The sequence below is a fragment of the Aequorivita sp. CIP111184 genome, from assembly GCF_900489465.1.
Classification (GTDB): domain Bacteria; phylum Bacteroidota; class Bacteroidia; order Flavobacteriales; family Flavobacteriaceae; genus Aequorivita.
The window spans coordinates 343,939-459,281 of sequence record NZ_UEFQ01000024.1 but is presented as its reverse complement, the minus strand read 5'-3'; the positions used below and the strand labels follow the sequence as shown (position 1 = coordinate 459,281).

General features: G+C 36.4%; 107 protein-coding genes and 1 tRNA gene (1 of these 108 running past the window's edge). 65 read left to right on the top strand and 43 right to left on the bottom strand.

The features are described from left to right. The 6 genes from AEQU1_RS11425 to AEQU1_RS16445 all read right to left on the bottom strand — a co-directional run. Positions 1-12, bottom strand: partial view of a hypothetical protein gene (locus AEQU1_RS11425; protein ID WP_111881238.1) — the 5' portion only. Its footprint begins 345 nt before the window's first position; 12 of the gene's 357 nt are visible here — the first part of the coding sequence; it begins with the start codon at positions 10-12; its stop codon lies beyond the left edge, outside the window. Between the two features lie 97 nt (positions 13-109). Then, positions 110-433, bottom strand: coding sequence for a type II toxin-antitoxin system HigA family antitoxin (locus AEQU1_RS11420; protein ID WP_111881236.1), 324 nt, complete (start codon positions 431-433; stop codon positions 110-112). 174 nt (positions 434-607) lie between these two features. Continuing rightward, on the bottom strand, positions 608-1,561 hold the full coding sequence (locus tag AEQU1_RS11415) for a calcium/sodium antiporter (protein WP_111881235.1): 954 nt from the start codon (positions 1,559-1,561) through the stop codon (positions 608-610). Between the two features lie 161 nt (positions 1,562-1,722). Then, a complete protein-coding gene (locus AEQU1_RS11410; protein ID WP_181566757.1) occupies positions 1,723-2,415 on the bottom strand; it encodes a DUF2490 domain-containing protein in 693 nt (230 codons plus the stop codon). Continuing rightward, positions 2,405-2,989, bottom strand: a complete 585-nt coding sequence (locus tag AEQU1_RS11405) for a hypothetical protein (protein WP_111881232.1) — start codon at positions 2,987-2,989, stop codon at positions 2,405-2,407. The genes AEQU1_RS11410 and AEQU1_RS11405 overlap by 11 nt, the downstream gene beginning before the upstream one ends. Positions 2,990-3,041: 52 nt before the next feature. Further along, positions 3,042-3,146, bottom strand: coding sequence for a hypothetical protein (locus AEQU1_RS16445; protein ID WP_408730905.1), 105 nt, complete (start codon positions 3,144-3,146; stop codon positions 3,042-3,044). A gap of 23 nt (positions 3,147-3,169) precedes the next feature. On the opposite strand from AEQU1_RS16445, the gene AEQU1_RS11400 reads away from it, so the two are divergent. Further along, a complete protein-coding gene (locus tag AEQU1_RS11400) occupies positions 3,170-3,493 on the top strand; it encodes a hypothetical protein (RefSeq protein ID WP_111881230.1) in 324 nt (107 codons plus the stop codon). 147 nt (positions 3,494-3,640) lie between these two features. On the opposite strand, the gene AEQU1_RS11395 is transcribed toward AEQU1_RS11400, so the two are convergent. The 4 genes from AEQU1_RS11395 to AEQU1_RS11380 form a co-directional block, all read right to left on the bottom strand. Beyond that, positions 3,641-3,910, bottom strand: a complete 270-nt coding sequence (locus tag AEQU1_RS11395; protein WP_111881229.1) for a hypothetical protein — start codon at positions 3,908-3,910, stop codon at positions 3,641-3,643. 2 nt (positions 3,911-3,912) lie between these two features. Then, a complete protein-coding gene (nhaA, locus tag AEQU1_RS11390; RefSeq protein ID WP_111881227.1) occupies positions 3,913-5,229 on the bottom strand; it encodes a Na+/H+ antiporter NhaA in 1,317 nt (438 codons plus the stop codon). Between the two features lie 9 nt (positions 5,230-5,238). Then, entirely contained in the window at positions 5,239-5,898 is a 660-nt protein-coding gene (locus tag AEQU1_RS11385) for a DUF2490 domain-containing protein (RefSeq protein ID WP_111881225.1), read from the bottom strand. Positions 5,899-6,025: 127 nt separating this feature from the next. Beyond that, positions 6,026-6,796: a carbonic anhydrase family protein gene (locus tag AEQU1_RS11380; protein WP_309300258.1), complete on the bottom strand. Its 771-nt coding sequence runs from the start codon at positions 6,794-6,796 to the stop codon at positions 6,026-6,028. A 160-nt stretch (positions 6,797-6,956) separates the two neighbouring features. Between AEQU1_RS11380 and AEQU1_RS11375 the strand changes: the two genes are divergently transcribed. Next, complete coding sequence (locus AEQU1_RS11375) at positions 6,957-7,640, top strand: TetR/AcrR family transcriptional regulator (RefSeq protein ID WP_111881224.1); 684 nt, start codon at positions 6,957-6,959, stop codon at positions 7,638-7,640. A 253-nt stretch (positions 7,641-7,893) separates the two neighbouring features. On the opposite strand, the gene AEQU1_RS11370 is transcribed toward AEQU1_RS11375, so the two are convergent. The 5 genes from AEQU1_RS11370 to recG all read right to left on the bottom strand — a co-directional run bounded on the left by AEQU1_RS11370 (position 7,894) and on the right by recG (position 14,069). Then, a complete protein-coding gene (locus AEQU1_RS11370; protein ID WP_111881222.1) occupies positions 7,894-8,652 on the bottom strand; it encodes a T9SS type A sorting domain-containing protein in 759 nt (252 codons plus the stop codon). Continuing rightward, positions 8,639-8,869, bottom strand: a complete 231-nt coding sequence (locus tag AEQU1_RS11365) for a hypothetical protein (protein WP_146743745.1) — start codon at positions 8,867-8,869, stop codon at positions 8,639-8,641. Before AEQU1_RS11365 ends, AEQU1_RS11370 begins: the two co-directional genes overlap by 14 nt. A 168-nt stretch (positions 8,870-9,037) precedes the next feature. Continuing rightward, a complete protein-coding gene (locus AEQU1_RS11360; RefSeq protein WP_111881219.1) occupies positions 9,038-10,762 on the bottom strand; it encodes a M28 family peptidase in 1,725 nt (574 codons plus the stop codon). 145 nt (positions 10,763-10,907) lie between these two features. Next, positions 10,908-11,747, bottom strand: a complete 840-nt coding sequence (locus tag AEQU1_RS11355; RefSeq protein ID WP_111816204.1) for an AraC family transcriptional regulator — start codon at positions 11,745-11,747, stop codon at positions 10,908-10,910. Positions 11,748-11,963: 216 nt separating this feature from the next. Beyond that, positions 11,964-14,069 carry an ATP-dependent DNA helicase RecG gene (gene recG, locus AEQU1_RS11350; protein ID WP_111881217.1) on the bottom strand — a complete coding sequence of 702 codons (2,106 nt, stop codon included), beginning with the start codon at positions 14,067-14,069 and terminating at the stop codon, positions 11,964-11,966. A 92-nt stretch (positions 14,070-14,161) separates the two neighbouring features. Between recG and AEQU1_RS11345 the strand changes: the two genes are divergently transcribed. The 6 genes from AEQU1_RS11345 to AEQU1_RS11320 all read left to right on the top strand — a co-directional run bounded on the left by AEQU1_RS11345 (position 14,162) and on the right by AEQU1_RS11320 (position 20,068). After that, positions 14,162-16,216, top strand: a complete 2,055-nt coding sequence (locus AEQU1_RS11345) for a M1 family metallopeptidase (RefSeq protein ID WP_111881216.1) — start codon at positions 14,162-14,164, stop codon at positions 16,214-16,216. Next, positions 16,213-17,127, top strand: coding sequence for a patatin family protein (locus tag AEQU1_RS11340; RefSeq protein WP_111881214.1), 915 nt, complete (start codon positions 16,213-16,215; stop codon positions 17,125-17,127). The genes AEQU1_RS11345 and AEQU1_RS11340 overlap by 4 nt, the downstream gene beginning before the upstream one ends. A 194-nt stretch (positions 17,128-17,321) precedes the next feature. Beyond that, complete coding sequence (locus tag AEQU1_RS11335) at positions 17,322-17,999, top strand: hypothetical protein (protein WP_146743744.1); 678 nt, start codon at positions 17,322-17,324, stop codon at positions 17,997-17,999. A 16-nt stretch (positions 18,000-18,015) separates the two neighbouring features. After that, positions 18,016-18,666 carry a hypothetical protein gene (locus tag AEQU1_RS11330; RefSeq protein ID WP_111881211.1) on the top strand — a complete coding sequence of 217 codons (651 nt, stop codon included), beginning with the start codon at positions 18,016-18,018 and terminating at the stop codon, positions 18,664-18,666. Further along, complete coding sequence (locus AEQU1_RS11325; RefSeq protein WP_111881209.1) at positions 18,645-19,397, top strand: sensor histidine kinase; 753 nt, start codon at positions 18,645-18,647, stop codon at positions 19,395-19,397. The genes AEQU1_RS11330 and AEQU1_RS11325 overlap by 22 nt, the downstream gene beginning before the upstream one ends. Positions 19,398-19,435: 38 nt before the next feature. Further along, positions 19,436-20,068, top strand: a complete 633-nt coding sequence (locus AEQU1_RS11320; protein WP_111881208.1) for a response regulator transcription factor — start codon at positions 19,436-19,438, stop codon at positions 20,066-20,068. A gap of 3 nt (positions 20,069-20,071) precedes the next feature. Here the strand turns inward: AEQU1_RS11320 and AEQU1_RS11315 are convergent, their stop codons facing one another. Continuing rightward, a complete protein-coding gene (locus AEQU1_RS11315) occupies positions 20,072-20,596 on the bottom strand; it encodes a hypothetical protein (RefSeq protein ID WP_111881206.1) in 525 nt (174 codons plus the stop codon). A 72-nt stretch (positions 20,597-20,668) separates the two neighbouring features. Beyond that, complete coding sequence (locus AEQU1_RS11310) at positions 20,669-22,285, bottom strand: FMN-binding glutamate synthase family protein (protein WP_111881204.1); 1,617 nt, start codon at positions 22,283-22,285, stop codon at positions 20,669-20,671. A gap of 161 nt (positions 22,286-22,446) precedes the next feature. On the opposite strand from AEQU1_RS11310, the gene AEQU1_RS11305 reads away from it, so the two are divergent. Beyond that, positions 22,447-24,768 carry an ATP-dependent helicase gene (locus AEQU1_RS11305; RefSeq protein ID WP_111881203.1) on the top strand — a complete coding sequence of 774 codons (2,322 nt, stop codon included), beginning with the start codon at positions 22,447-22,449 and terminating at the stop codon, positions 24,766-24,768. Positions 24,769-24,819: 51 nt separating this feature from the next. Here the strand turns inward: AEQU1_RS11305 and AEQU1_RS11300 are convergent, their stop codons facing one another. Then, on the bottom strand, positions 24,820-25,692 hold the full coding sequence (locus AEQU1_RS11300; protein ID WP_111881201.1) for an alpha/beta hydrolase: 873 nt from the start codon (positions 25,690-25,692) through the stop codon (positions 24,820-24,822). 114 nt (positions 25,693-25,806) lie between these two features. Between AEQU1_RS11300 and AEQU1_RS11295 the strand changes: the two genes are divergently transcribed. Then, positions 25,807-26,424 (top strand): L-threonylcarbamoyladenylate synthase, encoded by a 618-nt coding sequence (locus AEQU1_RS11295; RefSeq protein ID WP_111881200.1) that lies wholly within the window; start codon positions 25,807-25,809, stop codon positions 26,422-26,424. Here the strand turns inward: AEQU1_RS11295 and AEQU1_RS11290 are convergent. The 5 genes from AEQU1_RS11290 to AEQU1_RS11270 all read right to left on the bottom strand — a co-directional run bounded on the left by AEQU1_RS11290 (position 26,421) and on the right by AEQU1_RS11270 (position 29,833). Further along, positions 26,421-26,882, bottom strand: a complete 462-nt coding sequence (locus tag AEQU1_RS11290) for a nuclear transport factor 2 family protein (RefSeq protein WP_258455286.1) — start codon at positions 26,880-26,882, stop codon at positions 26,421-26,423. The genes AEQU1_RS11295 and AEQU1_RS11290 overlap by 4 nt on opposite strands. Positions 26,883-26,926: 44 nt before the next feature. Then, a complete protein-coding gene (locus AEQU1_RS11285; RefSeq protein WP_111881196.1) occupies positions 26,927-27,262 on the bottom strand; it encodes a hypothetical protein in 336 nt (111 codons plus the stop codon). A 132-nt stretch (positions 27,263-27,394) separates the two neighbouring features. Then, positions 27,395-28,255 (bottom strand): OmpA family protein, encoded by an 861-nt coding sequence (locus AEQU1_RS11280; RefSeq protein ID WP_111881195.1) that lies wholly within the window; start codon positions 28,253-28,255, stop codon positions 27,395-27,397. 106 nt (positions 28,256-28,361) lie between these two features. Continuing rightward, positions 28,362-29,354: a glycosyltransferase family 2 protein gene (locus AEQU1_RS11275; protein ID WP_111881193.1), complete on the bottom strand. Its 993-nt coding sequence runs from the start codon at positions 29,352-29,354 to the stop codon at positions 28,362-28,364. 35 nt (positions 29,355-29,389) lie between these two features. Then, a complete protein-coding gene (locus tag AEQU1_RS11270; protein ID WP_111881192.1) occupies positions 29,390-29,833 on the bottom strand; it encodes a type I restriction enzyme HsdR N-terminal domain-containing protein in 444 nt (147 codons plus the stop codon). Positions 29,834-29,880: 47 nt separating this feature from the next. Between AEQU1_RS11270 and holA the strand changes: the two genes are divergently transcribed. Next, on the top strand, positions 29,881-30,885 hold the full coding sequence (gene holA / locus AEQU1_RS11265; protein ID WP_111881190.1) for a DNA polymerase III subunit delta: 1,005 nt from the start codon (positions 29,881-29,883) through the stop codon (positions 30,883-30,885). Positions 30,886-30,893: 8 nt separating this feature from the next. Here the strand turns inward: holA and AEQU1_RS11260 are convergent, their stop codons facing one another. Next, the gene (locus AEQU1_RS11260; RefSeq protein ID WP_111881188.1) at positions 30,894-31,271 is read right to left on the bottom strand and encodes a DoxX family protein; all 378 of its coding nucleotides are present in this window, start codon (positions 31,269-31,271) and stop codon (positions 30,894-30,896) included. 204 nt (positions 31,272-31,475) lie between these two features. On the opposite strand from AEQU1_RS11260, the gene AEQU1_RS11255 reads away from it, so the two are divergent. The 7 genes from AEQU1_RS11255 (at position 31,476) to AEQU1_RS11225 (ending at position 40,379) form a co-directional block, all read left to right on the top strand. Further along, positions 31,476-34,172, top strand: a complete 2,697-nt coding sequence (locus AEQU1_RS11255) for a choice-of-anchor I family protein (RefSeq protein ID WP_111881187.1) — start codon at positions 31,476-31,478, stop codon at positions 34,170-34,172. A gap of 107 nt (positions 34,173-34,279) precedes the next feature. Further along, a complete protein-coding gene (gene menA / locus AEQU1_RS11250; RefSeq protein WP_111881185.1) occupies positions 34,280-35,185 on the top strand; it encodes a 1,4-dihydroxy-2-naphthoate octaprenyltransferase in 906 nt (301 codons plus the stop codon). A gap of 11 nt (positions 35,186-35,196) precedes the next feature. Further along, positions 35,197-35,877: a metal-dependent hydrolase gene (locus tag AEQU1_RS11245; RefSeq protein ID WP_111881183.1), complete on the top strand. Its 681-nt coding sequence runs from the start codon at positions 35,197-35,199 to the stop codon at positions 35,875-35,877. A 53-nt stretch (positions 35,878-35,930) separates the two neighbouring features. Continuing rightward, positions 35,931-37,094, top strand: a complete 1,164-nt coding sequence (locus AEQU1_RS11240; RefSeq protein ID WP_111881182.1) for a hypothetical protein — start codon at positions 35,931-35,933, stop codon at positions 37,092-37,094. Positions 37,095-37,148: 54 nt separating this feature from the next. Beyond that, positions 37,149-38,189: an o-succinylbenzoate synthase gene (locus AEQU1_RS11235; protein WP_111881180.1), complete on the top strand. Its 1,041-nt coding sequence runs from the start codon at positions 37,149-37,151 to the stop codon at positions 38,187-38,189. Between the two features lie 157 nt (positions 38,190-38,346). Then, entirely contained in the window at positions 38,347-39,318 is a 972-nt protein-coding gene (locus tag AEQU1_RS11230; RefSeq protein ID WP_111881179.1) for a CPBP family intramembrane glutamic endopeptidase, read from the top strand. After that, positions 39,318-40,379, top strand: coding sequence for an AMP-binding protein (locus tag AEQU1_RS11225; RefSeq protein ID WP_258455281.1), 1,062 nt, complete (start codon positions 39,318-39,320; stop codon positions 40,377-40,379). The genes AEQU1_RS11230 and AEQU1_RS11225 overlap by 1 nt, the downstream gene beginning before the upstream one ends. Before the next feature lie 99 nt (positions 40,380-40,478). Here AEQU1_RS11225 and AEQU1_RS11220 read toward each other — a convergent pair whose 3' ends face one another. Continuing rightward, on the bottom strand, positions 40,479-42,122 hold the full coding sequence (locus tag AEQU1_RS11220) for an acyl-CoA carboxylase subunit beta (RefSeq protein ID WP_111881175.1): 1,644 nt from the start codon (positions 42,120-42,122) through the stop codon (positions 40,479-40,481). Between the two features lie 282 nt (positions 42,123-42,404). On the opposite strand from AEQU1_RS11220, the gene AEQU1_RS11215 reads away from it, so the two are divergent. Genes AEQU1_RS11215 through AEQU1_RS11200 form a run of 4 tightly spaced genes read left to right on the top strand, consistent with a single transcriptional unit; the run spans position 42,405 to position 45,311 of the window. After that, entirely contained in the window at positions 42,405-42,587 is a 183-nt protein-coding gene (locus tag AEQU1_RS11215; protein ID WP_111881174.1) for a CAL67264 family membrane protein, read from the top strand. Between the two features lie 55 nt (positions 42,588-42,642). Next, complete coding sequence (locus AEQU1_RS11210) at positions 42,643-43,119, top strand: DinB family protein (protein ID WP_111881172.1); 477 nt, start codon at positions 42,643-42,645, stop codon at positions 43,117-43,119. Positions 43,120-43,172: 53 nt separating this feature from the next. Then, a complete protein-coding gene (ettA, locus tag AEQU1_RS11205; protein ID WP_111881171.1) occupies positions 43,173-44,864 on the top strand; it encodes an energy-dependent translational throttle protein EttA in 1,692 nt (563 codons plus the stop codon). Positions 44,865-44,867: 3 nt separating this feature from the next. Beyond that, the gene (locus AEQU1_RS11200; RefSeq protein ID WP_111881169.1) at positions 44,868-45,311 is read left to right on the top strand and encodes a hypothetical protein; all 444 of its coding nucleotides are present in this window, start codon (positions 44,868-44,870) and stop codon (positions 45,309-45,311) included. 69 nt (positions 45,312-45,380) lie between these two features. Here the strand turns inward: AEQU1_RS11200 and AEQU1_RS11195 are convergent, their stop codons facing one another. From AEQU1_RS11195 to AEQU1_RS11170, 6 genes are all read right to left on the bottom strand, one after another. Continuing rightward, entirely contained in the window at positions 45,381-47,933 is a 2,553-nt protein-coding gene (locus AEQU1_RS11195) for a T9SS type A sorting domain-containing protein (RefSeq protein ID WP_111881167.1), read from the bottom strand. Between the two features lie 68 nt (positions 47,934-48,001). Then, positions 48,002-48,802: an MBL fold metallo-hydrolase gene (locus AEQU1_RS11190; protein ID WP_111881166.1), complete on the bottom strand. Its 801-nt coding sequence runs from the start codon at positions 48,800-48,802 to the stop codon at positions 48,002-48,004. Between the two features lie 64 nt (positions 48,803-48,866). Continuing rightward, positions 48,867-49,346 carry a hypothetical protein gene (locus AEQU1_RS11185; RefSeq protein ID WP_111881164.1) on the bottom strand — a complete coding sequence of 160 codons (480 nt, stop codon included), beginning with the start codon at positions 49,344-49,346 and terminating at the stop codon, positions 48,867-48,869. A 175-nt stretch (positions 49,347-49,521) separates the two neighbouring features. Beyond that, the gene (locus AEQU1_RS11180; RefSeq protein ID WP_111881162.1) at positions 49,522-50,523 is read right to left on the bottom strand and encodes a formimidoylglutamase; all 1,002 of its coding nucleotides are present in this window, start codon (positions 50,521-50,523) and stop codon (positions 49,522-49,524) included. Then, on the bottom strand, positions 50,523-51,758 hold the full coding sequence (hutI, locus tag AEQU1_RS11175) for an imidazolonepropionase (RefSeq protein ID WP_111881161.1): 1,236 nt from the start codon (positions 51,756-51,758) through the stop codon (positions 50,523-50,525). The genes AEQU1_RS11180 and hutI overlap by 1 nt, the downstream gene beginning before the upstream one ends. Further along, positions 51,758-52,360, bottom strand: a complete 603-nt coding sequence (locus AEQU1_RS11170; protein ID WP_111881159.1) for a hypothetical protein — start codon at positions 52,358-52,360, stop codon at positions 51,758-51,760. Before AEQU1_RS11170 ends, hutI begins: the two co-directional genes overlap by 1 nt. Before the next feature lie 94 nt (positions 52,361-52,454). Here AEQU1_RS11170 and AEQU1_RS11165 point away from each other — a divergent pair, with 94 nt between their 5' ends. The 3 genes from AEQU1_RS11165 (at position 52,455) to AEQU1_RS11155 (ending at position 54,512) form a co-directional block, all read left to right on the top strand. After that, the gene (locus tag AEQU1_RS11165) at positions 52,455-53,621 is read left to right on the top strand and encodes a PLP-dependent aspartate aminotransferase family protein (protein ID WP_111881157.1); all 1,167 of its coding nucleotides are present in this window, start codon (positions 52,455-52,457) and stop codon (positions 53,619-53,621) included. 10 nt (positions 53,622-53,631) lie between these two features. After that, the gene (gene bshB1, locus AEQU1_RS11160) at positions 53,632-54,348 is read left to right on the top strand and encodes a bacillithiol biosynthesis deacetylase BshB1 (protein WP_111881156.1); all 717 of its coding nucleotides are present in this window, start codon (positions 53,632-53,634) and stop codon (positions 54,346-54,348) included. Between the two features lie 88 nt (positions 54,349-54,436). After that, a tRNA-His gene (locus tag AEQU1_RS11155) sits at positions 54,437-54,512 on the top strand. Positions 54,513-54,683: 171 nt separating this feature from the next. Here the strand turns inward: AEQU1_RS11155 and AEQU1_RS11150 are convergent. Both AEQU1_RS11150 and AEQU1_RS11145 read right to left on the bottom strand, forming a co-directional pair. After that, positions 54,684-55,694, bottom strand: coding sequence for a M28 family metallopeptidase (locus AEQU1_RS11150; protein WP_111881154.1), 1,011 nt, complete (start codon positions 55,692-55,694; stop codon positions 54,684-54,686). 17 nt (positions 55,695-55,711) lie between these two features. Continuing rightward, on the bottom strand, positions 55,712-56,044 hold the full coding sequence (locus AEQU1_RS11145; protein WP_111881152.1) for a hypothetical protein: 333 nt from the start codon (positions 56,042-56,044) through the stop codon (positions 55,712-55,714). Positions 56,045-56,185: 141 nt separating this feature from the next. On the opposite strand from AEQU1_RS11145, the gene AEQU1_RS11140 reads away from it, so the two are divergent. Both AEQU1_RS11140 and AEQU1_RS11135 read left to right on the top strand, forming a co-directional pair. Further along, positions 56,186-57,568 (top strand): rhodanese-like domain-containing protein, encoded by a 1,383-nt coding sequence (locus tag AEQU1_RS11140; protein WP_111881151.1) that lies wholly within the window; start codon positions 56,186-56,188, stop codon positions 57,566-57,568. 236 nt (positions 57,569-57,804) lie between these two features. After that, positions 57,805-58,809, top strand: a complete 1,005-nt coding sequence (locus AEQU1_RS11135) for a DUF4397 domain-containing protein (RefSeq protein ID WP_111881149.1) — start codon at positions 57,805-57,807, stop codon at positions 58,807-58,809. 106 nt (positions 58,810-58,915) lie between these two features. Here the strand turns inward: AEQU1_RS11135 and AEQU1_RS11130 are convergent, their stop codons facing one another. Beyond that, positions 58,916-59,398, bottom strand: a complete 483-nt coding sequence (locus AEQU1_RS11130; protein WP_111881148.1) for a PA2169 family four-helix-bundle protein — start codon at positions 59,396-59,398, stop codon at positions 58,916-58,918. A gap of 193 nt (positions 59,399-59,591) precedes the next feature. On the opposite strand from AEQU1_RS11130, the gene AEQU1_RS11125 reads away from it, so the two are divergent. Beyond that, entirely contained in the window at positions 59,592-60,791 is a 1,200-nt protein-coding gene (locus AEQU1_RS11125) for an FAD-binding oxidoreductase (protein WP_111881414.1), read from the top strand. A 244-nt stretch (positions 60,792-61,035) separates the two neighbouring features. Here AEQU1_RS11125 and AEQU1_RS11120 read toward each other — a convergent pair whose 3' ends face one another. From AEQU1_RS11120 to AEQU1_RS11110, 3 genes are all read right to left on the bottom strand, one after another. Then, on the bottom strand, positions 61,036-61,365 hold the full coding sequence (locus AEQU1_RS11120) for a hypothetical protein (RefSeq protein ID WP_111881147.1): 330 nt from the start codon (positions 61,363-61,365) through the stop codon (positions 61,036-61,038). 198 nt (positions 61,366-61,563) lie between these two features. Beyond that, entirely contained in the window at positions 61,564-62,130 is a 567-nt protein-coding gene (locus AEQU1_RS11115; protein WP_111881145.1) for a hypothetical protein, read from the bottom strand. 6 nt (positions 62,131-62,136) lie between these two features. Then, entirely contained in the window at positions 62,137-62,808 is a 672-nt protein-coding gene (locus AEQU1_RS11110) for an NAD-dependent deacylase (RefSeq protein ID WP_111881144.1), read from the bottom strand. Between the two features lie 166 nt (positions 62,809-62,974). Here AEQU1_RS11110 and AEQU1_RS11105 point away from each other — a divergent pair, with 166 nt between their 5' ends. The 8 genes from AEQU1_RS11105 (at position 62,975) to AEQU1_RS11070 (ending at position 71,823) form a co-directional block, all read left to right on the top strand. After that, on the top strand, positions 62,975-63,634 hold the full coding sequence (locus tag AEQU1_RS11105) for an RNA methyltransferase (protein WP_111881142.1): 660 nt from the start codon (positions 62,975-62,977) through the stop codon (positions 63,632-63,634). A 45-nt stretch (positions 63,635-63,679) separates the two neighbouring features. Beyond that, the gene (locus AEQU1_RS11100; RefSeq protein ID WP_111881141.1) at positions 63,680-64,252 is read left to right on the top strand and encodes a non-canonical purine NTP diphosphatase; all 573 of its coding nucleotides are present in this window, start codon (positions 63,680-63,682) and stop codon (positions 64,250-64,252) included. 272 nt (positions 64,253-64,524) lie between these two features. Beyond that, positions 64,525-66,375 (top strand): DEAD/DEAH box helicase, encoded by a 1,851-nt coding sequence (locus tag AEQU1_RS11095; protein WP_111881139.1) that lies wholly within the window; start codon positions 64,525-64,527, stop codon positions 66,373-66,375. 128 nt (positions 66,376-66,503) lie between these two features. Continuing rightward, the gene (locus AEQU1_RS11090; RefSeq protein ID WP_111881138.1) at positions 66,504-67,124 is read left to right on the top strand and encodes a GNAT family N-acetyltransferase; all 621 of its coding nucleotides are present in this window, start codon (positions 66,504-66,506) and stop codon (positions 67,122-67,124) included. Between the two features lie 26 nt (positions 67,125-67,150). Beyond that, on the top strand, positions 67,151-67,915 hold the full coding sequence (locus AEQU1_RS11085; protein WP_111881136.1) for a carboxypeptidase-like regulatory domain-containing protein: 765 nt from the start codon (positions 67,151-67,153) through the stop codon (positions 67,913-67,915). A 65-nt stretch (positions 67,916-67,980) separates the two neighbouring features. After that, complete coding sequence (locus tag AEQU1_RS11080; RefSeq protein ID WP_111881412.1) at positions 67,981-69,342, top strand: aldehyde dehydrogenase; 1,362 nt, start codon at positions 67,981-67,983, stop codon at positions 69,340-69,342. Between the two features lie 137 nt (positions 69,343-69,479). Further along, the gene (locus AEQU1_RS11075; protein WP_111881135.1) at positions 69,480-71,126 is read left to right on the top strand and encodes a T9SS type A sorting domain-containing protein; all 1,647 of its coding nucleotides are present in this window, start codon (positions 69,480-69,482) and stop codon (positions 71,124-71,126) included. A gap of 13 nt (positions 71,127-71,139) precedes the next feature. After that, the gene (locus AEQU1_RS11070) at positions 71,140-71,823 is read left to right on the top strand and encodes a 2'-5' RNA ligase family protein (protein ID WP_111881133.1); all 684 of its coding nucleotides are present in this window, start codon (positions 71,140-71,142) and stop codon (positions 71,821-71,823) included. A gap of 59 nt (positions 71,824-71,882) precedes the next feature. On the opposite strand, the gene AEQU1_RS11065 is transcribed toward AEQU1_RS11070, so the two are convergent. After that, the gene (locus AEQU1_RS11065; RefSeq protein WP_111881132.1) at positions 71,883-72,509 is read right to left on the bottom strand and encodes an SDR family oxidoreductase; all 627 of its coding nucleotides are present in this window, start codon (positions 72,507-72,509) and stop codon (positions 71,883-71,885) included. Between the two features lie 205 nt (positions 72,510-72,714). Here AEQU1_RS11065 and AEQU1_RS11060 point away from each other — a divergent pair, with 205 nt between their 5' ends. The 6 genes from AEQU1_RS11060 to lepB all read left to right on the top strand — a co-directional run bounded on the left by AEQU1_RS11060 (position 72,715) and on the right by lepB (position 78,333). Continuing rightward, on the top strand, positions 72,715-73,596 hold the full coding sequence (locus AEQU1_RS11060) for an SDR family oxidoreductase (protein ID WP_111881130.1): 882 nt from the start codon (positions 72,715-72,717) through the stop codon (positions 73,594-73,596). Positions 73,597-73,756: 160 nt separating this feature from the next. After that, positions 73,757-74,527 carry a ParA family protein gene (locus tag AEQU1_RS11055; protein ID WP_111881129.1) on the top strand — a complete coding sequence of 257 codons (771 nt, stop codon included), beginning with the start codon at positions 73,757-73,759 and terminating at the stop codon, positions 74,525-74,527. After that, on the top strand, positions 74,528-75,427 hold the full coding sequence (locus AEQU1_RS11050; protein ID WP_111881127.1) for a ParB/RepB/Spo0J family partition protein: 900 nt from the start codon (positions 74,528-74,530) through the stop codon (positions 75,425-75,427). Then, positions 75,417-76,016 (top strand): DUF5683 domain-containing protein, encoded by a 600-nt coding sequence (locus tag AEQU1_RS11045; RefSeq protein WP_111881125.1) that lies wholly within the window; start codon positions 75,417-75,419, stop codon positions 76,014-76,016. Before AEQU1_RS11050 ends, AEQU1_RS11045 begins: the two co-directional genes overlap by 11 nt. Before the next feature lie 7 nt (positions 76,017-76,023). Further along, positions 76,024-76,728: a 4-hydroxy-tetrahydrodipicolinate reductase gene (gene dapB, locus AEQU1_RS11040; protein ID WP_111881124.1), complete on the top strand. Its 705-nt coding sequence runs from the start codon at positions 76,024-76,026 to the stop codon at positions 76,726-76,728. Positions 76,729-76,773: 45 nt separating this feature from the next. Further along, positions 76,774-78,333, top strand: a complete 1,560-nt coding sequence (gene lepB / locus AEQU1_RS11035; protein WP_111881122.1) for a signal peptidase I — start codon at positions 76,774-76,776, stop codon at positions 78,331-78,333. A gap of 73 nt (positions 78,334-78,406) precedes the next feature. Here the strand turns inward: lepB and AEQU1_RS11030 are convergent, their stop codons facing one another. Beyond that, the gene (locus tag AEQU1_RS11030; RefSeq protein WP_408730904.1) at positions 78,407-79,525 is read right to left on the bottom strand and encodes a PQQ-dependent sugar dehydrogenase; all 1,119 of its coding nucleotides are present in this window, start codon (positions 79,523-79,525) and stop codon (positions 78,407-78,409) included. Between the two features lie 337 nt (positions 79,526-79,862). Between AEQU1_RS11030 and AEQU1_RS11025 the strand changes: the two genes are divergently transcribed. From AEQU1_RS11025 to AEQU1_RS11010, 4 genes are all read left to right on the top strand, one after another. Continuing rightward, positions 79,863-85,340, top strand: a complete 5,478-nt coding sequence (locus tag AEQU1_RS11025; RefSeq protein WP_111881119.1) for a CHAT domain-containing protein — start codon at positions 79,863-79,865, stop codon at positions 85,338-85,340. Positions 85,341-85,500: 160 nt separating this feature from the next. Then, on the top strand, positions 85,501-85,992 hold the full coding sequence (locus tag AEQU1_RS11020; protein ID WP_111881117.1) for an acetyl-CoA carboxylase biotin carboxyl carrier protein subunit: 492 nt from the start codon (positions 85,501-85,503) through the stop codon (positions 85,990-85,992). Further along, the gene (accC, locus tag AEQU1_RS11015; protein ID WP_181566764.1) at positions 85,988-87,436 is read left to right on the top strand and encodes an acetyl-CoA carboxylase biotin carboxylase subunit; all 1,449 of its coding nucleotides are present in this window, start codon (positions 85,988-85,990) and stop codon (positions 87,434-87,436) included. The genes AEQU1_RS11020 and accC overlap by 5 nt, the downstream gene beginning before the upstream one ends. A 5-nt stretch (positions 87,437-87,441) precedes the next feature. After that, on the top strand, positions 87,442-88,983 hold the full coding sequence (locus AEQU1_RS11010; RefSeq protein ID WP_111881114.1) for an acyl-CoA carboxylase subunit beta: 1,542 nt from the start codon (positions 87,442-87,444) through the stop codon (positions 88,981-88,983). 14 nt (positions 88,984-88,997) lie between these two features. Here the strand turns inward: AEQU1_RS11010 and AEQU1_RS11005 are convergent, their stop codons facing one another. Further along, positions 88,998-89,798, bottom strand: a complete 801-nt coding sequence (locus AEQU1_RS11005) for a sulfite exporter TauE/SafE family protein (protein ID WP_111881112.1) — start codon at positions 89,796-89,798, stop codon at positions 88,998-89,000. A 196-nt stretch (positions 89,799-89,994) separates the two neighbouring features. Here AEQU1_RS11005 and AEQU1_RS11000 point away from each other — a divergent pair, with 196 nt between their 5' ends. Both AEQU1_RS11000 and AEQU1_RS10995 read left to right on the top strand, forming a co-directional pair. Next, positions 89,995-92,496 carry a cation-translocating P-type ATPase gene (locus AEQU1_RS11000; RefSeq protein ID WP_111881110.1) on the top strand — a complete coding sequence of 834 codons (2,502 nt, stop codon included), beginning with the start codon at positions 89,995-89,997 and terminating at the stop codon, positions 92,494-92,496. Positions 92,497-92,604: 108 nt separating this feature from the next. Then, positions 92,605-93,183, top strand: coding sequence for an outer membrane beta-barrel protein (locus AEQU1_RS10995; RefSeq protein ID WP_111881109.1), 579 nt, complete (start codon positions 92,605-92,607; stop codon positions 93,181-93,183). Positions 93,184-93,355: 172 nt separating this feature from the next. On the opposite strand, the gene AEQU1_RS10990 is transcribed toward AEQU1_RS10995, so the two are convergent. Beyond that, positions 93,356-94,387, bottom strand: a complete 1,032-nt coding sequence (locus AEQU1_RS10990; protein WP_111881108.1) for a L,D-transpeptidase — start codon at positions 94,385-94,387, stop codon at positions 93,356-93,358. 266 nt (positions 94,388-94,653) lie between these two features. Between AEQU1_RS10990 and AEQU1_RS10985 the strand changes: the two genes are divergently transcribed. The 8 genes from AEQU1_RS10985 (at position 94,654) to AEQU1_RS10950 (ending at position 101,661) form a co-directional block, all read left to right on the top strand. Then, complete coding sequence (locus AEQU1_RS10985; protein ID WP_111881106.1) at positions 94,654-95,430, top strand: ABC transporter permease; 777 nt, start codon at positions 94,654-94,656, stop codon at positions 95,428-95,430. A gap of 6 nt (positions 95,431-95,436) precedes the next feature. Continuing rightward, complete coding sequence (locus AEQU1_RS10980; protein ID WP_111881104.1) at positions 95,437-96,186, top strand: ABC transporter ATP-binding protein; 750 nt, start codon at positions 95,437-95,439, stop codon at positions 96,184-96,186. Positions 96,187-96,190: 4 nt separating this feature from the next. Next, positions 96,191-97,177: an MlaD family protein gene (locus tag AEQU1_RS10975; protein ID WP_111881103.1), complete on the top strand. Its 987-nt coding sequence runs from the start codon at positions 96,191-96,193 to the stop codon at positions 97,175-97,177. 48 nt (positions 97,178-97,225) lie between these two features. Beyond that, complete coding sequence (locus tag AEQU1_RS10970; RefSeq protein ID WP_111881101.1) at positions 97,226-97,858, top strand: Crp/Fnr family transcriptional regulator; 633 nt, start codon at positions 97,226-97,228, stop codon at positions 97,856-97,858. Between the two features lie 96 nt (positions 97,859-97,954). Next, a complete protein-coding gene (locus AEQU1_RS10965; protein ID WP_111881100.1) occupies positions 97,955-98,614 on the top strand; it encodes a peroxiredoxin in 660 nt (219 codons plus the stop codon). Between the two features lie 19 nt (positions 98,615-98,633). Continuing rightward, on the top strand, positions 98,634-99,656 hold the full coding sequence (locus tag AEQU1_RS10960; protein WP_111881098.1) for a DUF3365 domain-containing protein: 1,023 nt from the start codon (positions 98,634-98,636) through the stop codon (positions 99,654-99,656). A gap of 3 nt (positions 99,657-99,659) precedes the next feature. Beyond that, positions 99,660-100,241, top strand: coding sequence for a methyltransferase domain-containing protein (locus AEQU1_RS10955; protein ID WP_111881096.1), 582 nt, complete (start codon positions 99,660-99,662; stop codon positions 100,239-100,241). A 79-nt stretch (positions 100,242-100,320) separates the two neighbouring features. Further along, the gene (locus tag AEQU1_RS10950) at positions 100,321-101,661 is read left to right on the top strand and encodes a rhodanese-like domain-containing protein (RefSeq protein WP_111881095.1); all 1,341 of its coding nucleotides are present in this window, start codon (positions 100,321-100,323) and stop codon (positions 101,659-101,661) included. Here AEQU1_RS10950 and upp read toward each other — a convergent pair whose 3' ends face one another. Next, positions 101,662-102,315 (bottom strand): uracil phosphoribosyltransferase, encoded by a 654-nt coding sequence (gene upp, locus AEQU1_RS10945; protein WP_111881093.1) that lies wholly within the window; start codon positions 102,313-102,315, stop codon positions 101,662-101,664. It abuts the gene before it with no gap. A gap of 160 nt (positions 102,316-102,475) precedes the next feature. Here upp and AEQU1_RS10940 point away from each other — a divergent pair, with 160 nt between their 5' ends. The 9 genes from AEQU1_RS10940 (at position 102,476) to AEQU1_RS10900 (ending at position 113,756) form a co-directional block, all read left to right on the top strand. After that, positions 102,476-103,810 (top strand): cytochrome ubiquinol oxidase subunit I, encoded by a 1,335-nt coding sequence (locus tag AEQU1_RS10940; protein ID WP_111881091.1) that lies wholly within the window; start codon positions 102,476-102,478, stop codon positions 103,808-103,810. 2 nt (positions 103,811-103,812) lie between these two features. Beyond that, entirely contained in the window at positions 103,813-104,889 is a 1,077-nt protein-coding gene (gene cydB, locus AEQU1_RS10935) for a cytochrome d ubiquinol oxidase subunit II (protein WP_111881089.1), read from the top strand. Between the two features lie 22 nt (positions 104,890-104,911). Next, entirely contained in the window at positions 104,912-105,214 is a 303-nt protein-coding gene (locus AEQU1_RS10930) for a hypothetical protein (protein ID WP_111881088.1), read from the top strand. A gap of 154 nt (positions 105,215-105,368) precedes the next feature. After that, a complete protein-coding gene (locus AEQU1_RS10925) occupies positions 105,369-106,826 on the top strand; it encodes an NAD(P)/FAD-dependent oxidoreductase (RefSeq protein WP_111881086.1) in 1,458 nt (485 codons plus the stop codon). An 11-nt stretch (positions 106,827-106,837) separates the two neighbouring features. Further along, entirely contained in the window at positions 106,838-106,978 is a 141-nt protein-coding gene (locus AEQU1_RS10920) for a hypothetical protein (RefSeq protein WP_181566756.1), read from the top strand. A 53-nt stretch (positions 106,979-107,031) separates the two neighbouring features. Beyond that, positions 107,032-107,430, top strand: coding sequence for a hypothetical protein (locus tag AEQU1_RS10915; protein ID WP_146743743.1), 399 nt, complete (start codon positions 107,032-107,034; stop codon positions 107,428-107,430). 141 nt (positions 107,431-107,571) lie between these two features. Continuing rightward, complete coding sequence (locus AEQU1_RS10910) at positions 107,572-111,903, top strand: CusA/CzcA family heavy metal efflux RND transporter (RefSeq protein ID WP_111881410.1); 4,332 nt, start codon at positions 107,572-107,574, stop codon at positions 111,901-111,903. A gap of 10 nt (positions 111,904-111,913) precedes the next feature. Then, positions 111,914-113,077 carry an efflux RND transporter periplasmic adaptor subunit gene (locus AEQU1_RS10905; protein WP_111881083.1) on the top strand — a complete coding sequence of 388 codons (1,164 nt, stop codon included), beginning with the start codon at positions 111,914-111,916 and terminating at the stop codon, positions 113,075-113,077. Positions 113,078-113,171: 94 nt separating this feature from the next. Continuing rightward, positions 113,172-113,756 (top strand): hypothetical protein, encoded by a 585-nt coding sequence (locus AEQU1_RS10900; protein ID WP_111881081.1) that lies wholly within the window; start codon positions 113,172-113,174, stop codon positions 113,754-113,756. A 106-nt stretch (positions 113,757-113,862) separates the two neighbouring features. On the opposite strand, the gene AEQU1_RS10895 is transcribed toward AEQU1_RS10900, so the two are convergent. Continuing rightward, positions 113,863-115,290, bottom strand: a complete 1,428-nt coding sequence (locus AEQU1_RS10895) for a bifunctional UDP-sugar hydrolase/5'-nucleotidase (protein WP_111881080.1) — start codon at positions 115,288-115,290, stop codon at positions 113,863-113,865. Positions 115,291-115,343 lie beyond the last annotated feature (53 nt).

Below are 115,343 nucleotides of genomic sequence, written 5' to 3'. Positions count from 1 at the left end.
AGTTTGTTCCATAGTTGTGGGTAACGGGATTAGTATTCATGGGATACTTTGGTATCCTTTATTATTTTTTTGAAAGCTGATAGTTATTGACAAGAACCGATGCGGAAATCTAAAGTATTCGTTCCAGTTCCCTAATCATATCTACAGTCAATCTCTTCTTTCTATTTAGGATTTCTGACACTCGACTTTTTCCACCTACTATTCCGACCAAGTTCTTTTGGCGCATATTTAGTTCCTCCATTCTTATTTTTATTGCCTCGATCGGGTCAGGTGCTTCAATTGGATAAAGTTCGTTTTCGTAATTTTCAATCAGCAATGATAGGATTTCTGCCTCGCCGCCATCTTTTGTGTCAACCGGAGCATCAAAAATTATTTCAAGACGTTCAAGTATATTTCGGTAATCCTTTTCAGATTTAATCGGTTTTAATTCCATAACAGTTCATTTAAATCAAATTTGTTGAGATTATTCCGTAAACACGGTTGGCAATGCCCAAGTTTTCGAATTTTTATTATGCATAGTTTCCAAATATACATATTTATCTTTTCAGAGTAGTGCGCTCTGCGACCTTGGTGTTGAAATCTGGCGGCTCCTATAATTAATTGTTTTTTAAATTTCTTTAAATACTAAATAGCCAGTATAAATTAAATAAAAGCTAAATAACAGTAAGGCTTCCCAACGGTCCAGTTTTTTTCTTTTTCCTATAAACATGGAAATTATTAGAAATATAGTTCCTCCAATGAGTATTGCGAAGTCTTGGTTAAAGTTCTGATTGTATGCTATCGGATTTATAAATGAACTAACTGAAACAATCAGCAGTATATTAAATATGTTTGAGCCTATAACATTACCTATGGCAATATCACTATTTCTTTTAACGGCGGCGACTATTGAAGTTACTAATTCGGGCAATGAAGTGCCGACGGCAATTATGGTTAGACCAATTATTTTTTGACTGGTTCCCAATTCGGTGGCTACTGCTATGGCGTTGTCAACCACTAAAGTTCCACCTACTAGAAGACCTGCGAAACCAATTAAAATTAAGCCCCAAATTTTTGTATTAGATTTGTTTACCTGCACAACAACATTGGTATTATCCGTTTTTAACTGTCTAAACATATAATACAAAAAGCCTGCAAAAAGTATCAGTAAAATAAGCCCGTCTAGTCTTGATATTTCAGAATCTCCATCCATGAAGAAATTATTTGCTAGCACCATTAAAGCGATAGTAATTATAAGCGAGACGGGAATTTCTTTCCAAGCTGTGGAAGACTGAACAGTTATTGGGTAAATTAAACCTGCTAATCCCAATATTATAAATAAGTTGAAGTTGTTACTGCCTATTACGTTTGCCAAAACAATATCTGAAAGACCGTCTGCTGAAGCGATGGAGTTTACAACCAACTCAGGGGCAGAAGTTCCGAAGGCAACAATAGTTAAGCCTATTACTAAATCTGGAATATTATACTTTTTCGCTAATGAGGTAGCGCCATCAACAAGCCAATTAGCGCCAAATATTAAGCCTGCAAATCCAAAAACTATTAAAAGCAGTGATACAATCATACTATTTTTTTTTGAAAGCCCCCGAAGATATATATTAATCTAATTGCGGTAACATAAGGAAATAAATAATTAAATACTTCTCAGCTATCCATTCAAGTAAGCAAGCAAGGCTTTAAATTGCTGCGTTTTAATTCTCTGAAAAGATTTTTCTTCTGAGAAGGTTATATTTCTAAAAACCAATTTATACTCGTCCAAAAACTATGGCGGGTAGTATTGTCCAGAAATGAATTAACCCTATAGCCCATACCCACCTCTATTTTATCATTATTTTTCAAATTATATCCTAATAGTGGAACAAGTCGTATTTCAAGGTCATAGTCTGAATCCTGCCAACTGTTAAGATATTCGTTATTAAATTTAAAATAGAATTCCTGTGGGTCCACTGATTCTCCATTTAATGGGATTTCGGAAGCAATGCGATATCTTAATCTAATTTCTGGTTTTTCTTCTATGGAAAACGTTTGATCTGTTGAGAAACGGTGTACCAACCTAAGAGCACTCAATCTTTGCACTACAGTATATTGCTGAATAAATCTATGAAATAACTTTTCTTCTCGAAGCCTAATAAGATAACCACCAGCAACACGAGAATTCAAACCAACTTTTTTGGCGGTAATCATTGAAATGTCAGTGAGAATGTAGTTATACTCGCTTTCAGTACTGCTGTTGAATTCTCCTGATTGTAAAAGGTGGCGTGATTCTATCTTTGTATTTAAAAACCAATCATTTTCTAATTTATAATTTAAATTTACGGATGGCAACAGCCCAAGCTGATAGGTGCTTTGGGCCGATGCACTATTTAAAAATTGAATGAACACAATAAAAGTGGCTATATGAAATTTATTAATATTCAAGATGATAGCTGGGTTTAAATATTATTTGGGATGCCAAAACGAAGTGTCCTTTATCTGTGAAGAGGTATTCAAATAATTCAGTGCTTTTTTCGGAACGGCACTTGACTATTATTTCATATTTAACGGTCAAATCTTCAGTTGGTTTTCCAGAGAATAATTTTAAAAACAACGGTATTTGATTTCCTGTATATTGTATTTGGATTTTGTCAATTCTGTGCTTAATACAGTCTTTTTGCAATCTTGTGTCTATTGAATTTTTAAGTGGTGTTGTTAATTCATCCCATTTTATTTCAATTTCAACATCTTCAATATTTCCGAGTGCATCAAATTCAACGCTGTGTTTTTTTCTGTTTCTTTTAAATTTGGCTTCGATACTTTTCCTTTCCAGTCCTTTTTCCAAATACCATTTTACTTTATTCTTCAATTCTAAAAAATCTATAAAATTTAAAGCATTCATCGGAACATCACTTTGTGCTAAACGACTTTCCTTTTCAAACTTTTGTTGAGCGAATAAACTATTGGAAAAATTTCCAAGAATGAAAATTGCAACAACCGCTAAAATGGACTTAATCATTTATTTTCTTTTTTATCTTTTTTTGAATAAAAACGTTGCTGAGTATTGTTATTTACTCTCCTTCCTTCGTTTTAAGGATAATAAAAAAAATACCAATATCGCTCATCCTTCCTTCGGTTTCGTAGTCCTTATCAATTATGGTAATTGTATCATCCAATTTTACAGGATGATTAAAAAAAAATGATACTGGAAGTTATATTAGAAAGGATTGACCATCGGGCAAACAAGGCTATCCCTAAAACAGTTAATAACGACCCTATAAAAACACCTAATTCTGATTGGTCAACTCCCCAAATTATTAAGATTATTATTAAACAAACTAAAATGTTGATTAGGTTGATGACTTTCTTTATGAGTTTACCTCTTACCTTTTTCAACAAATTGGTTGATACAGTTCTATTTACCAATTTGGTCATAACAAAAAGCGTTAATGCAAATGCAGCTAAGACTACAACCGTTTCAATAATTTTTAACTGGACACTATCCATTATTATAGTTTTATGATAGTGATTCTCAAACTTTGCTGGAGATTCAGCGATTAAAAAATGATATTTTTTTCTTAACCGTTCATAGCATTCTTTTGTGATTCATTTTTATTTTTAAAATCGAAATCCCAAAACTCCGTCTTAGAATCGATACCAGAATTTACTGTCACTTATATTTGTTCAAAATAGAATCAAGGTTTGATGAAGTTTTTTCCACTATTGAGTCCAGTTTTTTAACCTTTAGGTCTTCCAGATTAATTATTGAATCGAGTTTTATAACCTTATCCATTTCAGTGTTAATTACTGAATCTAGCTGGTTCGCTTTGTTAGTAAGATTGTTTAACTGGCTTTCTACAGCGCTAATGCCATTTTCACAAGAGGTTAAGAATGCCACTAACACAATAACTAAAACGATGAACAATTTATATTTTTGCATAGCTATATTTTTTGGGTGTTCGTATTCTTTTTTGATGATCGGGCTAGTATTAAATAACCTATAATACCAGAAATTAATGAGCCAATAAGAATGCCTATTTTGGCTGAGTCTAAATATTCCGGCCTGTTTGCAAAGGCAAGACTGGCTATAAAAATGGCCATAGTGAAGCCTACTCCAGCTATAAAGGAAACTCCTACAATATGCTTCATATTAATTTCCTTGGGCATAGTGATTAACTTTAGTTTTTTCGCCAAAAAGACCAAGCTTGTAATGCCAATACTGTTTCCAGCAACCAAACAGATGATGATGGTTATAATGAGAGATTGGTCTAACGGGATATCTGTATTAAGTACCACTCCGGCATTTGCCAATGCAAAAAGCGGAATTATAAAATAGGCTACCCAATCGTGAAGACGGTGCTCTAAATGCTGCAGTGGCGATTGGTATTTTGCCGTCCAATCTTCAAGATTGTCTATTGCCTCAATTTGTACTTCAGAAAGCACGAGTTTCGTTTTTTCTGGGTTGATTTTTATATTTTCTGAAATAAAGTTTAACGAACCAATAAAAGTTTCTGTATTTATTTTCTGCCGCAGTGGAACCGAAAAAGCCAGCAACAGTCCCGCAATTGTAGGGTGTATTCCGCTTTTCAAGAATAAGAACCATACTACAGCGCCCACTAGCACCAATAAAAATTTTGAATAAATACCTTTATACGATAAAAAATAAAGCACCGCCAATAGTATCAAAGCAAAAAGTAGCATCATTATTTGTATGTTTCCGCTGTAAAAAATGGCGATGATTAGCACCGCACCCATATCGTCTATAATGGCGAATGCGGTAAGAAAAATTTTGAGCGCCATAGGCACCTTATCTCCCAGTAATTTTAGTATTGCTAAAGCAAAGGCAATATCAGTAGCCATTGGTACGCCCCAGCCACGTGCAGTGTCAGGGTATTGGTTTATAAGTATAAAGAAAAGTACAGGAAGCACCATTCCGCCCAAGGCGCCCACCAAAGGAAAAACCACTTTCTTTGTAGAGTTGAGTTCGCCTACCAAAAACTCACGCTTTATTTCCAGACCAATTACAAAAAAGAAGATGGCCATCAATAAATCATTAATCCAAAGCAATAGCGGTTTGTAAAGTTCAAAACCCGTAAAACTGAAACCTATTTTTGAGTTCCATAGCGAAACGTAGCTATCGGAAAATGACGAGTTTGCCCAGATAAGCGCAATAACCGTGGCTAGCATCAGCAAAATACCGCTGAAACTTTCAATTTTGGTGAATTTTTGAAAAGGACTTAAAATTTTACTGGTTGGCATAGGGGTGTTTTAGAAATTAAAAAAGGTAATAATGTTCAACTGATCCTTATTTTTACCTCCGGCTAGAAACTGGTTCATATAGCCAATTTCAAACTTTAAAGATTTATTCAGTTTATAACCCAAGCCCGAGTATAGTCTGTTTCTGTCAAAAACATTGTTCTCTGTATTTAGGAAAATTTCGTTGTAGGCCGAAAAATATATTGTTTTGTCGATTATTTCAGCATTGTTTAAAGACACGTTTAGACCTAAAAAATAACGAAAGCGGAGTTTAAAATCAGCTTCCATAAAACGTTGCTCAAAGCGATATCTGTGCTGAACACCAACGCGGTTTATTTGTTGTCTGGTAATAAATTGTTGGTAAATTCTATGCTCGTTTACCGAGTTTTTATCGTTTGTTGTACCAATGTAGTTTTCGCTTAAAATATAGCCGTAACCTAGCAGTAAATTGTTGTTGTTTTCGGTAAGATTATAGCCTAGACCTGTGCGAAGCAATAGTTGTTCAAGATCGCCAATGGCGTTATAGTTTCTGTATTGAACTTCGTGATGCAAGTTCCATTTATTGTCAATTTTTTTATTTCCGAAATAAATGATCCAATTTCCGAAGTTACTGTCTTGGCCAATAGCCAAAAGCGGCAATAGGAAAGCCAATAAAAAAAATCGTTTCTCCATTATAATTTATTTGTAAAGTTTTTTTTAATACTCAAATTGGGACTAAGAGAAAAGAGTGGCCATTAATGCTAAAAAACAAACTAATCTAAATTCGATGCATTTTTTTTTGGCCACTCTTTAAAATTTTTTATTCAAAAAAGGTTACCTTTCCAGTAGACAGGTCATAAGTTGCCCCAACAATTTTAATTTCGCCTTTTTCCTGCATTTCTGCCAATACTGGACTTTGAGCAAGTGTTTTTTCAATATTTAGAAGTACGTTTTTATTAGAAACAGCTTCCACAAAATCGTCATTTTTTGAATTTCTGATCGCTTTGTCTTGTGGTTCCTCCACAGCGTTTACTGCGGGTTTTATTTTTTTAAGCATAGCAGTTAGGTTTCCAAGTTCGGCGTTATCAATGGCGCCTTTCACAGCGCCACAGTACTTATGGCCCATAATAATCACAAGTTTTGCTCCAGCTACTTTGGTTGCAAATTCCATACTGCCAAGTAAATCTTCGTTGACAAAATTACCTGCTACACGACCAACAAAAACGTCGCCAATGCCTTGGTCAAATAAATCTTCAACGGGAACGCGGCTATCCACACAGCTTAGCACAATGGCTTTTGGATATTGCGCTAATGCTGTTTTTCTTATTTGCTCCCCGTGGTTACGATTTGTGGTTTGTTGATTAACAAAGCGTTCGTTACCAGCCTTAAAATCATCAATAACCATTTGGGGTGTCATGTTATCCTGATCTTCTTTGGTCATAACATGAGTAACCATTTGTGGAGCTTCAGTAGTTTCCTGAACTATCGCGGTTTCTTCCGTTTTTTTTGGGTCTTCCTTGCAGGATATAAAGAGGGTAGCACAAAATAAAAGGGTTAAAGCGAGTGGAGATGTAATTTTCATTGTTTTCATTTTATGGATTTTTAGTGTTTATTTTATACTTAACATAGGTCAAATATAATAATACTTTTTAAAATGATAGTAAAACTATTATAAATAATTATAAAACTTTTTTAAGTAATATTTTTCCTATGAATTTCAATTGTTTATTTTTGTTTCAAAGTGATTAGTTATGGGTATTGAAATCAAAATAGCACTAAACGAAGGACTATATTTAAAGGATCCACAGGATTCAGTCTTGGGCAGAAATATTATTAAGCACAGTATTATATTGTTAAGTGATTTGGGGTTCGAGGCATTTAATTTTAAAAAACTAGCTCAGGAAATGAACTCTACCGAAGCTTCCATCTATCGCTATTTTGAAAATAAGCACCTACTGCTTCTCTATTTGGTTTCGTGGTATTGGGAATGGGTTGCCTATTTAATTCGGATAAATACCACAAACATAGACGACCCAAAGAGAAAACTTGAAATAATCATCAACTCCTTTGTTTCGGCATCTGTAGATAACCCCACCACAGATTATGTGGACGAAAGCAAACTCCATAGTGTAATTATTGCTGAAGGCATCAAAGCATATCACACGAAAGAAGTGGACAATGAAAATGGAAAGGGTTTTTTCAAAAACTACAAACAACTAATAAATAATGTCGCTGGAGTGATTATGGAAATAAACCCAACCTTTGAATATCCATATGCGCTGGCTAGCAATTTATTTGAAATGTCTAATAACCACATCTATTTTGCCAAGCACCTGCCTAGGCTAACTGACATTCAGGTAAGTGAAAACAAATACTCGGAAGTAGAAAAAATGCTGAATTACTTTGCTTCCAAGCTTTTGGACTACGAAATATAATTCCAAATATTTTACATATTGTGCATACGTATTCTTTATAGGAATATTTTCTTCGTAATGCATAAAGATGGTTGAGAATACCAGAATTTGCAGATAGCGAAGAAGTTTTAAAGAATACGGTAACAGGATTTGAGATTGCTAAAAAAAAGATTTCCAGTCTTTAGTTCTTTTAATTAGCTGTAGCTATAATGATAAAAAAAGTCTTCCACTACAGTTATGTAGAAGAAGACTTTTAGGATTTTTAGGGATTGGATTATTGCTTCACTAAATTTTTGACAACCGAACCTTTAGAATCAGTAATCCGAACCATATATACTCCCGAATCTAAAGGTGAAATATCAACTGTTTTTTCTTGCGACATTTCCGATACATCTACATTTCTTATTATTGCTCCACGCAAATCATAAATTGTTAATTTTTCCAAAGGCACATTAGAACGTAAAATGAATTCGTTTTTTGCTGGGTTTGGATAGATAGAAACGGCTGTTTCCAAAGAATTGGAGTTTGTTCCAAGAGCTTCGTTAAAGGATATATCCATTAGTAAATCTGGTCCTTCAGATGTTAATGAGCAAAATGTAAACGGAGTCCAGATAACACAACTGGTATCAAAACCATCAAGAGGATTTTGCCATGCATAAACATTTCCATTTCCATCGGTTGCAGTACTCCAATACCATAGTCCTGCTAAATCCCAATCCAGTATTGCCTGAACACTTAACCAATATGTAGTGCCACCTGTTAATGCAGGTCCTCCTGTAAGCTCCAAAACGAAACTCCCATCATTATCATCATCAACGCTTCCAGGAAAATTTTCTGAATATATCATAGTTTCCGGTAATCCACCATCGTCCTCAAACAACCTAAATACTATCCCACTGTCAGGATCTCCACTAAATCCAGCTTGGGTGAGAACTCCGGGTATGGATACTTCACAAATTGTAGATTCGCCAGTACCTGGAGCCACAAAATCGTCTGCAGCCATGGTGTCATAAGCAGCATTAGTTACCCCCAATATCTTGTGATGTTACCCCGCGTGAACTATTTGGAATAGCGTTGGTGTAATTTGGCAGAACGCCATCGCAAGTAACCAAATGGGAAGGTCTAATATTAGGATTGTGTGAACGCAAACCAGAAGATGATATTGGTGTATTTATTTTTGCGGCTTTTTGCCCAGACATTGTGAGGGTCAAGAATACGCAAATTGCGAATGCGAATGTATATGTTTTCATAATTTTAAAATTTAAGATTAGTAATTGACTAGGTGAATAATTCAGTTAATATTCACAGAATAAACTGTGTAGTAATGATAAAATCATTCTGCATTTAAAAGTCTGTTTATGGGGAGTCAAATAAAAAAATCCATTAATCCATTTTAGCTTTTATCTCCGATTTGTAAATCATTCAGCAATAATAAAACCAATGGATTTTGTGACATTTTCACATTGCAGCTTAAGAATATAAGAACCATTAGCTAAATGCTGTAGATTGATTTCAGAATTGCTGGTACCAGCTGAAAAATCTAGAACATCTTGATATACACGTTTTCCAGTTAAGTTATAAACGTCAACCTGCGAGGTAAATCCGGATTTAGCATTCTCAACACGCAACGACAAGAGTCCATTTGAAGGATTGGGAAATATATTCACCTTGGCGGGAAACTGTGTATTGTGATCTTCCACACTCAGCCAAATAGATAAATCAGCTTCGTCAGAACCTGCACTAATGGGTACGGCTAGTTCGGCGGCTGTAGCCAAAATTGTTTTAACAACATCCCTCATAAATTCAAAATTGAGTGTATTACTGGTATCGCCAGAAGTATGATAATTAAGGTTTCTAAAATCGGCAGTATCTGTAAGCATCAACGCCTGTAAACCTGCATCCCAAAAAGCAGCATGATCACTTCTACGAAGATCTGGGGTCACTTCACCATTACCAGGTACAGAGACAGTAAGAACCCTTAATTCCGAAACATACGTTTCAGAAGCACTTACAAAAGCTGCTAATAAAGGATCTGATGTGGTGTTGCCACATCCAAACAGAAAATTACCTCGAAACTCATCATCTTCAACCGCTTGGGCAACATCTGGAAATAGCGTGCCGAAACCTACAGGCAAACTTTGCGAATTTATTTCATCAGAATAAAAACCAATCATCTCCATATTTAAAGTTCCCTGTAAATCTTCAAAAGGTTTAATGCCATCGGAAATGTACTTATCGCTACCGCTGGCCGAAAAACTTTCTTCAGCATCAAAACCAATAAAACGAATGGAATGTTCAAAGGAATATTGCGACAATATGCGCAATGCTTCAAGTGTTCCTACTACTGCCGAGCCGTTGTCGTCTGCCGCTGGACTGCCAGAAACCCCATCAAAATGTCCGTCGATGACATAGGTAGTGGCTTCATCTTTAGCACCAGGTTGGCGACCCAGGATATTCTGCATCGTCGTACCTCCCGTACCAGAAACTACAAAATCTTGGCGTTCGGTTTGAAGATTTGCATCCGTAAAAGCATCTTCAATAAATGTGCGTACTTCTTCCAGATGGACAGGAGCCGTTAAATAATGCCGCTCACCTTCAATAAATTGTAAGTCGCTCAATAACCTTGCTTCATCTACTTGACTGACCATTTCGGCAATATCAACTGCTTGGTTATCTGAGGCAAATAGTTTGATATCTACATCTCTAATTCCTACAGTTAGGTCTGAATAATCCCAAGTTAGAGAAAGTGTTGGATCAGGATTTATACCTGTACCGATATCTCCAGTAATGTTAGCTTGTGGTATTGTTTCAAAATAGATCCCATCATCTAAGGAAATTTTTAGCCACACTTCACATATATCACTTTCAGCATCGCTTAAAGAATAATTAACGGTAAGGGTTTTTGCAGTTTCATCTTCCGTTAAATCGGTAATTTCAATTTGTGGTGGGGTGTTTTGACCAAGGCACACTAAAGAGAAAAGACATAAAATAAATGTTAGATTTTTTTTCATTTTGCTAAATCGAAGCCTTTTTATGCGAGTATCACATCTATTATTGTTGTTAAATTCGAATGGTCCAACGTGAATTGTAAAATAGTTTTCGGCTGTTTTTACTCCGGAATGGATAAAGTTGAAATGTCCCATAATGATAATTTTAAAGTGGTTAATATTCTTTTAATAATTAGTAATTGGGAGTTAAGATGTTTAAATGTAATTGGAAAATCTAATATTGAGTTGTATAAAACCGCCATTTAGTATCTGGAAATCAATTATATAGTGGGGGAGAATTTTATAGTGGTGGGTTGAGAAAAGCTTTTGAAGCCATAAGCTCTTGAAGAAATTTGAACTTTTCAATATGAAATTTAGAAGGACAGGCGCCACAATATTTTTTAAAATCCTTGGAGAAATGGGAAAAATCGTAATAATTAAATAGTGCAATTAAGGCCTTACAATCGATTGGAGTTTCGTTCTTTATTTCTGCAAACATATAATTAAAACGCACAATGCGCTTGTATACGGTGGGAGTGATGCCGACCATTTTTTTAAACTGTTTTTGAAAGTAGCGCTCGTTAATTCCTAAATAACTTATAAGTTCTGTAATTGAACAACAACCGTAAGTTTCATTTATTCTTTGTATTGCAGAATCAATTACATTTAATTGCGGATTTACCGTTAATAAATGATTAATTAAAAGATTTTCAATAAGCTTAATCTTTAGTTTATCGCCTTGTTGAGAATCAAATTGCTTGGTAAATTTCTGAATATTATTATTAAAGAGTGAAGTAGTTGCAATTGCCTTATCTGTAATTGATGGCATATCCAATCCAAAAAAATGCCATAACCCTGTTGGTTTAAACGTTACAGCATAGAGATCTACCTTGGACGAGTCAGAATTCATATAGTAGTGTTGGGTTTGCTGGCCTACGGTGTAAAATCTCGGTAGTTCTTGTTCTCCTTTTTTTTGAACTACATAAAAAGAACCACAAAAGTGAAACCCCATATGTCCAAAACCACTGGGTAAATTATACTCACTTATTATATTGTCATAATCGGTCTTCTTGCATTTTATGGTATAATAAAATGCAATGTAGGGTTGTAGAATCTTGGATGGAACATGCGTTTGAAACATTTCATTTAGCTTAAGATTGGCTGTTTTGATCCATATATATTTAGTTTACAACAAATTACAATAAATATATGAACTAGGTTAGGGGTAAATCCCCCTAATTTAAGAGAGTTTTATCTTACATTAGTATATGTTCTTTCCATCAGTGGAATGTCTTAATTGCAGATCTCTCCTTCGTAACTTTTATCTCAGTGAAAAGAAAGCAATTTTAGTGATAATTTATGAAATATAATTCCAGATATTTCGATATTTCACCAACTGTGCGTACGTATTTTTTATAGGAATGTTTTCTTCGGAAGAAAGGTTGGGGTCAGCTTTCAATACTTGCATTGCATAGCTACGCGCGATTTTCAATATTTCCGAATCCTTTATTATATCAGCAATACGAAGATTTAGTACACCACTTTGTTGGGTGCCCATCATATCGCCGGGGCCACGGAGTTTTAAATCTACTTCCGCGATTTCAAAACCGTCGCTGGTTCTTACCATCGTTTCCAAACGAGTTTTGGCGTCAGCAGATAGTTTATGGCTAGTCATTAAAATGCAGTAACTCTGTTCGGCACCACGACCCACACGACCACGCAATTGGTGTAATTGTGAAAGTCCGAAACGTTCTGCACTTTCCACAATCATAACGCTGGCATTAGGAACATTTACACCAACTTCAATAACCGTAGTGGCGACCATAATTTGTGTTTCGCCTTTTATAAAACGGTTCATTTCATACTCTTTGTCGGCAGGTTTCATCTGTCCGTGAAGTATGGAAACTTGATAATTTGGCTGCGGAAATTCGCGTACGATACTCTCGTATCCGTCCATCAAATCTTTGTAATCCATGGTTTCACTTTCCTGTATTAAAGGGTACACAATATACACCTGTCTGCCCTTTGAAATTTCGTCTTTTATAAAGCGAAAAACCTTCAGTCTATTTGCATCAAAACGGTGCACGGTTTTAATGTCTTTTCTACCCGGTGGAAGCTCGTCAATTACACTAATATCTAGGTCGCCATAAACGCTCATAGCAAGGGTGCGGGGGATGGGGGTGGCGGTCATTACAAGTACGTGTGGCGGGTACTCATTTTTATGCCATAATTTACTGCGTTGTTCTACCCCAAAACGGTGTTGCTCATCCACAATTGCAAGCCCCAAATTTTTAAATTTTACCTTATCTTCGAGCAGCGCATGAGTACCAATTAGGATGTCTAATTCGCCATTTTCGAGTTTTTTGTGAATTTCCCTTCTTTTTGAAGTTTTAGTTGAACCAGTCAACAATTCAATGCTGGTGTTCAGTTTTTTACATAATTCAACTAAACCTGTATAATGCTGTACTGACAAAATTTCAGTAGGCGCCATTAAACAAGCTTGAAAACCGTTGTCAATAGCTATTAACATTGACATTAGCGCTACTATTGTCTTACCAGAGCCAACATCGCCTTGTAAAAGTCGGTTCATCTGTGCGTTGCTTCCCAAATCGTTTCGTATTTCTTTGATCACCCGCTTTTGTGCTTCTGTCAATTCAAAGGGTAAATGTTCAGAAAAAAAAGTATTGAAATTAGGCCCAATTTTATCAAAAGGATAGCCTTTAATTTTCGATTTATGGATGAGATTTTTTCGAATTAATTGCAGTTGGATATAGAATAATTCTTCAAACTTTAATCGGTATTGTGCGCGCGCCAAATGTGCCTGACTTTTCGGAAAATGTATGTTGAAAAGTGCCTCCTTTTTTGAGTCTAATTTTAGCTGTTCCAAAAGTGGTTTTGAGAGGGTTTCCGCGAAGGCATTTTTGCTCTCCAAAAACAGTTGTTGCATCAGTCCATTTATCACTCGATTTGTGATGCCACTATTACCTAATTTTTCTGTGGAAGGATATACCGGTTGCATTGCAGAACGGATACTTTTCTCGTGCGCGTCCAGCAATTCCATTTCGGGATGTGGCATAGAAAAACTATTATTGAAATAATTCGTTTTTCCAAAAATTACATACGGAACATTCAACTTTAAATTCTCCCGAATCCATTTTTGGCCGCGAAACCAAACCAATTCAATAGTTCCAGTTTCGTCAATAAAAGTAGCGACAAGTCTTTTTCCACGTTTTTGTTCTATCGTTTTTATATGTGTGATTTTCCCGATAATCTGAACTTCAGCATTGGTTTGCTGCAATTGCGTAATTTTATAATACTGCGTGCGGTCCAGATATCGGTTCGGGAAAAGATTCAACAAATCCTGAAAGGTGTGAATACCAAGCTCTTTTTTCAGCAAATCCGCCCTGTTTGGGCCGACGCCTTTCAGATAATCTATTGGAGTTTGGAGAAAGTTGGCATTCATAAAACGAAAATACTTAATTCCTGCGTAGGCAGGAATCTCATTGGTTGAAAATTTGTAATTTGCTTTCTCTAATTAAATTGCCCTTCACTAAAATGAACAAGTTTTTTATTGCGTTTCTTTTTTCAAGTTTTACGGTATTTGCACAACAGACGGATGTTGTGGATTTTTTAAATATAAATGCGACGGTAACCCCTATGTCTGCTAAAAAAAGTATAAAAGGAACGGTGAAATGTTCTTTTAAAATACTTCAGAAAACAGACTCTATTTATTTGGACGCTAAAAACATGAAGGTTATTAATTTTGCTTTGGAAGGTATTGTTGTAAAAGCAGGAAGTGAGAAGATTTGGCTTTTAAACAGTTTTGAGGCAGGTAGGACTTATACTGCGTTTTTCACCTATGAAGCGGAACCTAAGCAAACTCTCTATTTCTTTGGAAATGAAATCTGGACACAGGGCCAGGGCAAATATACTTCGCATTGGTTGCCAAGTATAGATGATGTAAATGATAAGATTGAATTCGATTTATCCATTGTATCTTCTGACGAAAAAAATGTTATAGCAAATGGAAAGTTTTTAAATGTTGAAAATAAAGGAAGTGTAAAATATTGGCATTTCGACATGAAAGAGCCCATGTCCAGCTATTTGGTTGCATTTGCCATTGGTGATTTTAATAAAAAAGAATTATTCTCAAATTCAGGAACGCCAATTGAATTATACTATAAACTCTCAGATTCAATGAAAGTTGAGGCAACGTACCGCTACAGCAAACAGATTTTTGACTTTTTGGAAAGTGAAATAGGAGTGCCATATCCGTGGCAAAATTACAAACAAGTTCCCGTTCGCGATTTTCTGTATGCTGGAATGGAAAATACAACCGCCACTTTTTTTTCTGAGGCGTTTATGGTAGATTCCACAGGTTTTAACGACAGAAATTACATTAACGTGAATGCCCACGAACTCGCCCATCAATGGTTTGGCGATATGGTTACCGAAAAGGGCAGCGAGGATCATTGGCTGCAGGAGGGTTTCGCGACTTATTACGCCTTACTGACTGAAAAGGAAATTTTTGGAGATGATTATTATTACTGGCAATTGTATCAAACCGCCGAGCAATTAAAGGCTGCCAGCGATGAAGGGAAAGGCGAATCGCTTTTAAACCCCAAAGCAAGCTCGCTTACTTTTTACCAAAAAGGAGCGTGGGCGCTTCATCTTTTAAGAGAGCGAATAGGGGACGAGGCGTTTAAAACTGCCATCAAAAACTATTTGGAAAAATATAAATTCAAAAATGTTTCCACCGAAGATTTTTTAAATGAAGTGAAAGCGGTTTCAGCAATTGATATTTCAGACTTTGAAAAGGATTGGCTGCAGCAGAGTGCTTTTCAAAGTGAAGAAGCTTATCAATCGTTATTGAAATCTACTTTTATCAAAAAATATTTTGAAGTTTCTGCGCTTCGTGCAACGCCTTTGGAAGACAAAAAGATTCAGTTGAAAACCGCACTCACTTTTCCAAATGATTTTATTGGGCAGGAAGCGGTTTATCAATTGGTAGATGAACCTATTTCTGAAACACTTCCGCTTTATAAAAATGCTTTTGAAAGTAATAATCTTTATGTTCGGCAGGCGGTGGCGCTTTCGTTGCAAACCATTCCAAAAGAGCTTCAGAAGGAATATGAAAGTCTTTTAAGTGATAAATCCTATGTTACAATGGAAACTGTCTTATATCAATTGTGGATGCAGTTTCCGGAGAAAAGAGTAAAGTATCTAAACAAAACAAAAGGCATTGAAGGTTTTCAGAATAAAAACATAAGACAGTTGTGGTTGACTTTGGCTTTGATTACTGATGGATATGAAAATGCCGAAAAGGAAAATTATTTAAAGGAACTTAAAAATTATACTTCCACAGATTACAGTTTTGAAATACGTGAAAAGGCTTTTGAATATGTAAACGAGCTTCAACTGTGGGATTTGGAAACACTTAAAAATTTAGCTGAAGCCTGTGTGCACCCAACATGGCGTTTTTCAAAACCTTCAAAAGAAATGTTGAACAATTTACTTCAGGATAAAAAATATTATGAACAAGTGAAAGTTTTGGGCAGACAAGTTTCAGGAAAAGCTGCAAATTATTTAAACTCAATTATAAAGGAATGAGAGCACTGGTAATTTCAGGCGGAGGAAGCAAAGGCGCGTTCGCAGGTGGCGTGGCGCAGTATTTAATGGAGCAGCTTCAACATAATTATGAGCTTTTCGTGGGCACATCAACGGGCAGTTTATTGATTTCACATTTAGCTTTAAACGAGGTTGAAAAAATAAAAGAGGTTTTCACTTCAGTGAATCAGGATAGTATATTCAGTAGTTGTCCCTTTATTATAAAAGAAGATAAATTTGGAGGGAAGCAAATAGCGATAAATCATTTCACCGTTCTGAAAAATTTTATGAAGGGGAAAAAAACATTTGGAGAAAGTTTGAACCTTCGGAAATTGATTGAAAGGACCCTTACCGAAACAGAATTCAATAAGTTGAAGGCTTCCAATAAAGAAGTAGTGGTAACTGTATCAAATCTTTCACTAAACCAAGTTGAATATAAATCTGTTAATGATTTTGAGTATAAGGATTTTTTGGACTGGATTTGGATTTCTTCAAATTTCACGCCTTTTATGAGTTTGGTCAAGAAGGACGGATGTGAGTATGCCGATGGCGGTTTTGGCAGTATGGTGCCTATAGAGGAGGCTATAAATAGAGGTGCAACAACAATAGATGTAATTATTTTGGAAACAGAGGTTACGTATTATAACCGACTTCCATCCAAAAATGTGTTTTCATTACTTACCAATATGCACAGTTATATGGCTGACAGGATTGAAAAACAGAATATCCGCATCGGGAAATTCGTGGCTGCCAATAAAGATGTTATTATAAACCTATATTATACACCTACGGTTTTAACAACCAATTCATTGATTTTTGATAAGGTAATGATGGGAAAATGGTGGGAGCGTGGCTATGAATTTGCAGATCAAAAAAACAATGAATTGAACGAAATAAAAGCCAACGATGTTTAAGCTTACTTTCGGGTGATTTCCCCCTTTTTTTAAGTGTTTTCCCTGTTTTCTCTTATGTGTTTTTTTTTAATTGTTTTATTACCAGCATTTTAAATTCATCTTCATAGTTTATTTTTAAAAGCATATTTTTAAATCCCTGCTTTTGTAACTACCTTTATACCACAACCTTAAAAAAAATCATCATGACCACAAAAATGACCAAACTATTCATGTTATTGTTTTTTACAAATTTGCTGCTTTTTAGTTGCCAAGAGCCATCAACACATGATGAGTCTCCGTATGAAGGCCCCCCAAAAGACCATATAATCTCAGTAGAACGTGCAGGAGAGATGTATGATGCATATACGCAAAGACGAGTTCCTATTATAAAGAAGTATGAGGACAGCATTGCTTTAGATGGTTCAAATTTTGAGCCTACCCGCTATGCAGAATATGATTTACAAACCGTAAAACAATACATTGCTTATATAGAACACGAAGCTGGTCAGGCAAATGTAGATATCAAGACTTTACGTTTTTATCTTTCCAACTACCCAAACAGTGATAAATTCGCGAATGGAGATGTGGTGAAATACCCAAGAAAAAATAGCTTTTTTGTAGTGCCAACTATTGCTTATGAGGGAAAAAACGTAGACTTTTCAATAGAGGAAGTTGATGGAAAACCCACAGCAGTACCTATCAGTAGAGTTAACTCAACTAAAGAAATAAACCAGAATAAAAGACAAGCTGATTCTACAGGACAAATGAATGAAGCTGGATTTTTCATTTCAAATAATACAGCGGTTCAAGGAGGAGGAACTACAAGTTTGATTTTGAATGACACACAATTAGCCCCGCCTCCAGGCACGGGTGGTTTTGGCAATAACAATTAGGGTCCTTTAGATTTTCTTGGAAACAGTTTTAAAAATACTTGAGAATACATATCTGGCACTTTATGTCATCGTTTTTCTTGTTGCTATAATTAGATTTCCATTATATAAAAATACTCCATTAAAGTATTTGCCAATTATTTTTTTTTTCACCATCGCAACGGAATATGGGGGATACTTCACCAAATATGATTATTTAGTTATTAATCAGGTTATATTTAATATCTATTATTTAATCCATTTTTTATTCTTCTTTTATGTGTTTATGGAGATAATTGATGATAAAAGGTTTAAAAAGTATATTAAAATAGGTATCGGGATTTTTTTAATAATTTTTTTAAGCGATTTAATTTTCACTAATATTTATGAAAATTCTTTTGCTAGAACATATATTGCAGGGGCAGGAATATTGGTTTTATGTATTATACTTTATTACATAAACATTCTGCAATCTTCTCTAGTACTTGTTATAAAAAATGATTTATTGTTCTGGGTAAGCGTTGGCCTTTTTCTGTTTTATATTGGTTATATTCCAATAAAGATTATCAAAACTTGGTTTTATAAACCTGACAATTTTTTTGAGCTTTTAATTTTAATACAGTCCTCGCTTGTAACTATTATGTATTTATTCTTTCTAACAGGATTTTTATGGATGAAAAAGAGATCATAATTTTAGTTGCAATTGCAATTCCAATAACCTTGGTAGGTATTGTTATTGTCATGTTCAGTGTTTTTTCCCGAAGGAAAAACAGATTGTTGTGGGAACAGCAAGAGACCAAAAAAGCTTTTGATCGTGAATTGGCAGAATCACAAATTGAAATTAGGGAAGAAACCCTGCGAAACATAAGTTGGGAACTTCATGACAATATTGGGCAGTTAATGACTCTCGCTAAAATACAGGCCCAAATGGCACAGGAGAAACCCGAATTGATGGCTGAGGTTTCACAAACCATAGGCACTGGCCTTGATGAGCTTAGGGCGCTTTCCAAACTGATAAATCCCGAAGCATTAAAAAGCCTAAGTTTAAAAGAAGCCGTTAGCTTGGAAATAGAGAGGTTCAATAGATTAAAATTTATTGCAGCCCAATTAACCATCAATGGAACCGTGGTTCCAATTGAAGTAAATACCCAGATTATTCTATTTAGAATTTTACAGGAATTTTTTTCAAATACCATAAAGCATTCAAAAGCATCTACCCTAAAAGTGGTACTCAATTATACTACTGAGGAATTGGCCATTATTGCCGAAGACAATGGAGTAGGGTTTGAAAAAAGTGGTGATTTTATGGGAATTGGATTGAAAAACATGAAAACAAGGGCTCAACTTATCAATTCAATTTTGAAGATAGATTCAGTAAAAGGAAAGGGAACGGCTTTGCACTTAAAATATAAATTTGCATAGGAAAATTTTCAGAAAAATAAATTTAAAAGGAGATTAGAATGAATTATTCAGTAGTAGTAGTTGACGATCATTTTTTGCTTTCCCAGGCAATCGGCGGCCTGGTTCAAGGCTTTAATAATTTTAAAGTTTCGTACTTATGCAAAAACGGGCAGGAGCTATTGGATAAATTTGAAAATCCTCTAAATATTCCAGATTTGGTATTGATGGATATAAAAATGCCCATTCTAAACGGAATAGAAACAACTGAACAACTCAGAAAAAAGTATCCCAATGTAAAAGTACTTGCCCTTTCTATAGAAGAGGATGAATACACTATTTTGAAAATGCTTCGAGCTGGTGCCAAAGGCTATTTAATGAAAGATACCAAAAAAGATATTCTTGAAGAAGCATTATTACAGGTTATAGAAAATGGTCATTACTATACAAATACAGTTTCTCAAATACTTATGGAATCTTTGGAAAAAGAAACAGATACTGAATTAAAGGAAAAAGAAATTGAGTTTATTAAACTTGCGTGTACTGAAATGAACTACAAACAAATTTCTGAGGTAATGTTCTGCAGCTACAAAACCGTTGAGGGTTATAGAGATTCGCTATATAAAAAACTTGGAATAAAAAATAGAATTGGCTTAGTACTTTTTGCCATTCATCACAATATGTTTACTCCCTAAATTTTAAAAAAGCTCACTTACCTCATTTTTTAAATATGCCATAGCTTTTTGTGAGGGAGAAACTTCTTCCATAAAATTTTGAAGAAGCCATGTACGCATTTTATCAACATTGCCATCTTTTTCATGCATTGCTCCTTGGCGAATCACATGAATGGTAGCATTTTTTGCGGCATTCACCAAATTCCAACATTCAGGAGTAACATAAATTTGTTGTGTAAGATTGTGTTCGTATTCCTGCTCAATATTTTTAATAAGCAAGTTCTCATAATCGTCTTTCGAATCTGAAAACGGTTTTACACGCACTAATAATTTGTTTGGATCAATTCTCTCCAAAAACAATGTTATTCTTTCATAAGCCTGCAGGCGAAGTGGTAATACCTGTTTTTGTGCCTCTTTTTGAACCAAATATCTTCTCCGGCCTTCCTCATTGGCAGTGTGGCCTTTAAAGAAGAAATAGGCAATAATGCCTACAACAATTGCAGGCAATAGATAGGCTACATAACTAATAATTTGGGTTGCTTCTTCCATAAATATTTTTAAAGGAGAACAAACTTAATGTGTTTTTGGAATATGAGCAAGAGATACGTTGACTTCAAAACGTTAATAGCGAACTTTATTTTCCTTTTTCATTGCCTTCACTTCTTTTTTCGCCTCTTTTTCGTGGAAATTTCCACCAAGATGTGGACAATGGGAAAGGGCTTTTACACTTTCAAAAGGAACAGCGCATTTGTGGTACATAAAAGATTCTGCCAAAGTTTTAATTAGATTTTTATCGCCTACGGTTAAATCCACATCATCCATGGTAAATTGGCAGGGATGCTCATAGCCACATGCGTGTGTCATCTCCAAGAGTTCTTTTCTAAAGTTTTTAAAATAGAAATGGGCCCGAACAGATTTGTCTTCTATATTTATACCTCGCTGCAACCATTTATTTTGGGTGGCAACACCGCTTGGGCATTTATTTGTGTGGCACTGTTGTGCTTGGATACAGCCAATACTCATCATTGCTTCTCGTGCTACATTTACTAAATCTGCGCCCATTGAGAAGGCCATTGCTGCCCTGGCGGGAAAGCCTAATTTTCCACTCCCTATAAATACTATTTGATCACAGATGTTATTTTTTTTGAAAATCTTATAAACTTCAGCAAAACCAAAAAGCCAAGGTAACGATACGTGATCGGCAAAACTTGGCGGTGAGGCACCAGTTCCACCCTCGCCTCCGTCAATAGTTATAAAATCTGGCCCTTTACCAGTTTCTTTCATGATTTTCGCAAGCTCTTCCCATTCGCCTAAACGGCCAACTGCAGATTTTATTCCAACAGGAAGACCGGTAGCTTCGGCAATGCTTTCCACAAATTCAACTAAACCTTTTACTCCCTCAAAAGCTGTATGATTGGGTGGTGAAAGAACATCTTTGCCCAATGGTACATGTCTTATTTCAGCAATTTCGGGTGTTATTTTTGCACCTGGCAGAACACCCCCTTTTCCTGGTTTTGCACCTTGCGAAAGTTTCACTTCAATAGCTCTAACCTGTGGGTTTTCATTTACAAGTTTTACAATTTTTTCCATAGAAAACTCTCCGTTTTCATCGCGAACACCAAAATATCCTGTCCCAAAGTGAAAAACCACGTCCGCCCCAGTTTTATGGTATGGGGAAAGGCCACCTTCACCTGTATTGTGGTAGCAATAAGCCAATCCACATCCTTTATTTAGCGATTCGATTGCTCGCGCAGATAATGAGCCAAAACTCATTGCGGAAACGTTAATTACAGAGGTTGGTCTGTAAGGTCTTCTTCTTTTGTGGTAGCCCCCCATCAATTTTGCACAGGGAACAAAATATGGATTTTTATAATTGGGATTTTCTTTTTCAACTTTATAAGGAAGTAGCGAATTGTTTATGAAAATATAATTTGGCTCATAAATATCTCGGTCTGTCCCGAAGCCTTCATAATTATTTTCGTTTTTCGCAGAAGCATAAATCCATCCCCGTTCTATACGGTTAAAAGGAAGCTCTTCTCTGTTGTTTGCTACAATATACTGCCGAAGCTCCGGCCCAATGCTTTCTAACATATAACGTATATGGCCAACTATGGGGAAATTATGGCTTACCGTATGGCGCTTGTTGAAAAATATGTCGCGAATGGCAACAATTAAAAGGAAGAAGAGAACCCAGCCCCACCAAGGGATTTGGGATAGAAAAGCTAAAAATGCATCCATAGAAAGTTTTTTTATAAAGATATTTAAAATTAAATGGTTTTTAAAAGTACTAGACTTTTAAAATATAATTGAGTCATATATTATTGTTTATAATTTCTCCAAAATCACTTCTAATAAAAGTTTGATAATGGTTATTTTCACAGCTTGAAGAAAAGGAAGTTTTGGAAAAGTATTTAGAACAACTCAATGATGCCCAGCGTGCGCCAGTGCTGCAAAAAGACGGGGCAATGATAGTAATTGCGGGTGCCGGTTCTGGTAAAACTCGTGTGCTCACTTTTAGAATTGCTTACCTAATGTCGCTGGGAGTGGACCCTTTTAATATTTTGGCATTAACATTTACCAACAAAGCGGCGCGCGAGATGAAAAACCGTATCTCAAAAATTGTAGGCGCAAGCGAAGCCAAAAATCTTTGGATGGGAACTTTCCACAGTATTTTTGCGAAAATACTTCGTTTTGAAGCAGATAAATTGGGCTATCCTTCAAATTTTACAATTTATGACACCCAGGATTCACAAAGTGTGATTCGCGCTGTCATCAAAGAAATGCATCTAGATAAAGACGTTTATAAGTACAAACAGGTCTATTCGCGGATTTCTTCTTATAAAAACAGTCTGATTACCGTAAAAGCGTATTTCAACAACCCTGAATTGATGGAAGCCGATGCAATGGCAAAAATGCCGCGATTGGGAGATATTTATAAATCGTATGTAGATAAGTGTTTCAAGGCTGGCGCAATGGATTTTGATGATTTGTTATTGAAGACCAACGAGCTTTTAACGCGTTTTCCAGATGTTTTGGCAAAATATCAAAACCGATTCCGCTACATATTGGTGGATGAGTACCAAGATACCAATCACAGTCAGTATTTGATTGTGCGCGCACTTTCTGACAGGTTTCAAAATATTTGTGTTGTGGGCGATGACGCGCAGAGTATTTACGCTTTCCGCGGAGCGAATATCAACAACATTTTAAATTTTCAAAAAGATTATGATGATGTGAAAGTGTTTCGTTTGGAACAAAATTATCGCTCCACAAAAAACATTGTAAGCGCTGCAAATAGTATCATTGAAAAGAATAAGACCCGTCTTGAAAAAGTTGTGTGGACAGCCAATGATGAAGGTACTAAAATTCTCGTAAACCGGACAATGACGGATGGTGATGAAGGTCGTTTTGTGGCCAGTTCCATTTTTGAAAATAAAATGAACCACCAGCTGAAAGATGGCGATTTTGCTATTTTGTACCGAACCAATGCACAAAGCCGAGCGATTGAAGATGCGCTTAGGAAGAAAGATATTCCATACAGAATTTACGGCGGACTCAGTTTTTACCAAAGAAAGGAAATAAAAGACGTTTTGGCATATCTGCGATTGGTTTTAAACCCGAAAGACGAGGAGGCTCTAAAACGTGTAATAAATTATCCAGCTCGTGGAATTGGTGAAACTACTATTGAAAGATTGATTGTAGCTTCAAATCATTACAGCCGTTCGATTTTTGAAGTAATGAAAAATATCGACAAAATTGATTTGAAGATAAATTCGGGAACTAAAACTAAATTACAGGATTTTGTTACGATGATTGAAAGTTTTCAAGTTTTAAATAAAAATTACGATGCTTTCACCATTACCGAACACGTTTCAAAAAAAACAGGTTTACTTCAAGAACTTAAAAAAGACGGTACTCCAGAAGGAATCGCACGGATTGAGAATATTGAAGAGTTATTGAACGGGATGCGCGATTTTGTAGAGGAACAAAAAGAAATTGCCGATGCCACAGGTTCACTTTCAGAATTTATGGAAGATGTGGCACTTGCCACAGACTTAGATAATGACAAGGGCGATGGTGATCGCGTGGCTTTAATGACCGTCCATTTGGCAAAAGGGTTGGAGTTTCCATACGTATATATTGTTGGAATGGAAGAAGATCTTTTTCCCAGCGGAATGAGTATGAATACCCGCAGTGAATTGGAAGAGGAAAGACGCTTGTTTTATGTTGCTTTGACGCGTGCTGAAAAACAAGCTTATTTAACATATACCCAATCCCGCTATCGTTGGGGAAAATTGATTGACGCCGAACCGAGCCGTTTTATTGAGGAAATTGATGAAAGTTTCCTAGAATACTTGACTCCAATTACTGAAAACAGGTATAAACCCTTGTTGGATGCAGATATTTTTGATGAAGTAGACCATAGCAAGTTGCGGCTTCGGAAACCTGTGGCGAGCAAAGCACCAACAGGCCCAACTGAAGAACAACTTCGAAAACTGAGAAGGTTGAAGCCAGTTTTAAGCAATACTGATAAAAATTTTAATGCCGCAGACGCAAACCTAAATGTGGGAACCATGGTTGAACACGTTCGCTTCGGAAAAGGGAAGATTCTTAAAATTGAAGGGGTTGGCGCTGATACAAAAGCGGAAATAGATTTTGAAAACGGCGGCTTGAAAAAGTTACTACTTCGTTTTGCAAAACTTAAGGTGATGAATACATAATTCGTCAAATACTCATTCGTGATTTCAAATTAAGAAACCCCGAAATTCTATTTATTCATTCACTTCCAAATAAGTATCAATATAAGTGCTTATCTGGGTTTTCATATTTTCAATGTCATTTGTTGCCCAATCACCGTGACCACCTTCATAAATATTTAAAATATGATCTATTTGTGAATTGAGGAGTGCAGTATTTAATGTAGTAGCATTTGCAAGAGGTACCAAAGGATCTGTGTTTCCATAAAAAAGTAGGGTAGGGCTACTGGCGTTTGTAACTCGAAGCGCTGGGCTTAAAACTTCAGCATAATTTGTTCCAGGAGGATATGCGCTTTCATCAACCAAAGCAGTCATTAAAAGTGAAAAATTGGGGTTTTCACTGTAAAACGGATCAGTAAAATCTGATGGTCCTACAATGTCTCCAACCATTTTTATTTGGTCGTCTAGGTCATATATATAATCATACATTAACGAAATATGTGCACCTGCACTTGCGCCAATAAGTGCAAATTGTGGTAAAATCTGTAAATCCTCTTTTTCAACTGTAAGCTTATTAATAACAGCATCCAGATCCAAAAATTGGTTTGGAAATGCAGGCGTATTTATATCTGCAAGCACATAGTTAATATTAACTATTGCGTGATTTGGATGTCTAAGTTTTATGTAAGGAACCAAAAAATCCATGTCTGCTTTGTCGCCGCCAGTCCATCCGCCGCCGTGAACAAGAACAATAACTTTAGTTTTACCTGATGAGCGGTCAGCGGGTAAATAGAGATCGTATTTTTCTTGGGAATTGCTTCCGTAGGAAACGTTCATGAAAGTTTCAGCAACCAAGGGTTGTTCCGTATTATTTTCACTGTCTTTTGAACAGGAAACATAACTAAATTGAATTCCGAAGAAAAGAATTAGAATGAGGAGTTTTTTCATAAATAGACCTTATTAAAAGGAATAACGGTGAAATACATTTTTTATGTTATGCGTTATTCAAGAAGTTGTTAATTCTTATAAAATGCTTTATATTTAAAACAAAAAAGTTTCGCTATGGCTGAATTTATAAAGATTTACGAAGAAAATCCCAACCCAAAGGAAATTAAGAAGGTTGTAAAAATTCTTCGAGATGGAGGTGTTATTATTTATCCAAGCGATACGGTTTATGCCTTGGGTTGCGATATAAAAAGTAACCGTGCGATGGAACGTGTGGCACAATTGCGTGGCGTGAAACTAGAAAAGGCGAATTTCTCTTTTGTATGCGAAGATTTAAGCAATCTGAGTGATTATGTGAAACAAATAGATACACCCACCTTTAAATTGCTAAAACGAAACTTACCAGGCCCCTACACATTTATTCTGCCTGGAAATAATAATCTTCCAACTGTTTTTAAAAAGAAAAAAGAAGTAGGTATAAGGGTACCAGACAATTCCATAACGCGTGCTATTGTTCAAGCATTGGGAAATCCCATAATTTCTACGTCTATAAAAGATGAGGATGAAGTGATAGAATATACAACTGATCCTGAGCTTATTCTTGAAAAATGGGACAATTTGGTTGACCTTGTTATTGACGGTGGTTATGGGGGAAATATCCCTTCAACAGTAATTGACCTCACTGGTGATTCGCCTGTTGTAATACGTGAGGGCAAAGGAAGCTTGGAGCTTTAAACTGTTGCATTTTTTTTCTTGAATTCTGAAAGTAGAAATCGTGTTTGCTGGTTAAGTTTTTGTTTGAAGAAAGCTGTCCAACCAATTAAAAAGCCTCTAAAACCTAAAGCTTGTTTAGACCATCTGTAAAGATTGAACTTATCAACGTGGTTTATAATTTTTCCATCCTTAAATTTGAAAGTAGCATTAACCACATTGTGAACTTTTCTTCCTGTTTTACTGAAGGTATAATAGGCTTCCCAGCGTGCTTTTCCCGCTTTGGGAGTACATTCTATGTTTGAGGTTACTACTTTGAAATCCTTCCCTTGTTGGGTTTTACAAAGCATTCGCCACATGTTTTTAGCCTCTTCACCGTGTAAAACACCAAAAGCTGGATCTTCAAAAGTTACATTGTTGTCATAATATTCTAGCATGCGCTCTGCGTCCAAGTTCGCAAAAGCTTCGTAGAATTTTTCGATTATATTTAATTCTTTTTCGTGAATGATTTCAGAGTTGAGATAAGTTATTTTAGCAGATGCTGTAATCCCCGATATATGTTTTCTTCAAGAATATCTATGGAGCCGTCTGCAAGAAATAATTTTTTTATGTTTTTAAAAAGTCTATCTATCTCATTTTTGGAATAATCGTAACGTGCTACGGTACTCTGAATTTTTTGTATACGTTGATAATCATTGTCCTGATCAAATTCCTTATGGATTTGACGATATTCTTCTTCACCCACTTTCGATTTTATGTACTCTTTTTCTGCTTTTGTTTCAATAAAATTCGCGTAGGCACAGTATAACAAAATATAGGCTTTCAGTTCTTCGCGTGTCCAATTGGTTTTGAATTCTTCCATTTTTAAAATAATTATAGCGTGTTATATTTCGTATCTAAATATACAAAAAGCTTCACTAGGATTTTATGAGCATATCAATTAAAAAACCCGGTCTTTTTGGGACCGGGTTTTCATTATTTTTATTTCAGGAAATTATTTTCCTCCAGCTTCAAGGTTTTTCATTTCCTTTTCGATCATATCATAAAATTGATCAATTTTTGGAAGAACCAAGATACGTGTGCGTCTGTTTGTTGCTCTGTTTTCAGCTGTTGTGTTAGGTACCAATGGCACGTAATCTGCACGACCTGCAGCAACCAAACGAGATGGCGCTACACCAAGTTTTTGTAATTCGCGTACAATTGCAGTAGCTCTTTTTACACTTAAATCCCAGTTGTCAACTAAAACTCCGTTGCTGTAAGGAACATTGTCTGTATGTCCTTCAACCATTGCTTCAAAATCAGGTTTTCCGTTAATTACTTTGGCAACTTTGCCTAAAATTTCAGTAGCTCTTCCTGATATTTGGTAGCTTCCGCTTTTGAATATTACTTTATCAGAAAGTGAAATGTAAACAACACCCTTTTCAACATTTACTTCAATGTCTGGATCATTTACGCCAACTTCTCTTTTAAGACTTGTAACCAAAGCAAGAGTTACACTATCCTTTTTGTTAAGGGCATCTTGCAAACGTGTAATTTTAAGATCTTTTTCTTTTAAACTTTCCAATGATTTTTCAAGGTTAGTAGCACCTTTAGATGTTAGCATTGTAAGATCTTTAGAACTTTGAATAAGATCAGAATTTGTTTTTTTCATGTCTGCTAAACGCTCTTCAAGCTCTTTAGCACGAGCTGTAGAGGCTGCTCTTTCTGCAAGACAATCGTTAAGTTTAACAGTTGCTGTGTTCAGCAAATCTTGCGTGTTCTTTTGTTTTGCTTCAAGTTCAGCATATTTCTTGCTCGATACACAAGAAGTAAATGCCATACTAGAACATAATGCTAGAATCAATAGTTTCTTCATAATTTGTTAGTGTTATATTAGATTGTTTTGTTTAATATTTCCGAACCAAAATTATTAAAATTGCTATTAGCCCAATAACGATTAACAATACTTTAAGTAAAAAAAATTAAAGTTCGTTAAAAACTTTTTTCTTCTGTATAAAATACTGAAATACAATAGATTTGATTAAAAAATATTTCATTTTTGAAGCGTATTTTTTTCTTTTTTGAAGGAATTTTGGAATTAGTAAATAGAAACTAAAATGCGCTTTGAGTATTGCAATGAAATGTTGTGGTTTACCCTGGAATAAAAATTGAAATGCAGCAAGTCCATCCAAAAGCATTCGCATAAAAATTGAAGTAAAAGCTTGATTTCCTTTTGCATTTTTCAAAATATTTAAAAGCGAATTTCTAAAGTTGTAAAATGTTTTTTTAGGGTTCAAGGTTGCTAATGTTGCTCCACCTACGTGATAAATCTTTGAATTTCCAACATATAATATTTTACCCGCTTTTGATTGCAAACGCCAGCAAAGATCAATTTCCTCTTGATGGGCAAAATAGTCTTCGTCAAATCCGCCAGCTTGCCAGAAAGCATCCGCTTTTACAAATAAGCAAGCTCCAGAAGCCCAAAAAATATTTGAAACATCATTGTATTGTCCTTCATCTTTTTCGAGAGTATCAAAAATACGTCCGCGGCAATAGGGATAGCCATATTTGTCAATAAAACCCCCGGCGGCGCCAGCATATTCAAAGAATTCTTTGTTTTTGTAGTCTAAGATTTTAGGCTGCGCGGCAACGACTGAATTATCTTTTTCAAATTCTGAAATTACTGGTTGCAACCAATTTTCGGTTACTTCAACATCGCTATTGAGCAGGACGAAGATTTCTTCGGATAGATTTTTTAATGCGTCATTATAACCTTTTGCATACCCTCCATTTATTTTATTTTGTATGATTTTTACCGAGGGAAAAAATTCGGAAACAAAAGCAACAGAATCATCTGTTGAAGCATTATCAGCAAGATAAATAGTGGCTTCCGTGGAAAACCTCACTACTGAAGGTAGAAATTTCTCCAATAAATCCTTTCCATTCCAATTGAGTATTACTACGGCTACATTCACGTCTGTAAAGATAGATTTTTGAAGTGTTTTTCAGGTTATTTATAATTTGGAATTTCTTTCAAAAAAATATACCGTTCATTCTCAAAATCCATTTGACAATAATAATGCTCCAAACCGTTTGTTACCATTAAATATTCAGCTCCCAAAGCAAGATTGTATCGCGCAATTTGGTCAAAAGTAAGTTGGTTAATAGGTACCGCGGGCGCTTTGCATTCCACAATTAAAAAAATACTCCCGTCCTTGTTGTAAACCACAACATCATACCTTTTCACGGTGTTGTTTAGTTTTAGCTGCTTTTCAACGTTTATAAGGCTTTTGGGATAGTTTTTTTCTTTAAAAAGAAATTGAACAACGTGCAAACGAACCCACTCCTCGGGTGTAAGCACCATGAATTTTTTTCGGATTTCATCAAAAACCAACGTTTTATTTTCGCTACTTTTGAAGCGAAACGAATATGTTGGAAAGTTGAGTTTTTGCATTAAACAAAGAAACAAATTTCAACATAAAATACGCTGAAAAAATCCAAATGCCTTTAGACAAAGTAAAATCCATCATCACTGACATTAAAAACGGAAACACAAAACCCATCTACTTTTTGATGGGTGAGGAGCCGTATTATATTGATGGTATTTCAAAATATATTGAAGAAAATGTTTTGTCCGAAGAAGAAAAAGGCTTCAACCAAATGGTGCTTTACGGCCGCGATGTTACCGTGGAAGACATAATCAGCAACGCCAAGCGCTACCCCATGATGGCTGAAAAACAAGTGGTTATTGTAAAAGAAGCGCAAGACCTTTCGCGAACTATTGAAAATTTAGTGGGTTATGCTGATAATCCGCAGCCCACGACAATTTTGGTTTTTTGCTATAAATATAAAACGCTTGATAAACGAAAGAAACTCGCCAAAACTGTTGCCAAAACAGGCGTTCTTTTTGAAAGTAAAAAGCTGTATGAAAACCAAGTTCCAGACTGGATTAAACGTGTTTTGGCTGGAAAAGGATATACTGTTACTCCAAAAGCTGCACAAATGCTGGTTGAATTTCTCGGAAACGATTTAAGCAAGGTAAATAATGAGCTAGAAAAATTACAGCTCATTCTAAAACCTGGCGAACAAATTACACCACAAATTATAGAAGAAAATATAGGAATAAGTAAGGATTTCAACAATTTTGAACTTCAGAATGCAATTGGTGAAAAGGATATTAAAAAAGCGTTTGCCATCATTCAATATTTTTCGCAGAATCCGAAAAATAATCCCTTGGTAATGACAGTTGCATTGTTGTATAGCTTCTTTTCAAAATTGCTGAAATATCACGCACTTTCAAATAAAGGTGAAGCTGCAAGAGCGCTGGGAGTAAATCCATATTTTATTAAAGATTATCAAACCGCCGCGCGAAATTACCCCATGAAAAAAGTTAGTGCCATTATAGGTGCAATTCGTGAAGTTGATATGAAAAGTAAAGGGGTTGGGGCCGCCAATCTTTCGCAAGGCGATTTGCTGAAGGAATTATTGGTTAAGATTTTTAATTAAAAAGCGAACTACTTCCTGTCAACAGAATATTTTCCACCTCCCAAAAGTGCAATAACTATAAAAGCAATTAAATAAAGAATTGCCATTTCTTTTGTTCCCAAAGGGTCTGCTGCGTGCACAATAAAAGCTGCAATTGTCATCGTAATAATTACAGGAATAGCTGCTAGTCGAGTTTTAAACCCAATAATTATAAGGATGGGAAAAATCACTTCGCACAGAATAGCTAAAACTAAGGTAGCAGGTTCGCCAATGCCAATAGGATCTCCAAAAGAAAAATCACCCGAAATCATTTTTAAAAGTTTCGGAATTCCGTGAGTAAGCATCATTCCACTAAAACCCACTCGAAGTAAAAGTAATCCTAAATTATAATTTGTTGAGCTGTTCATAAAGTCTATTTATTTCTTTAGCATCTAAAAATAGCCAATTTTTTTTAATGAAATATTTAATAACCTTTAGTTTACAGAGACATAATTTCAGGGCCTATATTCTCAATAAAGGAGTTTAATAGTTCATTCATTCTTAAAGTTGACTTAAAACGATTGCTAAAAGCGCAGATTACTTTAGCGTAAATTTTAAAACAATAAATAACAATGAGAAAAATTACACTTTTTGCATTTTTGCTTGTAGGTACAATTTCATTTTCCCAAGCCTCTTTAGAGATTACAGAAATTTTTTCTGGTCAAGCTGGTACAGATTTGACTGCAGATTGGTTCGAAATTAAAAACAGTGGAACCACAGCTTGGGTTTCTGGTGTTGACGGCGATTTATATTATGACGATGATTCTGCAGATCCAACAACAGCAGACCTAATTCAAGGTATTTCTGAAATTCAACCCGATGGTTTTGCAATTGTACTGATTGGCGATGCAAATGATGCCGCAACATTTACAAATATTTGGAGCCAAGTAATTGATTTAACTAATGTTCAAGTTGGCTTTACAGATGGCGCAGGTCTTGGTGCTGGCGGCGATGCAGTAACACTTTGGGAAGGTGATCCTTTAACTACTTCACCAATTGACTCTGCTTCATATCCGGATACTTCTGTAAATGACGGTCAGTCTTACGATGTTGAACTTGCTACTTTTAGTGTTGTTGGCAATACAAACAACGCTGTGGAAACTATTGATTTGGGAGGCGATAATTCAGATGTTCCAAATATTGGTTCTCCGGGAAATGGAGCTGTTGTTTCAGTAGTTAGTGTTCAATTTGAAGTTCCTTATATTTCAGTTTCTGAAGATGGTACTTCAGTAACAATTAATGTTTCTGTTTCTCAAGCACCAACAGTTGAAGGAACAGTTGATGTGAGTTTAATTTCAGGAGGAACCGCTACTGAAGGAACAGATTTTACTTTTTCTGCTGACCAAACTTTAACTTTTACAGCTGGAATTACTACGCCGCAAACTCTTACTATTCCTATTATAAACAACTCCATTGATGGAAGCGACTTGTTTTTTGTGCTTTCACTAACAAACGAATCAAGTGTTGAAATTGGAAGTACAAATTTGTTTTCAGTATATATTTTAGATGACGATACCGTTGTTCCTGCAGGTGATGCTACTGAACTTGATGTTAATTATCTTGCTAGCTACTTGGTAGATGCCAATGGAACTGCAGAAATCACAGCTTATGATCCCGTTACACAACGTCTTTTTGTTACAACAGTTGGTGCAATTGAGGTTTTGGATTTTTCAGATCCAGAAAACATGACTTCTTTGGCAACGGTAGATATCACTCCATTTGGAAGTTCTGTTCAAAGTGTAGCAGTAAGTAATGGAATTGTTGCTGCAGCTATTGCGGCCACTAACCCGCTTGATAATGGTTTTGTGGTTCTTGCTGATACAGATGGAAACAACACCACTATTTTGGAAGTGGGCTCTTTACCTGATATGCTTACTTTTTCACCTGATGGCACCAAACTTTTGGTTGCAAATGAAGGTCAGCCAAGTGATGATTATACAGTAGATCCAGAAGGTTCTATTTCTTTAATAGACGTATCTGCAGGTTTAGGTAATATTTCACAAGCAGATGTTACAACTTTAAATTTCAATTCTTTTGATTCACAACAAGTAGCCTTAATTGCAGCTGGAGTTCGCGTATTTGGACCAGGGGCAACTGTTTCACAAGATATGGAGCCAGAATACATTGCAGTTTCTGATGACTCGCAAAAGGCTTATGTTACGCTTCAAGAAAATAATGCATATGCAATTATTGATCTTTCTACTTTGGAGATTACCGATATAATTTCCTTCGGAAAAAAAGATCATAGTTTGCCTCAAAACTCTTTGGATACTTCGGATGAAACTGATTTTATCTTCAACGCTTCTTGGCCAATAAAAGGTTTGTATATGCCAGATGCTGTTTCCTATTATTCTGTAAACGGGACAGGTTATATAGCAACTGCGAATGAAGGAGATTCAAGAGATTATTCTGGATATGCTGAAGAGAAAAAAAATGGCGATACAGATTATATTTTAGATCCCGCAGTATTTTCAGATATAGATATTTTAAAACTAAAAACGAATCTTGGCGATATTAACGTTACCGCTGCTTCTGGTGATGCTGATGGCGATGGACTTTACGAAGAAATTCACGTTTTTGGCGGACGTTCTTTCAGTATTTTTGAAGCGGAAACTGGAAATTTAGTTTACGATAGTGGAAACGATTTTGAAGTTATTACGGCTGCAGACCCAGATTTGGGTGGGATTTTTAACGTGAGCAATGATAACAATAACTTCAAAAATAGAAGTGATAACAAAGGACCAGAACCAGAGGGTATCATTGTAAAACAAATTGGTGACCAAGCTTATGCATTTATATTATTGGAAAGAATAGGAGGAATGATGGTTTATAATGTTACAGATCCTGCAAATCCAGTATATCTTCAATATGTAAATAGTAGAGGTACAATTCCTGGAGATCCTGAAAGCGGAGATTTGGGGCCAGAAGGTGTTGCTTTTGTTGAAGCTGCCGATAGTCCAACTGGAAAAGCGTTGGTTATTCTTTCAAACGAAGTGAGTGCTACTCTAAGCATTTATTCTTTGGATAATGTAGTGCTTTCTGTAAATGATAATGAATTTAATTCTAACGATGCTTTCAAAATATATCCAAATCCTGCGAAGGATAGAATATTTCTAAGCAAGCCAGATTCATATAGTGTTTTTGATATGATTGGCCGTTTGGTTATTACTGAAAAAGAAACCGCATCAATAAATGTTTCTAGCCTTACTGCGGGAACGTATATCATAAAAAACTTAAAAGGAGTCTCTCAAAAGTTGATTGTTAAGTAGTTGTTTATTTTTAAATTGTTGAATTGTTAAGCTTGAAAACCGCTTCTTTAATTAGAAGCGGTTTTTTACATTTTAAACGTATTTTTGTGCTTTCAAATAAAGAATGAATGTTAAAAATTAAAGCTTGGATTGCTGCGGCAAGATTGCGAACGCTACCACTTTCAGTTTCGGGAATTATTGTTGGGGCTGCTATTGGAGGTAGTATTGAAAATGCTTCGCCTTTTTGGGAGGCTACAATTTTTTGGCTGGCTATTTTAGTTACTATCGGTTTTCAGGTGTTATCAAATTTCGCGAATGATTACGGCGATGGCGTTCGCGGAACCGATGCCAAAAGGCAGGGAGAAAAACGAATGGTTGCGTCGGGAATTATTTCACCCAAACAGATGAAAATTGGGATGATTATTATAGGAATCACTACATTTTTCTTGGCTACATTTTTAATTTTTATGGCTTTTGGAAATGAAAACTTTATAGTTTCGTTTGTGTTTTTCAACCTTACAATTGTTTCAATTATTGCCGCCGTTAAATATACCGTTGGCAAAAAAGCGTATGGGTATTCAGGTTTGGGCGATGTTTTTGTGTTTATGTTTTTTGGATTATTGAGCGTTTTGGGAAGTTATTATTTATTTACCCATAATCTTCACTGGCAGTTGTTGTTACCAGCAACAGCTATTGGTTGTTTCAGTACCGCAGTTTTGAATTTGAACAATATGCGCGATATTGAAAATGACGCGGCTGCTAAAAAAAATACATTGGTTGTAAAATTAGGCTCCATAAAATCGAAACAATATCATACTTTTTTACTTTTCTTCGGAATGGTTTGCGCCATAATTTACACAGCAATAAACTATCGGGAACCGATGCAATTTTTATATGTAATTTCATTCATCCCTTTTCTTTTAAATATAAAAACCGTTTTTAAAAATAAAGCACCAATGTTACTCGATGGCGAGTTGAAAAAGGTTGCGTTAAGCACTTTTTTGTTTGCAGTCTTGTTTAGTATCTTTATTTAAAAATTATAATTATGAAAATTACATTCTACGGACAAAATTCTTTGGGAATTGAAATAAAAGGAAAACACATTTTGGTGGATCCATTTATTTCAGGAAATAATCTAGCAAAAGACAAAATTGACATCAACGATTTAAAAGCAGATTATATCTTGTTAACCCACGCGCATCAAGACCATACATTAGATGCTGAAGCAATTGCAAAAAACACAGGTGCGGTAATCGTTAGCAATTTTGAAATCGCTAATCATTACGAAGCAAAAGGAATTGAAGTGCACCCAATGAACCACGGCGGAAGCTGGAAGTTTGAATTTGGTAAAGTGAAATACGTAGTTGCAATTCACACAAGTTCTTTTCCCGACGGCAGTTACGGCGGACAACCCGGTGGTTTTGTAATAGAGGGTGAACACAAAAATATTTACATTGCTGGCGATACGGCGTTGACGATGGATATGAAACTCATTCCAATGTTTACAAAATTGGACTTGGCAATACTACCAATCGGCGATAATTTCACGATGGGAATAGAAGATGCAATCATAGCCAGCGATTTTGTGCAATGCGATAAAGTTTTGGGCGTGCATTACGACACTTTCGGCTATATTGAAATAGACCACGAAGAGGCAAAACGCAAGTTTTATGATGCTAATAAGGATTTGATGTTGCTTGAAATTGGGGAAAGTATTGAACTTTAAAATCCCAAAATTTAAATCCCAAATTCCAAAAGAAGTAAGAAATATTTCAAATAATGAAAATTAACTTTCCTATACATATCATAATCTTTTTGATTTTCAACCTTTCCTTCAATTCTTGTGAAGCCCAGAAAATAGATAAAAGTCAATCACTTATTCAAACGAGTTGGGACCAGTACAATTTAAAAGGAATGGTAAAGATGTTGGTTACAACGTTTGATAGGGATTACTCAGATACGCTTCCAAAAATAACAATAGCAAAATATGAATACCATAATAATCTAGAATATTTGGAAGGGGCAGCAACCGGAAAATTTTTATTTAATAAATATGGGTTCTTAGATAAAAAATACCGTCGATATAATGATTCTTTATTCTTAACAAAACTATTGGGTAGTAATCGAGATAAGGATATCGTTATATTTGAATTGGATTCTCTGGACTATTTTACTAAAAATAAAATCTTAGGTCGAAAATATTTACCACCCATTTTCAACCCTAATGAAGTTTGTGTTAATAGAAAATATATTATGGAAAAGGATTTAAAAAAGCCTGATCCAGAGTATTTATTTGAGACATTTAAATATGAAATTGATAAAAATAAAATTTTAGAAGAAAGCTATTTTCTTAGCACTAACTTAATTTCAGAGATGGATGAATCTCAAGCTAAACAGCATCTCCATAAACGTACAGTAAATGAATACAATTTGGAAAGGCAAATCACTACCCAGAGAGTTTTTTTTGATGAAAATATATTCAGAAGCATACCAATTTTTCATATCAAAACTGATATTTCCAATAAGGCTAAAGTAATATATAAATACAAGTATGACACTGAACAGAGAATAACAGAGGTAGAATTATTGGTCAACGAAAGTAAGATATGGCAAGAAAATTACTTTTATAAAAACAACGAGAAACGTCCTTATAAATTAGATCGTTATATACAATCCGAAGGAACGTCTGGCTGGTTTTTAACAGATAATGCAACGGAATGGTATAATGAATTCGGGGACATCACAAAAGCCGTTGACATTGATGATAGTGCCAATGCTATTCGCACCCGTTTCTATGATTATCGATATGATAAGCACAACAATTGGATAGAATGTAGTATGTATCTTGAAGGAAGTGCTGAAAAAACTGAAAAACCAACTATTGTTGCGCATCGAACTATTACCTATTATTCCAAAAGCGAACAAATAGAAAAAGAAAATTAATCCTGAAAAACGAAAAATCCAACAATCTAACCATCCAACAATCTAATAATCCAATTGATAGCGACTTTTAAAAAGCACATCCTAAACTTCAAAAGACCGAGCGGAACTTCCCGAGGCGTTTTGAATACCAAAGAAACTTATTTCCTTATTCTTAAAACCGAGGAAAGTTTTGGAGTAGGAGAGTGCGGGCTTTTGCGCGGTTTAAGCATTGACGATCGTCCAGACTACGAAGAAGAATTGGAAGGTGTTTGCGAAAACATTGCAATGGGTGTAAATGAAGAAGATTTATACGAAGCTTTAACTGAATTTCCTTCCATACAATTTGGCGTTGAAACCGCATTTAAATCGTTGCAGTCAAAAAATCCTTTTGAATTATTCCCTTCGGAATTTACGCGTGGCGAAGAGGCAATGCCAATAAATGGATTGGTTTGGATGGGTGACAAAGCGTTTATGAAAGAACAAATTTCAGAAAAACTGAAGCAAGGTTTCACTTGCATAAAAATGAAAATCGGCGCCATTGATTTTAAAACCGAATTGGAACTTTTAAAATCAATACGAAAGGAATTTTCCGCTTCCGGAGTAGAATTGCGCGTTGATGCAAACGGCGCCTTTTCGCCCAAAGAAGCTTTGGAAAAATTAAAAGTGCTTTCAGATTTAAAATTACATTCCATAGAGCAGCCCATAAAGCAAGGTCAGTGGCAGGAAATGGCACGGCTTTGTGAGGAAACTCCGCTACCTATTGCATTGGACGAAGAGCTAATCGGTATTTTTTCAGAAGAAAAAAAAATAGAATTGCTCAATACCATAAAACCGCAGTTTATAATCTTAAAACCTTCATTGATTGGTGGTTTCCGTGGAAGCGATTCTTGGATCAATCTTGCCAAAAAATTCAATATGGGTTGGTGGATTACCTCTGCGCTGGAAAGCAATGTAGGTTTGAGCGCCATTTCGCAATATACGTTTACAAAAAACAGTAAATTGCCCCAAGGTTTGGGCACGGGCAGCCTTTACACAAATAACATTAACAGTCCGTTGGAAGTTTCAAACGGCGAATTAAACTATAACCCAAATGTTCAATGGGATTTTCCGTTTTAAATTTAATATTTAGTCTTCGGTACATTTTGAGAGCAAGATGTTTTGAAAAAATAATTAATTTTGATAATGCTTTCAAAACACTTAGACACCCTAATACAATATTTTATATTACTTCAAAAATCTAATATCTCACATCTAATATCTCATATCTAAAAAAATGTATATTCAACAAGCTTTTAAATCCCTTCACGAATGGTGGCGCTATCTAGTAGGTTTTATCATTATTTTTCTGGCTAGCCAAATTGGTTCAATTCCATTGTTAATTGCCGTTATGTTTAAGGTAATGTCTGACGGTGGTAATATAGAATCCATTCAGGACCCAAATGTAATGATGACAGTTTTAGATTCAAACCTCACATTGTTCTTAATGCTTCTCAGTTTTGCTGTAGGTCTATTGGCTATTTTTCTTGTGGTGCGTTACCTTCACAGGCAACCTTTTGTTCAACTTACAACTTCGCGTAGAAAAACCGATTGGGGCCGTGTATTTTTTGGGTTTGGACTTATAACTATCACCACACTTGTTGTAACTGGTTTAGATTATTACAGCAATCCAGAGGATTATGTGCTGCAATTTGATTTGGTTCCCTTTGCTATTCTTGCAGTAATTGCATTAATAATGATTCCGCTGCAGACCAGTTTTGAAGAATACCTTTTTCGGGGTTATTTAATGCAAGGAATTGGTGTTTTGGCAAAAAACAAATGGTTGCCGCTTGTAATTACTTCAGTAGTTTTTGGGGCGCTTCATTTGGCAAACCCAGAGGTTGATAAATTCGGAAATATTATTATGATTTATTACATTGGCACAGGTTTCTTTCTTGGTATTATGACATTGATGGACGAAGGCATGGAACTCTCATTAGGTTTCCACGCTGGAAATAATCTAATTACCGCGTTGTTGGTAACTGCAGATTGGACCGTTTTTAAAACGCATTCGGTCTTGAAAGATATTTCTGAACCTTCTACAGGATTTGATGTTGTTGCTCCAGTATTTATTCTGTATCCTATTTTCTTATTAATAATGGCTTGGCGCTACAAATGGCGCGATTGGGGCGAAAAGCTTTTTGGGAAAGTAGAAGAGCCTATTGTTATAGCAGAAGAAAATACTCCGAACTCAACATATATTGAATAGTGAAATCATTATTACATCCCAAGTTCAAATTAAATGGTGAAGCATTTGAATCAGCTGAAGCGTTAAAGGAACGTGCAAACCATTTTGTTGAAAAAGGGAATGGTGACCAAACTGCCATAGGAAAATTTATTTTGGAATGGCTGGATAACAATGATTTTATAACCGTAAAAACATCCGGTTCCACTGGAATTCCAAAAAATATCAAGCTTCAAAAAGAACACGTTTTTAATAGTGCTGAAGCCACAGTAAATTATTTCGATTTAAAGGAAAATACCAAATCATTGTTATGCCTTCCTGCGGAATATATAGCAGGGAAGATGATGCTCGTGCGTGCAATGACAGTGGGTTGGGATTTATATAGAACTGCACCAGAAAAAAATCCGCTGGCTGATACTGATAATATTTTCGACTTTTCTGCAATGGTTCCGTACCAAGTTTTTCACTCTTTAGCAGATTTGTACAAAGTGAAAAAACTGATTGTTGGTGGAGGGGCTGTTCCATGGAAGTTAGAAGAAGAACTACAGAAATGTGAAACTAACATATTCGCAACGTATGGAATGACTGAAACTATTAGTCATATCGCCGTTCGCTCCTTAAATGGAAAGGAAAAATCTACTGTTTTTTCGGCACTTCCAAAAGTGAATTTTTCACAATCAAAAAATGGCTGTTTACAAATTCACGCTCCCGAAATTTCTGAAGAAACCGTTGCTACTAATGATGTAGTTGAATTAATTTCTCCAACTTCATTTAAATTTTTGGGACGAATTGATAATGTGATTAATACTGGCGGTGTAAAAGTGCATCCCGAAACAGTGGAGGAAAAACTTTCCATTCATATAAACCTGCCTTTCTTTATAACTTCGGAAAATGATGCAGCTTTGGGAGAACGGGTTATTTTGATAGTAGAGAGTGAAAAGCAATTAAAACTTGAAGATTTTTCCAAAACTTTTGAAACGCTTTCTGTTTATGAAAAACCTAAGAAAATATACTCAACGCCACATTTTATTTATACGGAAACAGGAAAGATAAAACGGGCTGAGGTTTTGAAGAATTTAAAGTAAATTTATTAAGAAACCCTTCCAATGTTTCAAAAACTGGAAGGGTTCAATGTAAATCAATTTAGTATTTAAACACTGGGTATTTCAATAATAAACAATACTCTAAACCTGAATAATTCCCAAATTAAAAGCCTTTTCAATAGGAGCGTGGTTCGCTGCTTCAATTCCCATAGAAATCCACTTACGAGTATCCAGCGGATCTATTACTGCGTCAGTCCAAATTCGGGATGCTGCATAATACGGAGAAATCTGCTTGTCATACCTAGCTTTAATTTTATCGAACATTTCTTTTTCAACTTCAGGGGTAATTGTTTCACCTTTTTTCTTTAATGAAGCAGTTTCAATTTGAAGCAATACTTTTGCAGCGCTGTTTCCACTCATAACAGCAAGTTCTGCGCTTGGCCACGCAACAATTAATCTTGGATCGTAAGCTTTTCCGCACATGGCATAATTTCCGGCTCCGTAACTGTTGCCTATTATAATAGTGAATTTTGGAACAACGCTGTTGCTCACGGCATTTACCATTTTTGCGCCATCTTTAATAATTCCGCCGTGCTCACTTTTGCTTCCCACCATAAAACCCGTTACATCCTGTAAAAATACAAGTGGGATTTTCTTTTGATTGCAATTGGCAATAAAACGAGTGGATTTATCGGCGCTATCGCTATAAATTACACCACCGAACTGCATCTCGCTGGGTTTGGTTTTTGCTTTTGTGGTTTTTACTAAGGTTCTTTGATTTGCAACAATTCCCACAGCCCAACCGTCAATTCTGGCATATCCGGTTAAAATTGTTTGCCCGTAGCCTTCTTTGTATTCTTCAAAATCACTATCGTCTACAAGACGTTTTATAATTTCCCGCATATCGTATTGTTCAGCACGTGATTTTGGTAGAATTCCGTAGATGTCTTCTTGTTTTTCCTTCGGCTTTGCGGCCTTTTCACGATTAAAACCAGCCTTATCGTAATCTCCAATTTTTGAAACTATATTTTTTATTTTATCAAGTGCATCCTTGTCGTCTTTGGCTTTGTAATCGGTAACACCACTAACCTCGCAATGAGTTGTCGCGCCACCAAGGGTTTCGTTATCGATGGTTTCACCAATGGCAGCTTTCACCAAATAGCTTCCCGCAAGAAATATACTTCCGGTTTTGTCAACAATAAGTGCTTCGTCACTCATAATAGGAAGATATGCGCCACCAGCAACGCAACTGCCCATAACGGCTGCAATCTGTGTGATACCCATACTACTCATTACGGCATTGTTTCTAAAAATTCTTCCAAAGTGTTCCTTATCAGGAAAAATTTCATCCTGCATTGGCAGAAAAACACCTGCGCTGTCCACCAAATAAATAATTGGCAAACGGTTTTCAATGGAAATTTCCTGTGCGCGAAGGTTTTTCTTCGCAGTAATAGGAAACCAAGCACCAGCTTTTACCGTGGCGTCATTGGCAACAACAATACATTGTTTTCCTTTCACATAACCAATTTTCACAACCACGCCGCCGCCCGGCGCTCCGCCGTGTTCCTCATACATTCCATCACCGGCAAAAGCACCGATTTCGATACTTGGCTTTTTTTCATCCAGCAAATATGCAATACGCTCCCGAGCGGTGAGTTTGCCCTGCGAATGTTGTTTGTCTATTCGCTTTTGACCTCCACCTAGTTTTACTTTTGTGAGTCTATTTTTTAATTCTGAAACCAGCAATTTATTGTGGTCTTCGTTTTTGTTGAAGTTCAAATCCATTGAAAAATATATTTGCGCTAAAATACAAAATGCTGTAAAGTTTTAAGTTCAAAGTTTAAAGTTTAAAGCCGATTCTTCTTAATTTCTTGAAACTTAAGAGATAATTTAGATTCTCGCATCATGAATTTTTAATCTCTGTTCAATTCTATATGATATTAGTTTTCGCTCAATCCTAATAAACTATGACATTTTGTTAACGAAAATCTATTTTTTATTACCGATATTTGTTTTTACACGTAAATTCGCAGCTTGAAAAAAAAATCAACCAAACAGAAATAGGATATGGGAATGAATAAAAATACTGTACTGGCTTGGGCCACTTTTATAATGATTGTTGTCGGGTTAGTATTAATAGGAATGGGCGCTTTCCGCTATGACGATGTTGCAGGATGGGGTTTTGCAGCAGTAGGCATTGGTTTCTTTGCTATTGCTTGGGTCTTTAACGCCTTAAAGGGAAGAGTCTAATTTAGTCTAATAATTAGTAAAATTTCAACTTATACAATCTCAAATTATTGAATTAATGTCTGAAGAAAATCACATACGCGAACGGCTTGCCAAACACCTCGATGGTGGCGAAGCTTTCATGCCCGTGACGAAAATGTTAGATAAAATTTCATTTGAAGACATAAACACACGACCTGCGAATCTTCCGTATTCTTTTTATGAATTGTTCTTTCATATAGCTTTTACGCAGAAAGATATTGTGAAATTCACTTGTTCCGACGATTACACTGCTCCTAAATGGCCCGATTTTTACTGGCCAAAAGAAAAAATATGTAAAACCGAAGAAGATTGGAAAGACATTAAAGCGGAATATCTAACTGATCGTAAACGATTGAGAAATTTTCTTTTGAATGACCAAAATAAACTCACCGAAGCCGTACGCAATGGCAAAGGAGAACAAACGTTACTACGCGAAATAATGCTCGTCATCGAGCATACGTCCTACCACACAGGGCAGATGCTTATTATTCTTAGGTTGCTAAATTTGCATTAACAAATTACAAATTACAAACTCACAAACTCACAAACTCACAAATTATCCAAAAAATGGCAGACGATAAAAAAGTAATTTTCTCAATGTCTGGGTTGACAAAATCATATCAAAACGCCCAGACGCCTGTACTAAAAAATATATATTTAAGCTTCTTCTACGGTGCCAAAATTGGTATCCTTGGTCTAAACGGAAGTGGTAAATCTACTTTGTTGCGAATCATTGCCGGAGAAGAAAAAAACTATCAAGGCGATGTGGTTTTCGCTCCTGGCTATACCGTTGGTTATCTTGAACAGGAACCAAAATTGGATGAATCCAAAACTGTACTTGAAGTTGTAAAAGAAGGCGTGCAAGAAGTAGTGGATATTCTTGATGAATACAATAAAATTAATGATATGTTCGGTTTGCCAGAGGTTTATGAAAACCCTGCCAAAATGGACGAGTTGATGGAAAAGCAAGCAAAACTCCAAGATAAAATTGATGCTACAAATGCTTGGGAGCTCGACACAAAACTTGAAATAGCGATGGACGCATTGCGAACGCCCGAACCTGATAAATTAATCAGTGTGCTTTCCGGTGGTGAAAAACGACGTGTTGCGCTTTGTAGATTGCTTCTAAAAGAGCCAGATGTGCTTTTGCTGGATGAGCCCACAAACCATTTGGATGCCGAAAGCGTGCATTGGTTGGAACATCACCTTTCAGAATATAAGGGAACGGTAATCGCAGTTACCCACGATAGATATTTCTTGGATAATGTTGCTGGTTGGATTTTGGAATTAGACAGGGGAGAAGGTATTCCGTGGAAAGGAAATTACTCATCGTGGTTGGATCAAAAATCAAAACGTTTGGCGCAGGAAACAAAACAGGCGGGTAAACGCCAAAAAACTTTGGAACGTGAGTTGGAATGGGTTCGCCAAGGAGCTAAAGGCCGTCAAACAAAACAAAAAGCACGTTTACAGAATTACGACAAATTGTTGAGCCAAGACCAAAAACAATTGGACGAAAAACTGGAAATATACATCCCGAACGGCCCACGTTTGGGAACAAATGTTATTGAAGCAAAAGGAGTTTCTAAAGCATTTGGCGATAAATTACTTTATGAAGATTTGAACTTCAAACTTCCGCAAGCGGGAATCGTTGGAATTATTGGTCCAAACGGTGCAGGTAAAACCACCATTTTCAAAATGATTATGGGTGAAGAAGCCCCCGATAAAGGCACGTTTGAAGTGGGTGAAACTGCAAAAATCGCTTATGTTGATCAGGCGCATTCCAATATCAACCCAGATAAAACCATTTGGGAAAACTTCAGCGATAGCCAGGAATTGATTATGATGGGTGGCAGGCAAGTAAATTCCCGTGCTTATTTAAGTCGTTTCAATTTCAGCGGAAGTGAACAAAACAAGAAAGTCTCCATGCTTTCTGGTGGGGAACGAAACCGTTTGCATTTGGCAATGACTTTAAAAGAAGAAGGAAACGTTTTGCTTTTGGATGAGCCAACGAACGATTTGGATGTAAACACACTTCGCGCCTTGGAAGAAGGTTTGGAAAATTTCGCGGGTTGTGCAGTAGTAATTAGTCATGACCGTTGGTTTTTAGATAGAATTTGTACGCACATTCTTTCCTTCGAAGGAAATAGTGAAGTGTATTATTTTGAAGGCGGTTTCAGCGAATACGAGGAAAATAAAAAGAAACGTTTGGGTGGCGATTTGATGCCGAAGCGAATTAAATATAAAAAATTGATTCGATAAGTTATGTGGAAAAATATAGTAATACTTGCTTTGTTGATAACCCTATCATCCTGCGGAAGTAAGAAAACTGCAGTGGAGGCTTCCAAAGATTCGAAAGAAGTTATTCTGGGGAAAAGCGAGGCTGTTTCTTATAAAAGTTTAGGAAATGGAGTTGCTTCAATTTCATTGCAGCTTTTTGAAAACAATACATTTAAATTTGACTTTAAAAGTATTCCACAACCTGATACAGACGAAAAACCTGTGAAAATTTCAGAAAAGGGAACTTATACTTCTGAGGGCAATTGGAAAACCTTGAATTTTAAAAATCCGAAATTTTCATTGGCTTCAATTTTTGATGCCAATTATGCAAGTGCCGCAGATTTTAAGGTTATTGACAAAGAAAACGTAAAAATAAATGTCGCAAAAAGGGCTTTGCCAATTTGGGGTGTAGTTTGTGAGAAACAGTAAAAACTGATGAAATAAAAAAATCCCGATTCAACTATTGAATCGGGATTTTTGTTTTTAAATACTTTCGGTTTATTTATTAATTACCAGTTTCTTTGTAACTGTTTGTTTCCCGCTATTCACTTTCACTAAATAAATTCCGGTAGCAATCCCATCGGTTTTTACTTTGATGCTTTTATTGGTTCCAAAATTTCCATTGAATAAATCCTTAATCTTTTTCCCAGAAACGTCAAAGAGCTGAACCGTTCCTTCCGAAGAGAGATTTTGTGAAATGGTAAATTCCGAAATTGCTGGATTTGGATATATTTTGATTGAACTTGAAGTCAATTGATTTTCCCCCACACTCAAAATATCACTCACATCATAACTGTGCATCGATCTTCCAAAGGTTCCTGCATATAAGGTTTTTGTTGGTTCGTGAAATTTTAAATCCATAACTACTGTAAGTGGAAGGTTGTTCCCTAAAATTGTCCAGTTGGCACCATCGTTATTAGAGTACCAAACATTTAAATCTGTGGCAACGAAAAGTATATTTTCTTCCGAATAAACAATAATATCGTTTACGGGAATATTTGGAAGGTTAGATGAAATATCCGTCCAGTTTTGTCCACCATCTGTGGTTTTGAATACGTGCGGGGTATAATCTAAATATTTAAAACCAGAAACAGTTACATAAGCAGTCATATCATTATCTGGAATCATGGCGATGGAAGTAATGTATTGATCGGGCAGACCATTACTTACGTCAGTCCACGTTGTGCCACCATCAAAAGTTACATTCACATTTCCATCATCACTTCCTGTGTAAATCACATCCAGATTGTTGTATGAAGAAGCAATAGCGGTAAGCGTTCCGAAAGCCAATGAACCACTGGGGTGAAGACCATCCGTTAAATCTGGACTAATAACAGACCAAGAAGCTGCTTTGTTTGAAGTATACAATCTATTGGTTCCGTAATACAATATTTCGTGATCAAAAGGCGAAATAATTACAGGTGTATTCCAATTGTTCCTATCGCTTCCACTTATACCGCTTGTTGCATTACTGAAATTGTTTCCGCCATTGGTACTACGCCCCAAATTGCCGTACTGTGATTCTGCATAAATATAATTGTTATCCACAGGATCCACATTCACATGGAAACCATCACCGCCCCAAATGGAGTTCCAATCACTCGCTCCGCCAGTAATGGTTCGGATAGTGTTATTATCTTGAGTACCGCCGTAAAGTCTTTCCGGTTGGGTTTTGTCAACTTCAATATTGTAAAATTGGGTAATGGGAAGATTTAAAAATTTAGTCCAACTGTTACCACCATTATTTGAAACATAAGCGCCGCCATCATTTCCAGAGAGCATAAAATTGCTATTTGTTCGCGAAAAATCCAAAGCGTGGTGATCCACATGCATTCCGTTCAACGTATTCCAGGATGAGCCGCTATCGGTAGATTTTGCAATCTCGAACCCCACGATATAAACCTCTGATGAATTTGTTGGGTTAACACGAACGTTTCCAAAATACCAACCAAAATTCGCGTCAATTCCACTTAATGCTCCTGCAGGTGTTACAAGCGTCCAATTATTGCCATTGTCTGTAGACTTATATAAACCATTAAATTCATTAGTAATCTCATTGTTGGTATAGCGGGCATATACAGTGGAAGGATCAGATTCTGAAACAGCGATTCCAATTCGCCCTGTCTGTGCATTTGGAGCGGGAAGCCCATTGGCTACACCAAGTTCAGCCCAAGTGGTTCCTCCATCCAAAGAACGATGTATTGCAGAAGTTACACCTCCGTAATCGCGCTCCCACGGTTTGCGTGTGCGCTCCCACATTGCTGCGTAAATTACATTTGTATTAGCCACATTCATAGCAACATCAATCGCAGCGGTCGAATCGGTTACAAATAATACTTTTTCCCAATTTGTTCCAGCATTGGTAGTTCTATAGATACCTCGTTCAGCATTTTTACCATATAATTGTCCAGTAGCTGCTACAAAAACGCGGTCTGGGTTACTGGGATCAACCACAATACGGCCAATATGATTACTTTCAGGCAAACCAATATTTGTCCAAGTATCGCCAGCGTTGTCGCTTCTATATATTCCATCGCCAAAATAGGCACCGTCAGTAGCGCTTCCATTTGCTTCACCTGTTCCAGCATAGATTCGTTGTGGATTTGATGGAGCAATAGCAATATCACCAATAGATGGTTTTGTTACTTCATCAAAAATAGGCGTCCAATTGGCGCCGCCATCATAACTTCTGAAAATCCCTCCCGTTGCTGTGGCAACGTAAAGATGGTCATCGTTATCGGGAGCAATAGCAACATCTGTAACACGTCCGCCAGTGTTTAATGGCCCTACAAATGCCCATTCTCCCGCTTGTTCTGAAGACCTGTTTGCGATAATTTGTTTGCTATGAAGAACAGCTTCTTTATAAGCATCTTTATTTATGTAATTATTGGGATAAGCGCGCTGGTTGTACATCCATTCTGCTGGATATTCTATTTTTTCAGTTTCTTTTTCTTCGGAATTTTCTTCCGAATTATTTTTACAACTCGATAAAAGAAGCGTTGTAAAGAATGTAAGTGCAATTAAATTGAGGGGAAGTTTGTAGTTTTTCATCAATAAAGATTTAGCATTTTAGGTTTTTGGGATTCAATCTTGTAATTCACTGATTGTAAATATCGCAATTATTTTTTTGGATACCAATCCAGCTGTGTAACCTTAATATCAGGATTTCCAGCTTCAATCAAAGATTTAAATTTGGCAACATCGCTTAATCCTTCCGTGCCTCGATAATGATAGGGATAAACAGTTTTTGGTTTAAATGCCAAAACCGCTTCGGCTGCTTTATCAACTGTCATTGTATACGGTAAATTCATACAAACAAAAGCGATGTCAATATTTTTAAGATTTCGTATTTCAGGTATATCTTCAGTATCTCCGGAAATATATATGCGCTTGTTATTTTTTTCAAGTACATATCCGTTACCTCGTCCTTTTTCGTGAAATTTTAGAGCTTCAGGCCGAAGATTGTACATTGGGGTGGCTTCAATTTCTATTTCCAAATCAGAGATTTTTTCTCCATTGCTAAGCAATTTGGTTTTATCTTGAAGATTTTTGGGAAGCTTTTCAAAAACCGCCTTTGGTGCAATTAATTGCGTTTTATCAAGAACAATAGATTCAAGTGTGGGAATGTCCATATGATCGCCGTGGATGTGTGTTACCAGAACTAAATCTGGTTCGGTGTAACTTGAATACATCTCTTTTCCACCAACTGGGTCAACATAAATTATAATGCCATCCCAATTTAGAACCATGCTAGCATGTTCAACTGGGTTAATTGTAAAACCTTCGTCCTTTGCGGCTTCTCCACCATCAACTTTTTCTAACGGTGTATTGATTATTGCATTGGATTCGGTATTTTCTGAAGTGTTTTTGCAAGCTGTAAATGCGATTGCCAGAAATAGAATATGTGACAAATTTTTCATAAAAAATATTTTTTCAATGAAGATACTAAGAAAACTATAATCTTTTTAGCTTTTAGAAACTTTCTCAGCTGTTTTTAAATGTTTTAAGAAAATCCGTTCTCCTATTTCGGGAAACAGGTACCGGTTGGTCATTGCTCATTATTAGAGTTCCTTCATTAAGATATTTCTTTATGTGGTCAAGATTGATTGGACCAATCCCATAGAAAATTCGGATAATATCGTCTTCTGATAATGAAAAATCTGTGAGCAAAGTACCTGAACTATAAAGACTTGTGGTAGGGTAGGTGCTTTCGGGTTTATTCTTGATGTAATCAAAATCGAAACCCAGCCCCAACCAACGCCAGTAATAATCAATTGAGAGTCCCAAGTCCAAACCACTCTTATAATCTATATAAGGAGTATTATTGTCATAAGTGGGAAAATCGTACCCAACGCGTGGGCTAAACTGCCAGTAGTTGTGGTCTTTGTGCGTTTGTTGCCCTTCCATATTCCAGCTTGTGCTTGCAATAATCAGTAACAACAGTAATTTGAAAAGTGTTTTCATGATTTCTGTGTTTTAATGTTTATGAAGCAAATGTGAAAAAATAGGATGGCGCCCAAAATGGCTAATCCATAAAGGGTAGTGTTCGGTAGACGAACGGGGAAGTAAAAGATATAAACGAAATATTATTGATGTTTATAAGTATAAAAGTGTTGAAATACAGACTTTTATTAATTTTTTAGGAAAGCATATCGCTCACCAAATAGGCAATCGCCTTTCCAACTTGGTTGGGAAAAAGTTCTGCTGAAGGGGAACCTTCGCAAATATGAAGATAGTTGGCATTTTTGTTTTTTGAAAAGTAGGAAACAAATTTTCTGGCTTCGGTAAGTGTAAATCCGCTGGGAGAAATGGCGCTGCTGCCCATCATTTCAATTGCGTCCATATCCAGCTCAATTCCAAAGTTTTCATTACAGCAGAAATTTTCAGCATCTTTTAAGGCATCGGAAAAAGACAATTTTTGTTTCACTGAAATGTCTTCAAAAAGATTGAATTTTACTCTATGTGAATTTTTTTCCATTGAATTGAAAACCGCTTGTGAAGTATAATTTCTGTGAAGCCCAAAGATGAAATACTTACTTAAAAAACCATCCACAAAAGCATAAGAAAATCCGTTGCCACTATGACGATGTTCCAAAGATCGGAAATCGGTATGCGCATCAAAATTGATGCAGTTTGTTGGTTTTTGTAGAGCTTCAGAAGTCCCTTTAAGGTTTCCGTAACTATTGTTATGCCCGCCTCCGATGATGATTGGAAATTTTCCTGCCTCAATAATAATCTTGATTACTGCTGAAACTTTATGGTCTATTTGGGTAACCAACTCGCCAAGTTCTTCGGCATAATGTGCTTCTTCTTTGGGAATAGTTGCAGCCTGCTTCATCTGGGTTTCGCAATCAATTTCACCCAAAAGAATAACGTTTTCAGCATTCGTTAAATGATTATTCTGAATATTCAAAAGGCTTCCTAAAGCGGCTTCCCAAGCTTTTGAAGTTCCAGGATTTCCGTAGTTTGCTCGAACGCCAATATCTTCTGGGATTCCCAAAAGAACATATTTTGCAGGATGGTTTTTTAAATCTTCGAGCGTTTCAACAAAGTTTACTTTTTCACCGAACTTAGTTTCACCAGCTCTCTTTTTTATAAAAGAAGAAACATCTTTTTCAGAATAAATTTTTAAAAAGCCCATTACACTTCCTTTCCATTAATAATTACAGAATCAATTAAATTACTGCCAAAGGCGTAAGGCAAATAACCGTAAGACGGAATCGGTTTTGTAATGATGAGGTTGGCGGTTTTTCCTCTAGTAATGCTGCCATGTGTTCTGCTCAAACCCATTGCATAGGCCCCGTTTACTGTTGCGGCATTGATTGCTTCTTCTGGTGTTAAGCGCATTTTTATACAAGCGGTTGCGACAACAAAATTCATATTTCCACTTGGTGTAGAACCTGGATTGTAATCTGTAGCGAGAGCTAATGGTAATCCGGCATCAATTATTTTTCTGCCCGGTGTGTAAGGTATACTCAAAAAATAAGAGCAGGAGGGGAGAGCTACCGGCATAGTCTTGCTGTTTTTTAAAGCTTCCAAATCTTCATCGGTAAGAACTTCCAAGTGGTCTACGCTCAAAGCGTTGTGTTTTACCGCTGCGGCAATTCCGCCAATACTGTTAAATTGGTTAACGTGTACCTTGGGTGTAAGCTTGTGTTTTTTTCCTTCGGAAAGAATACGTTCCATATCTGCCACGGAAAAATAGCCTTCTTCACAAAAAACATCTACGTATTCGGCGAGTTTTTCTTCAGCAATTTTTGGCATCATTTCATTACAGAGCAGGTCTAAATAGCCGTCTTTGTTGTTTTTATATTCCGTAGGAATTGCGTGCGCACCCAAAAATGTGGTTTTAATGGTTATGGGATATTCTTCCGAAAGTTTTTTAGCAACGCGAAGCATTTTTAACTCAGCTTCCGTAGTGAGTCCATAACCGCTTTTGATTTCTATGGCGCCGGTGCCGAGGCGCATTACTTCTTCCAAACGTGCGGCAGATTGATGGTATAAATCCTCTTCCGAGGTTTCTTGCAGTTTCTTTGCGCTATTCACTATTCCGCCGCCTTTTTCGGCAATTTCTTGGTAAGTGAGACCGTTAATTCTATCTACAAATTCCTGCTCGCGATTACCGGCATATACTAAATGGCTATGGCTATCACACCAAGCGGGAAGTACAATTTTACCCTGGCAATCAATAGTTTTAAAGCCTTGGTGCGGTCCCATTTTATCCATAGTTCCATAGTCTTCAATTATGCCGTGGTTTATAAATACCCATGCATTTTTGATAGTGGGGAGTTCATTCATTTCTCTTCCGCTCAATTTAATGGGAGTTGTTTCCCGAACCTGTAAAAGTTCTTTTATGTTTATTAGCAATAGTTTCATTAGCGTATGTCTATTTCTGAAATTAAAGTATCTCCAAAATATAATTTTCCTGTGGTCAATTCATTTGGAACCACAAAATATACATCGAGTACATTTTTATCTATATTTTGAGGGCGAAAATAAATAGTGTGAATTATAGGTTTTCTATTTGTTCCAAAATTAAGGTCTATGGAACAATCTTTATAGCCTTCAAACGTATAATTGTTAAAAGTGTTTGGTACTGAAGAATCGTATTTTGCGAAAACTGGCTTTTCGGTATCATTGGTAGTTAACATTTGAAAACCTCTTGTTTGAAAAAAAGATGCAAAAAGGACCTCAGAAACGCTAAATCTGGCATTAAATTGATCACTTAAAAGAGAAAGTTTGTTTGGGTCAAAAATAGTTAGGTCTCCATCCCTAGATCGCACTTTAAGTCTTACCTGTACTCTTTTGTTATCCTTTCCGGAAAGTACATTATAAGAACCCGCAAATTGAACTGATAGCACACCAATTTTTCGTGCTTTTACCATTTCTATTGTAAGGTTTGTTCCTGGGATTTCAATTTGGCATTTAACAGAAAAACTGAAACCAAAAAGGAACAACAAAACAAGTATCTTTTTCATTTTATAAATATAGAAAAAAACAACGGCACAGTTTCAAAATAGTCAGTTGTCTAAAATATAATTTATACCTTAGTCCTTCCAAAAAAAATATATTATGAAATCAGGAAAAATGGGCATTAACACTATCTGTACCCACGTAGGTGAAGTTGAGGACAAACAGTTTAAAGGTGCTATTTCGCCATTATATATGTCAAGTAGCTATGCTTATGAGGATGTTGATGTAAAACGATACCCGCGCTATTTCAACACGCCAAACCAGGAAGCGCTTTGCAAGAAAATTGCGATGCTTGAAAAAAGTGATTCTGCACTTATCTTCGGAAGCGGAATGGCTGCCGTAAGCACTACAATGCTTGCGTTTTTACACAAAGGCGATCACGTGGTGCTTCCACAGACTTTGTATGGCGGCACTTATAATTTTGTGGTTGAAGAGTTTCATAAATTTGGAATTGAATATTCTTTTACCGAAGGCTTTTCCGAAATGGATTTTTCTGAAAAAATTCAGAAGAACACCAAAGTTATTTTTGTTGAAACCCCTTCCAATCCGTTGATGCGTATTACAGATTTAGAAATGATTTCAAAATTGGCAAAGCAACACGGTATTATAACAATGATTGATAATACGTTTGCTTCTCCCGTAAATCAAACTCCTGCCGATTTCGGAATTGATATAATGATTCACAGCGCTACCAAATATATGGGCGGACACAGTGATATTTTGGCAGGAGCTGTGGCTGCAAGCGAAGAACATATTAAAATAATTTGGAACCTTGCCAAAAATTTAGGTGGTAGTTTGAGCGATTATACCGTTTGGCTTTTAGAACGCAGTATGAAGACAATGGTGTTGCGCGTAAAAGCACAAAACAAGAATGCTAAAAAACTTGCAAGATGGTTGGAAAAACATCCGTTGGTAGAAAAAGTTTACTACCCACGTCTTAAAAGCCATCCCGACCATGAACTTGCAAAAAGGCAAATGAAAGGATATACAGGAATGCTTTCTTTCGAAATAAACGAATCTTTGAATGTGGGCGATTTTTTAAAGGCGTTGAAAATGATCAAGCCTTCCATGAGTTTGGCTGGAGTGGAATCTACTATTCTTTCACCTGCAAAAACTTCGCACGCACTTCTTTCTGCTGAAGAGCGGGAGCGGCAAAATATTAGTGACGGCTTACTTCGTTTTTCCGTTGGAATCGAGGAGGTTGAAGATATAATTTCTGATTTGGAGGGAGCTTTTCAAAAGGTCTCAAAAATGGAAAAAATTTAAAATAATTTTTATGAAAATTGATATACTTGCAGTTGGTGCCCATCCAGACGATGTTGAATTGGGATGTTCTGCAACCTTGGCAAAAGAAATAAATAACGGAAAAAAGGTGGGTATTTTAGATCTTACCCGCGGTGAACTCGGCACTCGAGGAACAGCTGAGATACGCGACAAAGAAGCCTCAAACGCCGCAGAAATTTTAGGAGTAAGATTTCGGCACAACCTTGAATTTTCTGATGGTTTTTTGATTAATAATGCGGCATCACAGCTTGAGATAATTAAAATTATTAGAAAATATCAGCCAGATGTGGTTCTTTGTAATGCTATTGATGACCGCCATATTGACCACGGAAAAGCTAGCAAACTCACTAGTGATGCGTGCTTTTTAAGTGGTTTACAAAAAATTGAAACAATACAGGATGGCAACCACCAAAAGCCTTGGCGACCCAAACATGTTTACCATTATATACAATGGAAAAATATTGAACCAGATTTTGTGGTTGATGTAACTGGATTTTTAGAAAAAAAATTGGAAGCAGTATTTGCATATAAAAGTCAGTTCCATCAAAAAGAGGCTGATGAGCCTGAAACCCCCATTACATCAACCAATTTTCGCGATAGCATTACCTATCGGTCACAGGATTTAGGAAGGCTTATAGGTACTGAATATGGCGAAGGTTTTACAACGGAACGTTATGTTGCTGTAAATTCTATTTTTGATTTAATTTAAATTTCTTTAAATAGAATATTGCGCAACCGTAAGATTTGATTTATATTTGCATCCGCTAAGCGAAGTTGTGTATTAAAGCACAATAAATGGTGGTTGTAGCTCAGCTGGTTAGAGCATCGGTTTGTGGTACCGAGGGTCGCCGGTTCGAACCCGGTCTTCCACCCATAACAAAAGCTTCTCAGAAATGAGAAGCTTTTTTTGTATTTGTATTTTGACTTGACTTACCCTATGAAAAGTTTATCGTAAACTTGATTAAAAGGGCTAGGTCTTCTACAAAAAACCTCCCTTTTTGGGGAGGTTTTTTTTGTTTCAGCTTTCAGCTTTTTAAATAAATATTACAATTTATCTGCTGTAATTTTTTTGTCGCGGTTAGCAATTTCCCAAGCTGTATAAAAGATTAATTTTGCTCTTTTTTCCATTAAATCATATTCAATTTTGTCTGGAGTATCAGTGATTTTATGGTAATCTTCATGAACGCCGTTGAAGTAGAAAATAATAGGAATATTGTTTTTCGCAAAGTTATAATGATCGCTTCTGTAGTAAAAACGATTTGGATCATTTGGATCGTCATATTTATAATCTAATTCCAATTTTGTATATTTTTTGTTCACTTCAGTGGATACGTCCTGTAATTCCTGGCTCAGTTTGTTACTTCCTATTAAATAAATGTAATTTGGATTATTCTTTTTCTCGGGATCAATTCTCCCGATCATATCAATGTTCAAGTCACAAACCGTGTTTTCCAATGGGAATAGTGGATTTTCAGTATAATACCTTGAACCGTATAAACCAATTTCTTCCCCAGTAACATGAAGGAATAGAATGGAGCGTTTGGGCCCATTGCCATCTTTTACAGCTTGCTGAAAGGCTTGTGCTATTTCCAAAATTGAAACGGTGCCACTACCGTCATCATCGGCGCCATTGAAAACATTTCCATCTTTATCTGTGCCCACGTGATCTAAATGTGCTGAAATTATTACAATTTCATCCGGTTTTTCAGAACCTTTAATGAAAGCAACAACATTTTCAGAAGATTCGGGATTCCTTCTGCCCTCGAAAAAACTGGAAGGGATGGTTTGAAAATAATTGTTTTTTTCAATAGGAGATGCAATACCTTCATCCATATAAAAATTACGAATATATTCTGCAGCCATATGTTGCCCTTTGCTTCCCGTCATTCTGCCCTCCATTTCATCACTAGCATAAACATACAGGTGCTTTTTAAGGTCTTGTGCAGTTATTGTATTGGCATAATCAACATTTGTTTTTTTTGGCCCCGTGGTGCTTTTAGTTGAATTACAAGAAAAAACAAAAGGCGAAAAAATAAAAAAAAGGATAATTTTCATAAATATTATAAATGAGTTTATTCAAAAGAGATGAGTTCGTAATCTTGAGGAGACAAGCCGCCTTCTCCAATTTTTTTGTAATTAAATGTATGCGTTTTTACAATTTCATTGCCTTCTTTGTCCTGAGACTTTACTGTAACTTTCACTAAATAACTAATCCCAATTGAAGCTTCTCCAGTTTCAGTTTCGGTTACTTCAATGTTTTCGTTGTTGAATGCTGTGCCTTCGGGAAGTTGCAATTTTTCAATCGCATCTTTTTTGGCAAGTTCACGAACTACTTCTTCCTGTTTTCCTTCTGTGGAACAAGAAACAATTAATAATGTTAATAAAATAAGTGCTAATTTTTTCATGATTTCAGGGTTACGTTAAGGGGTAAAGATAAAATAAGTTAAATGTGTTAATGCAAAAGTTTTGTGAAAATAGATTTTTGAATATTACTTCTAAAAATTTTAGAAATTACAATTCATATATTTGCGGAAAATAGAAAAACGATGAAGGTTGAACAAATTTATACCGGATGCCTTTCCCAGGGTGCATACTACATTGAAAGCAATGGCGAAGTCGCAATTATAGATCCATTGCGAGAAACGAAGCCTTATCTGGATCGCGCAAAAAGAGATAATGCAAAAATTAAATATATATTCGAGACCCATTTCCATGCAGATTTTGTGAGTGGACATTTAACGCTATCCAATCTAACCGGAGCGTCAATTATTTATGGGCCTCACGCAAATCCATCTTTTGAGGCTTTATTAGCGAAAGATTATGAAGTTTATAAACTGGGTAATGTTACCATTACAGCAATTCATACCCCAGGTCATACTATGGAAAGCACTACCTATTTACTAAAAGACGAAAGCGGAAAGGATTATGCTATTTTTAGCGGCGATACTTTATTTTTAGGAGATGTGGGTCGCCCAGACCTTGCGCAAAAAGCAAATGAAATAACTCAAGAAGATTTAGCTGGAATTTTGTTTGATAGCCTTCGTAACAAAATAATGCCTTTAGCCGACGACGTAATTGTTTATCCTGCACACGGTGCTGGTTCCGCCTGTGGAAAGAATATGATGAAAGAGACCGTAGACACTTTGGGAAACCAAAAGAGAATGAATTATGCACTTCGCGCAGACATGACTCGACAAGAATTTATAAAAGAAGTAACCGACGGCTTAGCATCACCCCCGCTGTATTTTCCGATGAATGTAAAAATGAACCGCGAGGGTTACACCGCATTTGATGAAGTGATTGCACAGGGAATAACTCCGCTTGATCCCGAAGCATTTGAAAGAATTGTGAATGAAACTGGGGCAGTCGTACTGGATGTTCGGAATCAGATTGAATATATTGACGGTCACATTCCACGATCAATTTTTATTGGATTGGACGGTAGCTTTGCTCCTTGGGTAGGTGCTTTATTGGCAGACGTGGAACAAAAAATAGTATTGGTTGTTTCAACTGGTAGAGAAGAGGAAGCTATAACAAGATTATCTAGAGTTGGTTTTGATAAAACACTCGGTTATTTAAGTGGTGGAATTGAAGCTTGGAAGAAAGCTGGAAAAGAAGTGGATACTTTAGAATCTGTTGATGCGGAAACTTTAAAAGATAGAATGAAAAATGATGTCCCAATCTTTGATGTTCGCAATGATGGCGAATTTTCAAATGGGCATATTCCAGAAGCGATTCTCACACCACTGGGTTTTCCAAACGAACATATGAAGAATTTTCCAAAGGTCGAAAAATTTTATCTGTATTGTGCTGGGGGGTATCGTTCTGTTATCGCGGCTTCAATATTGAAGAGCAGGGGAATTCATAATGTAGTAGATGTTGCTGGCGGTTTTGCGGCTATTAAAAAAACGGATATTCCCATAACATAACTTCTTTCTTTAATTTTAAAAAACGACTTCAATATTTAAAAGAGGTCTTTTTTTTTTTGATCAAACTTAAAACTCCTTTAATATTTAGATTTTCTAAAATGAAAAAATACCACACAATAAAAATTTCGTAATTACCTGTAATACAGTAATAAATAATATTTTGTTAAACTTTTCTGAAAAAAGATTAAACAAAATATTTTGTTTTGTAGTTTTACGTAAACTAAAAACTATTTATTATGAAAAAAGTATTACCCATTCTCGCAATTGCTTTATTTACAATGAGTACAATTGCACAAACAGCTCGTGTACAAGTGATACACAACTCAGCCGATGCAGCTGCAGCAGAAGTAGATGTCTATATAAATTCAGACTTAGCTTTGGATGATTTCGCCTTTAGAACAGCTACTCCATTTCTTGACCTTCCTGCGGGTGTTGAAATTAATATTGGTATCGCTCCTGGGAACAGTACAAGTGTAGGTGATGTATTATTAACTGTACCCGTAACACTTACTGAAAACGAAAAATATATTGTGGTTGCAGACGGAATTGTAAGTCCAACTGGTTATAGTCCAGCTCCACCACTAAGTTTGCAGGTATTTCCAATGGCGCGCGAAATGGCATCAAACCCAAACAATGTAGATGTTTTAGTACATCACGGATCTACAGATGCTCCAACAGTAGATGTTTTTGAAACCGGTATAGGAGCTGGAACAATAGTAAATGATATTTCATATACCGAATTTCAAGGTTATTTGGAATTACCGACGGCAGATTATGTAATTGAAATTCGCAACGCGAGTGGAACAGTTGGAGTAGCTGCATATCAAGCTCCTTTAGCAACATTAGGATTAGATGGTGCAGCACTTACAGTTTTAGCTTCTGGATTTTTAGATCAAAGTCAGAATTCAAATGGCCCTGCTTTTGGTCTTTATGTTGCAAGCCCATTGGGTGGTGAATTGTTAGAATTACCTTCTGCTCCTTTAGGTGTTTCAGAATTTGACTCTTCAGCTTTTGCTATTTATCCAAATCCTGCGACTGAAAAATTGAATATAAGCGCTAATGGTATTGATTTAAGTCAGTATAAAGTAGCAGTTACAGATATGTTGGGGCGTAAAGTTTTAGAAGCCGAAATTGATATTGATAATACTATCAACGTAAATAACTTAAGTGAAGGTATTTATAATTTAACAATTTTGGATAACAACAAAATTATTACAAATAAGAAGTTTATTAAGAACTAGAAGAACTAGCGTAGTGTTAGATTTTTAGAGTTAGTTTAATTGGAAAGCCCTGGAAATATTACATTCCAGGGCTTTTTTCTTGCCTTTTCTTTTTCATATTGCTGGTTTATTCAACGTCGGCAAGGTCTTCTAACGTTTTTACCTTAGATAAGGTATTGTGTATTTCCGATGCTTGTTTTTGAATTACACTGGAAATATTTGGAGGAAAATTTTCTTTTTCAAGTTTGTTGCTATACTCATCCCAGCTTGCTTTTTCGCCTCTAATACATTCTTCTAAAACTGCTTCATCTTCATTTCCAGATACTGCACTTTTAATGTCTATCCAAGTTCGGTGAAGGTCGCCAGTAATGCTACCACTATCTTTTGGTTGTTCATTTAGGTTTCTAATTTCCTGAGTAAGCTCATTTGTAAAACGACTTCTTTGTGCAGCTTGCTGTTGAAGAAAAGTTTTCAACCTTGGATTTTTTGCATCCTCCATAGCTTTGGTAAATCCTTTTTGGGCGTCATAATTTTTCTCCAAAAGTTCTTGTAAATTATCTACCAGTTTATCGTGGTTATGTTCTTTTGCTTTTTCGTTTGTGGTTTTCATAGTTTTTTTATTATTAATTTTTCATAAAGATACTTTTCAGAAAAAAGATAAATTCTTATCAATTTCACAATTGAGAAGTGTTTAACGAAAAATGTTAAGGTTTTCTTTTTTTAAAATAACTGAATTAAAATGTATACGGAAGCATATAAAATCGGACACATTAGTTATCTTTCAATTAAAAAAAAATATAATTATGGATATACGTTCAAACGAGCCTTATTGGCTTATAGTAAATTCACTTCCTCAAAGTTATCCTTCTTTGCAAGAATCAATTTCTTCCGAAGTATTGATAATTGGTGCAGGAATTACGGGTGCTTTAATGGCTTATAAACTGATTGAAGCTGGAAAAAAAGTTGTAATAGTTGATCGTCGCGATGTATGTAATGGCAGTACTGCAGCCAGTACCTCCATGCTTCAGTATGAAATTGATGTGCCTTTGCATAAATTAATTGAACAAGTGGGGCTTACTTGTGCCGTTTCTAGTTATCAAAATTGCGAAAAAGCAATTAAGGATATTAAGAAAATTGCTGGTAACATTAAAAGTTATTGTGGTTTTGAATATAAGAAGAGTGTTTATTTCGCCTCTTCAAAAAAAGATCTTTCTTTTTTAAAAAATGAATTCGATGCAAGGAAGGAACACGGTTTTAAAGTTAAATGGCTTTCCAAAGAAGATTTAAAAGAATTAGGTCTAAATGCTTATGCAGCGATAGAATCACAATCCGGTGCGGTAATGGATGTATATAAATTGGCTAATGATTTATTAAAATACTGCAGTAAAAAGGGAGCAGAAATTTATGATAGAACAGATATTGAAGAAATAAAAACGAAAAAGGAAAAGACTATAGCTAAGACGAAAACAGGTTTAACTATTGAAGTTGATCATGTTGTACATTGCACAGGTTATGAAAGTACAGACACTATCAAAGAAAATATCGTCGCTTTAAAAAGTACGTTTGCCTTGGCTTCCGAGGCTTTTGAAACATTGCCTCAAGCGTTCAAAAAACATATTTATTGGAATACGGATTCACCTTATTTATATTTCCGAAGCACGGAAGACGGGCGTATTGTTATGGGTGGCGGTGACCGCGATTTCAAAAACGCCACGCGCCGCGATGCGCTGCTTTCAAAGAAAGAAAAAGATCTTACCAAAAAGTTTCAGAAATGTTTTCCAGATATACCATTTATAGCTGACTACTCGTGGGCTGGTACTTTTGGTGAAACGAAGGACGGGTTGCCATATTTCGGAAAACCCGATACCGAAAAGAACGAACATTACATCTTGGGCTTTGGCGGAAATGGTATCACCTTCAGCGTAATGGGGATGGATGCAATTATTCATTCCATCAATAAAACGCCACATCCTTATTTGGAATATTATAAATTCAACCGATAATTAATTTAATAATCTATAGATTCTAAAAATTATGGAAAATTGGTTTTTGAAAGGCGTGGGGTGTAGGTTTTGATTTTGATTTAAAAGTTTGCTTCAATTTCTTTATTTCTCTACTCTACAATTTTCCCATTTAAAGCATATGGGGTGGTTGGACTATTGAAACCTAGAATTGTTTTACTAGTTTTCATCGCAATCTATTTCTTTTAAAGGCATGGAATCATTAAAGGTATATTTTGTATTTTTTTTAATTCATTTCCCTATTTACATCTTCTACTTCGCCAAATCCTTCCACAATGTTGTTCCCTTTTTTAATGAACATGAGCTCACGGACCGAAATGGTTTCTTCAGAACCAAAGGTGTAGTTGGCAAAAAGAGTGTCTCCAATCATCTTCCCTTCAAAAGTGCCATTGTTATTATCTTTTTCAAAATAATTGTAACTTAAAGTTCCAACTACTTCATCGTCCATTTTTTCCATTTGTAACAAAACGGTATCTCTTTCGGAAGTATAGCGATAGCAAGCTACGTCAGGAGTATTTGAGTCTCCTTCCATAATATCTGCTTCTTCTGGCGTCATAACTTCTGAGTCGTCTTTTTTAATTTCATTTTTACAAGAAGAAAATGTGATTATAGCAATTGCTAAAAAAAAAATAAAATATAGCTTTTCATAAAATTGTATTTTAGATTTATAGATATGGTTTGTTAATTTATAAAGCTATAAAAAATAGGTGTGTTTGGTTAAACTTCTTTATTTTTTAATGGTAGCTAGCTCCACTTATGTAATTCGTTTTAAAATTTTACGCGCTCTAGCTTGGTAGCCCGCGCTTTTATTGGGGGCATTTTTAGTAAGAATGTTTCTCAATTCGGGATAAATCCATTTTTTATCGTGATCCCATCCCAAGTAGTATAGACATTGCATGGCAGGAGCTTGGCAGGCAACTTTCTGGTCGGTTATTAGCCAATCAAAGCAACATTCCGTGATACATTGTCTTTCGTTTTTTTCTAAGACATTGGACACAATACCAAACTCATGCATAAAATGATAATGGCACAGCATTTCACATATTTTTGCGCAGGAACGCAATGCAGAATCATTTTTTATTTTGGGAAGTTGCTCAAAAAACAAATGCATATACTTAAAAAAGTTTTTTGCTTTATATGCACAGATAACTTCCAGGACCCAAGCAGATTGAACTAAAAGTTCGCTTTCTTCTGAAAAACACCATTGAAGTGTTTCACGCACATAATGGGGTTTTTTGGTTATCCAAAAAGCAATTTCCAGTCTCTTTTTGCGACTGCTGTCAACCTCCATCAATTTTTCTTTTAAATCTTCGGGAAGCATAGTTTATTATTTTAAAAGTTCAACAATCTTTGGAACGCCTGTGGAAGCATTTTCTGCAACAACCGTGATTCTTCTGTTTTCTGAAATGGACGGTTTTGGATCCACAAAATAGATTTGTGTGTCTAGTTTTGCATATTGAACCAAACCAGCTGCAGGATAGACTTGCATTGAAGTTCCCACGATTATTATCACATCTGCTTGTTCAACGATATCTGCGGCAACTTCAATCATCGGAACCATTTCGCCAAACCAAACTATATGTGGACGCAGTTGGTGATTGTATTCACAGAAATCGCCAAGATTTAAGTCTTCTTTCCAATCCAAAACCAAGTCTTCATCAAAAGTACTTCTCACTTTCAGAAGTTCACCGTGAAGGTGAATAACATTTGTACTTCCAGCCCGTTCGTGCAAATCGTCCACATTTTGGGTTATGATGGTTACTTCGTGATCTTTTTCAAGTATTGCCAAAGCAATATGTGCAGCGTTGGGTTGAACCGTCAACAGTTGTCTTCGCCGTTGATTGTAAAAATCGAGCACCGCAGCAGGATTGCGCTGAAAACCTTCGGGCGAGGCAACCTCCATCACATCGTGGCCTTCCCAAAGACCATCGCTGTCCCTAAAAGTTTTTATTCCGCTTTCTGCGCTGACTCCAGCTCCTGTGAGTACTGCAATTTTCATAAAATCCTTGGTTTAAATTATACCTATAAATTTAATAAAAAACATCTCTTTTGCCGACTTCGAATGAGGAATTATTCAGTTAAAATAAATGAAAAGGAGCGTATTGATTCAATAACTTTTATCTTCGCAAAATTAAATAACACGAAATAGCATTAAAATTCTTACAGTGGATTTAGAACTTTTAAAACACCTTCAAACATACCTTACGGAGCACAGGAATACACGTTTTCAAAAAGTGATTTCTGAAAGAACGCGCCATTTCACGGTAGTTACCGAAGACGTTTACCAACTTCACAATACAAGCGCGGTTATGAGAACCTGCGATGTTTTCGGTATTCAGGATTTACATGTAGTAGAGGAGAAAGTGAGTAAGCGCATTGATAAAGAAATTGCAATGGGCGCACAAAAGTGGGTTGATTTTAAAAGATATAATTCCATAAAAACGTGTATTTCAACTTTAAAAAATTCAGGTTATCAAATCATCGCGACAACGCCGCACGATAATTCCACGTTACTTCACGAGTTTGATGTTACAAAAAAGAGCGCCTTTTTCTTCGGAAGAGAGATGGATGGATTGAGCGATAAAGTGATGAACGAAGCAGATGGATTTTTAAAAATTCCGATGTATGGTTTTACAGAGAGTTTAAATATTTCAGTCTCCGCGGCAATTATTTTGCAAAGTGTAGTTTCAAAAATGAAACAAACTGATGTAAACTGGCAACTTTCGGAAGCCGAAAAATATGAAATTGAAATGCAGTGGTTAAAGAACACGATTAAGGCTTCAGAAGAAATTATCAAACGTTTTAAAAGTGAAAACACCAAATAATAAATTTCAGATTCAATAATCAACAATTCACAATCGTTAATCAAAATGAAACTAGTCTTCGCAACCCATAATAAAAATAAATTCATCGAAGTTAAAGCAATGCTTCCAGATCATCTCGAATTACTTAGTTTGGACGATATAGGTTGCAATGAAGATATTGAAGAAACTGCAGATACCATCGAGGGCAACGCAATTTTAAAGGCAAACTATGTGCGCGACAATTATAATCTTGATTGCTTTGCCGACGATACTGGTTTAGAGGTAAAATCTCTAAACAATGAACCCGGTGTTTATAGTGCGCGCTATGCAGGAATTTCGCACGATTCTAATGCAAATATTCAAAAATTGCTGAAAAATCTGAAAGACAAAGAAGATCGTTCGGCGCGATTTAAAACCGCCATTGCACTTTCAATGAACCATTCAGAAATTATGTTTTTGGGAATTTGCGAAGGCGAAATAATTAAAGAGCTACGCGGCGAATCAGGCTTCGGTTATGATCCAATTTTTCAACCAAAAGGGTTTGATAAAACTTTTGCAGAAATGACTCTTCAACAAAAAAGCGAAATAGGCCACCGCGGAAAGGCAATGCGCCAATTGATTGATTACCTCTCCAAATAAGTGTCAGTAAATAATGAATTAGTGGGTATTCATTTTACAGTTTCTTAAAATTGAAAATCGAATACTTTTTTATCATTTCATAAAAAACTGCCAACTGAAGCTGCTAACTGAAAACTTTAAGTTACTTTTGCGCCCTTGAAAAATCAATTGTTAACCGCATTTGTTTTTCAAGAAAAACCCTCAGGGTGAGGGGTGTTATAGTGAAGCTGTCCGTTTTTTTATATGTCCAGTCGCTTCCCGTTAGCACACATATAAAAACTTTATTTAATAAAATGACAGCATTTAAAGCACTCGGCTTGGAAGAACATCTTCTAAAAGCCATTACCGACTTGGGTTTTGAAACCCCTTCAGAAGTACAAGCAAAAGCAATTCCAATCCTTTTAGAGCGCGAAACCGATATGGTTTCCTTAGCACAAACAGGAACAGGTAAAACCGCAGCATTTGGTTTCCCAATGTTGCAAAAAATTGACGTAAAAAGTCGCACTACGCAAGGACTTATCCTTTCGCCAACCCGCGAACTTTGTCTTCAGATTACAAATGAAATGACAGCTTATGGTAAATATATGCCAGGGCTTAACGTAACCGCTATTTACGGTGGTGCGAGTATAACCGATCAAGCGCGCCAGGTTAAAAAAGGAGCGCAGATTATAGTTGCAACCCCCGGGCGAATGAAAGATATGATTGGCCGTGGGCTGATTGATATTTCAAAAATTGAATATTGCGTGCTCGATGAGGCCGATGAAATGCTCAACATGGGCTTTTATGAAGACATCACCGAAATCCTTTCACATTCTCCAAAAGAGAAAAGCACTTGGTTGTTTAGCGCAACAATGCCGAAAGAAGTTTCTACGATTGCAAAGAAATTTATGCATACCCCAGTTGAAATTACTGTGGGAACTAAAAACGTAGGTTCAGATCAAGTTTCGCACGAATATTATTTGGTAAATGCACGCGATCGTTACAGTGCATTAAAGCGTTTGGCAGATGCAAATCCAGAAATCTTTTCAGTAATTTTTTGCCGAACAAAACGCGACACCCAAAAAGTTGCGGAGCAGTTGATTGAAGATGGCTACAATGCCGCGGCACTTCACGGCGATTTAAGCCAAAGCCAGCGCGATACTGTAATGAAATCTTTCCGTGCACGCCAAATTCAAATGTTGGTAGCAACAGATGTTGCCGCTCGCGGAATTGATGTGGATGATATTACACACGTAATAAACTACCAATTGCCGGACGAAACTGAAATTTACACGCACCGTAGCGGCCGTACAGGTCGTGCTGGGAAAACTGGGATTTCAATGGTTATCGTTTCAAAAAGTGAGGTGCGAAAAATTCACACTATTGAAAAGATGATCCAAAAGAAATTCATTGCAAAGGAAATTCCTTCTGGAATGGAAATTTGTGAAGTACAGATGTTTCACTTGGCAAACAACATTAAAGACACTAAGATAAATCCTGAAATCAACGCTTACCTTCCGAATATAAATGAAGTATTGGCAGATTTCTCGAAAGAAGAACTTATTCAAAAAGTATTTTCGGTAGAGTTTACGCGCTTCTTGAATTACTATAAAAATAGTAAAGACCTTAATATTTCTGGAGGTAGTGAACGCAATTTCGAAGAAGAAAATAAGGACAGCACGCGCTATTTCTTAAATATTGGAAGCAAAGACGATTTCGATTGGATGAGTTTGAAAGACTTCCTTCGCGATTTGCTGCAATTAGGAAAAGACGATGTATACAAAGTTGATGTAAAAGATAGCTTTTCATTCTTTAATACAGACACAACACATCAAGAATTGGTGATGGGTATCTTCAAGGATTTTAAACTTGAAGGAAGACAAATCAATATTGAAATCTCCAAAGACACGGGTCGCAGCAAAGGCAGAAGCGGCGGAGGCGGCGGACGTGATCGCGATCGTGGTAAAAGAAGAGGCGATAGAAGTGATCGTGGTGGCGATAGCCGCGATAGAGGTGGAGATCGTGGCGAGCGCAGAGGCGGTTTCAAAAAACGAAGCGCCGGATCTAGCAGCAGTGATAAACCAGCTTTTAAAGGCAAAAGCCGAAGAGGTAGTGAACGCCCAGAAACCAAAGGTACTGGCGGCAGAAGGAGAAGAAAGGAGTAATCTTTCCAGGTTAAAGTCACAATTGTTTAAAGAAAATGACTACTCCTTTTAAACTTTAGTAACACTTTAACGTCTATATAATTATATTTACGGGCCTTTAGTAAAGAGGCCCGTATTTTTTTAGGATTATGCAAACCTTTAACTTTCTTCAAGAACATATATTAGAAAACGACGCTGTTCGTCTTAATCCCCTGCACAATCAAGATATTGATAAGCTGTTGTCTTTCTCTGAACAACAGCCTGAACTGTGGAAATACTCCCTGCAGCCAGCAGATGGTCTGGAAAATTTGAAAGCCTATTTGGACATTGCGCTAAAAGGAAGAAAAGAAGAAACCTCATATCCCTTTATTGTATTCGACAAACGCACCCAAAAAGTTGCCGGTAGTACACGCTTTTATGATTTTCAGAAAACTCATAATACTGTTCAATTGGGTTATACTTGGTATGGAAAAGAATTTCAGGGCACAGGCCTTAACAAACAGTGTAAACTGTTACTGCTTGAATTTGCGTTTGAGACTTTAGGTTTGGATCGTGTAGAATTTCGTGCAGATGCAAACAATGAAAGAAGTATTGCAGCAATGAAAAGTATAGGCTGTTCGGTTGAAGGAATATTACGAAACAACTGCGCTGCCCCAAATGGAAGGCGCGACAGTATCGTTTTAAGCATTCTAAAAGACGAATGGTTTGGTGGTGTAAAAAAAACATTGAAATCTAAAATTGAAAAAGAAGGGAACATTTCACGCCAGTGAAATTTTTCCGTATATTAAAGCCGTATATGAAAAAAAATATCCTACTTATAGTCCTCCTTTTTATTGCAGCAAACTCTTTTGCCCAAGAAAATAATACCATCAAAGGAACCGTAATGAATGATGCTGACGACAAACTTTTGGAAAACGTAAACATTGTAAATCTAAATCAAGTAAAGGGAACAACTACCAATGAAAAAGGGGAGTTTACCATAAAAGCAGTAGTAAACGACACACTGTTTTTTTCCTACTTGGGATTTAAATCTATTCGCGTTCGTGTAACCAATGACTGGCTTAGGTTTGGCGATATAAAAGTAAAAATGACCGAGCTCGGTATCGCTTTGGAAGAGGTTGTAATAAAACCAGTTCAGCTAACAGGTTATGTTGAAATTGACGCGAAACTGATTCCAATTTATGATAATTACCGCTACAGAATTTCAGGACTAAATACAGGTTACGAGGGTGGTAGCAACCAACCAGGGGCTGTTAGCAAGGTCTTAAGTTCTATTTTCAACCCTGCGGATTTTCTCTATAATGTCTTCGGAAAACGACCAAGGCAGATGAAGAAACTTCGCCAAATGAAAGATGATGATGAAATTAGAACCCTACTTCAAAGCAAGTACGATCGCGAAACTTTAATGGCAGTACTACAACTAGAACGCGCCGATATTGATGAAATTTTGAACAAGTGTAGTTTCTCCAAAGACTTCATTCGTACCGCAAACGATCTTCAGATTCTGGATGCCATCAGTGGATGTTACGAAGAGTATAAGATTTTGAATAGAGATAAGTAGGAATTTTTCTCCCTTTTTTAACATCAATCAATTCCATTAAAGTAATTTTAATGAAAATTGATTCCATGAAAGAAATAGTCAGTCAGCAGCGCAAATTCTTCAACACCCAAGTTACCAAAAATCTTAACTTTAGAAGAAAGCAACTAAAAACCCTTCAAAAAGCTTTAGAGCAAAACGAAGCCCTCTTAAACGAGGCTATTTATAATGACTTCAAAAAATCAGAGTTTGATAATTACACTTCAGAGCTTTCCCTACTTTACAAAGACATCAAAGAAGCCCGAAGCAATATATTTAATTGGGCTCGTACAAAACCAGTTTCCACAGGCATACTCAATTTCCCCGCTTCCAGTTATATAATCCCAGAGCCCTTGGGCGTCTGTTTGGTCATTGGCGCGTGGAATTATCCCTACCAACTTTCCTTCGCTCCTGTTATTGCTGCAATAGCTGCAGGAAATACGGTAATATTAAAACCTAGCGAGTTGCCAACAAACACTGCTGCCGTGATGGCAAAAATTGTAAAGGAGAATTTCGATTCCGCTTTTTTCACAGTTGTAGAGGGTGGGGTGGAAGAAACCCAAGAATTATTAAAACAGAAATTTGATAAAATATTTTTTACAGGAAGTACCAAGGTAGGTAAGATAGTTTATAAAGCTGCTGCTGAAAATCTGATACCCGTAACCCTTGAGCTCGGTGGGAAAAGCCCGGCTATAATTACTGAAAGTTGTAATTTAAAAGTTTCTGTAAAACGTTTAGTGTGGGGGAAATTTCTCAATGCAGGACAAACTTGCATCGCACCAGACTATGTTTTGGTTCATAAAAGCATCGAGCAGAAATTTTTAGAACAGACCAAACAGGAAATTATCAGCCAACATTTCGCTTTTGAAAATGACAACTATCTGCAGATTATAAACAACACTAATTTTGAGCGTCTCACTAAAATGCTCGTCCCTGAGAAAATATATTACGGAGGTGAAACCCATAAAGAAACCCGCTACATCCAGCCTACAATAATGCAGAATGTAACGATGGAAGACGCCGTGATGCAAGAAGAAATTTTCGGCCCCCTTCTTCCCGTTCTTACTTACGAAACTATAGAAGAAGCCATAGCCACTGTCAACAGTCTTCCAAAACCCCTGTCTTGCTATCTGTTTACTAAAAGTAGTTCGATAAAAAAGAAAGTTTTAAAAGAAATTTCCTTTGGTGGCGGTGCCATTAATGAAACTGTGATGCACATTAGTAATTCAAACCTGCCGTTTGGCGGAGTAGGACATAGCGGTATTGGTAATTATCATGGAGAAGCAGGTTTCAAAACTTTTACGCATTACAAAAGCGTGATGGATAAACCCACTTGGCTTGATCCTTCCATTCGGTATTATCCGCATACACCATTTCGGTTGAAGTTGATGCGGTGGTTTATGAAGTTTTAAGAATTTCTTTTTTTACAATCTTGTTCTTATACGTTTAAAAAAAAACTGCTTCCTTATAATAAGAACCCAAAATCCAGCTAAAAATCAGACACCCATTTTTTCACTACCTTTCCAAAACATAACCAAAACCGTTAGTAATGAAAAAGTTTTACGTTCTTCTATTAATCTTCACCACACAGTTTTCCTTCGCCCAAATACGCTTTCAGAATATTCCTGATGGCGCAACTTATCCTGAAAGCCAGGTAATTGAAAACATTACCGCAAACATAGCTTACCAGGGTTATGAAGAAAATCAAGCCTATTTTGGAGAAGGGGAGTATGAAATCTTTTTAGATAATATAGATGGCGTGCTAGACAAACCTATTATTGTTCTCGATGGTTTTGATCCAGGAGATTCTCGCAATATAGCTGGTCTTTATGCTAGCCTAAGTTTTGGCGGACAAAACATGGCAGACATTCTGCGTGATGAAGGTTTTGATATTGTTATCTTAAACGCCCCGCTTTATAACACAGGCGGAAAAGATATTGACGGCGGTGGAGATTATATCCAGCGAAATGCTATGGTTTTGATCGCAATGATTCAACAATTAAATGCAGATAAAGTAGGCAATGAAAAACTCGTTGTTCTCGGCCCAAGTATGGGCGGCCTCATTGCTCGTTACGCTCTGTCTTATATGGAGGCCAATAGCCTCGATCCAGAAACACGCCTTTATATTTCGTTTGATTCGCCGCATAGGGGAGCCAACATTCCGATAAGTCTTCAATATCTTATAAACTATTTCGCAGTGCAAGTAGGCGATGCCACAGCCCAACAAGTTGTTGATCAATTACTAAATTCTCCAGCAGCCAAAGAAATGCTGCTTGATCATTTGTTGGGTCATTTATTAGCAGGCTCAGACTTTGAACAAGATCCAACAAAATTGTTACCATTGGGCGCCCCCGGTTTCCGAAATGAATTTCAAGCAGAACTCAACGCATTGGGTTTTCCAAACAATGTTCGAAACGTAACAATGATCAACGGTAGCGGCCAAGGAGCAACTACGGGTAATCCTGGAATTACAGTGGTAGATACAAACCTCACTATTGATGCCCTTACAGATGTAGATGTAGCACTCAAATTTACACCACCCGCAAATCAAATCAACACTGTTACAGATGTTACTGTTTATTTTGCCAACATCCCCATAAACACATACACAACTATATCACAATCGCCCAGCACTAGCGCAGGCACTGACAGCGCCCCAGGCGGAACAGGTAGCATCAGCGACGCTCTCGGCGATGGTGGCGGCAACCCAGTGTTAATAGATTTTATAAACGCGCTGCAGCAGGATCTTTACTCCTTCATTCCAACTATGAGTGCCTTGGCAATAGAGAACCCAGATTGGTTCGCCACACCAGATTTAAACGATTCTCCTTTTGTAAATTTTTATATTCCTAACAATAATGAGCCACACGTCACTGTAACTGCAGAAAGCGCTCAGTTCGCATTAGATGAAATTAGGAATGGTGTTTTAGCTGTAGGAGAAAATCTAATTTCAAATCAGTTTATTCTTGCCCAAAACCCAGTGCAAAAAACTATCAACATTTTAATTCCGGGAAAAATTTCAACAGAAAATTTAAAAGCTACAGTTTTCAGCATCACAGGTCAAAAACTGATGCAAGAATCTTGGACAAATCCCAAGAGAGAATTAATTTGGAATCACAATCTGTCAAGCGGAATTTATATACTGAAATTAAACGATGGTTCCTCTGTGCAGACTGTAAAAATGATGGTAGAGTAGCTATACTTTAAATATGAGAAAATATATATTTACAATTTTTATTTGCTTCGGATTTATGTCTTGCAGTACGATGAAGAAAAACATAATTGCCATAGATGTGCTATTAATTCCTTCGGAAGAAATGTATTCACAGTCTCTTCAGCTAAATTCATTTATAAATCAAAACAATCCCACAACTATAAAGCTTGATGAAAATCATGTGCCCCATATTACGCTTTTACAGTGCTTCATAAAAAAAAGTGATTTACCGAAAGTAAAAGAGGTGCTTGAAGTTTTACACAAAATTATTGCCCAAGATTCATTGAAAGCTGAAAGGCTTTTTTATTACGAAGACAAAGAAGAAAGTTTTGCGATGGTACGTGTTGAAAAGTCACCTTCTGTATTGGAAATACATACAAAAACCATTGAGCTTGTAAAACCATATATCGTGAAAAACGGTTCTCAGGTATCTTTTGTCCAAAACCCCGATGGTAGCCCAATCAGTGAGTCTACTGTAGAATATGTTCCTGAGTTTGTTGAAAAGTACAGCTATGAAAGCTTTGATCCTCATATCAGTCTTGGGGTTGCACATAAAACATTATTGGATAGTTTAGCGAAATCTGTTTTTAAACCAATTCATTTTAAAGCTGCATCAGTAAGTGTGTATCAATTGGGCGATCATGGCGCGGCACAAAAACTACTTTTGCAATCAAAATAAACGATAAAAAAAGCACCTTTAAAAGGTGCTTTCTCATTAAGTAGGTTAAGTTCTAAGAATTATATTTTTTCCAATGCGGCTTTAATATAAGTCTCACCTTCTAATATTTCGAAGGTTTTATTCTTAGCAATATTATCTTCCAGTGAACCAACTAATGTTTCAGCAACATCACGGCGTGAAATTTCACCTCGTTTATTGAGTTTGCTGTCTAAATTAATTTTTCCTTTCCCATCTTCATTAGTTAAAGAACCCGGCCGTATAATAGTATATTCAATACCCAATTGCTTTAAATATTCATCTGCATTGTGTTTAGCCTTTAGATATTCTTTTAAATCTTCCGCTTCATCAGGATTGTCGGCACCCATAGAGCTGAGCATTACAAATTTCTTAACTCCATTTTTTTTGGACGAATCCATTAGTTTCTTAGCACCTTCTTGGTCAACTTCTTTTACTTTTTTTCCTCCTGAACCTGCGGCAAAAATAACACGATCAATGCCTTTGGTTGAATTACTTATATCACCTTCCAGATCTGCAAGAACTGTTTTTACACCTTCACTTTTGAAATTTGAAGCTTGTTCCTCTTTCCGAACCATTGCAATCGGTTCATATTTATCAGATCCTTTTAAAATTGAGATTATCTTTTTTCCGGTGGTGCCGTGTGCACCTGCTACTAATATTTTTTCCATAGCTACAAGATAAGGCCAGTATAAGATACTCTAGAATTTTTTCACAATATTTAACCCTTTAATAGCCCTCTTTTATAGCTTTGTTAACGTTAAGAAACATCTTTATTGAAAATTGAAGATAGTTATAGTAATTGGGCTAATTCTTTATAACTAATTATTCATTCCTAATTTTACTGCTTATCTTTACATTCAAACAAATTATTCCATGGATTACACTGCAAAAATGCTTCGCGATGACGCGCTAAAAGGAAAAACAATAGTAGTAACTGGCGGCGGAAGCGGCCTGGGAAAGGCAATGACAACCTATTTTTTAGAATTGGGTGCCAATGTAGTTATTACTTCCCGTAACATAGAAAAATTACAAACCGTAAAAGAAGAACTGGAAGCGGCTACTGGCGGAAAAGTATTGCCTGTACAATGTGACGTTCGAAATTATGATGAAGTGGAGGCAATGGTTGAAGCTTCGGTAAAGGAATTCGGCAGCGTTGATGTTTTGTTGAATAACGCTGCAGGTAATTTTATTTCACCAACCGAAAGACTTTCTGCTAATGCTTTTGATACAATTATAGATATTGTTTTAAAAGGAACAAAAAACTGTACGCTTGCTTTCGGAAAACATTGGATTGAGAAAAAAGAAACCAATAAAGTGGTTTTAAATATAGTAACAACATATGCCTTTACTGGGTCAGCATACGTAGTTCCAAGCGCGACGGCAAAAGCTGGCGTGTTAGCGATGACACGTTCTTTGGCAGTGGAATGGGCAAAATATGGAATTCGATTTAATGCGATTGCTCCGGGACCATTTCCAACAAAAGGAGCTTGGGACAGATTACTTCCGGGTGATTTAAAGGAAAAATTTGATCCCGCAAAAAAGGTTCCTGTAAAACGCGTTGGCGAGCACCAAGAGTTGGCGAATTTAGCTGCTTACTTGGTTTCAGATTTTTCAGCATACATTAATGGTGAGGTAGTAGTAATAGATGGCGGGGAATGGTTAAAAGGCGCTGGACAAATGAACCTTCTAGAAGAAGTTCCGCAACAAATGTGGGATATGCTTGAAGCAATGATTCGCGAAAAGAAGAGTAAATAAAATGTTTTAAGCTTTAAGCGGTAGGCTTTAGGCAAAGTAAGTAATAGCTTATGGCCTACAGCTTACGGCATAAAGCCAATGTTCACTTCCTGTTAACAAAAATGATTTTCTATCCACATAATTAATCGTACTTTTATCTGCTAAAATTTCAAGCAAATTAATGGGTAAAATTATTGCAATTGCAAACCAAAAAGGAGGTGTGGGCAAGACCACGACCTCAGTAAATTTAGCGGCCTCATTGGGCGTTTTGGAGAAGAAGGTTTTACTTATTGATGCAGATCCCCAAGCTAATGCAACTTCGGGGTTGGGAATTGATGTTGAAACTGTTGAAGTTGGCACCTATCAACTGCTTGAGCACAGCGCCACGGCAAAGGAAGCTATCGTTTCTACAAATTCCCCCAATCTTGATTTAATACCCTCTCATATAGACTTGGTGGCTATCGAGATTGAATTGGTAGATGTAGAGAACCGCGAGTATATGCTTAAAAAAGCTATTGAAGGCTTAAAGGCAGATTATGACTATATTCTAATAGATTGTGCACCTTCATTGGGCTTACTTACATTGAATGCTCTTACAGCTGCAGATTCAGTTATTATTCCAATTCAATGTGAATATTTCGCTTTGGAAGGACTTGGAAAACTTTTGAATACCATAAAAAGTGTTCAAAAAATACACAATGAAAATCTTGATATTGAAGGCTTGTTGCTCACAATGTATGACCAACGTTTACGTCTTTCAAACCAAGTGGTGGATGAGGTGAAGAAGCATTTTGATGAAATGGTTTTCGAAACAATCATTCAGCGCAATGTGCGTTTAAGTGAAGCGCCCAGTTATGGCGAAAGTATTATAAGTTACGATGCTTCAAGTAAAGGAGCCGATAATTATTTAAGCTTGGCGCACGAATTAATTAAGAAAAACGAAAAGAAATAAATGGCGAAAGCGACCAAAAAACAAGCCTTGGGCCGCGGACTTTCAGCATTGTTGAAAGATCCTTCCAATGATATAAAATCTGTTGCAGACAAAAATGCCGATAAAGTAGTGGGCAGTATTGTGGAACTAGATTTGGGTAGTATTGAAGTAAACCCTTTTCAGCCGAGAACCAGTTTTAATGAAGAATCACTTCGGGAATTGGCTTCATCTATTAGAGAACTTGGGGTTATTCAGCCAATTACTGTTCGTAAATTAGATTTTAACAAATATCAATTGGTGAGTGGGGAACGTCGTTTCCGTGCTTCAAAATTGGTAGGCTTGGAAACTATTCCAGCTTACATTCGTATTGCAAACGATCAGGAATCACTAGAAATGGCTTTGGTTGAAAACATCCAAAGACAAGATTTAGATCCAATTGAAATTGCACTTTCATATCAACGGTTAATTGAAGAAATTAGCGTCACGCAAGAAGAACTAAGCGACCGGGTAGGAAAGAACCGTTCCACCATCGCTAATTATCTTCGTCTGTTGAAGCTGGATCCTATTATCCAAACCGGCATGCGCGATGGTTTTATTAGTATGGGTCACGGCCGCGCTTTGATAAATGTGGAAGATTTAAGCGATCAACTTGATATTTATGAAAAGATCTTAAGTCAGAACCTTTCTGTTCGCGATACGGAAGCTTTGGTTCGGAATTATAAGAATCCCAGTGAAAAAGCTGCACCCCCAAAAGCGGGTACACCTCCCTTTGCCAAAAAAGCAAAAAAAGAGTTGGCAGATCTTTTTGAAACATCTGTTGAGGTAAAAGTTTCAAAATCTGGAAAAGGACAATTGGTGGTTCCATTTAAAAATAAAGAAGATTTCGAGCGTATTTTGAAGCTAATCAAAAGTGAAAAATAACTTCCTAAATATTCTTTTTTTAATCTTTACCGCATCACTTTTTGCGCAGACTACTGATTCGTTAACTGTAAAAAAAGAAGAAAAGGTAATCGTGGTTAATGATTCAATACTACCAAAAGAAGCATACAATCCGTTGGCACCCGCTAAGGCTGCATTTTATTCTGCTGTAATTCCGGGCCTTGGCCAAGCTTATAATAAAAAATATTGGAAAATACCTATTATTTATGCGGGTATGGCTGCAGGAGTATACTTCTACAAACAACAAGATGATGATTATGACCGCTTCCGAAATGCTTACAAAAGAAGACTTGCAGGATATACTGACGATGAATTTTACGGAAATGGAGCGGAACCATTAATTAGTAATGACAGATTGATTAATGCTCAAAAATCTGCCCAAAAAAATAAGGATATCAGTATTATAGTTACTGTGGCTTTTTATTTATTAAATGTTGTAGACGCAAATGTTGATGCACATTTAAGGCAATATGAAGTAAGTGAAGATCTTTCGCTTGAGCCTAATTTTGATTACAACCAATTCAATGCAAAGCCACAATACGGAATGTCTTTGACCTATCGTTTCAAATAATATTTCTATGAAAATAGCATTACTCGGTTACGGAAAAATGGGCAAGACGATTGAAAAATTGGCTTTGGAAAAAGGCCATTCCGTGGTTTTTAAAAGTACAAGTGAATCTTCCGAAGGAAATTTTGAAGATGCTGAGGTTGCCATTGAATTTTCTTCACCTGAAGCTGCCGTTGCAAATATTTCAAAAGCATTGGAGGCAGAAATCCCTGTTATTTCTGGCACAACTGGTTGGTTGGAAAAATATAGTGAAATGGTAAAGTTATGTGAAAAACGTAACGGAAGTTTCATCTATGCGTCAAACTTCAGCGTTGGGGTAAACCTCTTTTTTAGCATAAACGAATATGCTGCTAAGTTGATGAAACCATGGAAAGCGTATAATGTCTCTGTGGAAGAAATACACCATCTTCAGAAGAAAGACGCACCTAGTGGAACGGCAATTACAATTGCTGAAGGGATTTTAAAATACAGTGATAAACAAGATTGGAAGCTAAACACTTCCGATAAAGAAAGTCTGAATATTACCGCTAAAAGAGAAGAAGATGTTAAGGGAACACACATAGTTTCCTATGACTCTTCCATAGATACTATTTTGCTGAAACATGAAGCACACAGCCGCGAAGGATTTGCATTGGGAGCTATTTTGGCGGTTGAATTTTTAAAGGATAAAAAAGGTATTTTTACAATGAAGGATGTTTTGGGAATTGAAGATTAACAAATCTCAAATTCACAAATTCACAAATTCACAAATTCACAAATTATGAGTTGGACAGGTTGGTTTATATTTTTTTTAATAGTTCAGGTAATCCATTTTGCAGGAACATGGAAGTTGTACCAAATAGCAGGCAGAAAAGCTTGGGAAGCAGCGGTACCAGTTTACAATTCAGTGGTTTTGATGAAAATTATAAATCGTCCGTGGTGGTGGACTATTTTACTTTTCGTTCCAATCGTGAATTTAATAATGTTTCCTGTTGTATGGGTGGAAACCCTTCGCAGTTTTGGACGCAATTCCACAACTGATACCGTCTTGGGAATTCTCACTTTGGGCCTTTATATCTATTACATAAACTACACTCAAAATGTTACATATATAAAAGATAGAAGCCTAAAGCCGCGCACTTCAACAGGAGAATGGGTGAGTTCGATTCTGTTTGCAGTAGTTGCTGCAACTATTGTTCACACGTATATTATGCAGCCATTTACTATTCCTACTTCTTCTTTGGAAAAAACGTTGCTGGTTGGCGATTTTCTTTTTGTGAGTAAATTCCATTACGGGGCACGTGCGCCAATGACGCCTATTGCATTCCCGATGGTACACGACACCATACCTGTTGTTCATTCAAAATCATATCTTTCAGAACCACAGATTCCTTATTTCAGATTGCCAGGTTTTCAAAATATAAAGCATAATGATATTGTAGTTTTTAACTGGCCTGTTGATACAGTAAACGCTTTTCAGCAGTACGGAGATGGGAAATATTATTACAAGCCTATCGACAAAAAATCAAACTACGTGAAACGCTGTGTGGCATTACCTGGCGATTCTCTTGAAGTGCGTGATGGTTATGTTTTCATCAACGGAAAAAAGAACGATTTGCCAGATCGTGCAAGAATTCAGTTTTCTTATGAGGTGAAAGTAAATGGACAACTCAACCCTGAAATGCTTTACAATCGCTATGACATTACGGACCGTTATGGATACGGAAACAATACGTACCGTTTTGCAGCTATATCGGAAGAGTCTTTGAATATGCTTAAAAACAATCCAAATGTGGTTGAAATTACGCGTCTTCATAGTGAAAAGGGGCAATGGGATCAAGGTATTTTTCCAAACAATCAAAACTATCCTTGGAATAACGATTTCTTTGGACCTTTATACATTCCAAAACAAGGTGCAACAGTTTCCATCACTCCAGAAACATTGCCATTGTACAAACGCGTGATTGAAGTTTACGAAGGAAGTGAACTAGGAATTGACAATAAAATTACCCAATCTGGAACAGAAGTTTTATTAAACGGAAAAGCTATAACAAATTACACTTTCAAAATGGATTACTATTGGATGATGGGCGACAACCGAAACAACAGTGAGGATGCTCGTACGTGGGGATTTGTGCCTTTTAACCACGTTGTAGGTAAACCTGTATTTGTATGGATGAGCTGGGATGGTATTAACAAAAAAGTTCGTTGGGAACGCCTTTTCACTACCGTTGGCGGTAGCGGAAAACCGGTTTCTTACTTAATGTATTTTGTGATTGTGGTAATTGGTTGGTTTGCCTTTGATTTCTATAGAAAAAGAAAAAAAGGAGCTAAAAAGTAATATTTCTGTTAGAGCGCAGTTGATAATTTTTTAAGTTATCGACTGCGCTCAGCTAGACATTAAAAATGGTTGATTATTCAGGAATTAGTCTAAAAATACCTTGTCCTTCCACAGCGATATAAATAAGTCCATCTGGGCCCATTTTCACATTTCGCACCCGCCCAATATCTTGTGCAATTTTTTCGCGATTGGTTACTTTATCACCATCAAGAGTTAGTAATTCCACATACGCAAATTTCAGCGAGCCCACCAATAACTTGCCATTCCACTGCGGATATTTATTACCGGTTACAAAAGCCATTCCACAAGGCGCGATTGATGGAACCCAGTAATAAATAGGAGGCTCAATACCCGGTTTTGTGGTTTCATTTGTGATTTCTGTACCGCTGTAATTAACACCGTAGGTTACAATTGGCCAGCCGTAATTGACGCCTTTTTTAACTATATTTATTTCATCTCCGCCTTTTGGTCCGTGCTCGTGCATCCAAATTTTTCCAGTTTCGGGATGTTTTGCCATTCCTTGTGGATTTCTGTTTCCATAGGTATAAATTGCTTTTTTAGCATTTGGTTCGTTGTAAAAAGGATTGTCTGTTGGGATGCTTCCGTCATCGTTCAATCGGTAAATTTTTCCGCCATCACGGGTTATATCTTGTGGATTTACTTCTCGCTCTCCACGCTCGCCAATTGAGAAATAAATAAAACCGTCATCATCAAATTCAATTCGTGAACCAAAGTGCTGCCCCGCTGTGGTGTTAGGTTCAGCTTTGTAAAGAGTTTCAATATTTGTAAGCGAATTACCATCCAATTTACAACGCATCAAAGCCGTGTGTCCGCCTTCACCCAAACCTTCTTCCGAAGCATAGGTCATATAAATCCAACCGTTTTCTGTGTAGTTGGGGTGCAGTTCAATATCCAATAAACCGCCTTGGCCGCTGTTGTATACTGTTGGCACGTTAGTTATTTCGCTCTTTTGACCGTTTTTAAAATGAATTAATCTTCCATCTTTTTCGGTAATTAACATACTTCCATCGGGAAGCCAAGTCATTCCCCAGGGGTTGGAAAGATTTTTTACTACCTCTTCAATTTTGTAGGATTGCGAATCCGTTTTAAGCGCCACATCGTTTTTCTTTTTCTGCTGGATACAAGACATTGAAAACGTCAAGAAAAGGGCGAATATAAATTTTAAGTTCATAATCATTTTGTTTTCAAAAAGATACTGAAAATATGCCACAATGATAAATGTCTTTTAAAAATTTATGATGACAAAGAACAATCATTTCAGCATTTAAAAATTGAAGAGATAATTTTTTTCAAATATGAAAAAATATTGTAACTTTTTAAACTCCTCACAAAAGTTTCCTGATTATATATAACAAACTCATATACAGTAACTTAAAGTTGAATTTAATAATTTATTTTACTTATATTGTTTGTTTAAACTATTGAATTTGAGCATTGTATGCTCAAATTTAGTTTTTTGATAAGAGAGACTAATCTATTTTTTTAAAATCAACCTAACAATCGATACTATGGAACCGATCAAAAAACTTGTAGTTTATGGCAAAAAGGAAACTGATGAAGAAGGAGCAGTTGTTTATAATTTGCAGGCCAGCAATAGGGATGTTTCCAATCAACATGAAATACAGCTGGAAGCAAATGATAAGTTGCTAGAGTTGGTTCTTGATGACGGAACTTCTTGGATGTGTGATGCGTCAACCATGCATGAGGTTTTTCCAGAACTCGACCCTGCTTTAAAACCTCCCGGCAGCCGCGATATGCAGCCTGATATTTTTGTTATGCCCGACTCAGTTGAGGCACCTTCAACGGAAAGGGGTATTATTGGTAAAATTGCGGTAAAACTTCTAAAAGTATTTGCAAAGAAGGCTATTGGGAAAGGAGTGGCAGAGCTTTCAAAAAAGTTGGAAGACAAACATTTGCAAAATGAAATTGACAGCACTGTTATTCCAAAAAACTTTTTGGCAACAGGTGCAGGCTTGTTCACCGTTGATAAGGATTTTAAATTTGGGGTTTTTGATGAAAAGCCTTCCAACAATCCATTTTTTCTTTTTATCCATGGAACAAACTCAGATACATTTGGAGCATTTCAGGATTTAAAGGCTTCCCCTGCTTGGAACACGCTCCACCAAATTTACGGTAAAAACGTACTCGCTTTTCAGCACAGAACTCTTACTGAAAGTCCATTGCTAAATGTTGTGAAACTTGCCCAAATGCTTCCTGATAATTCTGTGGTGCATATGCTTACCCATTCTAGGGGTGGAATTGTTGGTGATATATTAAATAAATACAGTAATGACAATGATGAATCTTCAATAGGTTTTACTAACCAACACATTGCGTTGCTTGAAAAGGAAGGCAATAGAGAAGATGATATTAAAAATATAGCAGCGCTTAACAAAATTTTTAAGGATAAAAAGATAACCGTGGCCAAATTTATTAGGGTTGGCTGTCCCGCTGCTGGAACCAAGCTGGCTTCAAAAAGATTGGACCATATTCTGAACGTATTTTTTAATTTGGTAAACATAGTAGGTGGAGCATTTGGTGATATTTTAAAAGAACTGCTTTCCGCAGCAGTTGAAAGCAAGGATGATGTAAATGTACTTCCTGGCTTGGAGGCACAAAGACCAGAATCACCGTTTATAAAAATATTGAACGATCCATCGCCGGAAACCGCTATAAACGGGAAACCTTTGGCTATTATTTCGGGCAATGGAAGGGTTAGTTTTTCAGGTCAGGGTCTATTTGTAATCCTTGGAAAATTATTCTATTGGCAACGAAACGATCTGGTTGTGAATACAGATTCTATGTATTTAGGCGCAATGCGTAAAGATAATATTCAATATTTCTTTGATCAAGGAGCTGATGTAAATCACGTAAAGTATTTTGAAAATGATAAGACCCGAGAAGCAATAGATTTGGTACTTAAGACAGCGGAAGGCGAATTAATTCCTGGCTTTAAATGTATTGCGCAATATGAAATTCCTGGAAGCGATAGGGCTTTATTGGAATCTGGTGAACTATATCCGTCGAAAATACCGCCTTCAGGTTCAAAACCTATTGTAATAATGCTTCCTGGAATAATGGGCTCCAACCTTTCACAAAAAGACAAAGAGATATGGTTACATTATGGACGTATACTTACAGGAGGCTTGGTTAATCTCGGATATTCCAATGTAAATAAAATTGTTGCAGATTCAGTAGTAAAGACTTCGTATTATAAACTTTATAAATGGCTTTCAGCAAAATATGACGTAGTGGTCTTTCCTTTTGATTGGAGAAAACCGCTCCCCGAATGTGCAAATGAGTTTAATGTAAAAATTAAAAGTTTACTTAAAGTTGGGCAACCCATAAAAATTATTGGACATTCTATGGGCGGACTTTTGGCACGCGATTTTATTCTTAATCACGATGATACTTGGCAGGATTTAAAAGCTTCAAAAGGGTTTAGAATGTTATTTCTTGGATCCCCGCTTGGGGGTTCATTTAGAATTCCTTCTGTTTTATTTGGGGAAGATGCTATTATAAAAAAATTAAGCAGTTTAGATCTATTCCATACCAAAGAAGGTCTTCTTAAAATGTTTTCTCAACTTCCAGGTATTTTGGCCCTGCTACCTTTAACAACAGATCCCAAAAACGATTTTGCAAAAATGGAAACTTGGGAAAATATGCGGCGTTATTTCGGAAAATCGGATTGGCCATTGCCACTTAAATCTGATCTGGACTATTTTAAAAATTACCGTGATAATATTTTGAAAAAAAGGGATGAGATAGATTATTCAAATATGGTATATATTGCTGGAAAGGATAAAATGACCCCGTGTGGTTATTATCTTGATGAAATTCCTCCAAAAAAACAACTCTATTTCCTTTATACCAGTGAAGGAGACCAAAGTGTGACCTGGGAATCTGGCATACCAAAACAGCTTATTGAAGCCAATGCGGTTTATTACTCTCGGGTGACGCACGGAGCATTGGCAAATGAGCCAGATCTTTTTAATGCCATAGAGGAAATACTTTCCACTGGACAAACTAAATTACTTCGCAATACAAAACCATTATTGCGAGGTGAAGAAAAAATATTTAGAGCAGAACCAGACATTGATTTTGACCTTTCAGAAAACGGATTGGAAAGAACAATATTGGGCCTTGGGAACGAAATGGAACCAGTTAGCAGCCAAATACCGGTTACTGTTACCGTTAGTAACGGTGATCTGCGCTACTCTTCATACCCAATTGTAGCAGGTCACTTTTTAAATGATGGAGTGCTCTATGCCGAAAGATCCATAGACAATTACCTCAATGGAAGTCTCACTTCAAAACATAGGTTAGGGCTTTACCCAGGTGATATTGGCACCAATGCGATTTTTGGTAAGATGGAAGGAAACGACTTTGAAGGAGCCATAATTGTAGGTTTAGGCGAACCTGACCAGCTTACCTCGTTTCAGTTATCCAAATCGGTTGAGCAGGGAGTATTGAACTACCTGCTTAGCATCCGTGGCGCTACTGTTCCCAAAAAAGGTATTGGTATTTCTTCATTAATAGTTGCAACGGGTTATGGCGGGCTTTCTGTTGAAGGTTCTCTCAAAGCCATTATTGATGGTGTAAACCGTGCCAACGATAAAGTAAAAATGTTGTCGGATGAAGGCTATAGAACCGTTCAAAATATTGAAATTATAGAACTTTACGCAGACAGAGCACTAAACTGTATGTATGTGCTCAACAAGATAGCGAATAAGGAAAATTCAACATATAATATCATTATAGGCAATAAACGAATCAAAAATTTATTGGGTATTCAGAAACGAACCCCGTTGGATACTGCTGAAGGTTGGTGGAACAGGATAACCATTAAATACAAGGATGAAAATGAGCTAACAGGAGCGCCTTCCAGTATGGTTTTTGGTTCTTCCACAGGCGATTCTAGAGAAGAAGAGAATGAACTTTATAGCAGTACTTCATTAATAGACCTCTTTATTTCAGAAGTTTCTAGTAGTAACCAATGGTCAGCGTGTACGGCAAAAACTCTTTTTGAATTATTGATACCCAATAATTTAAAAGATAAACTTAAACGAAAGGGAAATATTTCTTGGATACTCGACTCCAAAACCGCTTCCTATCCTTGGGAATTGCTTCAGGACAATACAACCAATGCTAAACCACTATGTATCAATGCGGGAATGATACGGCAATTATCCACAAAAGATTATAGGGTAAATATTAAACGAGTTGCTGAAAAAGGAGCATTGATTATTGCCGACCCAATTTTAAATGGTTTCATTTCTCAATTGCCAGGTGCAAAAGAAGAAGGAATGATGGTAAAGGATACATTGGAAAACGTGGGTTATCCTACTACAGAACTTATTGGGACAGATGCCCAAAGTATAGTAAAGAATTTTTTCTGCAATGATTATACAATAATACATTTGGCGGGTCATGGAGTCTTCAACCCCAAATCCCCTAAAAAATCAGGAATGGTTATCGGTAAGGATATGTTTCTAACTGTATTTGAAATACAACAGATGCCTGTAGTACCCGAACTCGTCTTCGTAAACTGTTGTCACCTTGGTTATAGCAATGCAGAAGATGAAAAATTTTATCGCGATCGTTATAAACTGGCTGCAAATATTGGTACCCAATTAATAAGCATAGGTGTAAAAGCGGTAATTGCTGCAGGTTGGGCTGTTAATGATGCTGCCGCATTAGATTTTGCAAAGGTTTTTTATAGCAGTATGTTCTCGGGAGATAATTTTGGGGATGCTGTAAAAAACGCTCGCAATTATATTTATGAAAAGCATCCAGGCAACAATACTTGGGGCGCCTATCAATGTTATGGAGATCCTTTCTTTAAATTGAAAGGTATCTCTGCAGGAAAAGGTTCTTGGTCGCCAAGTTATATAGTTCCACAGGAGGCAGAAATAGATCTCGACAATCTTCTAAATCAATTACAGATGGCTACAAGCGCAGAAAAGGACCATTTGGCGGAATTGGACACCATTATGAAGGCAGTGGATAGAGATGTTTTTAGAACTCCACAAATTATAGAAAGAGTAGCCAAAATTTATCAGGAGCTAGCTATGTATATAGAAGCTGCCGGAAATTATGAAGAACTCCTGAAAATGGAAAATGCAGACTTCTCATTTTCTTGTATGGAAAAATATTGTAACACACGCGCAAAGTTATATATAAGAGATGTTTTCGAAAATGAAAACACAACAGCAGCTTCCAAAAATAAAGCCTATAAAAATACGGAAAGTGTAATCAGTGACCTTACCGTATTGCTATTTGCTGGAGAAACAGCTGAACGTCACAATCTTTTGGGAAGTGCCTTTAAACGTTTAGCCCTCTTGGCACCAGATGTTAAAAAGCGAACCAATGCATACAAAAATGCAATTTCCCACTATGAAAGGGCATATGATAATAAATTCAACTCAAACAAAACATATTCCATTTCAAATTCTATAGAACTCGCTTGTTTGCTAGTATTTAGTGGCGTCAATAATCACGGGAGTGAATTCACTGTAGATAGAAAAAAATACAAGTTAAGATCTATTTCTGAAGCGCAACAGATACTTGGAGAACTTCAAAATAAATTAAAAGAAAAATCTGAGGCCGAAGATCTCAACTATTGGGATATGGTTGCATTTTTAAATATTGATTTATGTCTTCTTTTGATTATTGAAGATGAAAAAATTGAAACAAAGTGGGATGAGGTCATTCAAAATTTTAAGAAAATATGGCGAAAGGCGGGCTCTGAAGCAAAAAAAGCAGCAGAGTTGGAGCATCTTGAATTTTTAATTCAATCGCTTAATGTGGAGGCCGGTTTAAATGGTGAAGGCTATAAGCCGAAGAAAGATTTAGAAACCCGAATAAATGAATTGAGGACTGCCTTAAGCGGAATAAGAAAAATGATGAAGGCCAAGGCGACTGAAAAATCAAAGCCAAAAATGACAAAACCCAAATCGAAATCGAAACCGAAATCTAAAAAATAAATTGTTCGCCAATTTTTTTAAATAAAGAGATGTCTAAAAAGTAGAGCTATTCGTAAATTACGGACAAGCTAGTAAACTTTTTAGGCATCTTTTCCATATATAAGGTTTTCCTATTGGCATAATCTTTCTACAAATATTACCTTTATCAAAATTTCTATTTATGGAAGAAGAATATAAAGCGATTGTCAATGATAACTTTGAGTTTTCATTGAATTCAAAAGATTTGGAAACAATTGATGTAATTTCCGACAATAAAAAGTCCAATGTTATCTTTAACAACAAATCGGTAGGGATTGAAACCCTTGAATCAAATTTTCATAAAAAAACATACACCTTATCAATAAACGGTAATCGGTATCAAGTTAAGATAGAAAATCAACTTGACGCCCTTATTTCTAAAATGGGACTTTCCATCGGTAACGCTTCAGTAGATGACGAAGTGCACGCTCCGATGCCAGGAATTATTTTAGAAGTTAATGTTTCCCAAGGAAATGAGGTAAAAAAAGGCGATTTTCTCTGTGTTTTAGAAGCAATGAAGATGGAAAACACACTCACCGCTCCTCGTGACGGTGTTGTGAAATCTGTGAACATTGTAAAAGGAGAAACAGTCGATAAAGGAAAATTGCTAATTGAATTTGAGAAAAATGATTAAAAAAATATTAGTTGCCAATCGTGGCGAAATAGCTTTGCGAGTAATGAAAACAGCCCGAAATATGGGCATTAAAACGGTAGCTATTTATTCCGAAGCAGATAGAAATGCTCCACACGTAAAGTTTGCTGATGAAGCGGTATGCATTGGCCCACCACCTTCAAATGAATCGTATTTATTGGGTGATAAAATTATAAAAGTTGCCAAGGAATTAAACGTGGACGCAATCCATCCCGGGTATGGATTTTTGAGTGAAAATGCCGAATTTGGTGAACACGTTGAAAAAAGCGGAATGATTTTTATAGGTCCAAAATCATACGCTATTCGTGTTATGGGAAGCAAACTTGCTGCAAAAGACGCTGTTAAAAAGTATGATATTCCAATGGTTCCTGGTACTGATGAAGCCATTACAAATGTTGGCGCTGCAAAGGAAATTGCTAAAAAAATTGGATTTCCAATTCTTATAAAAGCTTCTGCCGGAGGTGGTGGAAAGGGAATGCGCATCGTGGAAAATTCTGAAGAATTTGAAGACCAGATGAAGCGAGCTATCAGTGAAGCCGAAAATGCTTTTGGCGACGGTTCGGTTTTTATTGAAAAGTTTGTCACTTCCCCGCGGCATATTGAAATTCAGGTTTTGGCTGATAATTTTGGAAATACCGTTTATCTTTTTGAACGTGAATGCAGCATACAGCGCAGACATCAAAAAGTGGTAGAGGAAGCACCTTCTTCAGTTTTAACACCTGAGTTACGTAAACAAATGGGCGAAGCGGCTGTAAAAGTTGCGAAAGCTTGTGACTATGTAGGTGCCGGAACAGTGGAATTCCTTTTGGATGATAAGCACAATTTCTACTTCCTTGAAATGAATACACGTCTGCAAGTGGAACATCCCGTTACCGAGCTCATTACGGGTCTCGATTTGGTAGAACAGCAAATAAATGTTGCCAATAATGAAAAGCTTTCCTTTTCGCAGGAAGATTTGAAAATCAACGGACACGCTTTTGAAGTCCGTGTTTATGCGGAAGACCCATTGAATAATTTTATGCCTAGTGTTGGAAAATTGGAAGTTTACCGTCCGCCGAGCGGAAAAAATATTCGAGTAGATGACGGTTTTACTGAGGCAATGCAAGTGCCAATTCAGTACGACCCCATGCTTTCAAAATTAATTACTTACGGAAAGACACGAAACGAAGCGATGCAAACAATGCTGGAAGCCATTTCAGAATATCATATTGAAGGCGTGAGTACAACACTTCAGTTTGGAAAATTTGTTTTTGAACATGAGGCCTTTCGAAGTGGAAATTTTGACACCAATTTTGTAAAGAAATACTATTCCGAAGAAAAACTAAAAGCGATAAATGAAGAAGAAGCAAAAATAGCAGCGCTTTTCGCTTTGAAACAATATTTAAAAGATTCCGAAAAACTACGATTGCCAAAAATTTCTAAGTAAACAAAATGAGCGATAACAATAAAAAACTGCAAGAAATCATTTCCGAAGCAAAAAAAGGTGGCGGAGAAAAACGAATTGCAAAACAACACGAAAAGAAAAAACTCACAGCCCGCGAACGTGTAGAATATCTACTTGACGAAGGCTCTTTTGAAGAAATGGGTATACTTGTAACCCACCGAACTACCGATTTCGATATGCAAAAAGAGTTGTATTACGGTGACGGTGTAGTGACGGGCTACGGAACAATTAACGGTCGTTTGGTATATGTTTTTGCACAGGATTTCACGGTTTTTGGCGGTGCACTCTCTGAAACGCACGCTGAGAAAATCTGTAAAATTATGGATCATGCCGTGAGTGTTGGCGCACCAATAATTGGTTTAAATGATTCTGGTGGGGCGCGTATTCAAGAAGGAGTTCGCTCTTTAGGCGGCTATGCCGATATTTTTTACCGAAATGTGCAAGCTTCGGGCGTTGTTCCACAGATTTCAGCAATAATGGGGCCCTGCGCTGGTGGGGCAGTATATTCTCCAGCGATGACCGATTTCACATTGATGGTGCAGGATAGTAGTTATATGTTTGTTACTGGTCCAAATGTTGTTAAAACCGTTACTAATGAAAATGTTACTTCGGAAGAATTGGGAGGTGCACGAACACACGCCACTAAAAGTGGAGTTACACATTTTACTGCTGCTAATGATATTGTTTGTTTGGAACAGATTAAAACCTTGCTCAGTTATCTTCCGCAAAATAACAAATCTATTACCGAAAAATTACCTTTTGAAACAGGTGATGAATTCCGAGATGAATTGGAAACTATTGTTCCAGATTCAGCAAATAAGCCTTATGACATGCACGAAGTAATCAAAGGAATTATCGATACCGATTCCTTTTTTGAAGTGCATAAAGATTACGCAGATAACATTATAGTTGGTTTTGCAAGACTTGGTGGAAGAAGCATCGGCATTGTTGCAAACCAGCCTATGAGTTTAGCGGGCGTTTTGGATGTGGACAGCTCTAAAAAAGGAGCGCGATTTACGCGTTTCTGCGATTGTTTTAACATTCCGCTTTTGGTTTTGGTTGATGTTCCAGGCTTCCTTCCGGGAACCGATCAAGAGTGGAATGGAATTATTTTGAATGGCGCCAAACTGCTTTACGCCTTAAGCGAAGCAACCGTGCCGCGGGTTACAGTAATTACCAGAAAAGCTTATGGTGGCGCTTATGATGTTATGAATAGCAAGCACATTGGCGCAGATATGAACTATGCGTGGCCAACAGCTGAAATTGCTGTGATGGGAGCCAAGGGAGCCAGTGAGATTATTTTCAGAAAGGAAATTGCTGCTGCTGAAAATCCTGAGTTGAAACTATCGGAAAAAGAAGCTGAATATGCGTCAACCTTTGCCAATCCCTTCAAAGCTGCGCAAAGAGGTTTTATTGATGAAGTAATTCAGCCGAAGGAAACCCGTAGAAAATTGTTAAAAGCGTTTACAATGTTGGAAACAAAGGACGTTCCAAGGCCAAATAGAAAACATGGGAATATTCCTTTATAAGAATTGGAAAAGGATTAGTTGGAAAACTCTTTAAAAATAATATAGATACCCATCAGCAATACAAACCAACCGAACCCTTTTTTAAGTTTTTTTCCATCTATAAAACCATTCAGTCTTATTCCGATAAATATTCCGACAATTGAAATTGCAGTAAAAATGAGAAGGAATTTCCAATCAATTTCAAGCGTTGCGAGATCTCCGGTAAAACCTATCAATGAATTTACTGCAATAATGAGCAGCGAGGTAGCAACGGCTTTTTTCATTGGTAATTTCGCCAACAAAACTAAGGCAGGGATAATTAGAAATCCTCCACCAGCACCTACTGCACCAGTAACAAAGCCAAGAAAAATTCCTTGTATAATAATTAGTGGATAGTTATATGAAACTTTTTTTCCAATTTCGGGTTCGGGAGTTTTGTTAACAATCATTGTGATAGAAGCAGCTAGCATAACAATTGCAAAAAATAGCATTATAGCAATGTCTTTTGTAAGCGTAAATTCGCCTAATACCAATAGGTTTTCAGGTATCGCAGGAAGGATAAATCTTCTCGTTAAATAGACAGTAATAAAAGCAGGAGTAGCAAAAATGAAAGCTGTTTTAAAATCGACTAGCTTTTTTTTCATATTGCGAATAGCGCCAACAAGAGCAGATGTTCCTACCACAAATAGCGAATATCCCGTTGCAACAATCGGATTTAAAGAAAAAAGATAAACTAATACGGGAACAGTTAAGATTGAGCCACCACCACCTATTAGACCTAGTACTAAGCCAACCATAAGAGCTCCTAAATAACCAAATATTTCAGTGATTTCCATTAAAGGATTTATTTTATTGAAATCTTTACTACAAGGTTAATCATAATTTTAAAAAAGGACCTTTACTTTTAGATGAATTTTAAATTTTAGATAAATTGAAAGTACATCAAAATTTTTCTTTGATATTTATCATATAAATTGAAAAATGGGATAAGTATTTTAACAGGCAATTAATTAATGCTATTATCTTAAATATATGGCTGTAGAAAATTTTGATATTCAGGGTCTGTCGGATTCTGAAGTTTTGGCTTCTCGTGAAAAATTTGGGCTAAACATTTTAGAATCCAAAAAAAAGAATCCATTTTTTGAAGCAATAAAAGGACTGTTGAAAGAACCAATGGTAATTTTATTGCTAGTTGCGGCGACTTTATATTTTTTCACGGGTAATACAGGGGACGGAATTTTTCTCGCAGCAGCCATTCTTTTGGTAGCTGCAATTTCTCTCTATCAAGATGCTAAAACCCACGATGCACTAGATAAGCTTAAGGAACTTTCACAGCCCCATTGTAAGGTAATCCGGAACGGGACAGTTGTTGAAATAAAGAGCCAAGAAGTGGTAGTTGGCGATTTTTTGATGGTAGAGGAGGGATCCACCATTGTAGCAGATGGCACCATTGTTCATTCCAATGACTTTTCGGTAAATGAATCCATCTTGACGGGAGAATCTTTTTCAGTAGAAAAAGATGCCTCTTCAGAAGACAACAAAATTTATATGGGTACCCAAGTTGGAGGAGGACTTGCCATTGCTGAAATATTTGCGGTTGGTAATCAAACAAAGGTTGGGAAAATTGGTAAAAGCATTGAAGAAATTTCTTCTGAAAAATCTACGCTTGAACTCCAAATAAACAATTTTGTAAAAAAGATGGTAATCGCGGGAGCGATTATTTTTCTATTGGTTTGGGGAATTAATTATTATAATACGGGCAGCCTTTTAGAGAGTCTTTTGAAAGCGCTTACACTTGCAATGAGCGTTTTGCCAGAGGAGATTCCCGTTGCCTTTACCACGTTTATGGCCATTGGTGCTTGGCGGCTTATGAACTTAGGTGTTATTGTAAAACAAATGAAAACCGTTGAATCCTTGGGTAGCGCTACTGTGATTTGTGTAGACAAAACAGGTACGATTACTGAGAATAAAATGCGTTTGGATAAGATTTATACGTTGGAAACCGATAACATCACTTCGGTTGAAGAAATGCTTTCCGAAGTTGAAAAAGAACTTATAACTACGGCAATGTGGGCCAGCGAACCTATTCCTTTTGATACGATGGAACAATCGCTGCATGGGTTTTACAGTTCCTTTGTTAAAAATGACCAAAGGCCCAATTTTAAAATGGTGCACGAATATCCGTTGGGAGGAAAACCCCCAATGATGACCCACATTTTTGAAAATGACCAAGGTAATAGAATCATCGCTGCTAAAGGTGCGCCCGAGGCTTTAATAGCAGTTTCAAATTTGAATGGCGAGCAAAAGGAGAGGTTAAAACAGAAAATTACCTTTTTGGCAGAGGAAGGATATCGTGTTTTGGGAGTTGGGATTTCAAATTTTGAAGGAACGGATTGGCCGAAAAAACAGCAGGACTTTCCTTTTGAATTTAAGGGTTTAGTAGCTTTTTATGATCCTCCAAAGGAAAATATTTCAAAAGTATTTCAGGATTTCTACAAAGCGGGAATTGCTGTAAAAATTATTACTGGAGATATTGCTGAAACTACTGCCGCCATTGCAAAAAAAGTAAATTTTAGAGGTTCTGAAGATGTTGTTTCTGGCGATGAGCTTTTCGCTTTAAACCCTGCGGAATTTGAAAAAATCACTTCAGAAAAAAACATCTTTGCCCGAATGTTTCCCGAAGCAAAACTTAAGATAATCAATGCCCTCAAGGCGCAGGGACATATTGTGGCAATGACAGGCGATGGCGTTAATGATGGCCCTGCATTGAAAGCTGCCAATATTGGAATTGCAATGGGGAAGAAGGGAACTGAAATAGCAAAGCAATCCGCTTCACTGGTTTTGGTAGATGATGATCTTTCTAAAATGGTAGATGCTGTGGCGATGGGTAGAAAAATCTATTCAAATCTTAAAAAAGCAATTCAGTATATCATTTCAATTCATATACCCATCATTCTTACGGTTTTTATCCCTTTGGTGTTAGGCTGGGTTTACCCCAATATTTTCACGCCTGTTCACGTGATCTTATTAGAATTAATAATGGGGCCAACCTGCTCGATAGTTTATGAAAATGAACCGCTGGAAAAGGATTCCATGCTTCAAAAGCCGAGACCTTTCTCCAGTACTTTTTTCAATTGGAGCGAACTTTTTACAAGTATAATCCAAGGTTTGGCTATTACTGTTGGTGTGCTCACTGTTTATCAATTGGCAGTAAATGATGGTTATAATGAAGCGATAACAAGAACGATGGTCTTTACCACGCTCATAACAGCAAACATTGTTTTAACTTTTGTAAATCGCTCTTTTATCTATTCTATTTTCTCCACTTTTAAATATAAAAATAAGTTGGTGCCGATTATCATTGGCATCACCATTGGCATCACTTTATCGTTACTTTTTGTACCGCTCTTTACTAAATTTTTTGATTTTGAGAGACTTGGACTAAACCAGATTTTTATTAGTATTGCTATTGGAGTGTTAAGCACATTATGGTATGAAATCGTGAAATGGGGGAAACGTAAAAAATTGAGGTAACTTTTTTTAATAGGTCTCATTTTAAGATGTTTGTACTGATTTTCGTCATAGTGAAGATTGTTTTTTCAAGTTATTTTTGCATACCCCCTTAACTCAAATTGAAATATTATGAAAAAGTCTGGTTTTTTACTGGCTATAGCAATACTGTTAGTTTCATTTACTTTGCAAGCACAAGAAAAATGGTCTGTGGAGTTTAGGCCCGGCCTCAATTTTCCTACTAGTGATGTTGGAAATATAGATGCAGAAATTGGGTATGGATTTGAATTAACTGGCGCTTACAAATTAATGCCTCACTTTTCTGTATACGCAGGCTGGGGGCTGAACCAATTTAAAGGTTCGGATAGTAATTTTAATGAAGATTTTACCTTTGAGGAAACGGGCTATACGTTTGGTTTCGAAATTATTCGTCAAATAGGTACTTCCGCATTTTCTTATGTAGGAAGTACTGGTGCCATCTATAATCACATTAAATTGGAAAGTAACGCTGGTGATATTTCTGTGGACACGGGTTACGGCTTTGGTTGGCAAGTGGCAGCGGGTGTTAATTATGAGTTTGCTCCAAATCTATCTTTAAAACCGATGCTTCGGTACCGATCACTTGCAACGGATGTTGAAATTGAAAGTATTTCAACAGATATAAAACTAAATTATATCTCTTTTGGAATAGGGTTGGCTTGGGATTTTTAAATTTTTCTCCTTCTCAATATATTTGTCACAAAATGGGTTAATTTCAATGTTTACTTCGAATTGTTTATCTCCGTTCACAAAATATCGTCTCTTTGTAAAATATAAAAAAGATTTGTATTCCCGCACTTGAAGCGTGTTTTTGAACTTCTAGCAAAATGATTGAATTTAACTATTAGTTGCTTAAGTCTCCACATTCGCAAACGTTTATAGGTTTTCCATCAATAGCTTTAAATGCAGCTTCAATACTTTCTTTTCTATACGTTTCACTTTCAAAACCAGGATAAATATTTTCAAATTGAACATCTTGCCCTTCATTATCTTTCCCTGATAGATCGTACCTAATTACCACTTTTGTTCCTAATGGAGCATAGTAATACACAATCCAGGCATCAGATTCCCGTAAGCCGATACAACCATTGGAGTATGCTTTACTCAACGTAGTTAAATTGGTTGTAGGGTGAATAAGTTGCCCTAAACGGCGACCGTCAATTTCTGGCTCTATCCAAGGAATGGCAGGAAGGGCAGTAACCTTTTTATCATCTCGATTTGTTTTGTAATACCTATGGTTGTCCTTCGGATTAATGAACCACGGTTTTTTATTAACTCTAACGATTTTTCCTATGCCAGGTTTTGTACGCATATCTACAACGCCATTTGCCATTTCTAAGTAACGCTTGTTATTTTGGCCGACTCTAACAGGAAACTTTTTTATCACCTTTCCATTTTCTATAATACGAAGTTTAAATTCCGGAATATTTATATCTAGATAGGTGTTTTCCATAACTTTTCTAATATTTTGAGTTTGTAAAGAATCTGGAATTAGTAGAGTTTGTCCTTCATAAAGTGCATTCAATGCTTGGGAATCTTCGTTGAAAATTCCCTTATCCATTAAATAGTAATAATCTGTATGTGCAAGCGTGTCCATAATCCACTTGTTATTTTGTACGATAATATACTCATCAATAAGATAATTGTGAGTTTGGTTATGTTCTACAACTATACTGTCCATCCATTTAAAGTAAGAACGAATAGGAATATCTTTATTAACTACTATTTCAATAGGAATTGTAGTTATTTCTTGATCTAAAGTATCTAATACTACCTCAGTTACGTTATTTGTATTTTTTTCTTTGCTATTAACTTGATGCTTATTTACGCAACTTATACAGGTGAAGATTATAACTACCAATAAAATATTTTTCATTTATGTTATCTTTTAAAGCCTATTTCAGCGCTGTAATTTGGTTTTATGAAAGATTGAAAATAGAATTCTGCGCTATGCAAATGTCCATTTTAATATGGATCAAACGTAGGAATCTAATTAACAAAATGGTATGACATTGATCATCTTTACTGGCATTTCTATTCATAATTAGATTGCTAAGTACATAGCTAACAAAGCTGATATGCTGATTTATGTCATATTAAATGATGCTAGTCAACATTATATTTGGCCTTTCCTTTTCCTTTATGAATAGTTCAAACACCATATTAACCCGCACAAAATCATTCTTTGCCGAAATCGGTGATATGACTTTATTCGCCGGACGCTTTTTTAGGGAAGTGTTCAGTCCGCCTTTTGAATTTAAGGAATTGCTTCGCCAATGTTACAATATGGGCAACCGTTCACTGCTATTAGTTGGGGTTACGGGGTTTATTTTGGGGCTCGTGTTTACACTACAGTCGCGACCTACTTTATTACAATTTGGCGCACAATCTTGGATGGCCTCTATGGTTAGTCTTTCTATTGTTCGGGAAATTGGTCCTGTAGTCATTGCCCTTATCTGTGCTGGGCGAATTGGTTCTGGAATTGGTGCGGAGCTGGGTTCTATGAGGGTTACGGAACAGATAGACGCCATGGAGGTTTCTGGCACCAACCCTTTTAAATATTTGGTGGTTACCCGAATTGTGGCTACTACCTTGATGTTGCCTTTGTTGATAATTATGGGTGATGCGATTGCTCTTTTAGGTTCAGCTTTGATAGAAAATTTAAAGGGCGATGTTTCCTTTTTGCTTTACTTCAACCAAGTTTTTGATGCCTTAAAATTTAGCGATATAATTCCTGCAACAGTAAAATCTGTTTTCTTTGGTTTTGCGATTGGTTTGGTGGGGTGTTACAAAGGCTATTATTGTTCTAAAGGAACTGTTGGCGTTGGAGAGGCATCAAATTCCGCTGTGGTTTATATCTCGATGCTTTTGTTTGTGATTGATTTTATTGCCGTTTTTGTAACCGATATATTTTTTTAAATAGAAATGAATTCTGAAAAAAATAAACCAGTACTAGAGTTGAAAAACTTACATAAAAGTTTTGGCGATAACCATGTGCTGAAAGGTTTCAATCTAAAACTTTTTAAAGGTGAAAACTTGGTAGTGATGGGCAAATCGGGTTCAGGAAAATCGGTGATGGTAAAATGTTTAGTGGGCTTAATTCAACCCGACAGCGGTAGTATTACTATAAAGGATGAAGATATTATTAAAATGGGTCATAAGGAATTGGACATTCTTCGCACTGAAATTGGTTTTCTTTTTCAGGGCAGTGCTTTATACGATTCTATGACTGTACGTGAAAATCTGGAATTTCCACTGCGACGCCATAAAGATAAAATAGAAAATTTTCAAGGAACCGAAATTTTGGTAAAGGAAGCTTTGGAAAACGTAGGCTTAGCAGATGCAATTGATTTAATGCCAGCCGAGCTTTCTGGTGGAATGCAACGACGGGTAGCCTTGGCACGAGCATTAATCTTGAAACCAAAAATCATTATGTACGACGAGCCAACAACGGGCTTAGATCCAATTACGGCCAAGGAAATTATCTTATTAATGCGAAATATTCAAAAAAAATATAATACATCCTCCCTAATCATTACCCACGATGTGGATTGTGCGAGAGTAATCTCAAACCGAATGATTTTGTTAGTGGATGGAATCAATTATGCCGAAGGAACTTTCCAGGAGCTTTCAAATTCGAAAGACCCTCAAGTACAGGCATTCTTTAAAAATTAATGTTATGGGAAAATCAACTTCACAAAAAATAAAGGTCGGTATTTTTGTAGTAGTGGGAACAATTTTTCTTGTTGCTTCACTTTACTTTATTGGAAATAAACAGCATCTGTTCAGTAAGAATATTGAAATTTATGCCAGTTTCGAAAACGTGAATGGTTTAACCTTGGGCAACAACGTTCGTTACTCCGGAATTAATATTGGTACCGTAAGTAAAATTGAGATGATTGGTGAAGGCAATATTACCATTCAAATGTTGGTGGAAGATAAAACTTCAAAATTCATCAAAAAAGACGCCATTGCGTCCATTAGTTCAGATGGGCTAGTTGGAAGTATGGTTGTGAACATCATTCCAGGAAAAGTTGAAAACGCAAAACCCGTAATTTCGGGAGATACCATTCAATCTTACAGCAGAATCGGGGCCGACGATATGCTTTCTACCTTAAACACAACCAATGAGAATGCAGCCTTATTGACTGCAGATTTGTTAAAGATAACCAATAAAATTCTTGAAGGGAAAGGTACTTTGGGCGCATTGGTGAATGATACATTATTGTCACAAAATATCCGACAGTTTGTAGTTGAACTCAAAAATACAGCAACGGGTACTTCCGCAGCCATTTCGAATATCAACGCTATTATTTCAAAAATAAATTATGATGAAAGCGCTGCGGCAGTGCTTTTAAGCGATACCGTTTCCGCAAACCAAATAAAAAAAGTATTTGCCAATCTTGAAAAATCCAGCAATGACATAAACGAAGTAACTAAAAATTTAGAGGAATATCTTCAGGAAATAAAAACAGGGAAAGGAACGCTGAATTATGTTACTCAGAATGAAATTTTGGTGAAAAATATTGATTCTACAATGATTAATGTAAAAGAAGCTTCGCAGAAGCTAAACGAAAATATGGAAGCCTTAAAGCACAATTTTCTTTTCCGTGGATATTTTAAAAAACTAGAGCGGCAGGAAAGAAGGGAAGCCAAGGAAAACTAATTTTATTTCGGTATTTTCGTTTTTTCAAAAACTAATTAATATTGTTGTATGCTCAATAGTTTAAAAGAAAACTTTGCCAATATATTTGAAGATGCATTGATCGATGAAATCTTGGAAGTGGGAACGCTGAAGAATATAAAGGAAGGTGAAAAACTTATAGAAATTGGCGATTATGTACGGTCTATGCCATTGCTAATTTCTGGCGCAATAAAAATTTTGAGGGAAGATGAGAACGGCGACGAGCTATTGCTTTATTTTTTGGAACGTGGCGACACGTGTGCAATGACATTAACCTGCTGTTTGGGACAGACCAGAAGTGAAATTCGCGCAATCGCAGAGCTTGATACCACAATAATTATGATCCCGATTCAAAAAATGGAAGAATGGACAGGGAAATATAAAAGCTGGCGCAATTTTGTGTTTCAAAGTTACCACGCCCGCTTAACTGAAATGCTTGAAACCATTGATAGTATTGCATTCTATAATATGGATGAGCGCTTGGTGAAATACCTTCAGAATAAACAAAAGATCACTAATGATTCCATAATTAATTCTACACATCAAGAAATAGCTTATGAACTGCACACTTCACGAGTGGTGGTATCGCGTTTGCTGAAAAAATTGGAATCCCTTGGAAAAATTAAACTTTTTAGAAATAGCATCCAGATTATTTCGCTTTAACTTCTGGGGATAATTTTTTTTTAATTGTAACTTTTGTTACTGCCAAAAGTATCTTCTTAGAGTATCTTTATACTTAAATTATTAAAGAAGACTCAAATGGAAAATTCAGAATTAAAAGAAGTTACTTCAATGCCTAGAATTGGTGATATCGCACCAGATTTTACCGCAAAAACGACTAAGGGCGATATTAAACTTTCAGAATTTGCGAAAGATAAATGGATCGTAATGTTTTCGCATCCTGCCGATTTTACTCCCGTTTGTACTACGGAGATGAGCGGTTTCGCAATTCGCAAACCAGAATTTGATGCCCTAAATACAGAACTTTTAGGATTGAGTATAGATAGTATTCACGCGCATTTAGGCTGGGTGAATAACGTTCGCGAAAAAACGGGAGTTTATTTTGACTTCCCCATTATCGCAGATATAGATATGAAAGTATCCAAACTATACGGAATGTTGCAACCCAACGAAAGTGAAACTGCTGCGGTGCGTGCTGTTTTCTTCATAGATCCCGCAAAAAAAATCAGGTTGATTATGTATTATCCTTTAAATGTGGGTAGAAATATGGATGAAATTTTAAGAGCACTCTATGCCTTACAAACATCAGATAAATATAGTGTTGCAATGCCTTTGGATTGGAAGAAAGGTGATAAAGTAATCATTCCACCACCAAAAACATTGGCTGAAATGGAAGAGCGTTTAAATGATGATTCTATAGAGAAAGTTGATTTTTATTTGGCTAAAAAATCCCTTTAAATTTTAAAAAAGAATACTGATGAAATTATTTGCTATAGTTGTATTGGGAAGCATTTTATTTGCTTGCAACACAAAACCCAAAGATTCTTATTCCAGTATTCAAGATGTTTCTGGGGATTTGGCTATGGCCACTCCCCAAGAGCATCCGGGGAAAAAACTAATGGAAAATAATTGTTACGCCTGTCACAATCCAAAAGCTTCAGAAGAAAATATGATTGCCCCGCCCTTTGTAGCTGTAAAGATGCATTATATTTCTGAGGACACTTCTAAGGAAGAATTTGTGAATGCGATGGTTGAGTGGTCCAAACAACCTTCTGAAGAAAAATCTAAAATGCCTGGCGCGATTAAAAAATTTGGATTGATGCCTTATCAATTTTTTCCAGAGAAAACAATCCGGCAAATTGCTAATTATATGTTCGACGATGAAATTGAACAGCCTGTTTGGTTTGGAGAGCATTATAACAAAATGCACGGCGACCGCCCCATGATGAAAGGAAAAATGGGTCGTGGAAGAGGTATGGGAATGAATAAAAACCAAGCTAACACCAACAAACAACTTTCTGTGGAAGAACGCGGGATGGAAATGGCGCTGATTACCAAGGCTGAACTTGGTAAAAACCTTATGGGGCAAATCAAAAAAAATGGAGTAATAGCTGCACTTGATTTCTGTAATGTACAAGCGTTGCCAATAACTGATAGTATGGCTACCCTTTATAAAGCAAATATAAAGCGAGTTACTGACAAACCTAGGAACCCAAAAAATAAGGCGAATGCTGCGGAATTGCAATACCTAGAAAATTTCAAAAAACAAATAGCTGCGGGTGATGAAGTAAAGCCTATTACGGTTCAAATGGGAAATGAAACTGAATTTTATTATCCAATCGTTACCAACTCCATGTGTTTAAAATGTCATGGAACACCAGGTAAGGAATTAGAAATACTTACCTTGAATAAAATTAAGAAGCTTTACCCAACCGACATGGCTACTGGTTATAATGAAAATCAGGTTCGCGGAATTTGGAGTATAAGCTTTGAAAATTAACCTATGAATTTTTACGAAACTTTTTGGAATCACAAATACATTAGTGGGGAAACGGGATGGGATATTGGCTATGTTTCAACGCCTTTAAAAGAATATATTGATCAACTTTCAGATAAAAGTTTAAAAATATTGATTCCCGGAGGCGGTAATTCTTATGAAGCGGAATATCTTTTTAACAATGGATTTGAGAACGTTTTTGTTATTGATATTTCTACGATTCCACTAAAGAATTTATCGGAACGAGTTCCATTTTTTCCAGAGAAAAATTTGATACATTCAGATTTTTTTGAACTTGACGATAGCTTCGACCTTATTTTTGAGCAAACTTTTTTTTGCGCACTCGATCCCGGTTTTCGGAAACATTATGTTTCAAAAATGCACCAATTACTTAAACCAAAAGGAAAGCTTGCGGGATTACTTTTCAATATTCCTCTAAATAATGATAAACCACCCTTTGGTGGAAATAAAGAAGAATATATTTCACTTTTTGAAGAAAATTTCAAAATTGAAAAAATGGAAACTGCCTACAATTCAATTTCACAAAGGGAAGGAAACGAATTGTTTTTTAAACTTAGTAAGAAATAGTTTAAAAAACTTGGTTATAATACTACAATTCATTTTTTAGTCTTAAAAGACTTTTATAAATTGATAAAAAAATATAGATATGAAAATCAAACAGTTTGAATATAAGCCACTTTCGCATTTTTCATACGCCATTATCAGCGATGGAAAAATGGCATTGGTGGATCCAGAAAGAAACCCATTGCAATATTATAAATATGCAGAAGAAAACGATGCCCAGATAGTTGCCGTCTTTGAAACCCACCCTCACGCTGATTTTGTGAGTTCGCACTTACAAATTCATAAAGAAACAGGTGCAAAAATTTATTGTAGCAAAAAAACAGGTGCTGATTACCCAAACGCTTCTTTTGACGATGGCGATGAAGTTTCCATGGGAAATACAATTTTTAGAGCCATTAATACGCCGGGACATTCTCCAGATAGCATAACCATTCTTGCTAATGAGGAAAATAAAACGGCACTTTTTACGGGAGATACTCTATTTGTGGGCGATGTGGGTCGTCCGGATTTACGTGAAAAAGCAGGACATATGAAAGCCAAGCGTGAGGAATTGGCAAAGATGATGTATGAAACCATTCAAAATAAATTTACCGATTTACCAGACACGGCCTATGTGTATCCTGCCCACGGTGCAGGTTCACTTTGCGGAAAAGGAATGAGTGAAGATGCTTCTTCCAGCACGCTGGGTAATGAGCGAGTGGGAAATTGGGCTTTTAAAAAACAAACAGAGGAACAATTTGTGAATCACCTGTTAGACTCCCAGCCTTTTATTCCCCATTATTTTGGATACAATGTGGGCATAAATAAAAATGGTGCGAAGAACTTACGTTCCTCTTTGGGTGGAATTGAATATAAATTAGATATTAAAGAGGTAAATAAAGGAGCTTTAATAATTGATATTCGGGATGAAAGTGAATTTAAAAAGAATCACTTACCTGGAAGTATAAATGTAATGGCGACTTCTGAAACTTCTAAATTTGAAACTTGGTTGGGATCAATTGTTAGACCAGATGAAAAATTTCATTTGGTAGTAGATTCAATTGAAAATGCCGAAGGTGTTCTTCAACGCACAGCTAAGATAGGTTATGAAACCAATGTGGAATCTGTTTTCACCCTTGATGATAAAGATTTAGAAAAATCAATGGGCTTTAATTTGGAAGACTTTAAAAATAACACTGAAAATTATACCATTGTAGATATTCGAAATGAAAGCGAAGTTGCTGACGGTAAATTTTTTAAAAGTGCAATCACTATTCCCCTTCATCAATTGCGGGAAAAAGCAAATGAAATACCAACAAACAAGCCAATTGTAGTGCATTGTGCAGGCGGTTATCGCAGCGCAGCTGGGGCGAGTATTCTTGAAAGGGAATTAAATGTGAAAAAAGTTTTTGACCTAAGTGATGATGTTGAGAACTTCAAATAATTACAGTTTTAGACCAAAGGAAAGATCACCAGCATCGCCTAATCCGGGTAAAATATAGCCGCGATTGTTAAGCTTGTCGTCAACGGCTGCAATCCAAAGATGGGTGTTTTCAGGAAAAATGTCTTCTATGTATTCAATTCCGGGTTTGGCTCCAATAATTGAAATGATATGAATCTGTTTTGGAGTTCCGTGACTTTTAAAAGCTTTAAGCACATTTTCTAAAGTTTTACCCGTGGCCAGCATTGGGTCGGTTAGCACCAAAGTTTTTCCTTCAATAGAGGGAGAAGCTAAATAATTTACAACTACTTCAAAATCGTCACTATCATTAGGATGGTGACGATACGCCGAAATAAAAGCGTTTTCAGCACGATCGAAAAAATTCAGAATACCATTGTGTAGCGGTAATGCAGCTCTTAAAATGGAACAAACAACCAAATCATTTTCCGGAATAAGCATTTCTTTATTTCCCAAAGGGGTAGGTACAACAGCTGCTTTAAAATTTAAAGTTTTACTCATTTCAAAACTGAGAATTTCTCCAATCCGCTCTATATTTTTTCTAAAGCGCATGGAATCTTTCTGAATAGAAACATCGCGCATTTCCAAAATGAATTGATTAAGTATTGATTTTTCGTTGCTGAAATCGTGGACTATCATAATCTATTAAAATTGTACTATTAATTTTTTGAAATAAGTATTACTAAAACAAAATTAAAATAAAGATCCACTAATTTATTAATTAGGTAACAAATGATACAGCAACAAGCGCAACTGCTGATTATATTTGCTTAGTTTTTATCCATTAATTTACTGACCAATGGAAGATATGCTTTTCTACGATAGAATGCAATTTGCATTTACTATCACTTTCCACTACCTGTTTCCACAATTAACAATGGGTTTATCGTTGATAATCGTCTATTTTAAATGGAAATTTCTAAGGACTAAAATTGATAAATACAATGAGGCTGCGAAATTTTGGATGAAGATTTTTGCGCTCAACTTTGCAATGGGCGTAGTTACCGGAATACCTATGGAATTTCAATTTGGAACCAATTGGGCAAAGTTTTCTGAACTTACCGGAGGAATTATTGGTCAAACCCTCGCTATGGAAGGGATGTTTTCTTTTTTCCTTGAATCTTCGTTTTTGGGGTTATTCCTTTTTGGAGAAAAATTAATGGGACAGAAGTTACATTTCCTAACAGGTTTTCTGGTGTTTTTAGGATCCTGGGCAAGTGGCTATTTAATTATAGCGACACATTCGTGGATGCAACATCCCGTAGGGTTTGAAATTTTAGAAAATGGAAAGTTTGTCCTTAATAATTTTGGCGCTTTATTTTCCAACCCTTGGTTGTTACCTTCGTATCTACACAATCAATTGGCCTCAGTTATAACAGCATCTTTTGTAATTGCAGCCATTGGGGCATTTTATCTTTTAAACAATAAACATAGTGATTTTGGAAGGCTATTCGTGAAGACGGGCGTTATTTTTGGATTGATTTCGAGTGTTTTGGTGGCTTTTCCAACAGGAGATTGGGCAGCTAAAAATGTGGTAAAGCATCAACCTGTAACATTTGCGGCTATGGAAGGTATTTTTGAGTCTGAAGATGGAGGTTCGGAAATCGTTTTAGTGGGACAACCAGATGTTGTAAATAAAAAATTGGACAATAAAATTGCAGTACCAAATGTATTGAGTTTTTTAACGTATCAAAGATGGGATGCACAGATTAAAGGGTTGAATGAATTTGATGAAAGTGTTTACCCAACAAATATTCCTGGATTGTATTATTCGTATCATATTATGGTTGGCTTGGGCACCATTTTTATTGGTTTAATGCTTCTTGCCAGTATTCAATTATTTCGTAAAAAGCTCTATAAAACTAAATGGATTTTGTGGTCATTGATGTTTATGTTGCCATTTCCATATATAGCGAACACTACCGGTTGGTATACTGCTGAGTTGGGCAGGCAACCGTGGTTGGTATATGATCTCTTGCGAACTGCTGATGGTATTTCGCCCACCGTGTCCTCGGGAAACACCTTATTCACTTTACTAGGTTTTATTGGTCTTTATCTTCTTTTGGGATTATTATTTTTAATGCTAGCTGGAAAAATTATCAGCAAAGGACCAGAAACCACACAACAAATCTAACTATGGAAATATTCTGGTATATCGTTTTAATGACAATGTTAACCATTTATGTTATTTTGGATGGGTATGATTTTGGAGCAGGAATTATACATTTATTTTTTGCAAAAACCGAAAAGGATAAAAAAGCCATAACAAGCGCCATTGGCCCATTTTGGGATGCTAATGAAGTTTGGCTTATTGCTTCTGGAGGTGTTTTGTTTTTTGCTTTCCCAACTTTATATGCGTCATCTTTTAGCGGTTTTTACTTGCCATTGATTATGATTTTATGGTTGCTTATTTTTAGGGCTATTGGTTTGGAATTACGTGGGCAAATCCATAACAAGATGTGGGAAACTATTTGGGATAAGGCCTTTGGAATTTCAAGTTTATTGCTGGCTTTATTTTTTGGAATTGCCTTAGGAAATGTTGTAAGAGGTGTAAATTTGGGAATGGTTACCGATGGTGTTTCTGCACAGGAACCCCATTATTTCTTTTTGCCATTATGGAATTCAACTTTTAGTCCACACGCAGAGCATTTGGGGATTATTGATTGGTTTACATTGTTACTTGGGGTTGTTGGAGTTGTAGCATTAACAATCCACGGGGCAAACTGGATTATTTTCAAGACCAATTCAGACTTAAACCAAAAGCTTAAAAAAGTGGTTTTCAATTTAAATATTGTGTTATTGGCATTGGTAATAATTTCCTTATTGCTTTGGCATAATATTGAACCAAAACCTTTTCACAATTTTATGGAACATCCTTGGGTTTGGATTTTTCCAATTATTGCATTCACGGGACTTTTCGGTTTGTTTAAAGTAAAATCTTTCAAAAAGGATGGAATGGGATTCTTGTTTTCGTCTTTATTTCTGTTGGGAGGATTAACGAGTACTGTGGCCTCAATATTTCCAAAGGTTTTACCGTCAACAAATGACGTAAATCCTTCCTTAACCCTATATAATGTAGCTGCCCACGAATATGGATTATCAGTGGGTGTGTATTGGTTTATAATTGCTGCAGTTTTAGTTGGTGTTTATATGTTTGTTCAATACCGCGTTTTTAAAGGTAAGATGGACGATGTAGGTTACGGAGAACATTAATTTTTGGTGAAATTCTTTTATTATGACAGATACTCTTATTGCCATCATCAGCATTTTTAGTGGCATTATTGGAGCTAATGTATTTGGTGCAATTAAAAGGAAATATGCGATGGGTTTTACAGCAAACACCATCTCAGGAATTTTTGGCAGTATCTTTTTCATTAAAATCTTCGCAAGACTTGGTTTCGATCCTGTTTCAATAATGCAATCGGGAGAGATGAATGGTTTATTGTTTACAATCAACTTTGTAGTGTCACTATTTGGTGGCGCTATTGGTTTAATGGCGATTAAGATTATAAGAAACGCATTGAATAAAGAGAATTAGAATTTTTATATTTTCTTGTGTGTAACAAAAGTTACTGGACTTCATAATAAAAAATTAGATTTTTGACAGGTCTAATAATCTCACAGCTATATGATTAATATCATTTTAGAGTTCATTTATCTGAAGTAATTTAGACATTTAAAATCGTTGAGAAATGTCAAAAATCGTAATATTGGGTGCAGGAATATCGGGTCACGTAGCCGCAGCACATCTTCGCAGAAAACTGGACAAAACCCACGAAGTAGTTGTGGTTTCGCCCAACAGTAATTATCAATGGATTCCCTCTAATATCTGGGTGGGAGTAGGTAGAATGAAATCAAAGGAAATACTTTTTCCATTGGCACCATTATATAAAAAGAAAGGAATCGGCTTTAAACAGGCCAAAGTGACTTCTTTTTTTCCCGAAGGTGATAGCGAAACCGAAAAACCTTTTGTGATGGCAGAATACGTTTCCGAAGAGAAAAGAGGCGAAACTGAAAAAATTACTTACGATTATCTTATAAATGCTACCGGCCCCAAATTAAATTTTGAAGCTACGGAAGGATTAAACCCAGGAACAAATAAAGCATATTCCGTTTGTACTTATACCCACGCAGATCACGCATGGCAAGGTTTAAGTGCACTTATTGAAGAAATGAAGCAAGGAAAGGAAGCTAGAATTGTAATTGGTACTGGGCACGCCAAAGCAACCTGTCAAGGTGCTGCATTTGAATATATACTGAATGTGGAACAGGAGCTTCGAAGACAAAAGGTTCGCGATAAAGCAAAAATCACTTGGATTTCGAATGAATATCAATTGGGTGATTTTGGAATGGACGGAATGTTGCTGAGCTATGGAAGCAACATAATGAAATCTCACGAAATGGTGGAGATGGTTTTTGAAGATAGGGGAATTGAATGGATCCTTGGGTCTGGAGTGAACAAAATTGAAGATGGGATTGCTCATTATGAAAATTTGGACGGAGAGCTAAAAAATATAGAATTTGACTTTGCGATGTTAATTCCTTCTTTCTCCGGACATGGATTTAAGGCTTTCGATAAAAGTAATCAAGACATAACTGAAAAACTTTTCAAAGGTTTTATGCTGGTTGATGCAGATTATACACCAAAACCTTATGAAGAATGGACTGTGCAGGATTGGCCTGAAACCTATCAAAACCCAAATTATAAAAATATTTTTGCGCCAGGAATAGCATTTGCACCACCACACAGCATCTCTAAACCCCGTAAAAGTCCCAATGGAACAGAAATCTTTCCTGCTCCGCCAAGAACGGGAATGCCTTCAGGAATAACAGCTAAATTAGTTGCCGATAATATAATTGATAGTATAAAAAAACAAAAAGAATCTCTTGACCATAAAGGTTCTATGGGTAATATGGGTGCTGCTTGTATTGCATCTGCAGGTTTTGGGATGACTAAGGGTAGTGGTATAAGTATCACTACATTTCCTATTGTGCCCGATTATAAAAAATATCCAGACACAATGGGAAGGAAATTAGGCAAGACTTTTGGAGAAATAGGTCTTGCGGGCCACTGGTTAAAGCTTGCATTACACTATGCTTTTATTTACAAAGCCAAAATGAGACCTTTTTGGTATTTAATTCCTGAATAAAAAATAAAATTATGACACGCAGAATATCAAATTTCAAACGATTTGTGATGATGAATCCCATCATCCAATTTTTCAAATTTATTTTTTTGAGCATTAAAGTATTACTAATTGTAGCTGGAGGACATGGTGGAACTCGAAAAACGGGTTATTAAGCTGATACTTGTTGTAGATTAATAGAGTATTATTCCATATTTTTGAAAACTAATTGAAAATAATTATCACCATATCGCTTTCATTCCTCGTTTTTTTTCAAAGCGTTGGGCTTGGCATGACGGATATTTTTCTGTTCGGACGTTTTGTGGAACACGCAGAATATCATTCTGAAAACTATGGAGATGATTTTTTCACTTTTTTTGAAAAACACTATGGTTCTTTAAAAACGGAACATCAAAAAAATCACAAGGAAGAAGAGCAAGAACATGAAGAATTACCTTTTCAGCATATTTCTTGCCACCACGCCTTAACTGATATTGTATTGGTTCCTTTTGAAATCCCAATTTTAAAAGCGGAAATAAACACACAAAAATCGCATACATTCCGCTATCAAAATTTATATTCCTCTCTCAAAAAATTCTCCATTTTTCAACCCCCTAAATTTGTATAATTAAATAGACCTTTTTTGGAAATAGTTATTTCCAGATTCTTCTAAGGTCTTGATATGCTGCTTTTTTAGCAGTAAAAATCAATTTTAATTATTTCTATTTTCAGCAGTTCCTTGTTGAAAAATATAAATTTTAAGTTAGTTATGCTATCAAAAATAATTCAATTCAGTATTAAAAATAAACTCATCATTGGGTTGTTCACGTTAGTGCTTGTAGGCTTTGGCGTGTTTTCACTTACACAGTTGTCCATTGGTGCGGTGCCCGATGTTACCAACAATCAAGTGCAGGTAATTACCACTTCGCGTAACCTTTCTACGCAGGATATGGAGCAATTCATAACCTATCCAGTAGAGTTGGAAATGGCGAATTTACCAGGTGTTAAGGAAATTCGTTCCACTTCAAAATTTGGACTTTCAGTAGTTACCATCGTTTTTGAGGAGAATATGGGCACCTATTTACCGCGACAGCTAATTGCGGAAAAAATTCAATCAGCCTCTGAAAACATCCCCGAAGGGTTCGGTACGCCACAGATGGGACCCATAACTACAGGTCTGGGCGAAATATATCAATATATTCTCGATGTAAAACCAGGTTTTGAAGATAAATATTCAACCACGGAGCTTCGTACAATCCAAGATTGGATTGTAAAAAGACAACTCTCTGGAATTCCTGGCGTAGTAGAGGTAAACACCTGGGGAGGTAAGTTAAAACAATATGAAGTCGCAATAAATACCCACAAGCTTAATGCAATGGGCATCACCGCGCAAGAGGTTTTCACTGCCCTAGAAAAAAATAACAGCGTTTCCGGTGGTGGTTATATTGAAAAGGAAAACCAAGCTTATTTTATTCGTGGTGAAGGTTTGGCTTCTTCCTTAGAAGATATTGGGAATATTGTTGTAAAAAACGATAATAGCTTTCCTATTTATATTAAGGATATCGCGAAAGTCCAATTTGGAAGTGCTCCTCGTTTTGGTGCAATTACTGGTAATGGCGAAGGCGAGAAAATCCTTGGCCAGGTAATGATGCTGAAAGATGGCAATTCAAATCAAGTAATTGAAGATGTAAAAATACGCGTTGCGAATATTGCTGAATCGCTGCCCGAAGGTGTTTACATCAATCCCGTTTTGGACCGTAGCGTTTTGATTGGTAAAACAACTTTCACCATAGCAGAAAACCTAATTCTTGGCGTGCTCATCGTAATTTTTGTAGTGGTGCTCTTGTTGGGAAATCTCCGCTCGGGTCTCGTTGTTGCTTCGGTGATTCCATTGTCTTTACTTTTCACGCTTTCGCTGATGTATATTTTTGGCGTGGATGCCAATTTGATGAGCCTTGGTGCAATTGATTTCGGAATTATTATTGACGGCGCCGTCATTATTGTTGAGTTTGTAGCATTTCAAATAAGTAAAAACGCTACAAAACTGAATGCACTTTCTTCCGAAGAAAAACAATTGTCAAAGGATAATCTCACTGTAAAAAGTGCCTCAAAAATGATGAATTCGGCAATTTTTGGGCAATTAATTATTTTGATAGTTTTCATCCCAATTCTGTCGTTAAGTGGGGTAGAGGGCAAAATGTTTAAACCCATGGCGCTTACCTTCAGTTTCGCATTGATTGGTGCAATGGTGCTTTGTTTTACGTATGTTCCAGTAGCAGCTTCAATATTTCTAAAACCAACGGAAACTTCAAAAAGAAATATTTCTGTGCGCATAATGAATTTTCTGAATCGTTTTTACGAACCAACAATTCGTTGGGCGCTGCATACTAAAAAGTTTGTTTTAGGTATTGCAGCATTGATTTTGGTTGCGACCATTTATCTTTTTACCACTATGGGTGGTGAGTTTGTGCCAACGCTGGATGAAGGCGATTTTGTTATCCAACCCGTACTGAAAACAGGTACTTCCCTCAGCAATACAATTGATATAACAACCAATATTGAAAAAATTCTTTTAGAAAAATTCCCCGAAGTAGATCAGGTGGTAAGCCGCATTGGTGCTGCTGAAGTTCCTACGGACCCAATGTCTATGGAAGAGAGTGATGTAATAGTTACTCTTAAACCTAAAAGTGAATGGGTTTCAGCGAATAGTAAAGATGAGCTTGCCGATAAATTTAAGGAGGCGCTCTCAATTATTCCTGGGATGGAAGTGGAATTTACCCAACCCATTGAAATGCGTTTTAACGAATTGATAACGGGAGTACGAGCAGATATCGCTGTCAAAATTTTTGGGGAAGACCTTGATATATTGAACAAAAAGGCCAATGAAATAAAGGGAGTAATAGAAAATGTGGATGGTGCTGCAGATATAACTATCGAAAAAGTAGTGGGACTGCCGCAAATGAACGTAAAATTTGATCGTTCTAAAATTGCCCGCTACGGACTCAACATCGTTGATTTAAACGAAATGATAGCAATGGGTTTTGCCGGCAAATCATTGGGAAGCATTTTTGAAGGCGAAAAACGTTTTGATCTTGTGGTTCGGCTTGATGAAAACAACCGTCAAGACCTTTCAAACCTCCAAAATCTTTATGTTGATACACCTTCTGGTGAAAAAGTGCCGTTGCGCGAGCTTGCGGAAATTAAATATACGAAAGGCGCTGCAAAAATATCACGGGACGATACCAAGCGCCGCATTGTGGTTGGTATAAACGTCCGTAACCGCGATTTGCAAAGTGTTGTTGACGACGTGCAAAAATTGATTGATGAAAACATAAAACTTCCCGTGGGGTATAGCATTGATTACGGTGGTCAGTTTGAAAATCTTCAAAGCGCGAAAAGCAGATTGTTATTTGCCGTTCCTGTGGCATTGGTCCTCATTTTCTTTCTGTTGTATTTTGCCTTTAATTCCGTAAAGGAAGCATTGATGATTTATTCTGCAATTCCCTTAGCGACTGTGGGTGGCGTATTGTTGCTATGGGTACGCGATATGCCTTTTAGTATCTCGGCAGGCGTTGGTTTTATTGCACTTTTCGGAATCGCAGTATTAAACGGAATTGTTTTGATAGAACATTTTAAGGAATTAAAAAAAGAAGGGATGACAGATAAAAAAGAACTGATAGTGCATGGGGCAAAAAATCGACTTCGAGCGGTTTTACTTACAGCGGCAGCGGCAGCACTTGGCTTTTTGCCGATGGCTATCTCAACGGGTGCTGGGGCTGAGGTTCAAAGACCTTTGGCAACTGTTGTAATTGGCGGTTTGGTTACAGCTACACTTTTAACCTTAATCGTTTTGCCAGTGCTATTTTCAATTTTTGATTCAGATAAAAAAGTAATAAAGTTGAAAAGGAAAGGAAAAAAATTGCCTACAGCTATAATCATCTTAATGTTTGGTTTTTCGGGAATGGCTCAGGAAAATACTCAAACTTTGGAAGATTTAAAGCAAATGGCTTTGGAAAACAACGCAGGATTAAAGGCTTCTTCGCTTCAGGTTGACGAAGCAGATGCCTTAATTGGCAGTGCTTTCAGTTTTGATAAAACCACAGTTTTTTATGAGTATGATGAGAATAACTTAGCGCCAAACAATGAACCGCTAAAGGTTTTTGGAGTACAGCAAGGTTTTCTTTTTCCGACGGTTTATTTCGCTGAAAAAAGCGTGAACAAGCGCCAATTTGAAATGCAAAGCAGTCAATATGAACTTCAAAAGCGCAAAACGGAAGGTTTGGTTGCCGCGGCGTTTTATCAATTTCAATTTGAAAAAAACAGGGAACGCGTTTATGAAAGTTTGGACAGTTTGTATCAAAATTTTGCGCACGCAGCCCAACGCCGTTTTGAACTCGGGGAAACTAATTATTTGGAAAAAATAACCGCTCGCGCCAAACAGCGACAATTAGAAACTGATTATAAGCAGAGTAAGGAAAATGTGCAAATTGCAATGGAACGTTTGAAGGCGGTCATTCAATCCAAGGATAGTTTGGTTATTTCTGAACAGCCTTTGGAGAAATTGCAACTTTCACTTCCAAGTTTGGAGAAACATCCCGCAACAGATTATTATCAAAGTAGAAATGAATTTTTTCAAGCAAAGCAAAGTCTGGAAAAGCAACATTTACTTCCCGATATTAGCCTTTCCTATTCTTTGGGAAGCAATTCAGGCTTGAGCCAGAATTTATATGCGTATCAAATTGGCCTTAAAATTCCGTTGCTTTTCAGTGGAAATGCTTCAAAAATTAATGCTTCAAAAATTGCTGTGGATATGAGCCAACAGCAGGCTGAGGATTATAAAATTCATTTGAATTCGCGTAAAGTTCAATTGCTTAATGAAGTTTCAAAATATGAAGAGGCCCTTCAATATTATGAAAATGAAGGGAAATCACTTTCCGAAGAAATTTTAAAAACCGCAAACATCAGTTTTAAAAATGGGGAAATAGACTTTTTTCAATACATCCAAAGTCTTGAAAACGCTTACGAAATTGAATTGCAACACCTAGAAAATCTCAACAACTACAATCAAGCGATTATCGCTATCAATTATTTAATTCTATAAAAATCTCGTTATGAACTATATAAAATCAATTTTGTTGCTTCTCATTTTCACTTTGGTGTCGTGCAATAATTCAAATAAGGAAGTAGTTTCGTCTGCAATTACTTCAGAAGAAACTAATTCAGGAACAATCCATCTTTCAAAAGCACAGTTCGAAAACTCAAAAATGGAAGTGGGCCAACTCACCGAAAAACCTTTTGCTGAAACAGTACATACCAGTGGAGTGATTGATGTGCCACCCCAGAGTAGAGCAGTGATAAGTGCTTTTTCTGGAGGTTATATTAAAAACACGCCCTTATTGGTGGGTAATAAAGTTTCTAAAGGGCAACGTTTGGTAACCCTTGAAAATCCTGAGTTTATCACAATGCAACAGAATTATTTAGAAACAGCAGAGCACCTTTCATATTTAAAATCGGAATACGATCGCCAGAAAATTATGTTTGATGAAAAAATCACCTCACAGCGAAGTTATCTAAAAGCTGAAAGCGAATATAAATCCAATTTGGCGCGCTACAACAGCTTGAAGAAAAACCTTGAAATGCTGAATATGAATCCTGCTTCGGTAGAGGCCGGAAACATTGTTTCGCAAGTGAATATTTACAGCCCGATTGACGGCAATGTAACCCAAGTTTTTGTGAATACCGGCACCTACGTTTCACCTGCAGATAAGATTATGGAAATTATGAACACAGACCATATTCACTTGGAATTGAAAGTGTTTGAAAAGGATTTACTGCAACTCAAAAAAGAACAGGACATCCTTTTTACGGTACCTGAAGCTTCCGATGAAACTTTTAATGGCGAGGTGCATCTGGTAGGAACCTCAATAGATCCAAATTCAAGAATCGCGATGGTTCATGGGCATATTGATGAAAAGGATGAGAACAACTTCACTGCTGGAATGTTTGTTGAGGCCCAGATTATTACAGGTACTTTAAACCAAATGGCACTTCCTGAAAACGCAGTTGTGGAAATGGAAGGTAAAAATTATGTTTTGCTAATTCAAAATGAAGATGCCGAGGGATATGAATTACGATCCATGGAAGTAAAAACGACTGCCAATTATAAAGGTTTTACGGCTATTGAAAAAAACGACCAATTTAAAGCCGATAGCAAATTTTTGACTAAAGGTGCTTTTGTATTATTAAATGAAGAAGGTGGTGGCAACGATCATTAATAGATAATTCTCTAAAAGAATTGCAACTTCTGATTTCCTATCTAATCTCACAAATATTCGTATCTTAAGCCTTCACTTTTTAAAAAGCTTGATCATGAAAAATTTAATATTTGTTTTCGTTTTTGCATTTGCATTTTCGGCATTTTCACAAAGCAAAATTTTACCCAATAATATACAAATTAAAACTGCTGTTTTGGCTGCGCCTGAAATGTACCGTGATGGCGCAACCGTTCTGGGTTATAATTCCGAAGGAAAACTTATTACCTTGCGTGAAGGTACCAACGGAATGGTGTGCCTGGCAGATGACCCAAATAAAGAAGGAATAAGCGTAGCCTGTTACGGAGCCGAATTAGAACCCTTTATGGCACGTGGCCGTGAGTTGGCTGCAGAAGGAAAATCCAATGAAGAAAAGGAAGTAATCCGGAAAAATGAAATAGATGGGGGAACTTTAAAGATGCCTGCAGAACCATCCATGCTATACATACTGGCTGGTGAAGAAAAAGATTATAGTTCAGAAACTGGCGAATTACTTAACAGTAAAATACGCTATGTAATCTACAAACCATATATGACAGGAGAAAGCACTGGCTTACCCACTAAACCACAAGCGCCAGGAATGCCATGGTTAATGGATGCCGGTACACATCGATCCCATATTATGGTTACGCCAGCTAATTAATAAATAAGTTTATTATTTTAAAAGAACTCTTTTCCTAACCCGATATTTCGGATTTAAAGTGAAAATAGAAAAAATTAAAACAATAATTTTTAGCTAGGAAATTGCCCTAAACTAAACGAAAGCTCTTAATTTTATCTGGACTAAAGTCTGGGTTCTCATTTAGATAAACCTTCATCGTTTCTACAGCTTTTTTAGAATGTTCTTTTCTGTTTTTGCCATATTTTTTTGAAACGCCTTGTGTAGTTACAAAACTTACTTTATAGGACTTTTCCAAAATAAGGTGTGTCCCATTATGATAAATTTCTTGAATACGATGCCCATTTGGGTTTTCTATTCGCATATTTATTTGCAAGCCAAAAACTCTTTTTACATAGCCTCCCATCTGTCCAAATGGATCTTTGCAAAAAGTTCTTTCCAGGTTTTCTTCTAACATTTCCTTGATTTCCGCTCCCGAAAGTTCTACGGTAGATACCGGAGGGTTCATGGGAGCTATGTTGTAAAGATCATTTTCAGTGATGCTGCCTATAGCAATAGGAGCGCCATAACGCCAACCATTTGAAAATGCAATATCAGTCTTTGTAACGTAGGCGATGGCTTTCAAAAGAAGATTATCCATCGTTGAATTTGTGGTATTATAACGGTGTAAAACCTCGTCTGTACGACCTAAAACGACCGTTCTTAATTCTTGATAAGGCGCTAATGCTTTTTCGACCAACAATTCTACTTCAGCATTTTTCGATATTGAACTGTCAATTTTTATTAGTTCATAATCACAGTCGTTAATTTGATTTTCCCTAATTTGAAGGGTAAACTTGCCCATAAATGCTCCGTGGCAACCACATTGCACTATACGTGTTCCATTGACCGTGATAGGACTATAAATTCGATTGTGGGTGTGTGCACTTAAACAAATATCAATTCCTTCCACTTGTTTCAAAAGTGCAATATCTTGCGGAAAGCCATTATGGGATAGTAGTATAATTATATTTGCTCCGTCATCCTTCAATTGTTTGATATACTTTGGAACTTCCTCAATTCCTGAAGTAAATTTTAGGCCTTTGCTCATCTGCTTAGGCATTACCTTGTCTACAATCATAGCGCAAATTCCAATGACTCCGATCTTCAGGCCTTCTTTTTCGAACATAACCGTAGGCTGCAAAAAGTTTGAACCGTCTTCATTAAATACATTGCAACCCAATATCGGAAAACTAAATTGTTTACCGATAGCCTTTAAATGCGCGGGTCCGTATGCAAAATCCCAATGCCCTACCAAGGCATCAGGTTTTAAAGTATTCAAGATTGGAATGATCGCTTCGCCTTTAGAATCTACTAACGGTTTGGTACCATGTAAGGTATCACCTCCATCAAAAAGAAGGGTGTTCGGGTTTTCTTTTCTAATAGCTTCAACCAATCCTGCAATATGTGCATAACCGCCTACAATTTCTATTACCTCTCCAGTTTCGTCATAAAATAATTCGGAATGTGGGGCCAAATACCCGTGTACATCGTTTATAAATAAAATGTTCAGTTTCATAATTTCGATATTTTATAATTTTAAATATCACATTATTATTCTTCCTAAAGGGA

Coding starts and splice junctions, on each gene's coding strand:
- AEQU1_RS11050 (WP_111881127.1), top strand. CDS start 74,528: ATGGCGAAAGCGACCAAAAAACAAGCCTTGGGCCGCGGACTTTCAGCA.
- AEQU1_RS11165 (WP_111881157.1), top strand. CDS start 52,455: ATGAAATCAGGAAAAATGGGCATTAACACTATCTGTACCCACGTAGGT.
- AEQU1_RS11345 (WP_111881216.1), top strand. CDS start 14,162: ATGAACAAGTTTTTTATTGCGTTTCTTTTTTCAAGTTTTACGGTATTT.
- AEQU1_RS11085 (WP_111881136.1), top strand. CDS start 67,151: ATGAAAAAAAATATCCTACTTATAGTCCTCCTTTTTATTGCAGCAAAC.
- AEQU1_RS11110 (WP_111881144.1), bottom strand. CDS start 62,808: ATGAAAATTGCAGTACTCACAGGAGCTGGAGTCAGCGCAGAAAGCGGA.
- AEQU1_RS11180 (WP_111881162.1), bottom strand. CDS start 50,523: ATGGGCTTTTTAAAAATTTATTCTGAAAAAGATGTTTCTTCTTTTATA.
- AEQU1_RS10965 (WP_111881100.1), top strand. CDS start 97,955: ATGGAAAATTCAGAATTAAAAGAAGTTACTTCAATGCCTAGAATTGGT.
- AEQU1_RS11125 (WP_111881414.1), top strand. CDS start 59,592: ATGGATATACGTTCAAACGAGCCTTATTGGCTTATAGTAAATTCACTT.
- holA (WP_111881190.1), top strand. CDS start 29,881: ATGCCTTTAGACAAAGTAAAATCCATCATCACTGACATTAAAAACGGA.
- nhaA (WP_111881227.1), bottom strand. CDS start 5,229: ATGCCAACCAGTAAAATTTTAAGTCCTTTTCAAAAATTCACCAAAATT.
- AEQU1_RS11010 (WP_111881114.1), top strand. CDS start 87,442: ATGAGCGATAACAATAAAAAACTGCAAGAAATCATTTCCGAAGCAAAA.
- AEQU1_RS10925 (WP_111881086.1), top strand. CDS start 105,369: ATGTCAAAAATCGTAATATTGGGTGCAGGAATATCGGGTCACGTAGCC.
- AEQU1_RS10905 (WP_111881083.1), top strand. CDS start 111,914: ATGAACTATATAAAATCAATTTTGTTGCTTCTCATTTTCACTTTGGTG.
- AEQU1_RS11260 (WP_111881188.1), bottom strand. CDS start 31,271: ATGAACAGCTCAACAAATTATAATTTAGGATTACTTTTACTTCGAGTG.
- AEQU1_RS10950 (WP_111881095.1), top strand. CDS start 100,321: ATGAAAATCAAACAGTTTGAATATAAGCCACTTTCGCATTTTTCATAC.
- AEQU1_RS11185 (WP_111881164.1), bottom strand. CDS start 49,346: ATGAAAACACTTTTCAAATTACTGTTGTTACTGATTATTGCAAGCACA.
- AEQU1_RS10995 (WP_111881109.1), top strand. CDS start 92,605: ATGAAAAAGTCTGGTTTTTTACTGGCTATAGCAATACTGTTAGTTTCA.
- AEQU1_RS11060 (WP_111881130.1), top strand. CDS start 72,715: ATGGATTACACTGCAAAAATGCTTCGCGATGACGCGCTAAAAGGAAAA.
- AEQU1_RS10980 (WP_111881104.1), top strand. CDS start 95,437: ATGAATTCTGAAAAAAATAAACCAGTACTAGAGTTGAAAAACTTACAT.
- AEQU1_RS10895 (WP_111881080.1), bottom strand. CDS start 115,290: ATGAAACTGAACATTTTATTTATAAACGATGTACACGGGTATTTGGCC.
- AEQU1_RS11140 (WP_111881151.1), top strand. CDS start 56,186: ATGAAGGTTGAACAAATTTATACCGGATGCCTTTCCCAGGGTGCATAC.
- AEQU1_RS11220 (WP_111881175.1), bottom strand. CDS start 42,122: ATGGATTTGAACTTCAACAAAAACGAAGACCACAATAAATTGCTGGTT.
- AEQU1_RS10960 (WP_111881098.1), top strand. CDS start 98,634: ATGAAATTATTTGCTATAGTTGTATTGGGAAGCATTTTATTTGCTTGC.
- AEQU1_RS11030 (WP_408730904.1), bottom strand. CDS start 79,525: ATGAACTTAAAATTTATATTCGCCCTTTTCTTGACGTTTTCAATGTCT.
- AEQU1_RS11005 (WP_111881112.1), bottom strand. CDS start 89,798: ATGGAAATCACTGAAATATTTGGTTATTTAGGAGCTCTTATGGTTGGC.
- AEQU1_RS10970 (WP_111881101.1), top strand. CDS start 97,226: ATGCTCAATAGTTTAAAAGAAAACTTTGCCAATATATTTGAAGATGCA.
- AEQU1_RS11080 (WP_111881412.1), top strand. CDS start 67,981: ATGAAAGAAATAGTCAGTCAGCAGCGCAAATTCTTCAACACCCAAGTT.
- AEQU1_RS11095 (WP_111881139.1), top strand. CDS start 64,525: ATGACAGCATTTAAAGCACTCGGCTTGGAAGAACATCTTCTAAAAGCC.
- AEQU1_RS11380 (WP_309300258.1), bottom strand. CDS start 6,796: ATGAAAACAATGAAAATTACATCTCCACTCGCTTTAACCCTTTTATTT.
- AEQU1_RS11100 (WP_111881141.1), top strand. CDS start 63,680: ATGAAACTAGTCTTCGCAACCCATAATAAAAATAAATTCATCGAAGTT.
- AEQU1_RS11310 (WP_111881204.1), bottom strand. CDS start 22,285: ATGGATGCATTTTTAGCTTTTCTATCCCAAATCCCTTGGTGGGGCTGG.
- AEQU1_RS11255 (WP_111881187.1), top strand. CDS start 31,476: ATGAGAAAAATTACACTTTTTGCATTTTTGCTTGTAGGTACAATTTCA.
- AEQU1_RS11215 (WP_111881174.1), top strand. CDS start 42,405: ATGGGAATGAATAAAAATACTGTACTGGCTTGGGCCACTTTTATAATG.
- hutI (WP_111881161.1), bottom strand. CDS start 51,758: ATGAAACTATTGCTAATAAACATAAAAGAACTTTTACAGGTTCGGGAA.
- AEQU1_RS11230 (WP_111881179.1), top strand. CDS start 38,347: ATGTATATTCAACAAGCTTTTAAATCCCTTCACGAATGGTGGCGCTAT.
- AEQU1_RS10985 (WP_111881106.1), top strand. CDS start 94,654: ATGAATAGTTCAAACACCATATTAACCCGCACAAAATCATTCTTTGCC.
- AEQU1_RS11115 (WP_111881145.1), bottom strand. CDS start 62,130: ATGCTTCCCGAAGATTTAAAAGAAAAATTGATGGAGGTTGACAGCAGT.
- AEQU1_RS11065 (WP_111881132.1), bottom strand. CDS start 72,509: ATGGAAAAAATATTAGTAGCAGGTGCACACGGCACCACCGGAAAAAAG.
- menA (WP_111881185.1), top strand. CDS start 34,280: ATGTTAAAAATTAAAGCTTGGATTGCTGCGGCAAGATTGCGAACGCTA.
- AEQU1_RS11395 (WP_111881229.1), bottom strand. CDS start 3,910: ATGCAAAAATATAAATTGTTCATCGTTTTAGTTATTGTGTTAGTGGCA.
- AEQU1_RS11120 (WP_111881147.1), bottom strand. CDS start 61,365: ATGACGCCAGAAGAAGCAGATATTATGGAAGGAGACTCAAATACTCCT.
- AEQU1_RS11200 (WP_111881169.1), top strand. CDS start 44,868: ATGTGGAAAAATATAGTAATACTTGCTTTGTTGATAACCCTATCATCC.
- AEQU1_RS11400 (WP_111881230.1), top strand. CDS start 3,170: ATGATACTGGAAGTTATATTAGAAAGGATTGACCATCGGGCAAACAAG.
- AEQU1_RS11355 (WP_111816204.1), bottom strand. CDS start 11,747: ATGTTTCAAACGCATGTTCCATCCAAGATTCTACAACCCTACATTGCA.
- AEQU1_RS11025 (WP_111881119.1), top strand. CDS start 79,863: ATGGAACCGATCAAAAAACTTGTAGTTTATGGCAAAAAGGAAACTGAT.
- AEQU1_RS11020 (WP_111881117.1), top strand. CDS start 85,501: ATGGAAGAAGAATATAAAGCGATTGTCAATGATAACTTTGAGTTTTCA.
- AEQU1_RS11315 (WP_111881206.1), bottom strand. CDS start 20,596: ATGGAAGAAGCAACCCAAATTATTAGTTATGTAGCCTATCTATTGCCT.
- AEQU1_RS11360 (WP_111881219.1), bottom strand. CDS start 10,762: ATGGGACATTTCAACTTTATCCATTCCGGAGTAAAAACAGCCGAAAAC.
- AEQU1_RS11270 (WP_111881192.1), bottom strand. CDS start 29,833: ATGCAAAAACTCAACTTTCCAACATATTCGTTTCGCTTCAAAAGTAGC.
- AEQU1_RS11340 (WP_111881214.1), top strand. CDS start 16,213: ATGAGAGCACTGGTAATTTCAGGCGGAGGAAGCAAAGGCGCGTTCGCA.
- AEQU1_RS10900 (WP_111881081.1), top strand. CDS start 113,172: ATGAAAAATTTAATATTTGTTTTCGTTTTTGCATTTGCATTTTCGGCA.
- recG (WP_111881217.1), bottom strand. CDS start 14,069: ATGAATGCCAACTTTCTCCAAACTCCAATAGATTATCTGAAAGGCGTC.
- AEQU1_RS10930 (WP_111881088.1), top strand. CDS start 104,912: ATGACAGATACTCTTATTGCCATCATCAGCATTTTTAGTGGCATTATT.
- AEQU1_RS11335 (WP_146743744.1), top strand. CDS start 17,322: ATGACCAAACTATTCATGTTATTGTTTTTTACAAATTTGCTGCTTTTT.
- AEQU1_RS11210 (WP_111881172.1), top strand. CDS start 42,643: ATGTCTGAAGAAAATCACATACGCGAACGGCTTGCCAAACACCTCGAT.
- ettA (WP_111881171.1), top strand. CDS start 43,173: ATGGCAGACGATAAAAAAGTAATTTTCTCAATGTCTGGGTTGACAAAA.
- AEQU1_RS11300 (WP_111881201.1), bottom strand. CDS start 25,692: ATGAAAAAACTCCTCATTCTAATTCTTTTCTTCGGAATTCAATTTAGT.
- AEQU1_RS11375 (WP_111881224.1), top strand. CDS start 6,957: ATGGGTATTGAAATCAAAATAGCACTAAACGAAGGACTATATTTAAAG.
- bshB1 (WP_111881156.1), top strand. CDS start 53,632: ATGAAAATTGATATACTTGCAGTTGGTGCCCATCCAGACGATGTTGAA.
- AEQU1_RS11280 (WP_111881195.1), bottom strand. CDS start 28,255: ATGAAGAAACTATTGATTCTAGCATTATGTTCTAGTATGGCATTTACT.
- AEQU1_RS10910 (WP_111881410.1), top strand. CDS start 107,572: ATGCTATCAAAAATAATTCAATTCAGTATTAAAAATAAACTCATCATT.
- AEQU1_RS11090 (WP_111881138.1), top strand. CDS start 66,504: ATGCAAACCTTTAACTTTCTTCAAGAACATATATTAGAAAACGACGCT.
- AEQU1_RS11295 (WP_111881200.1), top strand. CDS start 25,807: ATGGCTGAATTTATAAAGATTTACGAAGAAAATCCCAACCCAAAGGAA.
- AEQU1_RS11150 (WP_111881154.1), bottom strand. CDS start 55,694: ATGAAAATTATCCTTTTTTTTATTTTTTCGCCTTTTGTTTTTTCTTGT.
- AEQU1_RS11190 (WP_111881166.1), bottom strand. CDS start 48,802: ATGAAAAATTTGTCACATATTCTATTTCTGGCAATCGCATTTACAGCT.
- AEQU1_RS10975 (WP_111881103.1), top strand. CDS start 96,191: ATGGGAAAATCAACTTCACAAAAAATAAAGGTCGGTATTTTTGTAGTA.
- AEQU1_RS11415 (WP_111881235.1), bottom strand. CDS start 1,561: ATGATTGTATCACTGCTTTTAATAGTTTTTGGATTTGCAGGCTTAATA.
- AEQU1_RS11135 (WP_111881149.1), top strand. CDS start 57,805: ATGAAAAAAGTATTACCCATTCTCGCAATTGCTTTATTTACAATGAGT.
- AEQU1_RS11365 (WP_146743745.1), bottom strand. CDS start 8,869: ATGAAAACATATACATTCGCATTCGCAATTTGCGTATTCTTGACCCTC.
- AEQU1_RS10940 (WP_111881091.1), top strand. CDS start 102,476: ATGGAAGATATGCTTTTCTACGATAGAATGCAATTTGCATTTACTATC.
- AEQU1_RS11285 (WP_111881196.1), bottom strand. CDS start 27,262: ATGGAAGAATTCAAAACCAATTGGACACGCGAAGAACTGAAAGCCTAT.
- AEQU1_RS10920 (WP_181566756.1), top strand. CDS start 106,838: ATGACACGCAGAATATCAAATTTCAAACGATTTGTGATGATGAATCCC.
- AEQU1_RS11195 (WP_111881167.1), bottom strand. CDS start 47,933: ATGAAAAACTACAAACTTCCCCTCAATTTAATTGCACTTACATTCTTT.
- lepB (WP_111881122.1), top strand. CDS start 76,774: ATGAGTTGGACAGGTTGGTTTATATTTTTTTTAATAGTTCAGGTAATC.
- cydB (WP_111881089.1), top strand. CDS start 103,813: ATGGAAATATTCTGGTATATCGTTTTAATGACAATGTTAACCATTTAT.
- AEQU1_RS11420 (WP_111881236.1), bottom strand. CDS start 433: ATGGAATTAAAACCGATTAAATCTGAAAAGGATTACCGAAATATACTT.
- dapB (WP_111881124.1), top strand. CDS start 76,024: ATGAAAATAGCATTACTCGGTTACGGAAAAATGGGCAAGACGATTGAA.
- upp (WP_111881093.1), bottom strand. CDS start 102,315: ATGATAGTCCACGATTTCAGCAACGAAAAATCAATACTTAATCAATTC.
- AEQU1_RS11405 (WP_111881232.1), bottom strand. CDS start 2,989: ATGATTAAGTCCATTTTAGCGGTTGTTGCAATTTTCATTCTTGGAAAT.
- AEQU1_RS11320 (WP_111881208.1), top strand. CDS start 19,436: ATGAATTATTCAGTAGTAGTAGTTGACGATCATTTTTTGCTTTCCCAG.
- AEQU1_RS11075 (WP_111881135.1), top strand. CDS start 69,480: ATGAAAAAGTTTTACGTTCTTCTATTAATCTTCACCACACAGTTTTCC.
- AEQU1_RS11130 (WP_111881148.1), bottom strand. CDS start 59,398: ATGAAAACCACAAACGAAAAAGCAAAAGAACATAACCACGATAAACTG.
- AEQU1_RS10955 (WP_111881096.1), top strand. CDS start 99,660: ATGAATTTTTACGAAACTTTTTGGAATCACAAATACATTAGTGGGGAA.
- AEQU1_RS11070 (WP_111881133.1), top strand. CDS start 71,140: ATGAGAAAATATATATTTACAATTTTTATTTGCTTCGGATTTATGTCT.
- AEQU1_RS11240 (WP_111881182.1), top strand. CDS start 35,931: ATGAAAATTAACTTTCCTATACATATCATAATCTTTTTGATTTTCAAC.
- AEQU1_RS11000 (WP_111881110.1), top strand. CDS start 89,995: ATGGCTGTAGAAAATTTTGATATTCAGGGTCTGTCGGATTCTGAAGTT.
- AEQU1_RS11385 (WP_111881225.1), bottom strand. CDS start 5,898: ATGGAGAAACGATTTTTTTTATTGGCTTTCCTATTGCCGCTTTTGGCT.
- AEQU1_RS11170 (WP_111881159.1), bottom strand. CDS start 52,360: ATGAAAAAGATACTTGTTTTGTTGTTCCTTTTTGGTTTCAGTTTTTCT.
- AEQU1_RS11145 (WP_111881152.1), bottom strand. CDS start 56,044: ATGAAAAAATTAGCACTTATTTTATTAACATTATTAATTGTTTCTTGT.
- AEQU1_RS11325 (WP_111881209.1), top strand. CDS start 18,645: ATGGATGAAAAAGAGATCATAATTTTAGTTGCAATTGCAATTCCAATA.
- AEQU1_RS11055 (WP_111881129.1), top strand. CDS start 73,757: ATGGGTAAAATTATTGCAATTGCAAACCAAAAAGGAGGTGTGGGCAAG.
- AEQU1_RS10990 (WP_111881108.1), bottom strand. CDS start 94,387: ATGAAAAATATTTTATTGGTAGTTATAATCTTCACCTGTATAAGTTGC.
- AEQU1_RS11245 (WP_111881183.1), top strand. CDS start 35,197: ATGAAAATTACATTCTACGGACAAAATTCTTTGGGAATTGAAATAAAA.